General features: G+C 66.3%; 104 protein-coding genes, 1 tRNA gene and 1 pseudogene (1 of these 106 running past the window's edge). 47 read left to right on the top strand and 59 right to left on the bottom strand.

Translation table 11 applies throughout. From position 1 onward, the window contains the following. The 3 genes from ACV22W_RS15045 to ACV22W_RS15035 form a co-directional block, all read right to left on the bottom strand. Window positions 1-392: the start of an ABC transporter substrate-binding protein gene (locus ACV22W_RS15045; protein WP_059814666.1), read on the bottom strand. It extends 397 nt beyond the left edge of the window; the window shows 392 of its 789 coding nt (coding positions 1-392); the start codon lies at window positions 390-392; the stop codon falls past the left edge of the window. A gap of 114 nt (window positions 393-506) precedes the next feature. After that, entirely contained in the window at window positions 507-1,661 is a 1,155-nt protein-coding gene (locus ACV22W_RS15040; RefSeq protein WP_448020160.1) for a methionine aminotransferase, read from the bottom strand. A 274-nt stretch (window positions 1,662-1,935) separates the two neighbouring features. Further along, complete coding sequence (locus ACV22W_RS15035; RefSeq protein WP_448020158.1) at window positions 1,936-2,604, bottom strand: TetR/AcrR family transcriptional regulator; 669 nt, start codon at window positions 2,602-2,604, stop codon at window positions 1,936-1,938. A gap of 73 nt (window positions 2,605-2,677) precedes the next feature. Between ACV22W_RS15035 and ACV22W_RS15030 the strand changes: the two genes are divergently transcribed. Further along, on the top strand, window positions 2,678-4,330 hold the full coding sequence (locus ACV22W_RS15030; protein ID WP_448020156.1) for an acyl-CoA dehydrogenase family protein: 1,653 nt from the start codon (window positions 2,678-2,680) through the stop codon (window positions 4,328-4,330). A gap of 119 nt (window positions 4,331-4,449) precedes the next feature. On the opposite strand, the gene ACV22W_RS15025 is transcribed toward ACV22W_RS15030, so the two are convergent. The 4 genes from ACV22W_RS15025 to hemE form a co-directional block, all read right to left on the bottom strand. Further along, window positions 4,450-5,589: a branched-chain amino acid ABC transporter substrate-binding protein gene (locus ACV22W_RS15025; RefSeq protein WP_059531190.1), complete on the bottom strand. Its 1,140-nt coding sequence runs from the start codon at window positions 5,587-5,589 to the stop codon at window positions 4,450-4,452. Between the two features lie 84 nt (window positions 5,590-5,673). Then, window positions 5,674-9,606: a trifunctional transcriptional regulator/proline dehydrogenase/L-glutamate gamma-semialdehyde dehydrogenase gene (gene putA / locus ACV22W_RS15020; RefSeq protein ID WP_448020154.1), complete on the bottom strand. Its 3,933-nt coding sequence runs from the start codon at window positions 9,604-9,606 to the stop codon at window positions 5,674-5,676. A 406-nt stretch (window positions 9,607-10,012) separates the two neighbouring features. Continuing rightward, entirely contained in the window at window positions 10,013-12,274 is a 2,262-nt protein-coding gene (locus tag ACV22W_RS15015) for a primosomal protein N' (RefSeq protein ID WP_448020152.1), read from the bottom strand. 448 nt (window positions 12,275-12,722) lie between these two features. Continuing rightward, complete coding sequence (gene hemE, locus ACV22W_RS15010; protein ID WP_279610106.1) at window positions 12,723-13,817, bottom strand: uroporphyrinogen decarboxylase; 1,095 nt, start codon at window positions 13,815-13,817, stop codon at window positions 12,723-12,725. Window positions 13,818-13,966: 149 nt separating this feature from the next. Between hemE and ACV22W_RS15005 the strand changes: the two genes are divergently transcribed. Beyond that, the gene (locus tag ACV22W_RS15005) at window positions 13,967-14,776 is read left to right on the top strand and encodes a transporter substrate-binding domain-containing protein (RefSeq protein WP_448020151.1); all 810 of its coding nucleotides are present in this window, start codon (window positions 13,967-13,969) and stop codon (window positions 14,774-14,776) included. A 677-nt stretch (window positions 14,777-15,453) separates the two neighbouring features. On the opposite strand, the gene ACV22W_RS15000 is transcribed toward ACV22W_RS15005, so the two are convergent. The 27 genes from ACV22W_RS15000 to ACV22W_RS14870 all read right to left on the bottom strand — a co-directional run bounded on the left by ACV22W_RS15000 (window position 15,454) and on the right by ACV22W_RS14870 (window position 44,795). Then, window positions 15,454-17,181, bottom strand: coding sequence for an AMP-binding protein (locus ACV22W_RS15000; RefSeq protein ID WP_448020149.1), 1,728 nt, complete (start codon window positions 17,179-17,181; stop codon window positions 15,454-15,456). Between the two features lie 259 nt (window positions 17,182-17,440). Next, window positions 17,441-17,866 carry a F0F1 ATP synthase subunit epsilon gene (locus tag ACV22W_RS14995; protein WP_006477288.1) on the bottom strand — a complete coding sequence of 142 codons (426 nt, stop codon included), beginning with the start codon at window positions 17,864-17,866 and terminating at the stop codon, window positions 17,441-17,443. A 103-nt stretch (window positions 17,867-17,969) separates the two neighbouring features. Next, entirely contained in the window at window positions 17,970-19,364 is a 1,395-nt protein-coding gene (gene atpD / locus ACV22W_RS14990) for a F0F1 ATP synthase subunit beta (protein WP_059531206.1), read from the bottom strand. Between the two features lie 66 nt (window positions 19,365-19,430). Next, on the bottom strand, window positions 19,431-20,306 hold the full coding sequence (atpG, locus tag ACV22W_RS14985; RefSeq protein ID WP_034188170.1) for a F0F1 ATP synthase subunit gamma: 876 nt from the start codon (window positions 20,304-20,306) through the stop codon (window positions 19,431-19,433). A gap of 69 nt (window positions 20,307-20,375) precedes the next feature. After that, window positions 20,376-21,917 (bottom strand): F0F1 ATP synthase subunit alpha, encoded by a 1,542-nt coding sequence (gene atpA / locus ACV22W_RS14980; RefSeq protein WP_014895499.1) that lies wholly within the window; start codon window positions 21,915-21,917, stop codon window positions 20,376-20,378. Between the two features lie 44 nt (window positions 21,918-21,961). Beyond that, window positions 21,962-22,501: a F0F1 ATP synthase subunit delta gene (locus ACV22W_RS14975; protein ID WP_014895498.1), complete on the bottom strand. Its 540-nt coding sequence runs from the start codon at window positions 22,499-22,501 to the stop codon at window positions 21,962-21,964. Window positions 22,502-22,503: 2 nt separating this feature from the next. Beyond that, window positions 22,504-22,974 (bottom strand): F0F1 ATP synthase subunit B, encoded by a 471-nt coding sequence (locus ACV22W_RS14970; protein WP_006477283.1) that lies wholly within the window; start codon window positions 22,972-22,974, stop codon window positions 22,504-22,506. A gap of 129 nt (window positions 22,975-23,103) precedes the next feature. Then, window positions 23,104-23,373 (bottom strand): F0F1 ATP synthase subunit C, encoded by a 270-nt coding sequence (gene atpE / locus ACV22W_RS14965; RefSeq protein WP_006482730.1) that lies wholly within the window; start codon window positions 23,371-23,373, stop codon window positions 23,104-23,106. Between the two features lie 75 nt (window positions 23,374-23,448). Continuing rightward, entirely contained in the window at window positions 23,449-24,300 is an 852-nt protein-coding gene (gene atpB, locus ACV22W_RS14960; protein ID WP_059531209.1) for a F0F1 ATP synthase subunit A, read from the bottom strand. 110 nt (window positions 24,301-24,410) lie between these two features. Further along, window positions 24,411-24,938: an ATP synthase subunit I gene (locus ACV22W_RS14955; RefSeq protein ID WP_448020147.1), complete on the bottom strand. Its 528-nt coding sequence runs from the start codon at window positions 24,936-24,938 to the stop codon at window positions 24,411-24,413. Window positions 24,939-25,003: 65 nt separating this feature from the next. Then, complete coding sequence (locus ACV22W_RS14950; RefSeq protein WP_448020146.1) at window positions 25,004-25,387, bottom strand: hypothetical protein; 384 nt, start codon at window positions 25,385-25,387, stop codon at window positions 25,004-25,006. Window positions 25,388-25,512: 125 nt separating this feature from the next. Beyond that, complete coding sequence (locus ACV22W_RS14945; protein WP_448020144.1) at window positions 25,513-26,643, bottom strand: SLC13 family permease; 1,131 nt, start codon at window positions 26,641-26,643, stop codon at window positions 25,513-25,515. A 13-nt stretch (window positions 26,644-26,656) separates the two neighbouring features. Further along, a complete protein-coding gene (locus ACV22W_RS14940; protein WP_448020143.1) occupies window positions 26,657-27,550 on the bottom strand; it encodes a ParB/RepB/Spo0J family partition protein in 894 nt (297 codons plus the stop codon). A gap of 31 nt (window positions 27,551-27,581) precedes the next feature. After that, a complete protein-coding gene (locus ACV22W_RS14935) occupies window positions 27,582-28,361 on the bottom strand; it encodes a ParA family protein (protein WP_044845234.1) in 780 nt (259 codons plus the stop codon). 51 nt (window positions 28,362-28,412) lie between these two features. Further along, window positions 28,413-29,099, bottom strand: a complete 687-nt coding sequence (rsmG, locus tag ACV22W_RS14930) for a 16S rRNA (guanine(527)-N(7))-methyltransferase RsmG (protein WP_448020141.1) — start codon at window positions 29,097-29,099, stop codon at window positions 28,413-28,415. Further along, window positions 29,096-31,066 (bottom strand): tRNA uridine-5-carboxymethylaminomethyl(34) synthesis enzyme MnmG, encoded by a 1,971-nt coding sequence (gene mnmG, locus ACV22W_RS14925; protein ID WP_175907808.1) that lies wholly within the window; start codon window positions 31,064-31,066, stop codon window positions 29,096-29,098. Before mnmG ends, rsmG begins: the two co-directional genes overlap by 4 nt. Window positions 31,067-31,581: 515 nt before the next feature. Then, entirely contained in the window at window positions 31,582-32,337 is a 756-nt protein-coding gene (locus ACV22W_RS14920; RefSeq protein ID WP_448020139.1) for an ABC transporter ATP-binding protein, read from the bottom strand. Continuing rightward, entirely contained in the window at window positions 32,337-34,121 is a 1,785-nt protein-coding gene (locus ACV22W_RS14915; RefSeq protein WP_448020138.1) for a branched-chain amino acid ABC transporter ATP-binding protein/permease, read from the bottom strand. Before ACV22W_RS14915 ends, ACV22W_RS14920 begins: the two co-directional genes overlap by 1 nt. Window positions 34,122-34,125: 4 nt before the next feature. After that, window positions 34,126-35,181 (bottom strand): branched-chain amino acid ABC transporter permease, encoded by a 1,056-nt coding sequence (locus ACV22W_RS14910; RefSeq protein ID WP_059531226.1) that lies wholly within the window; start codon window positions 35,179-35,181, stop codon window positions 34,126-34,128. A gap of 201 nt (window positions 35,182-35,382) precedes the next feature. Then, complete coding sequence (locus ACV22W_RS14905; RefSeq protein WP_448020136.1) at window positions 35,383-36,540, bottom strand: ABC transporter substrate-binding protein; 1,158 nt, start codon at window positions 36,538-36,540, stop codon at window positions 35,383-35,385. Between the two features lie 1,101 nt (window positions 36,541-37,641). Continuing rightward, window positions 37,642-38,616, bottom strand: a complete 975-nt coding sequence (locus ACV22W_RS14900; RefSeq protein WP_448020134.1) for a branched-chain amino acid ABC transporter permease — start codon at window positions 38,614-38,616, stop codon at window positions 37,642-37,644. Next, window positions 38,616-39,500, bottom strand: coding sequence for a branched-chain amino acid ABC transporter permease (locus tag ACV22W_RS14895; RefSeq protein ID WP_448020132.1), 885 nt, complete (start codon window positions 39,498-39,500; stop codon window positions 38,616-38,618). Before ACV22W_RS14895 ends, ACV22W_RS14900 begins: the two co-directional genes overlap by 1 nt. Before the next feature lie 114 nt (window positions 39,501-39,614). Further along, a complete protein-coding gene (locus ACV22W_RS14890) occupies window positions 39,615-40,814 on the bottom strand; it encodes an ABC transporter substrate-binding protein (RefSeq protein ID WP_448020131.1) in 1,200 nt (399 codons plus the stop codon). Window positions 40,815-40,891: 77 nt separating this feature from the next. After that, on the bottom strand, window positions 40,892-41,647 hold the full coding sequence (locus ACV22W_RS14885; RefSeq protein WP_448020129.1) for an ABC transporter ATP-binding protein: 756 nt from the start codon (window positions 41,645-41,647) through the stop codon (window positions 40,892-40,894). Then, window positions 41,644-42,423 carry an ABC transporter ATP-binding protein gene (locus tag ACV22W_RS14880; RefSeq protein ID WP_040142748.1) on the bottom strand — a complete coding sequence of 260 codons (780 nt, stop codon included), beginning with the start codon at window positions 42,421-42,423 and terminating at the stop codon, window positions 41,644-41,646. The genes ACV22W_RS14885 and ACV22W_RS14880 overlap by 4 nt, the downstream gene beginning before the upstream one ends. A gap of 487 nt (window positions 42,424-42,910) precedes the next feature. Further along, window positions 42,911-44,596 carry a GMC family oxidoreductase gene (locus ACV22W_RS14875; RefSeq protein WP_448020128.1) on the bottom strand — a complete coding sequence of 562 codons (1,686 nt, stop codon included), beginning with the start codon at window positions 44,594-44,596 and terminating at the stop codon, window positions 42,911-42,913. Window positions 44,597-44,648: 52 nt separating this feature from the next. Next, on the bottom strand, window positions 44,649-44,795 hold the full coding sequence (locus tag ACV22W_RS14870; RefSeq protein WP_448020126.1) for a hypothetical protein: 147 nt from the start codon (window positions 44,793-44,795) through the stop codon (window positions 44,649-44,651). A 9-nt stretch (window positions 44,796-44,804) separates the two neighbouring features. Between ACV22W_RS14870 and ACV22W_RS14865 the strand changes: the two genes are divergently transcribed. Both ACV22W_RS14865 and ACV22W_RS14860 read left to right on the top strand, forming a co-directional pair. Beyond that, window positions 44,805-45,704 (top strand): LysR family transcriptional regulator, encoded by a 900-nt coding sequence (locus tag ACV22W_RS14865; protein ID WP_448020125.1) that lies wholly within the window; start codon window positions 44,805-44,807, stop codon window positions 45,702-45,704. 240 nt (window positions 45,705-45,944) lie between these two features. Further along, window positions 45,945-46,478, top strand: a complete 534-nt coding sequence (locus ACV22W_RS14860) for a class IV adenylate cyclase (RefSeq protein WP_448020123.1) — start codon at window positions 45,945-45,947, stop codon at window positions 46,476-46,478. Window positions 46,479-46,525: 47 nt separating this feature from the next. Here ACV22W_RS14860 and ACV22W_RS14855 read toward each other — a convergent pair whose 3' ends face one another. After that, window positions 46,526-47,011, bottom strand: a complete 486-nt coding sequence (locus tag ACV22W_RS14855) for an Lrp/AsnC family transcriptional regulator (RefSeq protein WP_006408082.1) — start codon at window positions 47,009-47,011, stop codon at window positions 46,526-46,528. Between the two features lie 106 nt (window positions 47,012-47,117). On the opposite strand from ACV22W_RS14855, the gene phhA reads away from it, so the two are divergent. After that, window positions 47,118-48,044: a phenylalanine 4-monooxygenase gene (phhA, locus tag ACV22W_RS14850; RefSeq protein WP_448020121.1), complete on the top strand. Its 927-nt coding sequence runs from the start codon at window positions 47,118-47,120 to the stop codon at window positions 48,042-48,044. A gap of 150 nt (window positions 48,045-48,194) precedes the next feature. Then, window positions 48,195-48,503 carry a 4a-hydroxytetrahydrobiopterin dehydratase gene (locus ACV22W_RS14845; protein ID WP_059531247.1) on the top strand — a complete coding sequence of 103 codons (309 nt, stop codon included), beginning with the start codon at window positions 48,195-48,197 and terminating at the stop codon, window positions 48,501-48,503. Window positions 48,504-48,595: 92 nt separating this feature from the next. Here the strand turns inward: ACV22W_RS14845 and ACV22W_RS14840 are convergent, their stop codons facing one another. After that, window positions 48,596-48,826, bottom strand: coding sequence for a DUF3717 domain-containing protein (locus ACV22W_RS14840; protein WP_006756491.1), 231 nt, complete (start codon window positions 48,824-48,826; stop codon window positions 48,596-48,598). A 123-nt stretch (window positions 48,827-48,949) separates the two neighbouring features. Here ACV22W_RS14840 and ACV22W_RS14835 point away from each other — a divergent pair, with 123 nt between their 5' ends. After that, window positions 48,950-49,642 carry a response regulator gene (locus tag ACV22W_RS14835; protein WP_006401494.1) on the top strand — a complete coding sequence of 231 codons (693 nt, stop codon included), beginning with the start codon at window positions 48,950-48,952 and terminating at the stop codon, window positions 49,640-49,642. A 115-nt stretch (window positions 49,643-49,757) separates the two neighbouring features. Then, the gene (locus ACV22W_RS14830) at window positions 49,758-51,242 is read left to right on the top strand and encodes a sensor histidine kinase (RefSeq protein ID WP_448020120.1); all 1,485 of its coding nucleotides are present in this window, start codon (window positions 49,758-49,760) and stop codon (window positions 51,240-51,242) included. Window positions 51,243-51,338: 96 nt separating this feature from the next. Here the strand turns inward: ACV22W_RS14830 and ACV22W_RS14825 are convergent, their stop codons facing one another. The 7 genes from ACV22W_RS14825 to mnmC all read right to left on the bottom strand — a co-directional run bounded on the left by ACV22W_RS14825 (window position 51,339) and on the right by mnmC (window position 60,205). Further along, entirely contained in the window at window positions 51,339-51,860 is a 522-nt protein-coding gene (locus ACV22W_RS14825) for an SET domain-containing protein (protein WP_448020119.1), read from the bottom strand. A 188-nt stretch (window positions 51,861-52,048) separates the two neighbouring features. Next, window positions 52,049-53,161 (bottom strand): NADH:flavin oxidoreductase/NADH oxidase, encoded by a 1,113-nt coding sequence (locus ACV22W_RS14820; RefSeq protein WP_448020118.1) that lies wholly within the window; start codon window positions 53,159-53,161, stop codon window positions 52,049-52,051. Between the two features lie 179 nt (window positions 53,162-53,340). Then, window positions 53,341-54,051: a glutamine amidotransferase gene (locus ACV22W_RS14815; RefSeq protein ID WP_059814675.1), complete on the bottom strand. Its 711-nt coding sequence runs from the start codon at window positions 54,049-54,051 to the stop codon at window positions 53,341-53,343. Window positions 54,052-54,079: 28 nt separating this feature from the next. After that, on the bottom strand, window positions 54,080-54,718 hold the full coding sequence (locus tag ACV22W_RS14810; protein WP_059531266.1) for a MarR family winged helix-turn-helix transcriptional regulator: 639 nt from the start codon (window positions 54,716-54,718) through the stop codon (window positions 54,080-54,082). Between the two features lie 504 nt (window positions 54,719-55,222). Continuing rightward, complete coding sequence (locus ACV22W_RS14805) at window positions 55,223-56,338, bottom strand: YbdK family carboxylate-amine ligase (RefSeq protein WP_174380320.1); 1,116 nt, start codon at window positions 56,336-56,338, stop codon at window positions 55,223-55,225. 15 nt (window positions 56,339-56,353) lie between these two features. Beyond that, on the bottom strand, window positions 56,354-57,568 hold the full coding sequence (locus tag ACV22W_RS14800) for a cation:proton antiporter (protein ID WP_059531269.1): 1,215 nt from the start codon (window positions 57,566-57,568) through the stop codon (window positions 56,354-56,356). A gap of 675 nt (window positions 57,569-58,243) precedes the next feature. After that, window positions 58,244-60,205, bottom strand: a complete 1,962-nt coding sequence (gene mnmC, locus ACV22W_RS14795; RefSeq protein ID WP_448020116.1) for a bifunctional tRNA (5-methylaminomethyl-2-thiouridine)(34)-methyltransferase MnmD/FAD-dependent 5-carboxymethylaminomethyl-2-thiouridine(34) oxidoreductase MnmC — start codon at window positions 60,203-60,205, stop codon at window positions 58,244-58,246. Window positions 60,206-60,594: 389 nt separating this feature from the next. Between mnmC and ACV22W_RS14790 the strand changes: the two genes are divergently transcribed. Further along, window positions 60,595-60,873 carry an HU family DNA-binding protein gene (locus ACV22W_RS14790; RefSeq protein WP_006401505.1) on the top strand — a complete coding sequence of 93 codons (279 nt, stop codon included), beginning with the start codon at window positions 60,595-60,597 and terminating at the stop codon, window positions 60,871-60,873. 143 nt (window positions 60,874-61,016) lie between these two features. On the opposite strand, the gene ACV22W_RS14785 is transcribed toward ACV22W_RS14790, so the two are convergent. Beyond that, on the bottom strand, window positions 61,017-62,330 hold the full coding sequence (locus ACV22W_RS14785) for a GTP-binding protein (RefSeq protein WP_059691489.1): 1,314 nt from the start codon (window positions 62,328-62,330) through the stop codon (window positions 61,017-61,019). 159 nt (window positions 62,331-62,489) lie between these two features. Then, window positions 62,490-62,939 carry a lytic transglycosylase domain-containing protein gene (locus ACV22W_RS14780; RefSeq protein ID WP_448020114.1) on the bottom strand — a complete coding sequence of 150 codons (450 nt, stop codon included), beginning with the start codon at window positions 62,937-62,939 and terminating at the stop codon, window positions 62,490-62,492. 367 nt (window positions 62,940-63,306) lie between these two features. Here ACV22W_RS14780 and gspD point away from each other — a divergent pair, with 367 nt between their 5' ends. The 3 genes from gspD to gspF are packed head-to-tail and all read left to right on the top strand — an operon-like array spanning window position 63,307 to window position 68,328. Beyond that, window positions 63,307-65,610: a type II secretion system secretin GspD gene (gene gspD / locus ACV22W_RS14775; protein WP_448020112.1), complete on the top strand. Its 2,304-nt coding sequence runs from the start codon at window positions 63,307-63,309 to the stop codon at window positions 65,608-65,610. Then, complete coding sequence (gspE, locus tag ACV22W_RS14770; RefSeq protein ID WP_059531283.1) at window positions 65,607-67,106, top strand: type II secretion system ATPase GspE; 1,500 nt, start codon at window positions 65,607-65,609, stop codon at window positions 67,104-67,106. The genes gspD and gspE overlap by 4 nt, the downstream gene beginning before the upstream one ends. A 4-nt stretch (window positions 67,107-67,110) precedes the next feature. After that, on the top strand, window positions 67,111-68,328 hold the full coding sequence (gene gspF, locus ACV22W_RS14765; RefSeq protein ID WP_059531287.1) for a type II secretion system inner membrane protein GspF: 1,218 nt from the start codon (window positions 67,111-67,113) through the stop codon (window positions 68,326-68,328). 30 nt (window positions 68,329-68,358) lie between these two features. On the opposite strand, the gene ACV22W_RS14760 is transcribed toward gspF, so the two are convergent. Then, a complete protein-coding gene (locus tag ACV22W_RS14760) occupies window positions 68,359-68,769 on the bottom strand; it encodes a type II secretion system protein N (protein WP_059448336.1) in 411 nt (136 codons plus the stop codon). A 178-nt stretch (window positions 68,770-68,947) separates the two neighbouring features. Here ACV22W_RS14760 and gspG point away from each other — a divergent pair, with 178 nt between their 5' ends. Genes gspG through ACV22W_RS14720 form a run of 8 tightly spaced genes read left to right on the top strand, consistent with a single transcriptional unit; the run spans window position 68,948 to window position 74,920 of the window. After that, window positions 68,948-69,400, top strand: coding sequence for a type II secretion system major pseudopilin GspG (gene gspG, locus ACV22W_RS14755; protein ID WP_059531290.1), 453 nt, complete (start codon window positions 68,948-68,950; stop codon window positions 69,398-69,400). A gap of 43 nt (window positions 69,401-69,443) precedes the next feature. Next, window positions 69,444-69,986 (top strand): GspH/FimT family pseudopilin, encoded by a 543-nt coding sequence (locus tag ACV22W_RS14750; RefSeq protein WP_448020110.1) that lies wholly within the window; start codon window positions 69,444-69,446, stop codon window positions 69,984-69,986. Beyond that, window positions 69,983-70,387, top strand: coding sequence for a type II secretion system minor pseudopilin GspI (gene gspI / locus ACV22W_RS14745; protein WP_448020108.1), 405 nt, complete (start codon window positions 69,983-69,985; stop codon window positions 70,385-70,387). Before ACV22W_RS14750 ends, gspI begins: the two co-directional genes overlap by 4 nt. Further along, window positions 70,365-71,069, top strand: a complete 705-nt coding sequence (locus ACV22W_RS14740; protein WP_059531300.1) for a PulJ/GspJ family protein — start codon at window positions 70,365-70,367, stop codon at window positions 71,067-71,069. Before gspI ends, ACV22W_RS14740 begins: the two co-directional genes overlap by 23 nt. A gap of 2 nt (window positions 71,070-71,071) precedes the next feature. After that, window positions 71,072-72,199, top strand: a complete 1,128-nt coding sequence (gene gspK, locus ACV22W_RS14735) for a type II secretion system minor pseudopilin GspK (protein ID WP_448020106.1) — start codon at window positions 71,072-71,074, stop codon at window positions 72,197-72,199. A gap of 24 nt (window positions 72,200-72,223) precedes the next feature. Beyond that, a complete protein-coding gene (gspL, locus tag ACV22W_RS14730) occupies window positions 72,224-73,597 on the top strand; it encodes a type II secretion system protein GspL (protein WP_448020104.1) in 1,374 nt (457 codons plus the stop codon). Beyond that, window positions 73,594-74,100: a type II secretion system protein GspM gene (gene gspM / locus ACV22W_RS14725; protein ID WP_448020103.1), complete on the top strand. Its 507-nt coding sequence runs from the start codon at window positions 73,594-73,596 to the stop codon at window positions 74,098-74,100. Before gspL ends, gspM begins: the two co-directional genes overlap by 4 nt. 31 nt (window positions 74,101-74,131) lie before the next feature. Then, window positions 74,132-74,920 (top strand): type II secretion system protein N, encoded by a 789-nt coding sequence (locus ACV22W_RS14720; RefSeq protein WP_448020102.1) that lies wholly within the window; start codon window positions 74,132-74,134, stop codon window positions 74,918-74,920. Between the two features lie 29 nt (window positions 74,921-74,949). Here the strand turns inward: ACV22W_RS14720 and ACV22W_RS14715 are convergent, their stop codons facing one another. Both ACV22W_RS14715 and ACV22W_RS14710 read right to left on the bottom strand, forming a co-directional pair. Then, window positions 74,950-76,488 carry an efflux transporter outer membrane subunit gene (locus ACV22W_RS14715; protein ID WP_448020100.1) on the bottom strand — a complete coding sequence of 513 codons (1,539 nt, stop codon included), beginning with the start codon at window positions 76,486-76,488 and terminating at the stop codon, window positions 74,950-74,952. Between the two features lie 276 nt (window positions 76,489-76,764). Next, window positions 76,765-77,049 carry a multidrug ABC transporter ATPase gene (locus tag ACV22W_RS14710; protein WP_082721891.1) on the bottom strand — a complete coding sequence of 95 codons (285 nt, stop codon included), beginning with the start codon at window positions 77,047-77,049 and terminating at the stop codon, window positions 76,765-76,767. A 176-nt stretch (window positions 77,050-77,225) separates the two neighbouring features. Between ACV22W_RS14710 and ACV22W_RS14705 the strand changes: the two genes are divergently transcribed. Together ACV22W_RS14705 and ACV22W_RS14700 are read left to right on the top strand one after the other, a co-directional pair. Further along, window positions 77,226-77,714: a MarR family winged helix-turn-helix transcriptional regulator gene (locus ACV22W_RS14705; protein WP_059531315.1), complete on the top strand. Its 489-nt coding sequence runs from the start codon at window positions 77,226-77,228 to the stop codon at window positions 77,712-77,714. Window positions 77,715-77,888: 174 nt separating this feature from the next. Continuing rightward, window positions 77,889-79,451 carry a DHA2 family efflux MFS transporter permease subunit gene (locus ACV22W_RS14700; protein WP_059691482.1) on the top strand — a complete coding sequence of 521 codons (1,563 nt, stop codon included), beginning with the start codon at window positions 77,889-77,891 and terminating at the stop codon, window positions 79,449-79,451. A 57-nt stretch (window positions 79,452-79,508) separates the two neighbouring features. Here the strand turns inward: ACV22W_RS14700 and ACV22W_RS14695 are convergent, their stop codons facing one another. Beyond that, window positions 79,509-80,435, bottom strand: coding sequence for a LysR substrate-binding domain-containing protein (locus ACV22W_RS14695; protein ID WP_448020098.1), 927 nt, complete (start codon window positions 80,433-80,435; stop codon window positions 79,509-79,511). A gap of 140 nt (window positions 80,436-80,575) precedes the next feature. Here ACV22W_RS14695 and ACV22W_RS14690 point away from each other — a divergent pair, with 140 nt between their 5' ends. The 10 genes and pseudogenes from ACV22W_RS14690 to ACV22W_RS14645 all read left to right on the top strand — a co-directional run. After that, complete coding sequence (locus tag ACV22W_RS14690) at window positions 80,576-81,052, top strand: CidA/LrgA family protein (RefSeq protein WP_448020096.1); 477 nt, start codon at window positions 80,576-80,578, stop codon at window positions 81,050-81,052. Between the two features lie 13 nt (window positions 81,053-81,065). Then, window positions 81,066-81,788: an LrgB family protein gene (locus ACV22W_RS14685; protein ID WP_448020095.1), complete on the top strand. Its 723-nt coding sequence runs from the start codon at window positions 81,066-81,068 to the stop codon at window positions 81,786-81,788. 178 nt (window positions 81,789-81,966) lie between these two features. After that, window positions 81,967-82,503: a flagellar basal body-associated protein FliL gene (fliL, locus tag ACV22W_RS14680; RefSeq protein ID WP_059531331.1), complete on the top strand. Its 537-nt coding sequence runs from the start codon at window positions 81,967-81,969 to the stop codon at window positions 82,501-82,503. 22 nt (window positions 82,504-82,525) lie between these two features. Then, complete coding sequence (gene fliM / locus ACV22W_RS14675; protein WP_059531334.1) at window positions 82,526-83,524, top strand: flagellar motor switch protein FliM; 999 nt, start codon at window positions 82,526-82,528, stop codon at window positions 83,522-83,524. Beyond that, window positions 83,517-84,008, top strand: a complete 492-nt coding sequence (fliN, locus tag ACV22W_RS14670; protein WP_059531336.1) for a flagellar motor switch protein FliN — start codon at window positions 83,517-83,519, stop codon at window positions 84,006-84,008. Before fliM ends, fliN begins: the two co-directional genes overlap by 8 nt. Beyond that, window positions 84,005-84,574, top strand: coding sequence for a flagellar biosynthetic protein FliO (gene fliO, locus ACV22W_RS14665; RefSeq protein ID WP_448020093.1), 570 nt, complete (start codon window positions 84,005-84,007; stop codon window positions 84,572-84,574). Before fliN ends, fliO begins: the two co-directional genes overlap by 4 nt. A 36-nt stretch (window positions 84,575-84,610) precedes the next feature. Continuing rightward, window positions 84,611-85,372, top strand: a complete 762-nt coding sequence (gene fliP, locus ACV22W_RS14660) for a flagellar type III secretion system pore protein FliP (protein ID WP_059465943.1) — start codon at window positions 84,611-84,613, stop codon at window positions 85,370-85,372. 16 nt (window positions 85,373-85,388) lie between these two features. Next, complete coding sequence (gene fliQ, locus ACV22W_RS14655; RefSeq protein ID WP_006750427.1) at window positions 85,389-85,661, top strand: flagellar biosynthesis protein FliQ; 273 nt, start codon at window positions 85,389-85,391, stop codon at window positions 85,659-85,661. Window positions 85,662-85,689: 28 nt separating this feature from the next. Continuing rightward, complete coding sequence (gene fliR / locus ACV22W_RS14650) at window positions 85,690-86,472, top strand: flagellar biosynthetic protein FliR (RefSeq protein WP_059691479.1); 783 nt, start codon at window positions 85,690-85,692, stop codon at window positions 86,470-86,472. Window positions 86,473-86,673: 201 nt separating this feature from the next. Continuing rightward, window positions 86,674-87,285 (top strand): annotated as a pseudogene (locus ACV22W_RS14645) (ATP-binding cassette domain-containing protein); the annotation flags it as partial. A gap of 396 nt (window positions 87,286-87,681) precedes the next feature. Here ACV22W_RS14645 and ACV22W_RS14640 read toward each other — a convergent pair. Both ACV22W_RS14640 and ACV22W_RS14635 read right to left on the bottom strand, forming a co-directional pair. Beyond that, entirely contained in the window at window positions 87,682-87,972 is a 291-nt protein-coding gene (locus tag ACV22W_RS14640; protein WP_448020092.1) for a hypothetical protein, read from the bottom strand. Window positions 87,973-88,180: 208 nt separating this feature from the next. Further along, complete coding sequence (locus tag ACV22W_RS14635) at window positions 88,181-89,167, bottom strand: response regulator (protein ID WP_448020090.1); 987 nt, start codon at window positions 89,165-89,167, stop codon at window positions 88,181-88,183. Window positions 89,168-89,415: 248 nt separating this feature from the next. Between ACV22W_RS14635 and ACV22W_RS14630 the strand changes: the two genes are divergently transcribed. The 8 genes from ACV22W_RS14630 (at window position 89,416) to ACV22W_RS14595 (ending at window position 101,154) form a co-directional block, all read left to right on the top strand. Beyond that, window positions 89,416-90,420 carry an ABC transporter substrate-binding protein gene (locus tag ACV22W_RS14630; protein ID WP_448020088.1) on the top strand — a complete coding sequence of 335 codons (1,005 nt, stop codon included), beginning with the start codon at window positions 89,416-89,418 and terminating at the stop codon, window positions 90,418-90,420. Window positions 90,421-90,541: 121 nt separating this feature from the next. Further along, the gene (locus ACV22W_RS14625) at window positions 90,542-91,339 is read left to right on the top strand and encodes an ABC transporter ATP-binding protein (RefSeq protein ID WP_027788757.1); all 798 of its coding nucleotides are present in this window, start codon (window positions 90,542-90,544) and stop codon (window positions 91,337-91,339) included. 24 nt (window positions 91,340-91,363) lie between these two features. Continuing rightward, window positions 91,364-92,221, top strand: a complete 858-nt coding sequence (locus ACV22W_RS14620; protein ID WP_107938093.1) for an ABC transporter permease — start codon at window positions 91,364-91,366, stop codon at window positions 92,219-92,221. Between the two features lie 73 nt (window positions 92,222-92,294). After that, window positions 92,295-93,662 carry a sensor histidine kinase gene (locus tag ACV22W_RS14615; protein ID WP_448020086.1) on the top strand — a complete coding sequence of 456 codons (1,368 nt, stop codon included), beginning with the start codon at window positions 92,295-92,297 and terminating at the stop codon, window positions 93,660-93,662. Between the two features lie 12 nt (window positions 93,663-93,674). After that, complete coding sequence (locus tag ACV22W_RS14610) at window positions 93,675-94,352, top strand: response regulator (RefSeq protein ID WP_448020085.1); 678 nt, start codon at window positions 93,675-93,677, stop codon at window positions 94,350-94,352. Between the two features lie 281 nt (window positions 94,353-94,633). Further along, window positions 94,634-95,764, top strand: coding sequence for a porin (locus ACV22W_RS14605; RefSeq protein WP_448020084.1), 1,131 nt, complete (start codon window positions 94,634-94,636; stop codon window positions 95,762-95,764). Window positions 95,765-96,100: 336 nt separating this feature from the next. Beyond that, window positions 96,101-98,119, top strand: coding sequence for a site-specific DNA-methyltransferase (locus ACV22W_RS14600; RefSeq protein WP_448020083.1), 2,019 nt, complete (start codon window positions 96,101-96,103; stop codon window positions 98,117-98,119). Continuing rightward, the gene (locus tag ACV22W_RS14595) at window positions 98,119-101,154 is read left to right on the top strand and encodes a type III restriction-modification system endonuclease (protein WP_448020082.1); all 3,036 of its coding nucleotides are present in this window, start codon (window positions 98,119-98,121) and stop codon (window positions 101,152-101,154) included. Before ACV22W_RS14600 ends, ACV22W_RS14595 begins: the two co-directional genes overlap by 1 nt. 227 nt (window positions 101,155-101,381) lie before the next feature. On the opposite strand, the gene ACV22W_RS14590 is transcribed toward ACV22W_RS14595, so the two are convergent. The 5 genes from ACV22W_RS14590 to egtB form a co-directional block, all read right to left on the bottom strand. After that, window positions 101,382-101,756, bottom strand: coding sequence for a hypothetical protein (locus ACV22W_RS14590; RefSeq protein WP_448020080.1), 375 nt, complete (start codon window positions 101,754-101,756; stop codon window positions 101,382-101,384). Between the two features lie 224 nt (window positions 101,757-101,980). Further along, window positions 101,981-102,235, bottom strand: coding sequence for a hypothetical protein (locus ACV22W_RS14585; RefSeq protein WP_059531365.1), 255 nt, complete (start codon window positions 102,233-102,235; stop codon window positions 101,981-101,983). A 57-nt stretch (window positions 102,236-102,292) separates the two neighbouring features. Then, complete coding sequence (locus ACV22W_RS14580) at window positions 102,293-102,595, bottom strand: hypothetical protein (protein WP_059531368.1); 303 nt, start codon at window positions 102,593-102,595, stop codon at window positions 102,293-102,295. 249 nt (window positions 102,596-102,844) lie between these two features. Next, window positions 102,845-103,858, bottom strand: a complete 1,014-nt coding sequence (gene egtD, locus ACV22W_RS14575) for an L-histidine N(alpha)-methyltransferase (protein WP_448020078.1) — start codon at window positions 103,856-103,858, stop codon at window positions 102,845-102,847. Further along, window positions 103,842-105,071, bottom strand: coding sequence for an ergothioneine biosynthesis protein EgtB (gene egtB / locus ACV22W_RS14570; RefSeq protein ID WP_448020077.1), 1,230 nt, complete (start codon window positions 105,069-105,071; stop codon window positions 103,842-103,844). The genes egtD and egtB overlap by 17 nt, the downstream gene beginning before the upstream one ends. A 583-nt stretch (window positions 105,072-105,654) precedes the next feature. On the opposite strand from egtB, the gene ACV22W_RS14565 reads away from it, so the two are divergent. Together ACV22W_RS14565 and ACV22W_RS14560 are read left to right on the top strand one after the other, a co-directional pair. Then, entirely contained in the window at window positions 105,655-106,131 is a 477-nt protein-coding gene (locus ACV22W_RS14565; RefSeq protein WP_448020075.1) for a carboxymuconolactone decarboxylase family protein, read from the top strand. Further along, window positions 106,131-107,012: a sigma-70 family RNA polymerase sigma factor gene (locus ACV22W_RS14560; protein ID WP_448020073.1), complete on the top strand. Its 882-nt coding sequence runs from the start codon at window positions 106,131-106,133 to the stop codon at window positions 107,010-107,012. Before ACV22W_RS14565 ends, ACV22W_RS14560 begins: the two co-directional genes overlap by 1 nt. A 210-nt stretch (window positions 107,013-107,222) precedes the next feature. Here the strand turns inward: ACV22W_RS14560 and ACV22W_RS14555 are convergent. Next, window positions 107,223-107,299, bottom strand: a tRNA-Val gene (locus tag ACV22W_RS14555). A gap of 697 nt (window positions 107,300-107,996) precedes the next feature. On the opposite strand from ACV22W_RS14555, the gene ACV22W_RS14550 reads away from it, so the two are divergent. From ACV22W_RS14550 to ACV22W_RS14540, 3 genes are all read left to right on the top strand, one after another. Continuing rightward, a complete protein-coding gene (locus tag ACV22W_RS14550; protein ID WP_448020072.1) occupies window positions 107,997-108,908 on the top strand; it encodes an Imm72 family immunity protein in 912 nt (303 codons plus the stop codon). Next, complete coding sequence (locus ACV22W_RS14545) at window positions 108,899-109,252, top strand: hypothetical protein (protein WP_448020071.1); 354 nt, start codon at window positions 108,899-108,901, stop codon at window positions 109,250-109,252. The genes ACV22W_RS14550 and ACV22W_RS14545 overlap by 10 nt, the downstream gene beginning before the upstream one ends. A gap of 135 nt (window positions 109,253-109,387) precedes the next feature. Then, complete coding sequence (locus ACV22W_RS14540; RefSeq protein WP_448020069.1) at window positions 109,388-109,549, top strand: hypothetical protein; 162 nt, start codon at window positions 109,388-109,390, stop codon at window positions 109,547-109,549. Between the two features lie 495 nt (window positions 109,550-110,044). On the opposite strand, the gene ACV22W_RS14535 is transcribed toward ACV22W_RS14540, so the two are convergent. Further along, entirely contained in the window at window positions 110,045-110,806 is a 762-nt protein-coding gene (locus ACV22W_RS14535) for an anti-sigma factor family protein (RefSeq protein ID WP_448020067.1), read from the bottom strand. Further along, window positions 110,803-111,321 (bottom strand): sigma-70 family RNA polymerase sigma factor, encoded by a 519-nt coding sequence (locus tag ACV22W_RS14530; protein ID WP_059814649.1) that lies wholly within the window; start codon window positions 111,319-111,321, stop codon window positions 110,803-110,805. The genes ACV22W_RS14535 and ACV22W_RS14530 overlap by 4 nt, the downstream gene beginning before the upstream one ends. 157 nt (window positions 111,322-111,478) lie before the next feature. Here ACV22W_RS14530 and ACV22W_RS14525 point away from each other — a divergent pair, with 157 nt between their 5' ends. Further along, window positions 111,479-112,567, top strand: coding sequence for a catalase family peroxidase (locus ACV22W_RS14525; protein ID WP_448020064.1), 1,089 nt, complete (start codon window positions 111,479-111,481; stop codon window positions 112,565-112,567). After that, a complete protein-coding gene (locus ACV22W_RS14520) occupies window positions 112,564-113,094 on the top strand; it encodes a cytochrome b (RefSeq protein ID WP_448020062.1) in 531 nt (176 codons plus the stop codon). The genes ACV22W_RS14525 and ACV22W_RS14520 overlap by 4 nt, the downstream gene beginning before the upstream one ends. The last annotated feature ends 317 nt before the right edge of the window (window positions 113,095-113,411 follow it).

Below are 113,411 nucleotides of genomic sequence, written 5' to 3'. Positions count from 1 at the left end.
GATTCCGGCGTCGGCAGCAGGCCGCTGCCGGTGCGCGCGATCAGCTGCGTCGGCACCCGGTAGATGATCGTCGTGAAGTCGATCGCCTGGCGCCGCTGTTCGGTCGCGTTCATCGCCGAGTTGATCGCGTCGAACTTGCGGCCCTTCAACGCGGGAATCAGCCCGTCGAACGACGTCTCGACCCACTTGCACGACAGCTTCGCGGTCTGGCAGACGGCGTTGCCGACGTCGATGTCGAAGCCCTGCAGATCGCCGTTCGGCGCCTTCGACTCGAACGGCGGGTATTGCGCCTCGAGGCCGAAACGCAGCGTCTGCCCGTCGGCGAGCGCCGCGCCGGAACCGAGCGCGCACGCAAGTGCGAACGCGAGCTTGAGGGTGTGTGCATGCTTCATCGTGATCTCCTGGCTTGTCGGCCGGCGCCGTGCGGTCGCACGTGCTCCGGTTCCGGCGGTGACTTTCCGTGCGACGTACACGTCGCCTGCTTGGGGTGCGGGCCGCGCCCGCGATTACAGCGAACGCAACCGCCGCGCGCCTTCGATCAGCGTCGCGTCGTCCTTCGAGAAACTGAGCCGGATCACGCCCGCGTCGGTGCCGTCGGTGTAGAACGCCGACAGCGGGATCGTCGCGACGCGCGCATCGCGGATCAGGCGCAACACGAAGTCGCTGTCGCGTTCGTCCGAGAAGTGCCGGAACCGCGCGAGCATGAAGAACGAGCCTTCGCTCGGCAGCAGCTCGAAACGCGAACCGGCCAGCTCGCGCGCGAGCAGGTCGCGCTTGGCCTGGTAGAAGGCCGACAGGCCGAGATAGCTTTCCGGCCGCGCGAGGATTTCCGCGAACGCGACCTGCATCGGCGTATCGGCCGAGAACACCATGAACTGGTGCACCTTGCGGATCTCGTCCATCAGTTCGGCCGGCGCGACGCAATGGCCGACCCGCCAGCCCGTCACGTGGAACGTCTTGCCGAACGACGACACGATCACGCTGCGCTCGACGAGCTCACGGTGACGCGCGACGCTCTGATGCTGCGCGCCGTCGAACACCACGTGCTCGTAGACCTCGTCCGACAGGACCACGATGTCGGTATTGCGCGTGAGCTGCGCGAGCCGTTCGAGATCGTCGGCGGAGAACACCGTCGCGGTCGGGTTGTGCGGCGTGTTGACGATGATCATTCGCGTGCGCGGCGTGATCGCCGCGGCCACTTCGTCCCAGTTCACGCGGAAATGCTCGGGCGACAGCTTGATCGCAACCGGCGTTGCGCCCTGCAATCGCACGATCGGCGCATAGCTGTCGAACGACGGCTCGAAATAGATCACCTCGTCGCCCGGATGCACGAGCGCGCTGATCGCCGCGTAGAGCCCTTCGCTCGCGCTCGCGATCACCGTGATCTCGGTGCCCGGGTCGTAGCGCGTGCCGTACAGCGCCTCCGTTTTCTCCGCGAGGCGCTCGCGCAGCGACGCGACGCCGGCCATCGGCGCGTACTGGTTGTGGCCGTCGCGCATCGCGCGCGCGACGCCCTCGACGAGCGCCGGATCGGGCGCGAAATTCGGCGCGCCCTGCGATAGGTTCAGCGCATCGTGCTGCGCGGCGAGCTGGCCGATCACCGTGAAGATCGTCGTCCCGACGTCCGGCAGTTTCGAGCGGGGCGTGGTGGCGCTTCGCATGACTCCTCCTTCAGTTGTCCTTCGCGCCGGCCCGCGCGACGCGCGGCCCGGCTCGTGACGCATGATTTAGCCCGAGCCAATAAGGGTGGACAATCGAAAGTTCGTCATGGCGGCCATGCATTTTTCTCATGCCTCGCCATGCGCAAGGCTCAATGCCCAGGCCGTGCGGCCGGCAATGCATGCGCATCTGGCATTTTTCCCCTTGGGCCTGTTCACGCTCGCGACGGGCTTGCGCCGGCCGCTCGGCCGCCCGGACGCGCGGCCACGCCCCGCATCACGCGCCCGCGGCCGCCAGATAGGCGCCCAGCACGGCCTGCAACTCGCCGCGCAACGCGGCGAAGTCGAGCGCCGGCCCGAGCGTGAGCAGCGCCTGCGACACGCCGCCGTAGCAGACGGCATGCGCCATCCGCGCGATCCCGTCGAGCCGCGCGGCCGGCGGTGGATCGCTGCACTGCGCAAGCGCGTCGCGCCACAGCGCGACATACGCGTCGTAATGGCGGCGGTATGCGGCGAGCGGCGACACCTGCCGCTCCAGCGCGAAGAACGCGCTCCACGACGCAGCGTCGGCGGCGATCGCATCGACCTGCAAATCGACGAGCGCGGCGGCGAGCGCGGCGCGCGGCACGCCGCGCAGCCCGTGCGCCGCTTCGCGCAGCCGGTCGGCCAGCGCCAGCACGCGTCGGTGGATGCACAGCGCGGCGAGGCTCTGCTTGTCGCCGAAGTATTCGTAGAAGGTGCCGACGCTCACGCCCGCGACGGCCGCGATTTCGCGGATCGTCGCCTTCGCGTAACCGCGCTCGAGCAAAAGCTGAACGAAGGCCTGCTGGAGCGCGTCGGAGGTGGCCTGCGCGCGCGACTGGCGCGGCCGGCGGCGCAACGCGGGCGCGGGTGGCGCCGCCGGCTGGCCGGGCGGCGCCGGAACCTGAACATGTCGCGGCGGCATATTTGCTACTCTGAAATTCAGCGGAAACGCGTTTGACCGGCAGACCGCGAAGCACGAGACCGGAGACAGCCCTATGACCGAATCGACCCATGCCGTCACGAACCAGTTCGACGAACTGGTCGACTATAACCTCTTCGCCACCGACGTCGCGCTGCGCGAGGCTCTTGCCCGCGCGGGCGCCGGCTGGGCCGTGCCGAGGCTCGACGCGTACGGCGCGCGGCTCGGCAGCGCCGACACCGCGCAGCTCGCCGACGAAGCGAACCGCCACACGCCGGAACTGAACGCATTCGACCGCCGCGGCCGGCGCATCGACCGCGTCGACTTCCATCCCGCGTGGCACACGCTGCTCGGCATGTACCGCAACGAAGGCTTCGTGTCGCTCGCGTTCCGCGATACGCGCCCGGGCCGCTGGGCCGCGACGGCGGCCGGCTTCTACCTGCACGGCCAGATCGAGGCCGGCACGCTGTGCCCGGCGACGATGACGCAGGCCGCGATTCCGGTGCTGCAGAAGGAACCCGCGCTGTGGGATCTGCTGCGCGACAAGCTGTACAGCGACGACTACGATCCGCGCGACGTGCCGCTCGCCGACAAGCGCTCGATCTGGTTCGGCATGGGCATGACCGAGAAACAGGGCGGCTCCGACGTGCGCGCGAACACCACGCTGGCGAGCGCCATCGGCACGGGCGGACGCGGCGGCGAATACCGGCTGCGCGGCCACAAGTGGTTTTTCTCCGCGCCGATGTGCGACGCGCATCTGGTCGTCGCGCGCACCGAAGCGGGCAGCCCGTCGTGCTTCTACGTGCCGCGCTGGCGGCCCGACGGAACGAAGAACGCGGTCGAGATCCAGCGGTTGAAGAACAAGGTCGGCAACCGCAGCAACTCGAGCAGCGAGATCGAGTTGAACGACGCGTGGGGCATCATGCTCGGCGACGAAGGCCGCGGCATTCCGACCATCATCGAGATGGCCACGCACACGCGGCTGAACTGCGTGCTCGGCAGCGCGGCGATGCTGCGCCAGGGCGTCGTGCAGGCGATCGCGTACACGCGCCAGCGCCATGCGTTCGGCCGCGCGCTCGCCGAGCAGCCGCTGATGCGCACCGTGCTCGCCGATCTCGCGCTCGAAAGCGAGGCCGCGCTCGCGCTCGCGATGCGTCTCGCCGACGCATTCGAGCGCGACGACTCGCCGCGCGAACGCGCGTGGAAGCGGATCGTCACGCCCGCCGCGAAATTCTGGGTCTGCAAGCGCGCGGTCGAGCTGACCGGCGAGGTGATGGAAGTGTTCGGCGGCAACGGCTACGTCGACGACGGCCCGATCGCGCGGCTGTTCCGCGAAGCGCCGGTCAACTCGATCTGGGAAGGCTCCGGCAACGTGATGTGCCTGGACGTGCTGCGCGCGGTGTCGCGCGAGCCCGACGCGGCCGCGGCGCTCTTCGCCGAACTGACCGACCTCGGCGCGGGCGAACCGCGCATCCGCGCGGCGCTCGATGCGCTGCGCGCGATGCTCGCGGCACCGGCCGATACGCTCGAGGCATCGGCCCGCGTGTTCGCGCAGCGGCTCGCGCTCGTCGCGCAGGCCTGCCTGCTGCGGCGCGACGCGCCCGCGGCCGTCGCCGACGCGTTCATCGCGACGCGGCTTGCCGCGCCCGACTGGGGCCGCATCGCGGGCGGCTTCGATCCGCACGCGCTCGACGTCGCCGCGCTGCTGCAGCGCGCGTACCCGGCCTGACGGGCGCCGAACCCGCCGCCGACGCCAAAGAAAAAGCCACCGGACCCGACGGCCCGGTGGCTTCTTCACATGATGTCTCGCGCGGCGCCCTTCGATGCCGCCCGCGACTCACGCCATGCTTACTTGCCGCCGATGCTCTTCAGCGGCTTCCACTCGCCCTTCTCGACCTTGTACATCGTGATGCCGCCGTTCTTCAGGTCGCCCTTCGCGTCGTACGCGACGTGCGACGACGTGACGCCGGCCATGTCGGTCTTCGCGAGCACCGGCAGGTACTTCGCCGGATCGGTCGAATCAGCCTTCTTCATCGCGTTGAGCATCGCCATCGCGCCATCGTACGCGTACGGCGAGTACGTCTGCACGTCTTCGCCGAAGCGCTTCTTGTACTTGTCGGCGTAGGTCTTGCCGCCCGGCATTTCCTCGAGCGGCAGGCCTGCCAGCGATGCGATCGTGCCGTCGGCCGCGTTGCCCGCGATCTTCAGGAACGTCGGCGTCTTCACCATTTCGCCGCTCATCAGCGGTGCGGTGATGCCGAGCGTCTTCATCTGCTTGACCATCGGCGCTGCCTGTGAATCCGCGCCGCCGTAGTAGACGAGGTCCGGCTTCGCCGCCTTCAGCTTGGTCAGGATCGCCTTGAAGTCGACGGCCTTGTCGTTCGTGAATTCACGGTCGACGATCGTCGCGCCGCCGGCCTTCGCGGCCTTCTCGAACTGGTCGGCGAGACCCTGGCCGTAGGCCGTGCGGTCGTCGACGATCGCGATCTTCTTCATGCCGAGATCCTTCGCTGCGAAGGTGCCCGCCACCGAGCCCTGCTGCGTGTCGGACGTCATCATGCGGAAGGTCGTCTTGTAACCCTGCTGCGTGTATTCCGGCGCCGTCGCCATTGCGATTTCCGGAATGCCGGCGTTCGCGTAGATGCGCGAGGCCGGAATCGTCGTGCCCGAGTTGAAGTGGCCGAGCATGCCCTTGATGCCGTCGTCGACGAGCTTCTGCGCGACCGTCGTGCCGGTGCGCGGGTCAGCCTGGTCGTCCTGCGTCTCGAGCACGAACTTCACTGCCTTGCCGCCGATCTTCGGGTTCGTCGCGTTGAAATCTTCCAGCGCGAGCGCGATCCCGTTCTGCATATCCTTGCCGTAGTGAGCCTGGGCGCCCGTCATCGGCCCTGCGTAACCGATCTTCACGTCGTCCGCATGGGCCGTCCCCGCAAGCGACATGACGGCGACGAACGTCGCGCCTGCCAGCTTTTTCATCGTGTGTTGCATAGCATCTCCTTGGTACCAGGGTAAATGGAGCGGCTTCGGGATCGCCTTGCCGCTTCCTTTGTTTGATCCGAACGGCAAGGATGATCAGCCGATCGTCATCAAATTCGCATTGCCGCCCGCCGCGGCCGTGTTCACGCTCACCGAACGCTCGGTCAGCAGGCGCTCGAGCGCGTAGTCTTCGGCGTCGCCGTTCTCGAACGCGCCCGCCGACACGCCCTGCACCGACACGATCGGGCCCGGCCGCTGCGCGACGTCCTTCACGAGCGTCTGCAGTTCGTCGCTGTCGCCTTCGAACAGCACCGCGTCGAACGGCGCGTCGGCCTGCTTGCGCACGGCCGCATGCGCCTTCAGCGCAGCCGGCAGCGCGGCGACCAGCGCCTCGCCCGCTGCGCCGGCGAACAGCGCGCGGTTGCCCGTCGCCAGCACCGCCGCGAACTGCGCGCGCGCGCCGCCCGGCGTGGCCGCGACACACAGCACCGTGCCGCGCGGGCCGAGTGTATACGTGTTTCGCTCGCCCGTCGGCCCGGTCAGCACCGCGGTCGCACCGGCCGGCACCTGCGCCAGATAGCCGTCGCAGCGTGCGGCCAGCGCCGGCTCGCGCTGCTCGATCAGCCAGTCGCGCAGCGCGGTGAGCGCCGCCGCCGGGTTGCTGCGCTGTTCGCCGTCAACCGCACCGTCCGCGATCAGCGTCTGCGCGAGCGAACGCGGCAGGCCCGACGGACGCGTCGCGAGCAGGCGCTGCAGGTACAGCGCGCCGCCGGCCTTCGGACCCGTGCCCGACAGCCCTTCGCCGCCGAACGGCTGCACGCCGACCACCGCGCCGATCACGTTGCGGTTCACGTAGATGTTGCCGACGTGCGCGTTCGAGATCACGTGCGCGATGGTCTCGTCGATCCGCGTGTGGATGCCGAGCGTCAGGCCGTAACCCGTCGCGCGGATCTGCTCGAGCAGCTTGTCGAGCTGGCTGCGGCGATAGCGCACGACGTGCAGCACGGGGCCGAACACTTCACGCTTCAACTCGTCGATGCTGCCGATCTCGATCAGCGTCGGCGGCACGAACGTGCCGTGCGCGCAGGCTTCCGGCGACGACAGCTGCGTGACCGCGTGGCCCTTCTCCCTCATCGCCGCGACGTGCGTGTCGATCGTCTGCTTCGCTTCGGCGTCGATCACCGGGCCGACGTCGGTCGACAGCCGGTCCGGGTTGCCGAGCGCCAGCTCGTGCATCGCGCCCTTGAGCATCGTCAACGTGCGGTCCGCGACGTCGTCCTGCAGACACAGAACGCGCAGCGCCGAACACCGTTGACCGGCCGAATCGAACGACGACTGCATCACATCCGCGACGACCTGCTCCGCGAGCGCCGACGAGTCGACGATCATCGCGTTCTGGCCGCCCGTTTCCGCGATCAGCGGAATCGGCTTGCCGTCCGGGTCGAGGCGCGCGGACAGCGTCTTGTTGATCAGGCGCGCGACTTCGGTCGAGCCGGTGAACATCACCGCGCGCGTGCGCGGATCGGCGACCAGCGCCGCGCCGACGGTCTCGCCGGTGCCCGGCAGCAGCTGCACCGCGCCGGCCGGCACGCCGGCCTCGCGCAGCAGGCGCACGGCCTGGGCGGCGATCAGCGGCGTCTGTTCGGCCGGCTTCGCGAGCACCGTGTTGCCGGCCGCGAGGGCGGCCGCCACCTGGCCCATGAAGATCGCCAGCGGGAAGTTCCACGGGCTGATACAGACCACGGGGCCGAGCGGACGGTGCGTGTCGTTCGAGAATTCGTCTCGGATCTGCGCCGCGTAGTAGCGCAGGAAGTCGACGGCTTCGCGGATTTCGGCGATCGCGTTCGGCAGCGACTTGCCGGCTTCGCGCACGATCAGGCCCATCAGCGTGTGCATCTGCGCTTCGAGCAGGTCGGCCGCGCGCACCAGGCAGTCGGCGCGCGCATCGACCGGCGTCGCCTGCCAGATCGGCGCGGCAGCCACGGCATGCGCGAGCGCCGCGCTCACATGTTCGGCCGTCGCTTCGCTGACGGTGCCGACCAGGTCGCGCTGATCGGCCGGGTTGCGCACGTCGCGCGCCGGGGCGTCGACGAGCGCGTCGTCGGCGAGCATCGGCGCCGCGCGCCACGGATGGTGCGCGCTCGCGAGCAGCGCGGACGACAGCGACGCGAGACGATGCTCGTTCGACAGGTCGAGGCCCATCGAGTTGGGACGCTCGTCGCCGTACAGGTTGCGCGGCAGCGGGATCTTCGCGTGCGGCGCGCCGAGCGGCACGACCTTCGACGCCTCGTCGACCGGATCGGCGACCAGTTCCTTCACCGACACGGTCTTGTCCGCGATGCGGTTCACGAACGACGTGTTCGCGCCGTTCTCCAGCAGGCGGCGCACGAGGTACGCGAGCAGCGTTTCATGCGTGCCGACCGGCGCGTACACGCGGCACGGGCGGTTCAGCTTGTCGCGGCCCGTGACTTCCTCGTACAGCGGCTCGCCCATCCCGTGCAGGCACTGGAATTCGTACTGGCCCGGGTAGTAGTTCTGGCCGGCCAGGTGATAGATCGCGGCCAGCGTGTACGCGTTGTGCGTCGCGAACTGCGGATAGACGGCGTCGGGCGCCGCGAGCAGCTTCTTCGCGCACGCGAGATACGACACGTCCGTGTAGATCTTGCGCGTATAGACCGGATAGCCTTCGAGGCCGTCGACTTGCGCACGCTTGATTTCCGTGTCCCAGTACGCGCCCTTCACCAGACGGATCATCAGGCGGTGACGGCTGCGGCGCGCGAGGTCGATCAGGTAGTCGATCACGAACGGGCAGCGCTTCTGGTAGCCCTGCACGACGAAGCCGATGCCGTTCCAGCCCGCGAGTTCCGGGTCGAAGCACAGCGCTTCCAGCAGGTCGAGCGACAGCTCGAGACGGTCCGCTTCTTCCGCGTCGATGTTCAGGCCGATGTCGTAGCGGCGCGCAAGCAGCGCGAGCGCGCGCACGCGCGGCAGCAGCTCGCTCATCGTGCGGTCCTGCTGCGAGCGCGAGTAGCGCGCGTGAAGCGCCGACAGCTTGATCGAGATGCCCGGGCCTTCGTAGATGCCGCGGCCGCCGGCCGCCTTGCCGATCGCGTGAATCGCCTGCTCGTACGACGCGTAGTAGCGCTGCGCGTCCTCTTCGGTCGTCGCCGCTTCGCCGAGCATGTCGTACGAGTAGCGGAAGCCGCGCGCTTCGTACTTGCGGCTGTTCGCGAGCGCTTCGGAAATCGTCTCGCCGGTGACGAACTGCTCGCCCATCAGGCGCATCGCCATGTCGACGCCCTTGCGGATCAGCGGCTCGCCGCCGCGCCCGATCAGGCGCGTGAGCGCCGACGACAGGCCCGCTTCGCTGTTGGTCGTCACGAGCTTGCCGGTGATCATCAGGCCCCAGGTCGCCGCGTTCACGAACAGCGACGGCGCGTGGCCGACGTGCGAGCGCCAGTCGCCCTTGCTGATCTTGTCGCGGATCAGCGCATCGCGGGTCGCACGATCGGGAATGCGCAGCAGCGCTTCGGCCAGACACATCAGCGCGACGCCTTCCTGGCTCGACAGCGAGAACTCGTGGATCAGCCCCTCGACGCCGCCGCCCGAGCTCTTCTCGCGCAGCGCCTCGACGAGCTGCGTCGCGAGCGTCTGCACGTCGGCCTGCAGGTTCGCCGGCAGGCGCGCCTGGCCCAGCAGGAACGGCACGCATTCCGGCTCGGGGCGGCGATACGCGGCCGTGATCGCCGCGCGCAGCACCGATTGCGGCTGCACGTTCTGGGCGAACTCGAGGAACGGATGCGGCGAGTTGTCGTCGTCGCCGTCCGTCGCCTGACCGTCGGCGAGCTCCGTCACGCCGCTGCTGCCCGACAGTTCAGGCGGCAGCTGACCGTGCTCGATCCGCTCGAGATACGCGAAGATCGCCTGCTTGATCAGCCAGTGGGGAGTGCGCTCGAGACGCGCTGCCGCGTCTTTCAGGCGCGAGCGGAGAAGGTCGTCGACTTTGACGCCGAGAGTCGTGCTTGCCATGGTGGGTTCGTGCGCCGGTGCGAGCCCGGCAATGTGGTGTGAGAGGATGCGCGAAATCCTACGGCACGCAATAAAAAGGTGCAACCGAATTGATGGATTGGTTGCACCCTCAAGTTACTCAATATAATCAGCCACTTATAGCGTTGCAACCTAGGGGTTGCCCGTGGTCGGCGGATCGGTGTTTTCCCTGATCGGGGCGAGTTGGCTCACGTGGGCAACCCGCGGCGTGCACCACCAAGGGGAAAAGCGGGTTGCACTGTGCGTGGCGGCGGGTAATGCAGGCGGGTGGGGGACTGGTCAGCAGGAGGATCGCGCAGCTCCGCAAATCGGCGGGTCCGCAGGTCCGCAGGTCGGCGGTTCCGGCCGGCTCCGTATCGGCATGCGGCCCGGCAGCCGCGCGCGCCGCTCAGATATCCAGCGGATCGACCTCGACGCTCCACCGCAGCACGCCCTTCAGCGCGCGCAGTTCCGGCTGCCATGCGCGCAGCGCATGCTGCAGTGCCGCCCGCGATGCACTTTCGAGCAGCAATTGCGCGCGGTGGACGTTCGCGACCTTGACGATCGTCATCGGCACCGCGTCGTAGACGGTCACGCGATCGGCGCCCGGCAGCCCCGGCAACGCGGCCGCGGCCTGCAGCAGGAACGCGAGCGCCGCGTCGAGCGTGCGTCCTTCGGCGCGCAGCAGCGCCTGATAGACGAACGGCGGCAGGTGCGCGTCGCGGCGCTCGCCGAGCGTCGAATTCGCGAAGCCGACGTAATCCTGCCGGCCGAGCGCGTGATACAGCGCGTGACGCGGGTAACGCGTCTGCACGAGCACCTCGCCGGGCAACCCGGCGCGCCCCGCGCGGCCGCTCACCTGCATCAGCTGCGCGAACAGCCGCTCGCTCGCACGGAAGTCGTGCGAGAACAGCGCGGTGTCTGCATTGAGCACGCCGACGAGCGATACGCGCTGGAAGTCATGCCCCTTCGCGATCATCTGCGTGCCGACCAGGATGTCGACTTCACCGGCGTGCACGTCCGAGAACAGCGCCTGCGCGCTGCCCTTGCGGCGTGTGCTGTCCGCGTCGATCCGCAGTATCCGTGCGCCCGGCACGGCCTCGGCGAGCGCCTCCTCGATACGCTGCGTGCCGCGCCCGAGCGGCGCGATATCGACGTTCCCGCATTCCGGGCACGACCGCGGAATGCGCGCTTCCCAGCCGCAGTGATGGCAGCGCAGCGCATGCTCGGGCTTGTGCAGCACGACGTAGGCGCTGCAGCGCGGGCAACCGGCGACCCAGCCGCACGCGTCGCACGCGAGCTGCGGCGCGTAACCGCGCCGGTTCAGGAACACGAGGCTCTGTTCGCCGCGCTCGAGCCGTGCCTTCAACGCCGCGACGAGCGGCCCCGACAGCCCGCCCATCGACGCGCGCCCGCGCCGCCGCTCCTCTTCGAGGTCGATCAGCCGCACGGTCGGCAGCGTCGCGTCGGCCACCGCCCGGCGCGACAGCGTGAGCCGCGTGTAGCGGCCCTGATCGGCCTGCCACCAGCTCTCGAGCGACGGCGTCGCCGAGCCGAGCACGACCGGGATGCCGAGATGCTTCGCGCGCCACACGGCAAGATCGCGTGCCGAATAGCGCAGCCCTTCCTGCTGCTTGTACGCGGGCTCGTGTTCCTCGTCGACGACGATCAGTGCGAGCGTCGGCAGCGAAGCAAGCACCGCGAGCCGCGTGCCGAGCACGATCCGCGCGCGGCCCGTGTGCGCGGCGAGCCAGTTGCGCGCCCGCTCGCCCTCGGCGAGCCCGCTGTGCAGCGTGACGATAGCGTCGTCGGCGAGCGTGCCCGCGAAGCGCGCGCGGAACGCGGCCTCGAATTGCGGCGTCAGGTTGATTTCGGGCACGAGCACAAGCGCCTGCGCGTCGGGCCGCGCATCGAGCAGCGCGGCGAGCGCATGCAGATAAACCTCGGTCTTGCCGCTCCCGGTCACGCCATGCAGCAGGAATGGCGCGAAACCCTGCGCGGCGCGGATCGCGTCGAGCGCCTCCGCCTGCTGGTCGGTGAGCGCCGGCGGCACAGTTCGTCCACTGGATGTCGACAGGTTATCCACAGCTTTGGGCACAGGCGCGTCGGCCCAGCCGATTTCCTCGACGGCGACCCAGCCGCGCGCCGCCCAGTCGTCGAGCGTGGCGGCCGCCTTCGGATGCAACGCACGCGCATCGGGCAACGTCATCGAGTCGGTGTCGGCGAGCGCCTGCGCGAGCCGCCGCAGCGCGGCCCCGCGCGCCGGCAGTGCGTCGGGCAGCGCCGCCCGGCCGGCTTCGGTCAACCGGTGGCGCACCTCGGGTGCCAGCAGCCGGCCCCAGCGCTCCGCATCGCGCAGCGCCTGCGGCAACGCCGGCAGCGCAACTTCACCGCGACCGCGCTGGTAATAGTCGGCCGCGAACGACACCAGCGCGAGCCAGTCCGGCGCGAGCGGCGGCAGTTCGGTACAAATCGCATCGATCGCGCGCAGCCGGGACGGCGGCACGTCGGTGTGAGTCGTCACTTCGCAGACGAGGCCGACCACCTGCCGCTTGCCGAATGGCACCTGCACCAAGGTGCCGGGCTCGGGCGCCGGCCGAACGTCGCAGCGGTAGTCGAACAGGGTAGCGAGCGGATGGTCGAGGGCGACCCTGAGGTAGGTGCCGTCCATCAGCGCGCTCCGGCGACAGCACGAGACGCACCGACGACTTGCACCCAAGTCCGCGCCCCGCTGGCGAACTTAAAGTAAAACTTCAGATTCGGCGCTAAGTTTTGGATTCGCATTAGGAATCGCCGTATACCCTGACCAGCCTGTGGATAACTTTGTTGAGAACTCGCCGTTCAACAGCCGCGAAGCGCGCGGGGCCGCGCTTTGCGCTGTTTTCGGCCACCGTCGGCCGCGCCCCGCGGAGCCTTATTCCATAAGGCTGCTATTCAAATTACGGAACCATAGCGAGACAATTCGACCGATACAGGGCTCTACCGCGCTGCAACGTGGAAAATGTGTATAAGTCAAGTCTTGACAAGCCTTGAATCGGCAACCAGTGCGGGGTTGCGCCCTGTTTAGCGCCGACAGCGAAACGCCGTCACCCCGCAGTGCAGCATGACAGCGCTTGCGCTCAGCCCGCCGCTCCGCTACGGATCTTGCGGCTGTGGGTGTGCACTTCGTCGACGAGTTCGGCGACGTGGTCGGGCGACGTGAACTGCGAAATGCCGTGACCGAGGTTGAATACGTGACCCGGATGATTGCCGTAGCTGTCGAGCACCGCACGCGCCTGCTCGCGCACCACCGCCGGCGGCGCGAACAGGATCGTCGGGTCGAGGTTGCCCTGCAGGGCGACGCGCCCGGCGACGCGTTCGCGCGCGGCGCCGAGATTGACGGTCCAGTCGAGGCCGACCGCGTCGACGCCGGTCGCCGCGATTTCCTCGAGCCACAGCCCGCCGCCCTTCGTGAACGTGATCACCGGCACGCGCTCGCCGTCGTGCTCGCGCTTCAGCTGCGCGACCACGCGACGGATGTAGTCCAGCGAGAAGCGCTGGTATGCGCCGTCCGCCAGCGCGCCGCCCCACGTATCGAAAATCATCACGGCCTGCGCACCGGCTTCGATCTGCGCGTTCAGGTAAGCGGCCACGGCCTGCGCGTTCACGTCGAGGATCCGGTGCATCAGGTCGGGGCGCGAGTACGCCATCGACTTCACGGTGCGGAAATCGTCCGACCCGCCGCCTTCGACCATGTAGCACGCGAGCGTCCACGGGCTGCCCGAAAAGCCGATCAGCGGCACGCGCTGGCGGCCCTGGCCGTCGGTCAGCGCGCGGCGGATCTCGCGCACGGCGCCCGTCACGTAGCCGAGCGTCTCCTCGATGTCCGGCACCGCGAGCTTCGCGACGTCGGCCTCGGTGCGCACCGGATGCGCGAACTTCGGCCCTTCGCCGACCTGGAAGTCGAGGCCGAGCCCCATCGCGTCGGGGATCGTCAGGATGTCCGAGAACAGGATCGCGGCGTCGAGCGGGAAGCGCTCGAGCGGCTGCAGCGTCACTTCGGTCGCGTAGTCGGGATTCTTCGCGAGGCCGAGGAAGCTGCCGGCGCGCGCGCGCGTCGCGTTGTATTCGGGCAGATAGCGGCCGGCCTGACGCATCAGCCAGATCGGCGTGTAGTCGGTCGGCTCGCGCAGAAGCGCACGCAGGAAGGTGTCGTTGAGCAGGGTATGGGCCACGGTAGGAGCGACGATGCGAAGGCAAAGCGGCATTTTACCGGAGCGCGGCCGCACGGCCGCGTATGCCGATGCGATGGCGGCCATATGACGCGCGCGATGGCTCCGTTATGATCGGACGCTGATATCGAACCAAACGAAGGAGGAGACCAATGAAGACGTTCGCCACGCTGGCCGCGCTCACCGCTGCCATGCTTTGCTGCGCCGCCGTGCACGCGCAGGGTACGACCACGACGGCTGCCCCGACCGCCGCAGCCGTCGGCTCGCGGCTCGACGACGTGGTCGCACGCGGCACGCTGCGCGTGTGCACGACAGGCGACTACAAGCCGTATTCGTACCACCGGACGGACGGCCGTTTCGAGGGCATCGACATCGACATGGCCGAGTCGCTCGCGAAATCGCTCGGCGTGAAGGCCGACTTCGTGAAGACGACCTGGTCGAACCTCACCAACGACTTCGTCGCGAAGTGCGATATCGCGGTGGGCGGCGTGTCGACGACACTCGAGCGCCAGAAGCGCGTGTTCTTCACGCAGCCGTACGTGGTCGACGGCAAGACGCCGATCGTGCGCTGCGCGGACGCCGACAAGTACCAGACCGTCGCGCAGATCGACCGGCCCGAGACCCGCGTGATCGTGAACCCGGGCGGCACCAACGAGCGCTTCGCGAAGCAGTTCTTCGCGCATGCGAACCTGAGCGTCTATCCGGACAACGTGACGATCTTCAAGCAGATCCTCGCGGGCAAGGCGGACGTCATGGTGACGGATGCGTCCGAGACGCTGCTGCAGCAAAAGCTGAATCCGGGCCTGTGCTCCGTGCATCCGGACAAGCCGTTCCAGTTCGGCGAAAAGGCTTACATGGTGCCGCGCGGCGACGTCGTGTTCCAGCAGTACGTCGACCAGTGGCTGCACCTGGCGCTGTCGTCCGGCGAATACCAGGCGATCTCCGACAAGTGGCTGAAGTGAGCATGAGCGCTCGCGGAACAAGCGGTCGATAACCGGCAGAGACCCCGTTATTGCCGCCGGCCGGGCGCACCGCCGTTACACATCGGTGTCGTGCCCGGCCAGCGTGAAATCGCGAAAACCGGCCGACTAGCCGACTATCGCGCGCCCCAATCGCGTTTCAAAATCTTTCCGACGAATGATTCGTCATATGCGATATCTTCCGCGCGATGCACATTCCGGCGTGTAAATCGGCAATTCATCGACGCCGAAACGCATGAAAAACGCATTACGCGCACCCGATGAAAACTCTGCGGAAAAGATGAGTAAATATGACCTTTTTCAGGACCCCGAAAACAGCAAAAAATCCCGGAAAGCCTTATCTGGCGGGCGTTACAACCTGAAACACTTTGTTACCGCGAGGGGTCGTTAATTCGCCCACAATGGCCTCAACGGTTTCAACACGGATGCGGTCTCGTGTGCCAAGTGTGAGCGGACGCGAAGCGCTGCGAGCCAGTCGGTCACGTACCGAAGCCCTTCCGAGGGGCATCCCTGTTGGAGTCGTTTCCGGCCCCCGCCGGACTCGGTTTCATCTTTGGTCTCCTCGCGCTAACCCCGTAGCGTGTGGTTTTTAGCGGGCTAATAAGCCCGCTTTTTTTCGTCCATCGAAAACGCAACGGCCCGCAGGCCGCTCTGTCGTTTCAAGCGGTCTTCTGCACGTCGAGCTTCAGTTCGTCGATCATCCGTTCGCGCATCACGAACTTCTGCACCTTGCCCGTCACCGTCATCGGCAGCTCGTCGACGAAGCGAATGTAGCGCGGAATCTTGTAGTGCGCGATCTGGCCGCTGCAGAATGCGCGCACGTCGTCCTCGGTCATCTGCTCGTCCGCGCGCAGCACGATCCACGCGCACAGCTCCTCGCCGTATTTCGCGTCGGGCACGCCGAACACCTGCGCGCTCTGAATCTTCGGATGCCTGAACAGGAATTCCTCGACCTCGCGCGGATACACGTTCTCGCCGCCGCGGATCACCATGTCCTTCAGCCGGCCGACGATGTTGCAGTAGCCGTCGGCGTCGAGCGTCGCGAGGTCGCCCGTATGCATCCAGCCGTCGACCAGCACCTCGCGTGTCTTCGCGTCGTCGTCCCAATAGCCGAGCATCACCGAATAGCCCTTCGTGCACAGCTCGCCGGTCGCGCCGACCGGCACGATCTCGCCGCTCGGGTCGACGATCTTCACCTCCAGGTGCGGCTGGATGCGGCCGACCGTCGTCGTGCGCTTTTCGAGCGGGTCGTCGGTCGAGCTCTGGAACGACACGGGGCTCGTCTCCGTCATCCCGTACGCGATCGTGATCTCGGACAAATGCATCTGCGACACGACGCGCTTCATCGTCTCGATCGGGCACGGCGAGCCGGCCATGATCCCGGTGCGCAACGTCGACAGGTCGAACTTCGCGAAGTCCGGATGATCGAGCTCCGCGATGAACATCGTCGGCACGCCGTGCAGCGCGGTACAGCGCTCGCCGGCGACGGCCGCGAGCGTCGCGACCGGATCGAACGCCTCGCCGGGAAACACCATCGCCGCGCCCTTCGACACGCACGCGAGCACGGCCAGCACCATCCCGAAGCAGTGATACAGCGGCACCGGGATGCAGAGCGAATCCTGCTCGGTGAAGCGCATCGCCATCGCGATCGAGCGCGCGTTGTTGACGACGTTGCGGTGCGTGAGCGTCGCACCCTTCGGGCTGCCGGTCGTGCCGCTCGTGAACTGGATGTTGATCGGATCGGTGGCCGCCAGTGTCGCGCCGATCGCGTCGAGCCGCGCGACATCGAGCGTGTCGCGGCCGCGCGCCATCACGTCCGCGAAGCGGAACATGCCGGCCGGCGCGACCTCGCCCATCGACACGACCGTGCGCAGGCTCGGCACGCGCGCCGCATGCAGGTCGCCCGGCGTCGCGCTCGCGAGTTCCGGCGCGATGGTCTGCAGCATCTCGACGTATGCGGACGTCTTGAAGCGCTCGGCCGCGATCACGGCCTTGCAGCCGACCTTGTTCAGCGCGTATTCGAGTTCCGCGAGCCGGTAGGCCGGGTTGATGTTGACGAGGACCGCGCCGATGCGCGCGGTCGCGAACTGTGTGAGCAGCCATTCGCTGCGGTTCGGCGACCAGATGCCGACGCAATCGCCCTTCACGATCCCGAGCCCGGCGAGGCCCGCCGCGAGCACGTCGATCTCGTGCGCGAACGTGCGCCAGTCCCAGCGAATGCCCTGCTCGCGGAACACGACGGCCGGACGATCGGGAAAGCGGCCCGCCGTGTCGAGCAGGAACCGGCCGATCGTCGCTTCGGATAGCGGCATGTCGGTCGCGCCGCGCACGTACGACAGTCCGTTTTCGGGCGCGATCAGCGCCCCCTTGCCAAGGTCTGCTGCCATCGATGTCTCCGTCCGTTTTTGTCTGATCGGCCCGGCACGCGGCTGACGCGCGCGCCTGCTCCGCCACGATCGCGGCGGACTGCCTCTGCCCGGATGATGCCGCGCTCTGCTGACGACACTCTGACATCAAATCCCGGTGTGCGGATGAAATAGCACGACCGGACGATACGATCCGGCCCGCAAAAAAACAGACGAAAACGACGGACGAAAAAAAAGCAGCCCGAAGGCTGCTTTCTTTCGCGGGATACGCGCGCGCGGCTCAGTGCCGGCTGCGAATCTTCGCCAGACGCTGGATCGCTTCGAGCTGCGCCATTGCGGTCGCGAGCTCGGATTGCGCCTTTGCGAGGTCGAGGTCCGACTTCGCGTTCTGCAGCGTTTCCTCGGCACGCTTGCGTGCTTCCTCGGCTTTCGCCGCGTCGAGGTCCTTGCCGCGGATCGCGGTATCGGCGAGCACCGTCACGGCGCCCGGCTGCACTTCGAGAATGCCGCCTGCGACGAACACGAATTCGTCGTTGCCGCCCTCGACTTCGATGCGCACCGCACCCGGACGAATCCGCGTGATCAGCGGCGTGTGACCCGGCAGAATACCCAGTTCACCCGTTTCGCCCGGCAGCGCGACGAATTTCGCCTCGCCCGAGAAGATCTGCTCTTCCGCGCTGACGACGTCTACTTTGATGGTTGCCATATCGACTCCTGGTTGAGCGTATTACGTGGGCGCCCGTCCGTGAAAGGATGCCATCGAGACATCCTCCACGAACGCACGGCGCCCGCTGCGTTACACCCGACCTTTACTGGATCTTCTTGGCCTTCTCGAAGGCTTCGTCGATCGTGCCGACCATGTAGAACGCCTGTTCCGGCAGGTGGTCGCACTCGCCGTCGACGATCATCTTGAAGCCACGGATCGTTTCCTTCAGCGGCACGTACTTGCCCGGCGAGCCCGTGAACACTTCAGCGACGTGGAACGGCTGCGACAGGAAACGCTGGATCTTACGAGCGCGCGCGACCGACAGCTTGTCTTCCGGCGACAGTTCGTCCATGCCCAGAATCGCGATGATGTCGCGCAGTTCCTTGTAGCGCTGCAGCGTCTGCTGAACGCGACGGGTGATCGAGTAGTGCTCTTCACCGATCACGTTCGGGTCGATCTGGCGCGACGTCGAGTCGAGCGGGTCGACCGCCGGGTAGATACCCAGCGAAGCGATGTCACGCGACAGAACGACGGTTGCGTCCAAGTGGCCGAAGGTGGTTGCCGGCGACGGGTCGGTCAAGTCGTCCGCAGGGACGTACACGGCCTGAACCGACGTAATCGAGCCCTTCTTGGTCGACGTGATGCGTTCCTGCAGCTTGCCCATTTCTTCAGCCAGCGTCGGCTGATAGCCCACTGCCGACGGCATACGGCCGAGCAGTGCCGACACTTCGGTACCGGCCAGCGTGAAACGGTAGATGTTGTCGACGAAGAACAGCACGTCGAGGCCTTCGTCACGGAAGTGCTCGGCCATCGTCAGGCCGGTCAGCGCGACGCGCAGACGGTTGCCCGGCGGCTCGTTCATCTGGCCGTACACCAGCGCGACCTTGTCGAGAACGTTCGAGTCCTTCATTTCGTGGTAGAAGTCGTTCCCTTCACGGGTACGCTCGCCCACACCCGCGAACACGGAGTAACCGCCGTGTTCCTTCGCGATGTTGTTGATGAGCTCCATCATGTTGACGGTCTTGCCCACGCCAGCACCGCCGAACAGGCCAACCTTGCCGCCCTTCGCGAACGGGCAGATCAGGTCGATGACCTTGATACCCGTTTCGAGCAGTTCGGTCGACGGCGACAGTTCGTCGAACGCCGGAGCCTTCTGGTGGATCGAACGCGTGTGTTCGCTTTCGATCGGGCCGGCTTCATCGATCGGACGGCCGAGGACGTCCATGATCCGGCCGAGGGTCGGCTTGCCGACCGGCACCGAAATCGGCTTGCTCGTGTTCTTCACGGTCAGGCCGCGGCGCAGGCCGTCGGATGCACCCAGACAAATGGTACGGACCACGCCGTCGCCCAGCTGCTGCTGGACTTCGAGCGTCAGTTCCGAGCCATCGAGAATGAGCGCGTCGTAGATCTTCGGCATGCTGTCGCGCGGGAATTCCACGTCGATAACGGCGCCGATGCACTGTACGATCTTGCCTTCTACCAAAGCAGCAGTACTCATCGCTTTTCCTTTAAATACCTGATTCTTTACTCGCGCAAAGGCGCAGTTGTCGTCCCGGGCGCGCGCTTAAACAGCGGCTGCGCCGCCGACGATCTCCGACAGTTCTTTCGTAATCGCGGCCTGGCGGCTCTTGTTGTACACGAGCTGCAGTTCGCTGATCACCGTCTTCGCGTTGTCGGACGCGGCCTTCATCGCGACCATCCGCGCCGATTGCTCGGACGCCATGTTCTCCGCGACGGCCTGGTACACCAGCGCCTCGACGTAACGCACGAGCAGTTCGTCGACGACTGCCTGCGCGTCCGGCTCGTAGATGTAGTCCCACGACGTGGCCGGCGTACCGTCATCGGCCTCGAAGTGTTCCGACGACAGCGGCAGCAGCTGCTCGATCACGGCTTCCTGCTTCATCGTGTTGACGAAGCGCGTGTAAGCGATATAAACCGCCGACAGCTTGCCTTCCGAGTACAGATCGAGCTGCGTCTTCACGGCGCCGATCAGCTTGTCCAGATGCGGGGTGTCGCCGAGGTGCACGACCTGCGACATCACCTTCGCGCCGAAGCGGTTCAGGAACCCGAGGCCCTTGCCGCCGATCGCGGTGGCTTCGACCTTCTGGCCCTTCTCTTCCAGCTCCTTGAACTTCTGCACCGTCGCACGCAGCACGTTGGTGTTCAGACCGCCGCAAAGACCCTTGTCCGTCGTGACGAGGATGATGCCGGCCGTCTTCGCGCCGTCGTTTGCCACCATGAACGGGTGGCGGTACTCCGGGTTCGCGCGGCTCATGTGCGCGGCGATGGCACGGACCTTGTCTGCATACGGACGAGCGGCGCGCATGCGTTCCTGCGCGCGACGCATCTTCGATGCGGCCACCATCTCCATCGCCTTCGTGATCTTGCGCGTGTTCTGCACGCTCTTGATCTTGCCGCGAATTTCCTTCATTCCAGCCATAGCTTGCTCCTTGACCGAAGCGGCGCGGGCGCATCAGCACCCGCGCGGCCTCAGTGTGTCACTCGCGGATCAATAGGCACCGGACTTCTTGAAGGATTCGATCGCCGAGCGCAGTGCGCCTTCGTCGTCCTTCGAGAGATCCTTGGTGTCTTCGATGCGCTTGATGAGGTCAGCGTGGCTGGTCTTCAGGTTGTCGCGCAGGCCCTTCTCGAACGACAGCACTTGCTTGACGTCGAGATCGTCGAGGTAGCCGTTGTTCGCGGCGTACAGCGACACGGCCAGTTCCCACACCTGCAGCGGCTGGTACTGCGGCTGCTTCAGCAGTTCCGTCACGCGGCGGCCGCGCTCGAGCTGCTTGCGGGTCGCTTCGTCGAGGTCCGATGCGAACTGCGCGAATGCGGCCAGTTCACGGTACTGCGCGAGGTCGGTACGGATACCGCCCGACAGCTTCTTCACGACCTTCGTCTGAGCGGCGCCACCGACTCGCGACACCGACACGCCGGCGTTGATTGCCGGGCGGATGCCTGCGTTGAACAGGTCGGTTTCCAGGAAGATCTGGCCGTCGGTAATCGAGATCACGTTCGTCGGAACGAACGCGGTCACGTCGCCAGCCTGCGTTTCGATGACCGGCAGTGCCGTCAGCGAGCCGCTCTTGCCCTTCACTTCGCCGTTCGTGAACTTCTCGACGTACTCTTCCGACACGCGAGCAGCACGCTCGAGCAGACGCGAGTGCAGATAGAACACGTCACCCGGATATGCCTCACGGCCCGGCGGGCGGCGCAGCAGCAGCGAGATCTGACGGTATGCCCAGGCTTGCTTGGTCAAGTCGTCATAGATGATCAGCGCGTCCTGGCCGCGGTCGCGGAAGTATTCGCCCATCGTGCAGCCGGCGTACGGTGCGAGGTACTGCATCGCTGCCGAATCCGAAGCCGAAGCGGCGACGACGATCGTGTATTCCATCGCGCCCGTTTCTTCGAGCTTGCGAACCACGTTCATGATCGACGAAGCCTTCTGGCCGATCGCGACGTAGATACAGATCAGGTCCTTGCCCTTCTGGTTGATGATCGCGTCGAGCGCCACCGCGGTCTTGCCGCACTGACGGTCGCCGATGATCAGCTCACGCTGGCCACGGCCGATCGGCACCATCGCGTCGATCGACTTGATGCCCGTCTGCACCGGCTGCGACACCGACTTACGCCAGATCACGCCCGGGGCGATCTTTTCGATCGCGTCGGTCAGCTTCGCGTTGACCGGGCCCTTGCCGTCGATCGGGTTGCCGAGCGCGTCGACCACGCGGCCGACGAGTTCCGGACCGACCGGGACTTCCAGAATGCGGCCCGTCGTCTTGACGATGTCGCCTTCCGAGATGTGTTCGTATTCGCCGAGAATCACCGCGCCGACCGAGTCGCGCTCGAGGTTCAGCGCGAGGCCGAACGTGTTGCCCGGAAACTCGAGCATTTCGCCCTGCATCACGTCCGACAGGCCGTGGATGCGCACGATACCGTCGGTCACGGAGATCACGGTGCCCTGGTTGCGAACGTCTGCGCTCGCTTCAAGGCCCTGGATCCGGCTCTTGATCAGCTCGCTGATCTCAGAGGGATTGAGTTGCATTATTCGCTCCTGATAGTCAATTCTGTTGCGTGCCGGCGTGGCGCTCAGGCGGTCAAGGCAGCCTGCATCGATGCGAGGCGCGCGCGAACCGAGGTGTCGAGCACTTCGTCGCCGACCGTCACGCGCACGCCGCCGATCAGCGACGAATCGACTTCGACCGTCGGCTTCAGCTTGCGCTTGAACTTGCGTTCGAGGCCAGAGACGAGGCTTTCGAGATCCGCGCCGTTCAGCGGGAACGCGCTCACGATTTCGGCGTCGGCTGCACCTTCGCGTTCGTTCTTGAGCGCCTCGAACTGCTCGGCGATTTCCGGCAGCAGCGCGATGCGATGATTGTCGACCAGCATCTGCACGAAGTTCTTCGCTTCGGCGCCAGCCGCGACCGGCGACTTCACCGCAGCAAGCAGCAGCTCGGCCACTTGCGTGCGCGTCACCTTCGGGCTCGACGCGACCGACAGCACTTCCGGCAGACGCGCAACCTGGGCCAGCTCTTGCACGAGCGTGGACCAGGCGGCGATGTCACCTCCCTCGGCCACGCGGAACAGCGCTTCTGCGTAAGGGCGGGCGATGGTTGCAAGTTCGGCCATGATCAGAGCTCGGCTTTCAGTTGATTCAGCAGTTGGGCGTGGGCCGTTTGATCGACTTCGCGCTTCAGGATCTGCTCGGCGCCCTTCACGGCCAGCGCGGCGACTTCGCCACGCAGCGCTTCGCGCGCCTTCACGATTTGCTGTTCTGCTTCCGCTTTCGCCTGGGCGACGATGCGGGCGGCTTCAGCCTGGGCGTTGGCCTTGATTTCCTCGGCGACCGCCTGTGCACGCTTTTCAGCGTCGGCGATGCGCTGCTGGCCGTCGTTGCGGGCCTGCGCGAGTTCCTGGTCCACGCGCTTGTGCGCTGCGTCGAGTTCCGCCTTGCCCTTCTCCGCGGCGGCGAGGCCGTCGGCGATCTTCTTCGAACGTTCGTCGAGGGCGTTGATCAACGGCGGCCACACGAATTTCATCGTGAACCACGCGAGGACCAGGAACACGACCATTTGCGCAAACAGAGTTGCGTTGAGATTCACGGTGTTTCCTTATCTGCTATTCCGGAAAAATGAAACGGTAAGGCGCTCATCGAGTTGCATTCGATCAGCGCCCCAAGTCTCCGTTCCGCCCTGCGCCGGCTTACGCCGGGCGCATATTTCCGAGGAACCTTAGCCTGCGAGCTTCGACAGGAGCGGGTTCGCGAACGCGAACAGCATTGCGACACCAACGCCGATCAGGAATGCAGCGTCGATCAGGCCGGCCAGCAGGAACATCTTCGTTTGCAGCGGGTTGATGAGTTCCGGCTGACGTGCGCAGGCTTCGATGTACTTGCCACCCATCAGCGCGATACCGATACAGGCGCCGATTGCACCCAGGCCGATGATGATGCCGATACCGATGGCGGTCAGACCCTGGATGTTGGCGATGTAAGCTTGCATGATCACTCCTTTGTGAAAAGACTTGGAACTGAGATTTAAAAAACTAAAACGGAAACTCTTTTTTGCACGCCGCGCTTAGTGCTTGTCGTGCGCCTGGCCGAGATACACCAGCGTCAGCATCATGAAAATGAATGCCTGCAACAGAACAATCAGGATGTGGAAGATTGCCCAGACGCTACCCGCGATCACGTGACCAATGAAGCCGAGGAACGTTGCGTCGCCACCGAAGCTCCACATGCTGCCGAGCAGGGCGATCAACAGGAACAACAGCTCACCCGCGTACATGTTGCCGAACAGCCGCATGCCGAGGGAAACGGTCTTTGCGAGATATTCGACGATGTTCAGCGCGAGGTTCGGGATCCACAGCAGCGGGTGGGCGCCGAACGGGGCCGACAGCAGCTCATGCACAAAGCCGCCCGCGCCCTTGATCTTGATGCTGTAGTAGATCATCAGGACGAACACGCCGAGCGCGATGCCGAGCGTGCCGTTCAGGTCGGCCGTCGGGACGATGCGATGGTGGGAAATCACGTCCGACAGACCGAGCAGGCCGATGACGCGGCCCGGCAGGTCGACGGGGAGGAAGTCGAGGGAGTTCATCAGCGCGACCCACACGAACACCGTGAGGGCGAGCGGAGCGATGAAGGTGCGGTTGCCGTGGACGATGGCTTTCGATTGATCCTCGACCATTTCGACGAGCATCTCGATCGCACACTGGAAACGGCCCGGCACGCCCGAGGTCGCCTTGCGGGCGGCCAGACGCAGCAGGACGATCGTCACGATACCGCACACGATCGACCAGAACAGCGTGTCGAGGTTCCAGACGTGGATGTCGAAAATCGACGTCTGATGCGAGGTGGAGAAATTTTGCAAGTGGTGCGCAATGTACTCGGACGGATCCGGACCGCGCGTGCCTTCGCTAGCTGCCATATCGTTAATGCCACCCAAATTGTCGAAAATCGTTTTGCCCCGTTCCGCAATACGCTATTGCGGGAACGGGCCGGTGCGGTTCGTTGTCGAAACCGCACGCTGCTTGTTGCTTACCGCCAGGCCAGCGCGATCCAGTACGTCTTCAGCACGACGAGGTAGGTGACGAGGAGTGCTGGCCAGTGCACGCCGGCATAGCCGTATGCCACTGCGGCGAACATCCCGATCGTCACACCGAGCTTCAGGGCTTCGCCCATCACCCAGCTCATCACGGTGGCCGAACCACCTGCCTTCAGTCGTGCCACGAACAACGCGCTTGGCACCCAGCCGATCGCCCCGCCCAAAAACGCGGATTGCGCAGCGGCGCCCGGCGACTTTGAAAACAGCCACCACGCCAGCGTTGCAACCAGGGACAAGACCACCTGCGCGATCACCACCTTGTAGGGGGTCACGCGCGACGGCTTGCTCACGTTCGGACCGAACAGCTTCTCGGCTTCCGTCCGCGTGAGCGGAACGATGTTGTTATCTTGCAGCTCGGCATCCCAGTCGCCGTCATCGGACTCGCGCCGCTCGCCGGCCGCTGAAGCGGTACGTTGCGCTCGGTGATCATCGTGCCTGTCGTTCGGCGCCTGACCCGCCATCGCAATCTTCCGCAAAATCCTTGAACCCGGCCCCAAGCTTTCCGAAAGCTTTCAGGGGTGCCTAGCTAACAAATCCGGGCGATTGTAAGCGATAGTTGCAGGCGATTCAAGGCTTTAGACGCGACAAAAACCGGCGTAAAACGACGCCTCATCATGTGAAAAACGCGCGCGTCGATGACGTACGATGACAGTTGTAAGGTCGTTTTTTTGCACCGACGTTTCTTGGCCGAAAAATGCGGCCGCAACGAAATGACGTGACGACGACGTGTGATGCGGGCGCCACCGGTGCGACGCGATCGCAGCAGGAATTCTGCCGTGACGCGATCACGGGAAATGATCCGACGCGGCGATCGGCAATAGAGGAAACACCGCGGCCACCACGTCGAGCGCGATGCGCGAAATACGCTCGAGCCGAGCGCGCCGATGCCCGCAATCAGTTGTTGCGCCACCACAGTCGTTCGACTGTGGTGGCGCAACACTTATCAACAGGCCCGGCCTTGCAACGACAAGGAACGCTGTGCCCCCCCTCCCCGCCAGACTTGCGGCACGCGTGCGCCGCACTGATCCGCATCGCTCAGCCGTGAACGAGCAACCACGCACCCAGCGCCGCGCTCAAGAGTGCGAACGGAATCGACACGAGGTGAAACGGCAGCCACATGCGCGGCTCCTTCGCGAGACGCACCGCGATCAGGTTCGCGAGCGAACCGATCGCGAAACCGAAGCCGCCGACCGAAACGCCGAACGCGAGCGCCCGCCAGTCGCGCGTGAATTCCGACAGCAGGATCGCCGCCGGCACGTTGCTGATTCCCTGCGACACCACCGCGCCCGCCGCGAACACACGCAGTGGCGAATCGAGATGGGTTCGCGCGATCGCATCATGGACGACTGGCAGCGCGGCCGCGCTGCGCAGCACGACGAACATCAGCACGAAGATCAGCAGCAGCAGCCAGTCGATTCTCAGGACTGCGTCACGTCTCGCCAACAGCAGCGCGATCACGACGCCTATCAGGCCCGGCACGGGGTTGTGCGCATCGGCGAGCAGCACGAACGCACCGAACAGCACCGCCGCGAGCAACGCGTGCATGCGCTGCACGGGAACGGCCTGGACGTCTCCCGACAGATCGAGCGGCTTCGCGCGAAACGCGCATGCCGTCAGCACGAGCAGCAGCGCCATCAACGCCAGCGCGAGCGGCCCGAGCGTGACGACGAAGCGGCCGAACGACACGCCGCTCAATTGCCACAGGAAAAGGTTCTGGGGATTGCCGAGCGGGGTCGCGACGGACCCCGCGTTGACGGCCAGTGCGACCACGATCACGAGCCGTCGGAACGGAAGCGGTGTCAACGTGCGCAGCGATACCATCAGCGGCACGACGACGAACAGCGCGACGTCGTTGGTGAGCCACATCGCGAGCGCCGCCGCGAACACGACGAGCAGCATCGCAAGCCCGCGCTCGGAATGCACGTGATGCACGATGCGATGCGCGAGCCACATCAGGCACCCGGACAGCTCGAGCGCCTTGGTCAGCATCAGCAGACCCGCGAGCGTCGCGACGGTCTGCCAGTCGACGAGACCGGCCAGCGCGGAAATTGGTTGCGGACGCAACCATTGCAGGACAATCAACGCAAGCGCCAGCACCGTTAGTACGGGTTCCTGCAAAAGCCAGCCAAGCCACCGGCGCGGCGCCGGTGCGCCCGTGTTTTCCATCGATCTTGCCTCGTTATTCTTCGGTCGCGACGTTGCCGCGCAGGCGCGCAAGAATGCCCTCGAGCGCGTCGAGATTGCCGAAATCGATCATCACCTGCCCTCGCCCGCGGCGGCCGAGCTTGATCTTCACCGTCGACGCGAGCAGGTCGGACAACTCCTCCTCGAGACGACGCGTGTCGCGGCCGCCGTCGTCCTTCGCGCGCGCCTTCACCGCCGGCGCTTCCTTCGTCGTATGCGTGACCAGCTTCTCGGTCTCGCGCACCGACATGCGCTTGTTGACGACCTGGTGTGCGAGCGTGATCTGCGTCGCGGCATCGACCGCAAGCAGCGCACGCGCGTGGCCCATGTCGAGGTCGCCGGCCAGCAGCATCGTCTGCACCGGTGCTGCGAGGTTCAGCAGGCGCAACAGGTTCGATACCGCGCTGCGCGAGCGGCCGACCGATTCTGCTGCCTGTTCGTGCGTGAAACCGAACTCATCGAGCAGGCGCTGGATACCGTGCGCCTCTTCCAGCGGATTCAGATCTTCGCGCTGGATGTTCTCGATCAGCGCCATCGCCGCGGCGGCCTGATCGGATACGTCCTTCACGAGCACCGGCACTTCGTCGAGGCCGGCCAGGCGTGCCGCGCGGAAACGCCGCTCGCCCGCGATGATTTCGTATTTGTCAGATGAAATAGGTCGTACCAGGATCGGCTGCATCACGCCTTGCGCGCGAATGCTGGCCGCCAGCTCCTGCAGGCTGCCTTCGTCCATCCGCGTCCGCGGCTGGTACTTGCCGGCCTGCAGCTTGCCGAGCGCGAGCGTGTTCGGCGCACCTTCGATCTTCACCGCTTCGGTGATGTCTGCACTGCCGCCGAGCAGCGCTTCGAGGCCACGTCCCAAGCCCTTCTTTTTTGGTACCGCGTTCATGTCTTTCTTCCTCGCTTCGCTCATGTCCGAATCACGACACCTCGAACGCGCGCACGCGATCGATCATCTCGGCACCGAACTGGAGATACGCCTGCGCACCGCGCGAATTACGGTCGAATACGACGCCCGGCAACCCGTAACTCGGCGCTTCCGCCAAGCGCACGTTGCGCGGAATCACTGCGTCGAACACCTTGTCGCCGAAGTGCGCTTTCAGTTGATCGGAGACTTGCTGTTGAAGCGTGATACGCGGATCGAACATCACGCGCAGCAAGCCGATGATCTTCAGGTCCCGGTTCATGTTCGCGTGAACCTGCTTGATCGTATTGACGAGATCCGACAGCCCCTCCAGCGCGAAGTATTCGCACTGCATCGGGATCACGACGCCATGCGCTGCGCACAGTCCGTTCAGCGTCAGCAGCGACAACGTCGGCGGGCAATCGATCAACACGAAGTCGTAGTCGTCGGCCACGTGTTCGAGCGCGGCCTTCAGCCGTCGCTCGCGGTTATCGATGCTGATCAGCTCGATCTCGGCACCAGACAATTCACGGTTAGCCGGCAGCACGTCGTACGTGACGCCTTCCGGACGCACGCGCGCGTCCGTCACCGATACGCCGTCGACCAGCACTTCGTACACGGTCGACTCGCAGGCGGCCTTGTCGATTCCGCTGCCCATCGTCGCGTTGCCCTGCGGGTCGAGATCGATCAGCAGGACTCGTTGCTCCTGCGCTGCAAGGCTTGCGGCGAGATTGACCGATGTCGTCGTCTTGCCGACGCCCCCCTTCTGGTTCGCAACGCAGAAGATCTTTGCCATCGTTGGTGTGTTCCCTTTACCTTCAAACAAACGGCGCGCTACCGCGCACCTTCAATTCGCCTCGTCGACGGTGACCTCGATCAGATGCCGTTCGGCATCGAGCATTGGCACCGTCAGCCGGATCGTCTGCTTTACTCGGCTGCCTTCCGGCAACCGTGCAATTTCGTCGTCCGGGTGGACACCCTTCATTGCCCAGATCGATCCGCCGGGCGCGACGAGATGTCGAGCAAGTTTAACGAAGTCGGATAGATCCGCGAAAGCGCGGGATACGATCATGTCGAATTTTTCCGGCACTTCGACACCCGGCTGCAGCGATTCGACACGCCCGGTGACGACAGACAGGTTCGCGAGCTTCAGCTCGGCGCGCATCTGCGTCTGGAATGCAGACTTCTTCTGCACGATATCGTTCAGCGTGACCTGCCAGTCCGGCTGGACGATCGCCAGCACGATACCGGGCAATCCACCGCCCGAACCCACGTCGAGCACGCGCGCCGATGCACGGTCGCGCAGATGCGGAACGATGGAGAGCGAATCGAGAATGTGCTGGATCAGCATCTGCTTCGGGTCGCGGATCGCGGTCAGGTTGTAGACCGCGTTCCACTTGCCGAGCAGCGCGACATAGTCGAGCAGCTGGTTGCGTTGTGCATCCGTCAACGTGATGTCGAGCGCGGCCGTGCCGTCGACGAGCATCTGTTCGAGTACGTCCCGATTAACCGCCGGCGCGCGACGCGCCGTCATTGTTGCGTCGGGACGGTGCCATCCCCCTGTTCCGTCACTTCCGCGGCGGCGCCGTTACGACGGCCGAGGCCGCGGCGCTTCAAGTGCACCATCAACAGCGAGATCGCAGCCGGCGTGACGCCCGAGATCCGCGATGCCTGGCCGATCGTTTCCGGGCGGAACTCGTTCAGCTTCTGGCTCACTTCGAACGACAGACCACGCACCTCGCGGTAGTCGATACCGTCCGGCAGGCGTGTGTTCTCATTCGCATCGTTGCGCTCGATCTCGCTGGCCTGCCGCTCGATATAGCCCTGATATTTGATGCCAATCTCGACCTGCTCCTTGATCTGCTCGAGCAGCACAGGATCGTCGGCCAGCGGCTCTGCAGGCGCACATTCACCGCCCTTCAGGCCGCAAACACCGTCGTAGCTGATACCGGGGCGGCGCAGCAGTTCGGCGAGGCTGTACTCGTGATCGATCGCCTTGCCGAGCAACGCAGTCGCCTCTTCCGGCGGCAGCGTCTTCGGCGTAACCCATGTCGACTTCAGTCGTTCGGTTTCACGTGAAACAGCATCGCGCTTCCGGCTGAACGCATCCCAGCGCACGTCGTCGACGAGGCCCAGCTCGCGGCCGATCTCGGTCAGGCGCATGTCCGCGTTGTCTTCACGCAGGCTCAGACGGTACTCGGCACGACTCGTGAACATCCGGTACGGCTCGGCCACGCCCCGCGTGACGAGGTCGTCGACCAGCACGCCAAGATAGGCCTGGTCGCGACGCGGGCACCATGCGTCCTTCTCCTGCACGTAGCGGCCCGCATTCAGGCCGGCCAGCAGCCCTTGTGCGGCTGCTTCTTCGTAGCCGGTCGTGCCGTTGATCTGGCCCGCAAAAAACAGCCCGTTGATCGCCTTCGTCTCGAGCGACGCCTTCAGCGCGCGCGGGTCGAAGTAGTCATATTCGATCGCGTAGCCGGGGCGCAGGATGTGCGCGTTCTCGAGGCCGCGCATCGAGTGCACGAGCTCGAGCTGCACGTCGAACGGCAGGCTCGTCGAAATCCCGTTCGGATAGAACTCGTTGGTCGTCAGCCCTTCCGGCTCAAGGAAGATCTGGTGCGATTCCTTCGATGCGAATCGGTGGATCTTGTCCTCGATCGACGGGCAATAACGCGGGCCGACACCTTCGATCACGCCTGTATACATGGGCGAACGGTCGAGGCCGCCGCGAATGATGTCGTGGGTGCGCTCGTTCGTGTGCGTCACCCAGCACGGCAGCTGCTGCGGATGTTGCTCCGCACGGCCCAGAAACGAGAATACGGGGATCGGATCGAGGTCGCCCGGCTGCTCGTCCAGCTTCGAAAAGTCGATCGAGCGGCCATCGATACGCGGCGGCGTACCGGTCTTCAGGCGGCCCTGCGGCAGCTTCAGCTCCTTCAGGCGAGCCGACAGCGACACGGCCGCCGGATCGCCCGCGCGACCGCCCGTGTAGTTGTTCAGGCCGACGTGAATCTTGCCGTCAAGGAACGTACCGGCCGTCAGCACGACCGCACGTGCGCGGAAGCGGATGCCGATCTGCGTCACGGCGCCGACCACGCGGTCGCCTTCGACCATCAGGTCGTCGACAGCCTGCTGGAACAGCCACAGGTTCGGCTGGTTCTCGAGCCGATGGCGGATTGCAGCCTTGTACAGGATGCGGTCAGCCTGCGCACGCGTCGCGCGCACGGCCGGGCCCTTCGACGAATTGAGGATCCGGAACTGAATACCACTCTCGTCCGTCGCGGCGGCCATCGCGCCGCCGAGCGCATCGACTTCCTTGACCAGATGGCCCTTGCCAATGCCGCCGATCGACGGATTGCAGCTCATCTGGCCGAGCGTCTCGATGTTATGGGTCAGCAGCAGCGTCTTCGCACCCATACGGGCCGATGCCAGCGCGGCTTCCGTGCCGGCGTGCCCGCCGCCGACGACGATGACGTCAAATTCTGTGGGAAAAAGCATGGTGGATTCCGTGCGCAGGACTGCACACGAACCTATCTGAGAAATGTATGGGCCGAATTATAGCGGGTTCGCTTTTCACCCGAAGACCGTCCGAATGGTAGGGCCGGTTCATTTGATCGCTTTTTTCGCCCGATCGGCCGAGCTGTGCCGTGCGGCCCGCGTCGGCGGCGCTGCCGCCGCCTCAGCGCACATCGTCAGGCTGTGCAAAATCGCGCACCCGGCAGTGGTTTTACGAAACCCGCCGTCGCCACGCCATCACAGCATTTCGGATCGACCGTCCTGCACTTATCCCCTGTGCCGCTTGGCTTGCGGAGATAGAACACGGTCGCGCGTACAGCGCTCACTACCCTGTGCAACCCGACGTGTTGAGGCCCCACTCGTCACAGGACTTCCACTTGTTGCTCCGGCACTTATCCCCACGCCCGATTCACCGACGCATCGCCCTCTTCCAGAAAACAAACGCGGCGTGTTTCACGTGAAACACGCCGCCCGTTTCCCGCCGACGACTCCATCCATCAAGCCGTCTTCTTCACCAACCCCAGATATGTTTCGATCACGCGCGGATTTTGCGCCAGCTCGGCCGCCGGCCCTTCCAGCGCAAACTCCCCCGTCTCCAGAACATAGCCGTAGTCCGAGATCTGCAGCGCAGCCCGAGCGTTTTGCTCAATCAGCAGCGTCGCGACGCCAGTGCCGCGCAACGCGCTGATGATATGAAAAATCTCCTTCACGATCAGCGGCGCCAATCCGAGGCTGGGCTCGTCGAGCATCAGCAAGTCGGGCTTGCCCATCAGCGCGCGCCCCACCGCGAGCATCTGCCGCTCACCACCCGACAGCGTGCCGGCTGCCTGCTTGCGCCGCTCCCTGAGCCGCGGAAACAGCGCAAACACATGATCGAGCTGATCGAGGAAGTTCGACTCGCCTGCGAGCTTGCGGCGATACGCGCCCAGCACGAGGTTATCCTCGACCGTCATCGTGCTGAACAGCTCGCGCTTTTCAGGCACGAGGCACATTCCACGCGCGACACGCTGCTCGACCGGCAGTGCGCTCACGTCCTTGCCGCGGTACACAACTGCGCCTGACGCATGCCCAGTCACCGGCAGCGCGCCCATGATTGCGTTCAGTAGTGTCGACTTGCCGGCCCCGTTCGGGCCGATCACGCTGACGATCTGCCCGGCGCCGACCTTGATCGCCGCGCCGTGCAGCGCCTCTACCTTCCCGTAACGCACCGCCACGCCGCGCACGTCGAGAATTGGCATCGTCGTATCCGTCATCACTCCACCCCGCCCAGATATGCTTCGAGCACCGCCGGATCCTGCTGCACGTCCTGCGGCAGTCCTTCCGCGATCCGTGTACCGAATTCCATCACCACCAGCCGGTCGGTGAGGTTCATCACGAAATCCATGTCATGTTCCACGAGCAACACGCTCATCCCTTCCGCCTTCAGGCGCCGCAGCAAGTGGGCGAGCTGCTGCTTCTCCTGGTAGCGCAGCCCGGCGGCCGGCTCGTCGAGGAGCAGCAGCGTCGGATCGCAGCACAGCGCGCGCGCGATTTCGAGAATCCGCTGCTGGCCGAGCGCGAGGCTGCCCGCTTCGTCGTACATGTGCCTCTCCAGCCCGACGCGGCGGATCTGGCGTGCCGCCTCGGCCAGCAGCTGCGCTTCCTCGTGCGCATTGAGCCGCGCGATGCTGCGCCACACGCCCGTATGGCCGCGCAGGTGCGCGCCGATCGCGACGTTCTCGAGCACCGTCATCGTCGGCAGCAGCTTCACGTGCTGGAACGTACGACCGATCCCCCGCCGGACGATCTGGCGCGACGTGAGTCCGTTAATCCGCTCGCCGCGGAACGTGATCGTGCCGCCGGTCGGCTGCAGCACGCCGGTCACGAGGTTGAACGTGGTCGACTTGCCGGCGCCATTCGGGCCGATCAGGCCGATGATCTGCCCCGCTTTCACGTCGAAGCTGACGTCGTTGACGGCCACCAGGCCGCCGAACTGCTTGCGCGCGTTATCGACGACGAGCAGCGGCTCGCCCGCCACCGGCTTCGCGCGCTGCGGCAACGGATCGGCATGGTCGGGCACATGTGCGCGCGGCCCGCGCGGAAACAGCTTCGCGACGAACGGCCACACGCCCTGGCGTGCGTACTGCAGCAGGAGCACCATCAGCACGCCGAACACGATGATCTCGAAGTTGCCCTCCGAGCCGAGCAGCTTCGGCAGCAGCGTCTGCAGATAGTCCTGCAGCACCGTCAGGATCGCCGCACCGAGCACCGCGCCCCACACATGCGACACGCCGCCGACCACGGCCATGAACAGGAATTCGATCCCGTGGTTCAGGCCGAACGGGGTCGGGTTCACCGCGCGCTGCAGGTGCGCGTACAGGAAGCCCGATACCGCCGCGAGCACTGCCGCGTAGACGAAGATCACGACGCGCATCCATGCGGTGTTCACGCCCATCGCCTCGGCCATCACGCCACCCCCGCGCAATGCGCGGATCGCGCGGCCCGGCCGGCTGTTGAGCAGGTTCTGCACCGACACGATCGCGGCCAGCACGACGGCCCAGATCAGGAAGTACAGGCTTCGGCCGCTTCCCAGCTCGATGCCGAACAGGTTCAGTGCCGGAATCCCGTTGATCCCGTCGTACTTGCCGAGCAGTTCGAGGTTGCCGAACAGGTAGAACAGCGCGAGGCCCCACGCGATCGTGCCGAGCGGCAGGAAGTGCCCGGACAGGCGCATCGTGACCGCGCCGAGCACGAGCGCGACGAGCGCCGTCAGCACGACGCCGACGATCAGCGCGAGCCACGGCGACACGCCGTAGCGCGTCGTCAGGAATGCGGTCGCATATGCGCCGATGCCGACGAATGCGGCCTGCCCGAAGCTCGTCATCCCGCCAACGCCCGTCAGCAGCACGAGTCCGATCGCGACGATCGCGTAGAGGCCGATGTAGTTCAGCAGCGTGATCCAGTATTCGGGTACCTGCAGCGCGCCGGGCAGCACCGGCAGCGCGAACAGCGCCACGAGGAACACCCAGAAGGTCTTGTTGCGTACCATCGTCTTCATCGCGTCACTCCTCTTCCTCTTCCGTGTGCGGTGTCGCGAAACTGCGCCACAGCAGCACCGGGATGATCAGCGTGAACACGATCACTTCCTTGTACGCGCTCGCCCAGAACGACGAATACGATTCGAGCACGCCGACCAGCAGCGAGCCGGCGGCCGCGAGCGGGTAGCTGACCAGCCCGCCGATGATCGCGCCGACAAAACCCTTCAGGCCGATCAGGAAGCCGGAGTCGTAATAGATCGTCGTCAGCGGACCGACGAGGATGCCGGACAGCACACCGAGCCCGGCCGCCAGCGTGAACGCGAGCCGCCCGGCTTCGGTCGTGCCGATGCCGACGAGCCGCGCGCCGAGACGGTTCACCGATGTCGCACGCAGCGCCTTGCCGGCGATCGTGCGGCCGAAGTACACGTAGAGCGCACCGATCAGCACCAGCGCGGTCACGACCACGAGGATGCTCTGCACCGACACCGTCATGCTGCCGACTGACAGCGACGCATCCGCGAAGCCGTTGGTGCGCGAGCCTTCCGCCCCGAACATCACGAGCCCGAGGCCGACCATCGCGAAATGGACGGCGACGGACACGATCAGCAGCAGCAGCGTCGTGCCTTCGGCGATCGGCTGATAAACGAGCCGGTAGACGAACGGCCCCATCGGCACGACGATCGCGAGCGTCAGCGCGATTTGCGCAAGCATCGGCATCGGCTGCGCGGCGAAGCTGCGCGTGATCGCGAACACAGCGAGCGGCAGCAGCACGTAACGGCTGCCGAGCGTTGCGAGCGTGCGGCCGAGCTGATGGCGGCGTTCGCGATGGCGGATCAGGCCGCCGACTTCCAGCAGGAAGCACGCGATGCCCATCACGAACAGCAGCCAGCAGGTGGCGGGGAATTTCTGCGCCTGCAACGCTGCAAGCGTGAGCGCACCGTAGGCGACGAATTCGCCCTGGGGAATGAAGATCACCCGCGTGACGGAAAACACCAACACCAGCGCCAGCGACAGCAATGCATAAATGGCGCCGGTCGTGATGCCGTCTTGCGCGAGGATCGCCGCAATCGAGAGATCCATACGTATCGTGTATCGAGAATGCTGCGGAGAAACGAAAGACAGGAATGGCCGCGGCGCACGAACGGCATGATCGACGCGTCGGGCGACACGCGGCGGGCCCCGGCGACTCCATGAGGCGCGGGAGCGGCCCGTCAGGCCCGCTCCGCTGCCGTCGGCGCGCACGGGGCTGTTGGCGCCGTGCACGCCGGTTTCACGTGGTGCTTACTCGGCCTGCAGCTTCCACTTGCCGTCGACGATCTGCACCATCACGCGCGCACGCGTGTCGAAGCCGTTGTGATCGCTCGGTGTCGTGTTGATCACGCCGTGCGACACGGGCAGGTCCTTCACGCTCTCGAGCGACGCGCGCAGCGCCTCGCGGAACGCCTCGGTGCCCGGCTGGCCCTTCTTCAGCGCCTCGGGAATCGCACGCTGCAGCAACAGCCCCGCATCCCATGCATGGCCGCCGAAGGTCGACAGCGAACCTGCGCCGTACGCCTTCTCGTACGCGGCCTTGTAGCCGAGCGCCGGCTTCTTCACCGGGTTCGAATCGGGCAGCTGGTCGGTCACGAGCACCGGGCCGGCCGGCAGGATCTCGCCTTCGCAATCCTTGCCGCATACGCGCAGGAAGTCGTTGTTCGCGACGCCGTGCGTCTGATACACCTTGCCCTTGTAGCCACGCTCCTTCAGCGTCTTGGCGGGCAGCGCGGCCGGCGTGCCGGACCCGGCGATGAGCATCGCGTCGGGATTCGAGCCCATCAGCTTCAGCACCTGCCCCATCACCGACGCGTCGGTGCGGTTGTAGCGCTCGTTCGACACGAGCTTCAGCCCGTTCTTCTCGGCCGCCGCGCTGAACGTCTTGTACCAGCTGTCGCCGTACGCATCGGCGAAGCCGATGAAGCCGACCGTCTTCACGCCGTGCTTCGCCATGTAGCCGGCGATCGCATCGGCCATCAGCTGGTCGTTCTGCGGCACCTTGAACATCCATGCGCGCTTCGCGTCCATCGGCGAGATGATCTGCGCGCTCGCCGCGAGCGAGATCGTCGGCGTCTTGCCCTGCGATATCGGATCGAGCATCGCGAGCGAGTTCGGCGTGACGGACGAACCGATGATCGCGTCGACGTGATCCTCGTCGATCAGCTTGCGCACGTTCTGCACCGCGCGGCTCGTGTCGGACGCATCGTCGAGCACGATGTACTGGACGCTCTTGCCCGCGATTTCCTTCGGCAGCAGCGCGATCGTGTTCTTTTCCGGAATCCCGAGCGATGCGGCCGGCCCGGTGGCCGACAGCGTCACACCGATCTTCACCTGCGCCGACGCCGTGGCGGCCGCGCACACGAGGCCCGCGGCAAGCAGAACCTCCATCCATCGATTCATCTTCATTTACGTTGTCTCCAAACGCAGCTCGAAAAATCCGCGGGTCGCTCGGGCGGCTCCCGGTCCTCAAACAAGTTAATAATTTAACTATCTCGCCGTGCCGCGCCTACGCTCGTTTTCCCGTGAAACGCCGGCATCGCCATCAAGCCCCGGCGATACCACGCGCGCGCCGCGGCGTGTGCCGAAGCGGTCGTGCGACCGCCACGATGCGCGGCAGCAGTGTCGTCAGGATGAACAAAACGGAGAAACGCGACGTTGCGCGAGACGTGATCGATGCGGACGCAACGATCATCGGCCGGGCCGGGTTCGGCTCCACAAGCGGGCGGTGCAGGATCGAAAAATCGGCCGTTCATGCGAACGCGAACGACACGTCGGATGCGAATGCAACGGCCGCAGAGACAGTCGTGCCGGCAAATCGCGCCGGAACGCGCATGCCGGCCGCAGGACGGCTCGTGAACGCCAGGGCATACCCGTGCACTCCCGCCCCTGAACGAGCGGCGCCAGCCGCCCCTCGCACCCCGATCCATCGTCCCGCGCGTCTCATCCAACCGCACTCCCTCTTCTGCATTTTGCTTGTAGGAGAACTGCCGACCGTTTTCCCGACCGCACGGTCGGCGAAAGCTGAGTGTAACGGACGCTTTTTGCGCACGCCAACCGGGTAAGCCCGGACGGCAATGCACGCGGCTGCGCGCCGGCGGCGATCGACCGGCAGAAACGGATGAAAACGGGGAGACGGGATGAGGCGCGAGCGAGGTGGGGCAGAATGCAGCGCCACTCCCCTGCACCAGCAACGGAAATTCGCGCACCAAATGAAAAAGCGCTGTTGGATTCCGTCCAACAGCGCTTTGGGGTCCGGGCACTTTGTGCCTCGATTGTCTCCTCGTTCTCCACCTGCAAATTCGTTTCGCGGTGCATCAGAACTGAAACGAAGATTAAAGGAGCTTTCACCCTGCGACAACTTAGCATTTACCCCTATGGTGCATCGCCGCACGAAAATGGGGCACCAGCCCGACCGCACGGCACCGGCCCGAGGCCGCCAAGACGCCCTTCCCGGCCGCGCCGGATGGTGCTTCGCATCAACGCGCCGCAACGGCCTCGGCGATGCAATCAGGATGGCCTGAGCGTCTTGACCCGCGCGACCATCTCGCCGACGATCCCGCGCCTGAACGCAAGCACGCATGCGATGAAGATCAGCCCCGTGACGATCGTCGCCGATTCGCCAAGCGAGTGGAACCAGGCGATGCCGGTTGCCGATGCTAGCCATTCGCCGATGTCGCCGAGCCGGTCCTCCAGCGCGACGATCAGCGCCGCGCCGAGCAGCGGCCCGAACAGCGTGCCCATCCCGCCGACGAGCGTCATCAGCACGACGAGGCCCGACATCGTCCAGTACGCGTCCGACAGCGTCTCGAAACCGAGCACCAGCACCTTCAGCGAACCGGCCAGCCCCGCGAGCCCGGCCGACAGGATGAACGCGAGCAGCTTGAAGCGGTCGGTGTCGTAGCCGAGCGAGATCGCGCGCGCCTCGTTCTCCTTGATCGCGACGAGCACCTGGCCGAACGGCGAGTGCACGATCCGCACGATGAACGCGCACGCCGCGACGATCACCGCGAGCACGACGTAGTAGAGCGCGACGTCGTTCGACAGGTCGACGAGCCCGAACAGATGCCCGCGCGGCACGCCCTGCAGGCCGTCCTCGCCGTGCGTGAACGGCGCCTGCAGGTAGATGAAGTAGATCATCTGGGCGAACGCGAGCGTGATCATCGCGAAGTAGATGCCCTGCCGGCGGATCGCGAACAGGCCGACCACGAGCCCGAGCAGCGTCGCGGCGAACGTGCCCGCGAGCACGCCGAGCTCCGGCGTGAAGCCGAGCGTCTGGATCGCATAGCCGGTCACATAGCCGGCGGTCGCGAGAAACATCGCGTGGCCGAACGACAGCAGCCCCGTATAGCCGATCAGCAGGTTGAACGCGGCCGCGAACAGCGCAAACGTGAGCACCTTCATCACGAACACCGGATAGGCGCCGATGAACGGCGCGGCGAGCAATGCCGCGAGCAGCACGCCGTAGAGCACTTTTCTCTGCATCATTTTTCCTTGCCGAACAGGCCCGCCGGGCGAATCAGCAGCACGATCGCCATGATCACGAACACGACCGTGGCCGATGCTTCCGGATAGAACACGCGCGTGAAGCCTTCGATCACGCCGAGCAGCAGCCCCGTGATGATGGAGCCGAGGATCGAGCCCATCCCGCCGATCACGACCACCGCGAACACGGTGATGATCATCGGCTGGCCCATCAGCGGCGACACCTGGATCACCGGCGCCGCGAGCACGCCCGCGAACGCCGCGAGCGCCACACCGAAACCGTAGGTCAGCGTGATCATCATCGGCACGTTCACGCCGAACGCCTCGACGAGCTTCGGGTTCTCGGTGCCGGCGCGCAGATAGGCGCCCAGGCGCGTCTTCTCGATCACGAACCAGGTCGCGAGACACACCGCGAGCGACGCGACGACCACCCACGCGCGGTAGTTCGGCAGGAACATGAAGCCGAGATTGGTCGCGCCGGACAGCTGCGACGGCACGTCGTACGGCTGGCCGGACGACCCGTAGATCGAGCGGAACACGCCTTCGACGACGAGCGTGAGGCCGAACGTGAGCAGCAGCCCGTACAGGTGATCGAGCTTGTACAGCCAGCGCAGCATCGAACGCTCGATCAGGATCCCGAACGCACCGACGATCAGCGGCGCGAGCACGAGCATCGCCCAATACGGCAACGCGAAGTACGACAGCCCCATCCACGCGAGCATCGCGCCCAGCATGAACAGCGCGCCGTGCGCGAAGTTGATCACGTTGAGCAGCCCGAAGATCACCGCGAGCCCGAGGCTCAGGATCGCGTAGAACGAGCCGTTGACGAGCCCGAGCAGCAACTGGCTCAGCATCGCCGGCAACGGAATGCCAAAGATTTCCATCGACTTAGCCGTCAGTATGAGTTTCGTTGCGTGCGCAACGTTCAAGCCGCCGCGCGCGCGGGCGGTGCAGCGGGCACATCGCTGCGGCCGCCGCCACGCGGCGCTATGTCGCGCTTACTTCCACAGCGCGCAGCGCGATTCCTGCTTGGTGCCGAATGCCTGGTCGCCCGGAATCGTCGCGAGCACCTTGTAGTAGTCCCACGGCTCCTTCGATTCCGACGGCTTCTTCACTTCCATCAGGTACATGTCGTGAATCATGCTGCCGTCCTGGCGAATGAAGCCCTTCGCGTAGAAGTCGTTGATCTTCATCTTCTTCAGCTCGGCCATCACCTTGTCGGAGTCGGTCGTGCCGGCCGCCTGCACGGCCTTCAGGTAGGTCGTCACCGACGAGTAGTCGGCCGCCTGCAGGCTCGACGGCATCTTCTTCATCTTGCCGAAATAGCGCTGCGCCCACTGGCGCGACGCCGCGTCGCGGTTCCAGTACCAGCTGTCGGTCAGCACGAGGCCCTGCGTCGTCTCGAGGCCGAGGCTGTGCACGTCGTCGATGAACATCAGCAGCGCGGCGATCTTCATCGACTTCGTGATGCCGAATTCCTTCGCGGCCTTGATCGAGTTGATCGTGTCGCCGCCCGCGTTCGCGAGGCCGAGGATCTGCGCCTTCGACGACTGCGCCTGCAGCAGGAACGACGAGAAGTCCGACGCCGACAGCGGATGCCGCACCGCGCCCAGCACCTGGCCGCCGTTCGCCTTCACGACGTCCGACGTATTCTTCTCGAGCGCCTTGCCGAATGCGTAGTCGGCGGTCAGGAAGAACCAGCTCTTGCCGCCCTGCTTCACCACGGCCGACCCGGTGCCCTTCGCGAGCGCCATCGTGTCGTATGCGTAGTGGACCGTGTACGGCGTGCACTGCTCATTGGTCAATGTGTCGGCGCCCGCGCCGATGTTGATGTAGACCTTCTTCTTCTCGGCCGCGACCTGGTTCATCGACAGCGCCGTCGCGGAGTTCGTGCCGCCGACCAGCAGGTCCAGCCCGCCGCGGTCCATCCACTCGCGCGCCTTCGATGCGGCGATGTCCGCCTTGTTCTGGTGGTCGGCATAGACGACCTCGATCGGCTTGCCGAGCACCTTGCCGCCGAAATCGGCGACGGCCATGCGGATCGCCTCGAGGCCGCCCTGCCCGTCGATGTCCGCGTAAAGCCCCGACATGTCGGTGACGAAACCGATCTTCACGCTATCCGCGGCGTGTGCGGCGCCGGCGGTGAACGCTGCGGTCGCGACCGCGAGACACGCGTGTGCGAGGGTCTTCATTTTCATTGACGTCTCCTGTTCTTCTGATGCGTTGTGGTTGTTCGAAGGCCGCCACGGCTAGCGGCAAGGGAAACGGGGCGGCGTCACACCCCGAGCAGGTCGTGAAGGATCGGCATCTTGCCTTCCAGTTCGGATGAGCGGAAATGCTCGACGATGCGGCCATGTTCCATCACGTAGAAGCGGTCGGCGAGCGGCGCGGCGAAGCGGAAATTCTGTTCGACCATCACGACCGTATAGCCGCGCGCCTTCAGCGCGACGATCATTCGCGCCAGCGCCTGCACGATCACCGGCGCGAGGCCTTCGGAAATCTCGTCGAGCAGCAGCAGGTTCGCGCCGGTGCGCAGGATCCGCGCCACCGCGAGCATCTGCTGCTCGCCGCCGGACAGCCGCGTGCCCTGGCTCTGCCGGCGCGACGCGAGGTTCGGGAACATCGCGTAGATCTCGTCGAGCGACATCGCGTGCTCGCGCGCGCCGATCGGCGGCGGCAGCATCAGGTTCTCCTCGCACGACAGGCTCGAGAAGATCCCGCGCTCCTCCGGGCAATAGCCGACGCCGAAATGCGCGATGCGATGCGTCGCGAGGCCGATCGTCTCGTTGCCCGCGACCTTGATCGAGCCGCTGCGCCGGCCGGTGAGGCCCATGATCGCGCGCAGCGTCGTGGTGCGGCCCGCACCGTTGCGGCCGAGCAGCGTGACGACCTCGCCACGATGAACGCTCAGGTCGACACCGTGCAATATGTGGGATTCCCCGTACCAGGCCTCGAGGCCCGTGATCTCCAGCGCGGGCGTGCCGCTTTCGACGCCGCTCAATTCGCGTTCCTCCCGTTCGCTGTGCTTCATGCGTGCGCCCCCGCGAGTGCCGCATCGGCGCTGCCCATGTAGGCCTCGATCACCAGCGGATTCTTCGACACTTCCGCATACGATCCTTCGGCCAGCACCTCGCCGCGCTGCAGGACGGTGATCGTGTCGGAGATGCCCGCGATCACGTTCATGTTGTGCTCGACCATCAGGATCGTGCGGCCGCTCGCGACTTTCTTGATCAGCGCGGTCACGCGGTCGACGTCCTCGTGGCCCATCCCTTGGGTGGGCTCGTCGAGCAGCATCAGCTCGGGTTCCATCGCGAGCGTCGTCGCGATCTCGAGCGCGCGCTTGCGGCCGTACGCGAGCTCGACCGTCGGCACGTGCGCGAAATCGGTGAGGCCGACCTGCGTGAGCAGGTCCATCGCGCGATCGTCGAGGCGCCGCAACGTGCGCTCACTGCGCCAGAAGTGGAATTCGGTGCCGAGCGCGCGCTGCAGGCCGATGCGCACGTTCTGCAATGCGGTCAGGTGCGGGAATACCGCCGAGATCTGGAAGGAACGGATGATGCCGCGACGCGCGACCTGCGCGGGCCGCTCGTCGGTGATGTCGATCCCGTTGAAGACGATCTGGCCGGCCGTCGGTGTCAGGAACTTGGTGAGCAGGTTGAAGCAGGTGGTCTTGCCCGCGCCGTTCGGTCCGATCAACGCATGGATCGCACCGCGGCGCACACGCAGGTTGACGCCGTTCACGGCGGTGAAGCCCCTGAATTCCTTCGTCAGTCCGCGTGTTTCGAGAATCGTGTCGCCGAGAATCATGTTCCCTTCCGTACGAAGTCAGGCGAAGCACCGGGAAGATTCGCGCAAGCGACCGCGAACAGAACCGCGGATCAGCGGGCTGCCCCCGGGGCGCCGTATTACGCCTCGAGGGTGGTCTCCCGCGCCGACGCGTATGCACACTGCGCAACATTGTCGCGCCGTTGGTGCAGTGCAATCATCGGGATTTGCACTTATAGGGCTGGCCGCCATATAGGACGCGGCTGAGCGCGTATTTCGACGCGTTTTTTTTGACACGTGCATCATCGACGGTCGTCCGATCGCACGCCGCGTGCCTGCGAAAACACAGGCACGTTACGCTGCGCGTCATGTCGTCACGCAACAGGAAGATTGCGAGCAATGCGTGGCATGCGGCGCGATCGCCATGCGTGTCGTCGATCCGCTGCGATCCGCATGCACCGGCTTGTTTCGCATAGCGAATCAGCGGGCAGCGGGATGACGGCCCGCTGTCGCGCGTGTCAGCGTGGCGTCATGCAGCCGTCATCACCGCTTCCGTTCGCACCTGTGTCGCGTCATGCGCAGCACGTCGATCGGCGCGGATCATGTCGCTCGCACGCTCGGCGACCATCAGCGTCGGCGAATTCGTGTTGCCCGACGTGATGAACGGCATCACCGATGCATCGACGATCCGCAGCCCCGCGATGCCGCGCACACGCAGCCGGCTGTCGACGACGGCACGCTCGTCGTCTGCACGCCCCATCCGGCACGTCCCCACGGGATGGAAGATCGTCGTGCCGACCGCACCCGCCGCTTCGATCAGTTCCGCTTCGGTCTGGTACCGCGTGCCCGGAAGTATCTCCTCCGGACGGTAGCGCGCAAGCGCCGGCGCGGACGCGATCCGGCGCGTGAGGCGCAACGCATTCGCCGCGACATGACGATCGTGGTCGGTCGACAGATAGTTCGGTGCGATCGACGGCGCCGCGCCCGCATCGGGGCTTGCGATATGCACGCTGCCGCGCGAGCTGGGCCGCAGATGGCAGACGGACGCCGTAAAGGCGTTGAAGCCGTGCAGCGGCTCGCCGAAACGCTCCAGCGACAGCGGTTGCACGTGGTATTCGAGATCGGGGCGCGTGAGCGCGGGATCGTCCGGATCAGACTTCGCGAACGCGCCGAGCTGCGAAGGCGCCATCGACATCGGCCCGCGCTGCAGCAGTGCATATTCGGCGCCGATCATCAGCTTGCCCCACCAGTGCGCGGACAGCGTGTTCAGCGTGCGGACGCCTTCGACGCGAAATGCCATCCGCAACTGCAGGTGATCCTGCAGGTTCTCGCCGACACCCGGCAGATCCTGCACGACGCCGATGCCGAGCGCCTGCAACCGTGTGCCCGCGCCGATGCCCGACAGTTCGAGCAGCTGCGGCGAATTCACCGCACCGGCGGTGAGCAGCACTTCGGCGCGCGCGCGCGCGACGTAGTCGGTGCCGCCGCCGCGATACTCGACACCGACCGCGCGCCGCCCGTCGAAGATCACACGCTGCGCTTGCGCGCCGGTGATCACGGTCAGGTTCGGGCGTGCCATCGCGGGCCGCAGGAACGCCTTCGACGTATTCCAGCGCACGCCGCGCTTCTGGTTCACTTCGAAATAGCCGACCCCGGTGTTGTCGCCGCGGTTGAAATCGTCGGTCGCCGGGATGCCCGTCTGCTGCGCGGCCTGCGCGAACGATTCGAGGATCTCCCAGCGCAGCCGCTGCTTCTCGACGCGCCAGTAGCCGCCCGCGCCGTGCGCATCGCTCGCGCCCGCGTGGTGGTCTTCGCTGCGCTTGAAGATGGGCAGCACGCTGTCCCACGACCAGCCGGCGTCGCCGGTTTCCTGCGCCCAGCTGTCGTAATCCTCACTCTGGCCGCGCATGTAGATCATCCCGTTGATCGACGAGCAGCCGCCAAGCACGCGGCCGCGCGGATACGACAACGCGCGGCCGTTGAGCGCCGCCTCGGGCTGCGTCTTGTACAGCCAGTCGGTGCGCGGATTGCCGATGCAATACAAATAGCCGACCGGGATGTGGATCCAGTGATAGTCGTCCTTGCCGCCGGCTTCGAGCAGCAGCACGCGGATCTCGGGATCCTCGGTCAGGCGGTTGGCAAGCACGCAGCCCGCGGTGCCCGCGCCGACGATCACGTAATCGAATTCGCCCTCGAGCGTGCGTTGAGTACTCACGAGTGTCTCCATGGATTGTTGTGTATCGCGCATGCGATTCCGCGCGTCGTTTTCAGCATAGTGCGTCGCGGGCGATGCGGTCGATGCGGTCGATGCGGTCGATGCGGTCGATGCGGTCGATGCGGTCGATGAAGCGTACTCCGGCCGCCCGCCGCCGATCCAATGAGTTATGCTGAATCGCGTTATAAGCTGCGCTCATATCACGACGATGGATCTCACCCTGCTCCGTGCGTTCGCGACGGTCGCCCGCGAAGGCAACCTGACGCGCGCCGCCGTGCAGTTGCACCTGACGCAGCCGGCCGTCAGCCTGCAGATCAAGCATCTGCAGGAAACGCTCGGCGTCACGCTGTTCACGCGCACGTCGCGCGGGCTGGCGCTGACGCGCGACGGCCAGACGCTGCTGCCGCATGCGGAGCGCGCGCTGGCCGCGGCCGCGGACGTGCAGCGCGCCGCTGCTGCGCTGCGCCACGAAGTGCGCGGCCGGCTGCGGATCGGCACGATCCTCGATCCCGGCTTCCTGCGGCTCGGCGGCTTCCTGCGCGCGCTGGTCGAAACCCATCCGCAGATAGAAACCGCGTTGCGGCACGGGATGTCCGGCTGGGTGCTCGAACAGGTGCGCGCGCAGGCGCTCGACGTCGGCTATTACATCGGCCGGCCCGGCGAGGACGATCCGCGCGACGACGCGCTGTTCCACACGGTCACGCTCACGCGTTTCCAGTACCGCGTGCTCGCGCCGGCCGGCTGGAAGGAGCGCGTGCAGCGCGCGCACGACTGGCGCGCGCTCGCCGCGCTGCCGTGGATCTGGACGCCGCCGGCGTCCGCCCATCACCGGCTGCTGTCACGGCTGTTCGCGGCGGCCGGCGCGCAGCCGGTGAAGGTCGCCGAGGTCGACCAGGAGCAATCGATGCTCGATCTCGTGAAATCGGGGATCGGGTTGACGCTCGCGCGCGACTCGACCGCGCTGGCCGAAGCGCACGTGCATGCGCTGACGATCGTCGAACGCGTGACGGTGCCGACCGAACTGACTTTCGTGACGCTCGCCGAGCGGCGCGCCGAACCGGCGATCGCGGCCGCCCTGCGGCTGATCGAGACCCAATGGGCGATATGAGCGCCGCTGATGCCGGTGCGGCCGATCGCGCACCGGGCACCGGGCGTCGGACTTCGGCGTCCGACGCGCATCAGGTGCCCGATCGGCGCCCGTACATGACGGGCGTTATCGCGAACGGGCGCGAATCGCCGCCCCCGCGACGCGTCGCCGCGTCCCGCCTTCCCGTCACGCCACCATCGCAGGCTTTTTGCTAGATTGTGCCTTCGCACACCGCGAGACCCCTGATTGAAGGAGACCCGCATGGCCCGCAACATCGAGATCAAAGCCCGCGCCCGTGAATTCGACCGGCTGCGCGAACAGGCGGCCAAGCTCGCCGCCGAAGCACCGCTCTTCTACCGCCAGCAGGATTTCTTCTACGACGTGCCGCGCGGCCGGCTGAAGCTGCGCCGCTTCGAGGACGGCACGCCGGCCGAACTGATCTTCTACCAGCGCGACGACCGTGACGGCCCGAAGGCGTCGTACTACACGCGCAGCCCGGTGACGAACCCGGACGCGATGCACTCGCTGCTCGCGACCGCGCTCACCACGCGCGGAATCGTGACGAAGGAACGGCACGTCTACCTCGTCGGCCGCACGCGGATCCACCTCGACCGCGTCGACGGCCTCGGCGACTTCATCGAACTGGAAGTGGTGCTCGGCCCCGACGACGACGAAGCCGGCGGCGAAGCCGAGGCCCATGACGTGTTCGCGAAGCTCGGCGTGGCGCAGGAGGATCTCGTCGCGGTCGCATACGTCGACCTGCTGAACGCCGACGCACGACCCGAAGCGGCCTGATCCGGCCCTGTCCGCGGCGGCGCCTCGCCGCCGGCCCGGCCACCGCGTCAGGCGGCGCCGGGCGCCAGGTGCGCGAGCGGCAGCGCGCCGTTGCGCTTGAAGGTCGTCAGCACGATGTTCGAGCGCACGCTGTCGACGCCCGGCACGCGCATCAGCTTCTTCATCACGAACTGCGACAGCGCATTGAGATCCGGCGCGACGATCCGCAGCAGATAGTCGGCGTCGCCGACCACTGCATGACATTCGAGCACTTCGGGCAGCACGTCGATCTGTTGCTGGAACTGCTCGATGATCGAATCGCCGTGATGCTTGAGCTTCAGGCTCGTGAACGCCGTGACGCCGAGCCCGAGCTTTTCGGGGCGCAGCATCACGCGGTAGCCTTCGATCACGCCGGCCGCCTCCAGCCGCTGCAGCCGCCGGCCGATCTGCGACGGCGACAGCGGCACCTCCTCGCCGAGCTGCTGGTGCGTCGCGCGGCCGAAGCGCTGCAGCACGTCCAGAAGCGCGAGATCGAAGTGATCGAGTTCCAGCATGAGCATTCTCCGCATTGATTCCCATTTTGATGCGCGATTATCGCATCAATAAGCGAATCAGCGCCATCTTTGCGCCCATTCCGCACGTAACCCGCTCTACACTTGCATGGTCCCCAGCCACAGCGTGCAGAGCCTCACCATGTCCACCGTCGTCACCGCGAAACTGCAGGAGCAGTTCGACGCGGGCCTCGAAACCCGCGCCGATTTCACCATCGACCAGCCGCTCGAACGTTATGGCCAGGTCGACCACGCGGTGTGGCAGCAGCTCTATGCACGACAGTCGGCGCTGCTGCGCGGACGCGCGTGCGACGCGTTCGCCGCAGGGCTTGCGAAGATCGACTTGCCGGCCGATCGCGTGCCGTCGTTCGCCGACGTGAATCGCCAGCTGAAACCGGCCACCGGCTGGGAGATCGTCGCCGTGCCGGGCCTCGTGCCCGATCGCGTGTTCTTCGAGCACCTCGCGAACCGGCGGTTTCCGGTCACCTGGTGGATGCGGCGCCCCGATCAACTCGACTACCTGCAGGAACCCGACTGCTTCCACGACCTGTTCGGCCACGTGCCGCTCCTGATCGAGCCGGTGTTCGCCGACTACATGCAGGCATACGGCCGCACCGCGCTCGCGGTCGCGGACGACGAAGCGGCGCTCGCGCGGCTGGCGCGTCTCTACTGGTATACGGTGGAATTCGGGCTGATCCGCGACCCGAACGGCACGAACGGGCTGTCGATTTACGGCGCCGGGATCGTGTCGAGCAAGGGTGAAAGCCTGTACAGCCTCGAAAGCGCGGCGCCGAACCGGCTCGGTTTCGACCTCGAGCGCGTGATGCGCACGCGCTACCGGATCGACACGTTCCAGAAGACCTACTTCGTGATCGACGATTTCGTGCAGTTGTTCGCGCTGGCCGACGTCGACGGCCGTGCGATGGCCGACCGGCTGGCCCCGCTGCCCGAATTCCCGGCCGGCGCCGTGGTCGATCGCGATCTCGTGCTGCATCGCGGCACGGGCGAAGGCTGGCCGGACGACGCTGACGCGTAAGCCCGCGGGCCACGCCGGCGTGGTCCGCGCGCCGGCGCCCCAATGTCCGCCGCCGGATGGCCGTCCCGCAACTATGAAACAATCACCGCTACCGGCTTTGCCGCGTGGCCCTTGCCCGCGTGCGGGCGCCGTTACCGAACGAGGTGCAAGATGATCCACAAGCTCACATCAGAAGAACGCAAGACCCGGCTCGAAGGCCTGCCGCACTGGACGGCCGTGCCGGGCCGCGACGCGATCCAGCGCAGCCTGCGCTTCGCCGATTTCAACGAGGCCTTCGGCTTCATGACGCGTGTCGCGATCAAGGCGCAGGAAATGAACCACCATCCGGAATGGTTCAACGTGTACAACCGCGTCGACGTGACGCTGTCGACCCACGACGCGGACGGCCTGACCGAACGCGACATCGCGCTCGCGACATTCATCGACCAGGTGTGCGCCCACACGGAACCGGCCGCCTGAGACGTTCCTCTACCGCCGCGCGTCTTTCGACGCGCGGCGCGTCAACTTTTCATTTCGATGAACGTTTTCTAGGATGTACTCAGCGAAAGCCTTCAGCTTTCCAAGCCATCCTTAAGGCGCACGTAAGTCTCGTACGCTTTCCGCGCCTTGGGGTCCAAACCTTCCAGTTGCAGCGCGCCTTCGCGCTGTACAATCAGCAGCGCATACGGCTTGGAGAGCGCGCTGGCCTCTTCGCAGAGTTTGAGTTCGTCGCCGCTCGACGGTGAGCGGGCGCGCCAGAAATTGATCGCGGCTTCGAGGTCGTGAATCGAAATATCGGACATGATTGGATTTAATCGTTCGCTGGCCGCCATGCTTGATTGTCAGGCGATGCGGCGCCCCTGTGGAAACGGCGTCGTGCTGTCCGCGTGCCTGAACCGCCAACCCATTGTACTTGAGCGAACTTCATGCGACTCCTTCTGATCGAAGACGACCGCCCCATCGCACGCGGTATCCAGAGCAGCCTCGAACAGGCTGGCTTCACCGTCGACATGGTGCATGACGGCATCTTTGCCGAACAGGCGCTGGCACAAAACCGCCACGAACTCGTGATCCTCGACCTCGGCCTGCCGGGCATCGACGGAATGACGCTGCTCACACGCTTCCGCCAGACCAATCGCCACACGCCGGTCATCGTGCTGACCGCGCGCGACGAACTGAACGACCGGATTCAGGGCCTGAACTCCGGCGCCGACGATTACATGCTCAAGCCGTTCGAGCCGGCCGAGCTCGAAGCGCGCATTCGCGCGGTGATGCGCCGCAGCGGCCCGCACAGCGACATGCCGCGTCCGGAAGTGTCGCTCGGCGGCGTCCGCCTGTCGGGCGTCGATCGCCGGATCTTCAACGACGACAAGCCGCTGGAACTGTCGCCGCGCGAATTCGCGGTGCTCGAAATGCTGCTGCTGCGTCACGGCCGCGTGGTCAGCAAGGCCCAACTGCAGGATCACCTCACGCACTTCGGCGGCGATCTCGGCGACACCGCGATCGAAGTCTACGTGCACCGGGTGCGCAAGAAACTCGAGCAGTGCCGTGTCGAAATCGTCACGGTGCGCGGCTTCGGCTACCTGCTGCAGGAAATCCGCCAGACCGCGAGCGTCTGAGCGGCGCCGCACGCCGGCCGGCCGCGTGCCGCCGGCAAGCCGCCCGCCCGCGTCGCCGTCCGACGCACGTCCGCGCCGCTCCCCGTGAGCGGCGCTTATCCATTTGCCCGTCGAAATGTCTTCTGATCCGGCTGTCACCACCAGCCTGCGCCGCTCGCTGCTTCGCCGCCTCGCCGCGCCGCTGTCGATGCTCGCGCTGATGAGCGGCCTGATTGCCTATTGGCTCGCGTGGCAATACACGCAGCACGTGATCGACCGCTCGCTCGCCGATCTCGCCACCGCCATTTCAAAACAGATCCAGATCGCCGGGCCCGACGCGCCGTTCACGGTGCCGCCGCTCGCGCAGGCGATGTTCTCCGATCCGGCGGAGGCGCTGATCTACCGGATCAGCGACGGCGAACAGGAACTCGCCGGCGACCCGAAGCTGCCGCTGCGCGGCATCAACGTGCGCCGCATGCATCACGCGTACGTATTCGAGGCCGAGTACGACAATCGTGCGGTGCGCGTCGCGCAGGTGCGCGTCGACGATGTCGAGGGCGGCAAGCCGATGGTGGTCGAGGTCGCGCAGCCGGTGCGGCACCGCTACCGGATCGCGGCCGAATTCCTCGTCGCGATCATGATGCCGCTGCTTCTGTTGCTGCTCGCGGGCTGGGGCATCGTGTGGCGGGTCGTGAACCAGCAGCTCGGCCCGCTCACGCATCTCGCCGATTCGCTGAACCGGCAGACCCACACGTCGCTGGAGCCGGTCGACGAGACCGACGTGCCGCTCGAGATCCGGCCGCTGACGAGCGCGATGAACGCGCTGCTCGGCCGCCTGAAGACCGCGCTCGACGCGCAGCGCAAGTTCATCGCGGATGCCGCGCACCAGTTGCGCACGCCGCTCACGGCCGTGAAGCTGCATGCCGAGCAGGCCGCCGTCGCGCGCGACCCGCAGCAGACCTACGCGGCGGTGCGCGAACTGCGCGCGGCCGCTGACCGCGCGGTGCGGCTGTCGAACCAGTTGCTGTCGCTCGCGCGTGCGGAGCCGGGCGAACAGGCCGCGCGTTTCGTCGACGTCGACCTGGCCGCGATGGCGTTCGAGACGGGCGCCGAGTGGGTGCCGCGCGCGCTCGCATCGCATGTCGACCTCGGCTTCCAGCGCAGCGACGATCCCGGCGAAGACGAAACGCTGAACGTGCGCGGCAACCCCGTGCTGCTGCGCGAGGTCATCGCGAACCTGCTCGACAATGCGCTGAAATACGTGCCGCTCGCACGGCCGGCTGGCGCGCGGATCACGGTGAACGTCGCGCGCGGCGCGCTCGAGGACGGCCAGCCGGCCGCCGAGATCGTCGTCGAGGACAACGGCCCCGGCGTGCCGGCGAGCCAGCAGGCCGACCTGTTCAAGCGCTTCTTCCGCGGCGATGCGCAGAGCGGCAACGGCGTCGAGACGGGCGCCGGGCTCGGGCTCGCGATCGTGCACGACATCATCGCGATGCACGGCGGCACGGTATCGTACGAGGATGCAGCGGAAGGCGGTTCGCGTTTCGTGGTGCGGGTGCCGCTCGCCAGGCGCACCGCGAAGCCGGCGAGCGAGACGCCGGCCGCCGCGCCGATGCACTGAAGCGCGCGCGCTGGCCCGTATCGGGCGGGACGGACGGCCGCGCGGCGGCCATCCGGTGAAGGTGAAGCAGCCGCGCACGATGCGCGGCCGCGCCGGTCACTTCTTCTTTTTCTTGTCCTTCGCGCCGGACTCCGAATTCCGGTCCTTCTTCTTTTTCTTCTTGCCGTCGTCGTCCGGCGTGGCGAGCAGTGTGCCGCGACACGCGGCCGCGCCGCAATGGCACGCGTATTCGCGCTTGAGCTTCTTCGTCAGCTTCTCGTCGATCACGAGGCCATAGTCGTAGAACAGTTCTTCTTCCGGCCCGATGTCGCGCAGCGCGTGGATGAACACGCGGCCCTTGATCTCCTCGGCCTCGCAGTTCGGCGCGCACGAATGGTTGATCCAGCGCGCGCTGTTGCCGTCGATCTTGCCGTCGATCACGCCGCCCTCTTCCAGTGCGAAGTAGAACGTATGATTCGGCTCGTTCGGGTCGTGCGGATGGCGGCGCAGCGCTTCCTTCCACGAAATTCGCTCGCCCTTGTATTCCACTACGCGTTCGCCGGCCTTGATCGGCTCCACCGCGAACACGCCCTTGCCGTGTACTCCCGAGCGGCGCACCGCGATCCTGCGTGAACTCATCGAACGAATCCTTTGAAGACGACTTGAATGGAAGACGGCCGCGTTTGCGTCCTGCGCGGCCCTGCGTCGCGCGAAACGAAAACGCGGCACCGGTCGGTGCCGCGTCGGGGCATGCGGCGAATCACCCGCATCCTACACGTTCACGATTGCTTCGTTCAACATCGCGCGCAATATCGCGCGCATGACGCTCAGCGCTGGCCGAATGCGATGTCGCCGAACAACGTCTTGTGCTCGCGCGGCTGCGAACGCCAGTACTGCGGCGGCGCCGAAACCTGCGCGCCGAGCTCGGCGGCCGCATGCCACGGCCAGCGCGGGTCGTACAGCATCGCACGCGCCATCGCGACGAAATCGGCGTCGCCGGACTCGATCAGCCGGTTCGCATGCGCGGGCTCGTTGATGAGGCCGACCGCGATCGTCGGCATCCCGACCGCGCGCTTCACCGCCTGCGCGAACGGCACCTGGTAACCGGGCGACAGCGGAATCTTCTGCAGCGGCGACACGCCGCCGGACGACACGTCGATCCAGTCGCAGCCGCGTTGCTTCAGTTCGTGCGCGAACGCGATCGTATCCTCGAGTTCCCAGCCGCCCTCGACCCAGTCGGTCGCCGACACGCGCACGCCGACTGGCCTGTCATCCGGAAATGCCGCACGCACGATCTCGAAGATCTCGAGCGGAAAGCGCATCCGGTTTTCTCGCGAGCCGCCGTATTCGTCGGTGCGCTGGTTCGAAAGCGGCGACAGGAACTGATGCAGCAGATAGCCGTGCGCCGCGTGCACCTCGATCGCATCGATGCCGAGGCGCGCCGCACGCTTCGCGGCCGCGGCGAACGCTTCGCGGATCCGGTTCAGGCCGGCCGCGTCGAGCGCGAGCGGCGGCGTCTCGCCGTCCTTGTGCGGTAACGCCGACGGCGCATGGGGCAGCCAGCCGCCATCGGCGACGGACACGAGCTGGCCGCCGTTCCACGGCACCTCGCTCGACGCCTTGCGCCCCGCATGCGAAAGCTGCATCGCGACACGGACCGGCGAATGCTTGCGGATCGCCGCCAGCACGGGCTTGAGTGCCGCTTCGGTCACGTCGTCCCACAGGCCGAGGTCGCCGGCCGTGATGCGCCCGTCGGGTTCGACGGCGGTCGCTTCGATGCAGAGCAAGCCCGCACCGGACAGCGCGAGATGGCCGAGGTGAATCATGTGCCAGTCGGTCGCCTCGCCGCGCTCGGCCGAGTACTGGCACATCGGGGAGATCACGATCCGGTTCGGAAGGGTCACGCCGCGCAGCGTGAACGGAGAAAACAGCGCAGTCATGGATACCGCTCGCCAGGAAAGGGGAAGAGCGGACCAGCGTAGCATGCGGGCTCGAAGCCTGCTGGCGGCCGATTCGGCAGTAAGCGGATGGTCAGGCAGGGCCGGCATGCAGCCGGCAGCGAGGCAGCGCGCACGCGGCGTACGGCGGTGCATCGGCCCGCAATGCCGCTCGCCCGGGATCAAAGCCCGACGCTGTCGAGCCACTCGCCGAACATGCGTCGCGCCGCCGTCTCCAGCACGGGACCATGCTGAACGGTGTCGGCGCGCAACTGGCGCGCGTCGATACCGGGCGTCGACGCGATTTCGCCGGCGTTGCCGATCAGCCAGGGTTCGAAGCGGTCGGTGCGGATTTCAGGATGACATTGCAGCGCCAGCACGTGCTGCCCCCACGCAAACGCCTGGTGGCGGCACGCCGGTGTCGATGCGAGATGGATCGCGCCGCCCGGCAGGTCGAACGTATCGCCATGCCAGTGCAGCATCGAGGTCGCCGCGCCGTCGAGGTGGCGCAGCGGTGACGCGCGGCCGGCGTCGGTGAGCGTCAGCGGCGCCCAGCCGAGTTCCTTCTGCGCAGCCGGATAGACGCGCGCACCGAGCGCGCGGGCGATGAACTGCGCGCCGAGGCAGATGCCGAGGATCGGCAGTCCGGCGTCGATGCGCTGGCGCACGAGTGCCGCGAGCGGCGCGATCGACGGATACTGCGCGTCCTCGTACACGCTGAGTGGCCCGCCGAGCATCACGAGCAGCGCCGGCTTGAGCGCATCGAGCGCCTCGACGCGCGACGATCCGACGTCGACGTAGCGCACCCGCCGCCCGCGCTCTCCGAGCACCTGCTCGAAGCTGCCGAGGTCCTCGAAATGCACGTGGCGGATCGCCACCACTTCAGCGTTCATCATCGGCCTCCCGGTCGATCGACGGACGTCAGCCGGCGAATACCTTCCAGGTCTTCTTTTGCGTCGCCGCGTCGGCTTCTTCGTGCACCGAACAGTCGAGACGCAGATCGCTGTCGGCCATCGACAGATCGAGCGCCGCGCAGTGATGCACGGTCTTCTTCGACTGCTTGCCCGGCTGGAAATGCGCGCACGTCAGGCACATGCGCTGCGGCGGCGTCGCACCGGCCACCTGCAATTCGCGCAGCGTCTTCAGCAGCGCGCGGTACAGCGTGCCCTGCTCGTCCGCGCCGAGCTTGCCGACCGCTTTCGTCAGGAATTCAGGCCATTGCAGCGCCTTCTTCGCCGCGGTACGGCCGCGGGCCGACAGGCGCACGGCGAGCGCACGGCCGTCGTCCAGTGCGCGACGCTTCTCGACGAGACCCTTCGTCTCGAGCGTGCTGACCGCATCGCTGGTGGTCGCAGCCGTGAGCTGCGTCTCGCGCGCGATCTCGCCGAGCCGCATCGGGCCCTTGCGTTGCAGCAGCAGCACGAGGATCTCGCCCTGCGTCGGCGTGAGGCCTGCGCCTTCCGCCCAATCCCATGCCTGGCTTCGCATGGCCGTACTCAATCGCAGCAAGCTGTGGGTCACACGTCCCGAAGCCTGATTCCCGTAAACGCCTTCGCTCATAGTCTTTTCGCTTTGCCGCCGCCCGGATCGCCGAGCAGCCGTAGTGTGGAGATCGAATGTCATCTCAAAACAGACGCTCGTTGAGGAGCGTCGACACGGCCGTCGCGAGGCACACGCGGCGGTCGCGTTCGCGGCGACCGGTGAGACACGGGTCGTTCCGGTGTCCGCAAAGCCGACATTCTAAGCGAGAGCGGAAAATCGCACAGCTAAGTTATCCCCTGCATTCTGTGGAAAATCGCTGGATAACCGGATTTTTTCGTTGTGCCGGCAATCTCTGCCGACCCCACAACCGAACGCGCAAACATTTTCCTGTTCGAATCGGCCATCGTGCCGACGGCACCGGCCCACCGGGTTATCCATCCCGCAGAGCGTTGACTTTGAAGCGGAATATCGGGTTATCCACAGATTTTCAGGACGACTGGCGACGCGCTGTGCACGAATCGGCATCGAACGACATTCAGCGAATCGCCGCGCGGTCGAGTCTGTAATCTGCAAAACATTTTTTCATTCGCGCCAGCGCAGGCACTGCTGGCGGACCGTCTCGTTCAGCGATTTTTCCTGTTTGAAAACGGTTCTCAACCACGATGCGTCATTCACGCGCGCCTTCGCGAGCGCGCCGATCTCGTCGAGCGCCGCGCGCGAGCCGAGCGCGGCCGCATGCGGCGCGATCCGGTCGAGCGTGTCGAGGATGTCTTCCGCGATCGTGCGGCGCTCACCTGTCTGAGGATTGACGCAGGTGCCCTCGAGCCCGAAGCGGCACGCTTCGAAACGGTTGAATGTGTAGACGAGATAGTCGTCCTCCGACAGCTTCAGCGGCCGGTCGGTCAACAGGTAGCGCGCGAGCGTCTGGATGTAGCAAGCGATCGCGGCCGCGCGATCGACCGACAGCGGCGTGTCCATCACGCGCACCTCGATCGTCCCGTACCCGGGCTTCGGCCGGATGTCCCAGTAAAAGTCCTTCATCGAGTTGACGACGCCCGTGTTGACCATCTTCATGAAGTACTCCTCGAAGCTGTCCCAGGTCAGCACGAACGGCGCGCGGCCCGACAGCGGGAACGCGAACACCGAATTCAGGCGCGCCGAATGGAAGCCGGTGTCGACGTTCTGCACGAACGGCGACGACGCGGACAGCGCGATGAAGTGCGGAATGAAGCGCGACATCGAGTGCAGCAGGAACAGCGCGCTGTCCGGATCGGGACAGCCGATGTGCACGTGCTGGCCGAACACGGTGAATTGCTTCGCGAGATAGCCGTACAGCTCGGAGATGTACTGGAAGCGCGGCGCGTCATAGATCTGTCGATCGCTCCACTGCTGGAACGCGTGCGTGCCGCCGCCGGCGAGCCCGACGTTGAGCTGGTCGGCCGCCTTCACGAGCACGTCGCGGATCGCGTGCAGTTCGCCGACCGCCTGCTCGTGCGAATGGCAGATGCCGGTCGACAGCTCGATCATGCTCTCGGTGATTTCGGGCGTGATGTTGCCGGGGAAGGTCTCGCCCTGGATCAGGCGCATCAGGTCGGATGCCGCCTTGGTCAGGTCGTAGTTGTGCGTGTTGACGACCTGGATCTCCAGTTCGACGCCGAACGTGAACGGTTCGGAATTGACGAATGTTTCGAGTGCCATGGCAGGTTCCGGAAATCAGTTGCCGTCGCTGCGTTCGCTGACCGCCGACAGGCAGCGGTAGACGACGAACGGGCTGACGAGCTGCAGGATCACGATCGTGCACATCACGATCGCGCGCAGGTGCGGGTCGAAATTCGGATAGAGCTGGTAGGTGTCGTCGACGAGCAGGTACGACAGCGCGGACATCGGCGTGAGCGCGATGCCGAGCGCGATGCCCTGCTTCATCCCGATGCCGCTCGGCTTCGCGAATGCGACGACGCCGGCCAGCTTCGCCACGAGCCGCGTGACGATCAGCGCGATCGCGAGCAGGCCGCCGAGCGCGATGTCGCCCCACGTGAACGACGTGAGCGTCAGCACGAACAGCACCACCGTCAGCAGCCAGCCGGCCGTGCCGAAATGCTCGGGCCACAGCTGCGGCCGCGCTTCGAGGTTCTTCACGATGATGCCGGCGAGCAGCAGCGTGAGCAGCGTCGACAGCTTCAGCGCCTGCGCCACCGCGATCGCAAGCATCACGAGCCCGAACAGCGCGACGAACGAATGCTCGTCACGCATCGTCGAGGTCATGTGGCGGAACAGGTAATTGCACGCGCGCGCGACCAGGTACGCGACGATGAACGAACCGGCGATCAGGTAGACGGGCTGCAGGATCGTCGCGAAAACGTTCCCGTACGCCTCCTGGTGGAGCCAGCTCGTGACGAGCTTGGTCAGCACGATCGCGTACACGCTGTTCAGCGCGGTCAGCGTGATGAGGCGCTGCGACACCTGCCCTTCCGCGCGCAGTTCGGTCTTGAGCTGGATCACCATCGACGGCGACGTCGCGATCGCGATCGCCGACAGCACGAGCGCGACCATGCCCGACACGCCGAGCGCGAGCATCACGAACAGCACGAGCACGAACGTCAGCGTCGCCTCTGCAAGGCTCGACGCAATGAGCCACGGGTTGCGGCGAATCCATTTCAGGTCGAGACGGCTGCCGAGCTCGAACAGCAGCAGGCCGAGCGCGACGTCGATCAGCAGCCGCGAGGTTTCGTCGGTGCTTGCGTCGATCACGCCGAATCCGAACGAACCGGCGACGAGACCGATCACCGCATAGCCGGTGATGCGCGGCAGCCGCCATGCGCGGTAGCACAGCTCGCCGCACAGACCGGCCGCGAACAACGCGAGGCCGGCCCAGAACACGGCATCCGGCGCGAGCGGCCAGTTGGGCAGGAATGAGAACGCCGACTTCATCGTGGTGACTTCTCCTTTGGAAGCAATCGCCAGCGGCGCGGAATCAAGCGTCAGAGATGAGATGCGCGCCGGCTGGGTATCGCCCCGAATGTGATTGTTGTGGTCGACGACGGCTGGACATGGGATCCGCCTTTTTCCGCCGTCCGGCGGAACTGTCGTTCAGGCTGCCGATCTGGATTGTCGGCCTGGTGTGTGAACGGACTGCGCAGTCTCGAAGATTCAGATTCGAAATCGTGCCGACCGTTCCATTGAAGCATGTCCGGCGCCTGGCCGAACGAACGCGAAGGAAACCGATTGTGCCACAGCTTTTTCGCTCCGGAACCGATCGAATCGACTCGCGGCCCTGTGAGGCACCACAGGTCTTTGGTTTCAATGGTTTACTTGTATATATACGTAGTAGAAGTTAACAAGACGCGCACAGTTCTGTGGATAACTTTGGTTTACGCAACAAGATCAAGGTGTTGGCACAGCGATAACCCGTTGCACAGGCTGTTTGCTCACAGCGGTTTGAGTTGAGCAACTTTCGAGCCGTTCGACGACTGTGCCGAGTTGCCCAGTTTACGTCCACTGTGATTGCACACGAACCGCGCGTGGATTCCGCGCGGTTATCCACAGCGTCGAGTGGATAACCTTGCGCGAAAAAATCGAAGTACTGTGAGATTTCGGCTGACGAGATCAGCCGATCTGGCGGCCGCGCAGCGCACGGATCAGGAATCGGGCCGGGTCGACGGCATCGGCGAGTTCGCGCTCGAGCGGCAGCGGCTCGCCTTCGAGTTGCGACGCGATCAGCTCGGCGCCGAGCGCCGCCCACACCAAACCGCGGGAGCCGTAACCGAATGCGCCGTAGAGCCCAGCGGTGCGCGGCAGGTCGCGCGCTTTCGCACCGCTCAGCGCGCGTGCGTTCGCGACGGTCTGCGCTTCGTCGGCAAGCGGGCCGATCACCGGCACGCGGTCGGCGACGACCCAGCGAAACGCGACGCGCCCGCGCAGCGTCCCGACGTCCGGCAGCTCGCCGATCAGGCCGGGCAGCAGATGCCGCACGCGCTCGATATTTTCGATATGTCCGGCGGTGCGCATCGCAGGATCGAGGTCGTCGGGTTCGAACGTTGCACCGATCAGCAGCGTGCCGTCGTCGAGCGGCACCGCATAGCCGTCGCCGATCGCCGGGCACGGCAGCGCCGCCGTGCTGCCGGGCGGCAGCAGCGTCAACTGGCCGCGCACCGGCTGCAGCGCGACATGCCGCAGGCCGGCGAGACGCACGGCATCGCCCGCGTTCGCGAGCACGACGACCGGCGCTTCGGCGAGCGTCGCACCTGCCGCATCGACGGCGCGCCACGTGTCGCCCTCACGCTCGAGTCGAGCGACCTCGGTGCCGGTCAGCAGTTTCACGCGCTCACCGGCCGCCGCGACTTGCGCGCCGCAGAGCGCCGCCGGCCATACGGCGCCGCCGTGTGGAAACAGCAGGCCTCCATGTGCTACGGGCAGGTTCAGATGCGCGCGTGCGGCGTCGGTGTCGAGCAGCGACACGTAGTCGGACGGTGCGCCGAGCGCGTCGAACGCCTCGCGCATCCGCACGAAATCGTCGGCCGATTCCGCGAGATGAATCATTCCGCGCGTGCTGCGAGCCAACGCATGGCCGGCCTGCTCGAGCGCGCGCCAGCGTGCGAGCGCATGCAGGAAACCGCTGCGCGTGAGGCGGCTCGCGACGTTGTCGTCGCGCGTCATCAGTGGATGGAATACACCGGCCGGATTGCCCGATGCATCGCTCGCGATCCGCGCGTGCCGCTCGATCAGCGTGACGTTCCAGCCGCGTGCCGCAAGCCGTTCGACGACCGCGCAGCCGGCCAGGCCCGCGCCGATCACGATCGCATCGCGCGCGGCGACCGGCAATGCGCGCGGCGGTTCGTGCCGGCGCATCCGCCAGCGCGGTGCATATTCGCCCGCGAGCATCGCGAACTTGCCGGCCAACCCCGCGATCTTGCGATACGTGAAACCCGCGTCGAGGAGCGCCTGTTTCACCACGCCCGCGCTCGAATACGTCGCAAAGGTCGCATTGTCGGCGGCGACGCGTGCGAGTGCGCGGAACACATCGGCCGACCAGAGCTCCGGATTTTTCGCGGGCGCGAAGCCGTCCAGATAGAACGCATCGGCGCGCGCGACCAGTTTCGGCAGCATCTCGCGCGCGTCGCCCAGTGCGAGCGTGAGCACGACGCGGCCGCCGTCGAATTCGAGGCGATGAAAACCTGGAACGAGCATCGGCCACGCATCGGCGAGCATCCCCGCTTCTGTCGATATGGTTGTGTTCGCAACTATCTTTGACAGTGCCCTACGCAGATCCTCGCGCGAAAACGGATGTTTCTCGAACGACACGAAATGCAGCCGCTCGCAGCGCGCGGGATCGTCGCGCCAGGCGGCCCAGGTCGCGAGGAAGTTGGCGCCCGCGCCGAACCCCGTCTCGACGATGGTGAACGTGCGGCGGCCTTGCCAGCGCGCGGGCAGCGCGTTGCCCGCGATGAACACGTGGCTCGCCTGCGCGAGCGCACCCGCGACGTTGTGATAGATGTCGTCGTATTCGGGCGAGACGAGGGTGCCGTCGTCGCGAAACGCGAGCGTGGCTGGAACGAGTCGGTCGGGCATGCGAAACAAAAAACGTGGCAGCCAAGCCTGGCAAGGGATTGCGCGGAGGGGTCCGGCGGGCCGTTGGCAAAAACCAACGGCGTTGCGCGACGGTGGACCCGGCTGCGTATCCTGTCCGGTTGGCCCAGGTCAAAAAACGGGCAATCGACGATTCATTCGGCGAAATACCGATGAAAATCTTTGAAACCCTTGTCGTTATTGGGTTTGCGCTGCGCTATCATAGCAACGCCGTACCGCGGGGTGGCCGCCGGCAAGCCGGACGGCACGTCGCGCGGGCCAGGATTCGGCGCTGTGCCGTCGGAGTCTGACTCTCGACGGCACGGTTCGCGCACGTATAATCGGCGCGTTCGCGCTGTTCGTGTCAAACCTAACCTGAAAAAGGAACCTTAATGAACAAACAGGAACTGATCGACGCCGTCGCCGCCCAAACGGGCGCCAGCAAGGCTCAAACCGGCGAAACGCTGGACACGCTGCTCGAAGTCATCAAGAAGGCCGTGTCGAAGGGTGATGCGGTTCAGCTGATCGGCTTCGGCAGCTTCGGTTCGGGCAAGCGCGCAGCACGTACGGGCCGCAACCCGAAGACGGGCGAAACCATCAAGATCCCGGCAGCCAAGACGGTCAAGTTCACGGCTGGCAAGGCGTTCAAGGACGCCGTCAACAAGCGTTAATTCAGCGCCTGTTCCAGGAAAAAAACCCGCCGGAAGGCGGGTTTTTTGTTGGGCACGCGCGGCATTTTCGCCACAGTTCGCGTCACTCTTGCAAGATTTAACGGTTACTTTTCGCGGCCGTTTTTCTCGAGTTTTACCGCGTATTACGCGTGCACGATCTGCGTGTCGCCCGGGTCTTCGTCGTCGTGCGAATCGACATCCCACACCGGAAACGGATCGTCGAACGTGGCCCATTGCGGCGCGCCGAGCGCGAATTCCGCATCGGTGAGCAGGCATGTGTCGAGTTTCGCGCGCCATGCGTCGGCATCGAGCCCGATGCCGATCAGCACGAGTTCCTGACGGCGATCGCCGACCGAGCGGTCGTCGAGGTCGCCCTGCCACTCGGTGCGAATTTCGGCGAGCAACTCGTCGTCGTCCGGCCATTCCGCGCGATCCTGCGCGGCCCACCAGAGACCTGCCGGGCCATGCCGGCACACGCCGCCCGCCTGCGACAGCGAACCCGCGATGTCGTTGCGGGTCGCGAGCCAGAAGAAGCCCTTGCTGCGCAGCACGCCCGGCCACTCCTGATGCAGCAGCGCCCAGAGTCGCGCCGGATGAAACGGCCGGCGCGCGCGGTAAACAAAGTTGCCGATGCCGAATTCGTCGGCTTCGCCATGCACGTGCGCGTGATGCGGATCGTGGCACTCGGGATCGTCGCAATGCGTGTGATCGTGATCGAGCGACGCGAGCCAGCCCGGCGCGTTCGCGGCTTCGTCGAAATCGAAGCGGCCGGTGTTCAGCACTTCGCCGAGCGCCACGTTGCCGAACGTCGACACGACCTGGTGCGCGCGCGGGTTGAGCCGCGCAAGGATGTGCTGCAGGCGCGCGAGTTCGTCCGCGCCAACGAGGTCGGCCTTGTTGATCACCAGCACGTCGCAGAATTCGATCTGCTCGATCAGCAGCTCGACGAGCGTGCGATCGTCTTCGTCCGATGCGGCGATGCCGCGCGTCGCGAGCGCGTCGTCGGAGCCGTAGTCGCGCAGGAAATTGTAGGCGTCGACCACGGTGACGAGCGTATCGAGGCGCGCGACGCTCGACAGCGACGCGCCGTCGTCGTCGACGAACGTGAAGGTTTCGGCGATCGGCATCGGCTCCGCGATGCCGGTCGATTCGATCACGATCGCGTCGAAGCGGCCGTCCGCCGCGAGATTGCGGATCTCGACGAGCAGGTCATCGCGCAGCGTGCAGCAGATGCAGCCGTTCGACATCTCGACGAGGCGTTCCTCGACGTGCGACAGCGCCTGCGCATCGCGCACGAGCGACGCGTCGATGTTGACCGCCGCGAGATCGTTGACGATCACGGCGACTTTCAGGCCCGCGCGGTTCGCGAGGATGTGATTGAGCAGCGTGGTCTTGCCGGCGCCGAGGAAACCGGACAGCACGGTGACGGGCAACGGCTGGTTCATTGCCGGATTCATAACGATTTGCACCAACGGAAAAGAGGGAAAAGCGGCCGCGGCGCCCTGGCGGGGCGCGATCGGCCCGGGGCCGGTCGAAACCGCGACGTGAGATGCGCATTGTGCATCAAACGCGCGCCGGCCGAGCGGCACGGCGTCAGCCGGCGCTGCGGCGTGGCGTCACTGCTCGGGCGGCAGCAGCTTCCACTGCGCCAGGATTCCGGCGATCTGCCGCGCGTACTTGTCGCGCAGCGACGGCGTATCGGAATGATAGGCGCCGACGGCCTGCCATGTGTTGCCGTAGCGATTCATCTTCTGGCGCAAGTGCCACGCGGCGATGTAGACGTTCTTGCACGGCTGCATCAGCGTGTCGCGGCCGATGCCGTAGCGCGACAGCGTCGGCAGGTGGATCGAGTTGATCTGCATCAGGCCGTAATCGACCGAGCCGTTCGTATTCTTGTTCAGCGCGTCGGGCCGGTTGCGCGACTCCTGCCACGCGATGGCGCGCAGGATCAGCGGATTGACTTTCTGGTACCGGGCGGCCTCGTCGAAACAATCCGCGCGAGCGTTTCCGCAGGCGAACCACGCGCCGGCGGCGATCAACGCGATCGAAGCGAACCGTCTGTTCATGTTGCGGAAACGAAATGGAAATGACGCAAGGATCGGGAAAACCCGTGTCTGTTATTCGTACGACTGGAAACGCGCCGCCCGTATCATACAGACAGTCCGTCACGTGGCGACAAGCGAAAGGCGGCAGCCCGTTTATACCGCATTTTCGTGTCGATTCATCGCAAAACGACGGCGATGGCCTGAATGCCGGGGCATTGCCGAAATCTTACATATTGCATACGGTATGCCGAATACATGTCGTATGTGAGACAGTCTTCGGATCAATGTGATATTTCGGACATGAAAAACTGCTAATGTCGCGCCTTTAGGACCTGGATCCCAGCACTACCGCCGGAAGTGGCCTGAGCCGGCATCGACCCAATCATCCATGACAAGAAATCGCTTCGTTATGCGGCGCATCGCCACGACCTTGATGGTCGCCGGCATCATCGTCTCGCAGGCCGCCTACGCTCAGGTCACGCTCAATTTCGTGAATGCGGATATCGACCAGGTCGCCAAGGCGATCGGCGCCGCAACCGGCAAGACCATCATCGTCGACCCCCGCGTGAAGGGGCAGCTCAACCTCGTAGCCGAACGGCCTGTGCCGGAAGACCAGGCGCTGAAGACGCTGCAGTCGGCGCTGCGCATGCAGGGCTTCGCGCTGGTGCAGGATCACGGCGTGCTGAAGGTCGTGCCGGAGGCCGACGCGAAGCTGCAGGGCGTGCCGACCTATGTCGGCAATGCGCCGCAGGCGCGCGGCGACCAGGTCATCACGCAGGTGTTCGAGCTGCGCAACGAATCGGCGAACAACCTGCTGCCGGTGCTGCGGCCGCTGATCTCGCCGAACAACACGGTCACCGCCTACCCCGCGAACAACACGATCGTCGTCACCGACTACGCGGACAATGTACGCCGCATTGCGCAGATCATCTCGGGTGTCGACAGCGCCGCGGGCGCGCAGGTTCAGGTCGTGCCGCTGCGCAACGCGAACGCGATCGACCTGGCCGCGCAGCTGCAGAAGATGCTCGACCCCGGCGCGATCGGCAACAGCGACGCGACGCTGAAGGTGTCGGTCACGGCCGACCCGCGCACCAACTCGCTGATGCTGCGCGCCTCGAGTGCGTCGCGCCTCGCGGCGGCGAAGCGCCTCGTTCAGCAGCTCGATGCGCCGAGCGCGGTGCCCGGCAACATGCACGTCGTGCCGCTGCGCAACGCCGACGCGGTGAAGCTCGCGAAGACGTTGCGCGGGATGCTCGGCAAGGGCGGCAACGAGAGCGGCTCGTCGGCGTCGTCCAACGATGCGAACAGCTTCAACCAGGGCGGCGGCTCGTCGTCGAGCGGCAACTTCTCGACCGGCACGTCGGGCACCCCGCCGCTGCCGTCGGGGGGCCTCGGCGGTACGTCGTCCTCGTCGTACGGCAGCGGCGCGTCGGGCAGCGGCGGCCTCGGTAACGGCGGCCTGCTCGGCGGCGACAAGGACAAGGGCGACGACAACCAGCCGGGCGGGATGATCCAGGCCGACGCGGCCACCAACTCGCTGATCATCACCGCGTCCGATCCGGTCTACCGGAACCTGCGCTCGGTGATCGACCAGCTCGACGCACGGCGCGCGCAGGTCTATATCGAAGCGCTGATCGTCGAGCTGAACTCGAACACGTCCGGCAACCTCGGCATCCAGTGGCAGATCGCCCAGGGCCAGTTTCTCGGCGGCACGAACTTCAGCGCCCCCGGTACGCCCAGCGGCAACATCCTCGGGGTGTCGGGCGCGGTTGCAGCCGGTGGTGCGGCGGGGCTCGGCGCGCTGGGGCAGACGCTCCTGCCGGGCCTGAACGTCGGCTGGCTGCACAACATGTTCGGCGTGCAGGGCCTCGGCGCGCTGCTGAATTATTTCGCGGGCGTGAGCGACGCGAACGTGCTGTCGACGCCGAACCTCATCACGCTCGACAACGAAGAGGCGAAGATCGTCGTCGGCCAGAACGTGCCGATTCCGACGGGGTCGTATTCGAACCTGACGAGCGGCAATACGAACAACGCATTCAATACCTACGATCGCCGCGATGTCGGCCTCACGCTGCACGTGAAGCCGCAGATCACCGACGGCGGCATCCTGAAGCTGCAGCTCTACACCGAGGATTCGGCGGTCGTCACCAGCACGTTGACCGCCACGACCGGGCCGACCTTCACCAAGCGCTCGATCCAGTCGACGATCCTGGCGGACAACGGCGAAATCATCGTGCTCGGCGGCCTGATGCAGGACAACTACAACGTGTCGAACAGCAAGGTGCCGCTGCTGGGCGACATCCCGTGGATCGGCCAGCTGTTCCGCTCGGAATCGAAGAACCGACAGAAGACCAACCTGATGGTGTTCCTGCGCCCGGTGATCATCACCGACCGGCAGACCGCGCAGGCGGTGTCGGCAAACCGCTACGACTATATCCAGGGCGTCACGGGCTCGTATAAGTCTGACAACAACGTCATGCGTGACAAGGACGATCCGACCGTTCCGCCGATGCCGCTCGGCCCGAGCGAAGGCGGCTCGGCACTGAACCTGTTCGACCTGACGAAGATTCGCCGCCAGCAGCAGGGCCCGCAGCCGGCGCAGCAGGCGCAACCGGCCGTCCAGCCGCAAGCCGTGCCGCAGCAGCAGATGCAGCAACAGCCGCTGACGGTGCCGTCGGGAGCCTCGCAGTGACCGACGTGCTCGCGTCCTCCGCCCACGACGGCGCGCCGGGCGAACGGCAGCCGCCGTCGCCGCTCGCCGCGCGCCTGTTGCCGTACGGTTTTGCGAAGAGCGGCCAAGTGCTGATCGCGCACCAGCTCGACGACACGCTCGAGGTGTGGATCAGCGAACGCACGAACGATGCGGCGCTCGCCGAAATCGCGCGCAACTTCGGCTCGATCTCCGTGCATCGCGTGCCGGCCGACGAGCTCGCGCAGGCGATCAACCAGGCCTATGCGCGCCAGGACGGCAGCGCGGCGCAGATCGTCGGCGAGGTCGAAGGCGAAGTCGACCTGTCGCGGCTGATGCAGGACATTCCCGAAGTCGAGGATCTGCTCGAATCGGAAGACGACGCGCCGATCATCCGGATGATCAACGCGCTGCTCACGCAAGCGGCGCGCGAACAGGCCTCGGACATTCACATCGAGCCGTTCGAGAACGCATCGGTCGTGCGGTTTCGCGTCGACGGCACGCTGCGCGACGTCGTGCGCCCGAAGAAGGCGCTGCACGGCGCGCTGATCTCGCGGATCAAGATCATGGCGCAGCTCGACATCGCAGAGAAGCGCCTGCCGCAGGATGGCCGCATCACGCTGCGCGTCGGCGGCCGGCCGGTCGACGTGCGCGTGTCGACGCTGCCGACCGGGCACGGCGAGCGCGCGGTGCTGCGTCTGCTGGAAAAGGATGCGCAGCGCCTGAACCTCGAGGCGCTCGGGATGGGCCGCGACACGCTCGTCCAGTTCGACAAGCTGATCGGCCGCCCGCACGGGATCGTGCTGGTGACGGGCCCGACCGGCTCGGGCAAGACGACGACGCTGTATGCGTCGATGTCGCGGCTCGAAACGGCGACGACCAACATCATGACCGTCGAGGATCCGATCGAATACGACCTGTCCGGCATCGGCCAGACGCAGGTGAACGAGCGGATCGGGATGACCTTCGCCCGCGCGCTGCGCTCGATCCTGCGCCAGGACCCGGACGTGATCATGATCGGCGAAATCCGCGATCTGGAAACCGCGCAGATCGCGGTGCAGGCATCGCTGACGGGCCACCTCGTGCTCGCGACGCTGCATACCAACGACGCGGCATCGGCCGTCACGCGCCTGACCGACATGGGCGTCGAGCCGTACCTGCTCGCGTCGTCGCTGCTCGGCGTGCTCGCGCAGCGCCTGGTGCGCCAGCTCTGCCCGGTCTGCAAGGAAGAGCGGCACGAGGAAGGCCGCACCGTGTGGCATCCGGTCGGCTGCGACAAGTGCGGGCATTCGGGCTACACCGGCCGGCGCGGCGTGTACGAACTGCTGGTGGTCGACGATTCGATCCGCACGCTGATCCATCGCAACGCGGCCGATGCGGAGATTCTCGCCGCGGGCCGCGCGGAAGGGATGCGCACGCTGCGCGACGACGCCGAGCGCTGGCTCGCGGCCGGCGCGACGTCGCTCGAGGAAGTGCTGCGCGTGACGGGAGGCGCATAGCGCGATGCCGGCATTCCGTTTCGAAGCAATCGATTCGGCGGGGCGCGCGCAGAAAGGCGTGATCGACGCCGACAGCGCGCGCGCCGCGCGCGGGCAGCTGCGCACGCAGGGGCTCACGCCGCTCGTCGTCGAGCCGGCCGCCAGCGCGACCCGCGGCGCGCGCTCGCAGCGCCTCGCGTTCGGCCGCAAGCTGTCGCAGCGCGAGCAGGCGATCCTCACGCGCCAGCTCGCGAGCCTGCTGATCGCGGGGCTGCCGCTCGATGAGGCGCTCGGCGTGCTCACCGAGCAGGCCGAGCGCGACTACATCCGCGAACTGATGGCCGCGATCCGCGCGGAAGTGCTCGGCGGCCATTCGCTCGCGAACGCGCTGGGCCAGCATCCGCGCGACTTTCCGGAAATCTACCGCGCGCTCGTCGCGGCGGGCGAGCACACCGGCAAGCTCGGCATCGTGCTGTCGCGCCTCGCCGACTACATCGAACAGAGCAATGCGCTGAAGCAGAAGATCCTGCTGGCGTTCACGTATCCGGGAATCGTCACGCTGATCGCATTCGGCATCGTCACGTTCCTGCTGAGCTATGTCGTGCCGCAGGTCGTCAACGTGTTCGCGAGCACGAAGCAGCAACTGCCGCTGCTGACGATCGTGATGATGGCGCTGTCGGATTTCGTCCGGCACTGGTGGTGGGCGATCCTGATCGCGGTCGCGCTCGTCGTGTGGTTCGTGAAGGCGACGCTGTCGCGCGACGGGCCCAGGCTCGCGTTCGACCGCTGGGTGCTGACGGCGCCGCTCGCGGGCAAGCTCGTGCGCGGCTACAACACGGTGCGCTTCGCGAGCACGCTCGGCATCCTGACCGCGGCCGGCGTGCCGATCCTGCGCGCGTTGCAGGCGGCCGGCGAGACGCTGTCGAACCGCGCGATGCGCGCGAACATCGACGATGCGATCGTGCGCGTGCGCGAAGGCTCCGCGCTGTCGCGCGCGCTGAACAACGTGAAGACGTTTCCGCCGGTGCTGGTGCACCTGATCCGTTCCGGCGAGGCGACGGGCGACGTGACGACGATGCTCGACCGCGCGGCGGAAGGCGAGGCGCGCGAACTCGAGCGGCGCACGATGTTCCTGACGAGCCTGCTCGAGCCGCTCTTGATCCTCGCGATGGGCGGCATCGTGCTCGTGATCGTGCTGGCCGTGATGCTGCCGATCATCGAGCTGAACAACATGGTGCAGTGACGGCCCGGGCGCCGGTCGGGCCGCCGCCGTTCAACGCATGTAGATCGCGGGGGACGGCGTGTTCGCGGGGAGCTGGATTTCGGCGCGGGCGCCGTTGCGGTCGACGATGATCGAGCGGCTGCGGACTTCGGCCAGCTTCGCGCCGGGCGTGACTTCCGCGCCGAGCGACACGGCACGCGGCGGTTCGCCGCCGACGCCGACGATCGCGGCGCCGCCATGATCGAGCGCGAGAATGCCGAACAGGTGGATATCCTGCACGGGATTCTTGTCGAGCTGGCCGCCGAAGAGCGCGGCGGCGTCCTCGGTGCGGATCGGCAACCGCGCGGCGGCGGCGGGCAGCGGCGCTTCGCGGGCCGACAGCGTGACGACCCAGTAGGTGGCCGTCGCGCACAAACCCGCGAAGAGGGCTAGGGAGAGGATCCGGATCGAGAGCGCGTTCATGCGCGCTATTGTACGGATGTATATGAAATTTGCGTTGGGTGAAAGCCCTCGGCAATGCGCGCCTTACAATGCGTGCTCCGCGCCCGGGGAAACGGAAGCCGGCCGTCAGGCAAGCGTCCGGAATACGCCGGGTGCGTCACTCAATCGACGATATTTTTTTGGAAAGAGGTAGTCAGTCATGCAAACGTGGATCACTCGCCGTAATGCGGCCGTGCGCCGTCAGCGCGGTTTCACGCTGATCGAGATCATGGTGGTGGTCGCGATCCTCGGGATCCTGGCGGCACTGATCGTGCCGAAGATCATGAGCCGTCCCGACGAGGCACGCCGTATCGCCGCGAAGCAGGACATCGGCACGATCATGCAGGCGCTCAAGCTGTACCGTCTCGACAACGGCCGCTATCCGACCCAGGAACAGGGCCTGAACGCGCTGACCCAGAAGCCGACCACCGATCCGATCCCGAACAACTGGAAGGACGGCGGCTATCTCGAGCGCCTGCCGAACGATCCGTGGGGCAACGGGTACAAGTACCTGAACCCGGGCGTGCACGGCGAGATCGACGTGTTCAGCTACGGCGCCGACGGCAAGGAAGGCGGCGAGAGCAACGATTCCGACATCGGTTCGTGGCAGTAAGCCCGCGCTGATCGGACCGACGTTCTTCCCGCTTCTTCACTTCATGCCCGCCCTTCGCACGCCCTTGCGCTCCGCTCGCGCTCGCCGCGATGCCCGCGACGGCCACGTGCGTCGCGGCGCGGCCGTGACCGCGGCGCGCGCGCGCGGCTTCACGCTGCTCGAGATGCTGGTCGTGCTCGTGATCGCGGGCCTGCTGGTATCGCTCGCGTCGCTGTCGCTCACGCGCAATCCGCGTACCGACCTGCGCGAGGAGGCGCAGCGCATCGCGCTGCTGTTCGAGACGGCCGGCGACGAAGCGCAGGTGCGCGCGCGCCCGATCGCGTGGCAGCCGACCGCGCACGGTTTCCGTTTCGACGTGAGCTCGCCCGACGGCTGGCGCACGCTGCGCGACGACGTGCTGCGCCCGCGCGACTGGGACGGCGGCGTCACCGGCGCCGACATCGACTATCCCGGATCCGACACGCGTGCGAGCCGCGTCGTGTTCGGCATCGAAAGCGTCGACACACCGGTGCGCGTGACGCTGCACTCGGCGGTCGGCAGCGCGACGATCGTCGGCACCGGCAACGGCCGCTACGAGGTGCAATGACGATGCGTCGTCGCCTGCCCTCCCCGGCTTCCTCCCGCGGCTTCACGATGATCGAGGTGCTGGTCGCGCTCGCGATCATCGCGGTCGCGCTCGCCGCGTCGATCCGCGCGGTCGGCACGATGGCGACCAATGCATCCGATCTCCATCGCCGGCTGCTCGCCGGCTGGAGCGCCGACAACGCGCTCGCGCAACTGCGGCTCACGCACGCGTGGCCGGAAGTCGGCGAGCAGAGTTTCGACTGTTCGCAAGGCAACGTGCAGCTGGTCTGCACGCAGCGCGTGAGCACGACGCCGAACCCGGTGTTCCGGCGCGTGCAGATGTCGGTGAGCATGCCGGGGCACGCCGGCGTGCTCGCGCAAATGGTGACGGTGGTCGCGAATGAAACCAGCCGTCCGCTCTGACGCGCCGATGCGGCGCCGGCCCGTGCGTTCCGTCGGCCCGCGCCGCGTGCGCGGCTTCACGCTGATCGAACTGATGATCGCGATCGCGATCCTCGCGGTGGTCGCGATCCTCTCGTGGCGCGGCCTCGACCAGATCATGCGCGGCCGGGACAAGGTCGCGTCCGCGATGGAGGACGAGCGCATCTTCGCGCAGATGTTCGACCAGATGCGCATCGACGCGCGGCTCGCCGCCACCGACGACGAAGCCGGCCAGCCGGCAATCGGCGTCGCCGGCAACACGCTGCAGATCGTCCGCGAACTCGACGTGCCGGGCGCCGCGCCTCGGTTGCAGGTGGTTCGCTACCGGATCGCCGGCGGGCGCGTCGTGCGCTATGCGTCGCCGCCGCTCGACGACGCGAACCGCCTGCGCGACGTGCTGAAGGACAGCAGCGTCGACGGCTGGAGCTGGGTCGCGCTGATGGGCGGCGTCGGTGCGATCGACGCGAAGCTGTACGTGCCGCGCGTCGGCTGGACCACCAACCTGCAGGCGGCCAGCGACGCGCTGTCGCAGAACAACGATGCGCTGAAGGTGCCGCAGATCGGCAATGCGCCGCCGACGCGCGCGGTGACGGGGCTGCAGGTCAGCATCGGCGCGACGTCGCTGCGCGTGCCCGTCACGCGCATTTTCCTCGTCGGGGAATGACGATGCGCGCGCGCCCTCACCGTTCCCGGTTCGCCGCGCGTGGCGGCGGGTGCGCGCATGCGCGCACCCGCCGCGAGCGCGGTGCGGCGATCATCACCGCGCTGCTCGTCGTCGCGCTGTCGGCGATCCTCGTGTCGGGGATGCTGTGGCGTCAGCAGGTGCAGATTCGCCGCATCGAGAACCAGCGCGTGATCGCGCAGGCGCAGTGGGTCGCGCGCGGCGCGCTCGACTGGACGCGCATGATCCTGCGCTCCGAAGGCGACACGGCGCCCGGCATCACCTATCTCGGCGGGATCTGGGCCGTGCCGATCGCGAAGACCAAGCTGTCCGACTTCCTCGGCCGGATCGGCGCGCCGAACGACAACGGCGGCGAAGACACCTACATCTCCGGATCGATCGAGGACGCGCAGGCGAAGTACAACCTGCGCAACCTCGTGTCGTCGCCGGCGCCCGGCGTGCTGCAGCTCAACGTGATGCAGCTCCAGGCGTTTCAGCGGCTGTTGACGACGCTCGGCTACGACGGCGCGTTCGCGAAGCGGATCGCGCTGCAGATGCGCGCGGGCCTGATGCATTCGGCGACGCGCTTCCAGACGCCGACGCTGCCCGGCGCCGGTACGGCCGCGACCGCGCCGGTGCCCGGCGGCGACATGACCGGCAACATCACCGACGAACCGGGAATGTCCGACGGCGATCGCGGGCCCGCGCCGCTCCAGATGACCGGCGTCGACAGCCTGCTCGACGTCGACGGCGTGACGCCCGAGATGGTCGCGCGGCTGCGCCCGTTCGTCACCGTGCTGCCGACCACCACGCCGGTGAACATGAACACCGCGCCGGCCGAGGTGATCGCGGCGCTGGTGCCGGGGATGAGCGTGTCGTCCGCGCAGGCGCTCGTGGCACGGCGCGAGACCGTGTTTTTCCGCAACGTCGGCGACGTGCAGCTCGCGCTGCGCGGCGCCGGCGCGCCGCCGAACGCGACGATCGACTCGAGCCTCGTCGACGTCAATTCGAACTATTTCATCGTGCATGGCCGGATTCAGCACGATCGCGCGGAGGTCGATCGCACCTCGCTCGTGTATCGTGATTCGACCACGCACTCGACGCGGGTCGTGCGCATCCGCGACCAGCTATAACGACGCCATTCGGGAGAGGAGCTCTTGAGCACGCTGATTGTTTCTTTGCCGCCGCGCGAGCCGGCCGTGCCGCTGCAGGAGTGGCAGTGGCCCGAGCTGCCGTTCACGCTCGTGGACAAGGCCGGCCAGGTGCAGCGCGCGGGCCGCGCCGCGCTCGCGCTGCTGCCGCGCGCGAACGCGACGGTGCTGATCGTCGCCGCGCGCGACGTGCTGCTGCTGGCCGCGACCGTGCCGCCGCTCAAGGGGCCGAAGCTGCGCCAGGCGCTGCCCAACATCGTCGAGGACCAGCTGATCCAGGATCCGCTCGGCTGCCATATCGCGCTCGATCCGGTCGCGCTGCCCGACGGCCGCCGCGTGCTGGCCGTCGTCGATCGCGCGTGGTTCCGCGCGATCTGCGACGCGTTCGCCGCAGCCGGCCACCGGCACCTGAGCGCCGTGCCCGCGACGCGCTGCCTGCCCGCGCCTCGGGCGTCGGCGGCGGACGCTGCGCTCGATGCGCCTGCCGACGGTGAGGCCACGCCGGCCGACTCGATCACGGCGGCGGACGAGCCGCCCCCTCGCCCGACGGCGGTGGCCGCGGTGCTCGGCCTCGCGACGACGGTCGAACCCGTGCTCGTGGAAGCCGGCGCGCAGCCGGCCGCGGCCGGTGCGCCGCGTCTCGAGCTCGCGGTCGCGCGCGGCGCGCTCGGTGAAGGTTTCGCAGCGCCGGCATCCCGCGCGGGCGGCACGCTGGCGGCGCTCGCCGGTGGCGGCGACGTCGAGCTGTACGAACTCGGCGAACCGGGCGCGGAGCCGCGCCTCGCATCGGTCGGGCGTGCCGACGGCCCGCTGCTGCCGGGCGCGCAACCGCTGTCGTTCGACGCATTCGCGCGGCGTGCGCTGACCGAGCGCTTCGATCTGTGCCAGTTCGAATTCGAATCCCAGCCGTGGCGCTTCGACCGCGCGACGGTGAAGCGCCTGCGCGTGCCGATCGCACTCGTCGCGGCCACGCTCGGCGTCGCGGTGATCGGGATGAACCTGCACTGGTGGAAGCTGTCGCGCGAGCGCGACGCGCTGTCCGCGCAGATCACCGAGACGCTGCTGTCGGCCTTCCCGAAGACGACGACGGTGCTCGATCCGCCCGCGCAGATGCAGCGACAGCTCGACCAGCTGCGCCTTGCGGCGGGCGAGCTGTCGCCGAACGATTTCCTCGCGCTGTCGAGCGGGTTGTCGCGTTCGATGGGCGCGCTGCCGCTGAACGGAATCGCGTCGCTCGATTATCACGACCGGCGGCTCGACGTCGGCTTCAAGCCGGAGGTCAAGGTCGACCCCGATTTCCCGCAGCGTCTCGCGCGCAACGGGCTGTCCGGCGAAGTCGACAGCAGCACCGGCAAATGGACGATCCGGAGCCGCTCATGAAGACCGAACAACTGAACCAGACGCTGGCCCAGTTCTGGGGCGAGCGCACGCCGCGCGAGCGCACGCTGCTCGGCTGGGGCGGCGCCGTGCTGGCGGTCGCGATCGCGTATTCGGTGCTGTGGTCGCCCGCGCAGGAAGGCCGCGCGCGGATCCGCCACGAACTGCCGACGATGCGCCGCGAGCTCGCGCAGATGACCGCGCAGGCCACCGAGGCAAAGTCGCTGACGGCCGCCGCGCAAGGCGTCGCGCCGACCGGCCTCGCGCTGAAGGACGCGCTCACCGCGTCGCTGTCCGATCACGGGCTGCAGGGCGCGCAGGTGCAGGTCGTCGGCAACGGCGTGCAGGTCCAGATGAAGAACGTGCCGTTCCCGGTGTGGACGCAGTGGCTCGACGACGCGCGCCGGCAGTTCAAGGTGCAGGTCGGCGAATCGCACGTGACCGCGCTGAAGGAAGACGGCCAGGTCGACCTGACGGCCGTGATGCAACCCTCGACGCAGAAATGACGCAGTGGATGAAACAAGCGACGGTCGGCCGATGAGGCCAGGGATCCGGCGGCTCGTCGCCGCATTGCCGTGGGTGGTGGCGGGCGGGCTCGCGACGGCGCTGACGCTCGTCGCGCTCGCGCCGGCCGCCTGGATCGCCCCGCAGTTCGCGCGCGCGACCGGCGGGCACGTCAATCTCGTCAATCCGGACGGATCGCTGTGGCACGGTTCGGCCACGCTGATGCTCGCGCCGGGCGCGGACCAGAGCGCGGCGACGCTGCTGCCGGGCCGGGTCGAATGGACCACGGGCTTCTGGCCGCTCCTGACCGGGCGCGTGCAGATGCGCATGCGGCAGACCGAGGCGATGCCCGACGCCGTCACGCTCGATGCGACGTGGCGCGGCGCGGTGCTGTCGGCGGGCTCGATGGCCGTGCCCGCGTCGCTGCTCGCCGGGCTCGGCACACCGTTCAACACGCTCGACCTGCAGGGTGACGTGCGGCTCGGCTGGACCGACTGGCGGATGATCGGCAACAACGCGTTCGGCCAGTTGACGGTGACGATCGATTCGATGAGTTCGCGCGTGTCGCGCGTGAAGCCGCTCGGGTCGTACCGGGCGGTGCTGCAGGCGAAGGGGGCGGACGCCGATCTCGACCTGTCGACGACGCAGGGCCCGCTGTTCCTCGACGGGCACGGCAGCTTCGGCCCCGGTCAGGGTTCGTTTCGCGGCACCGCGCACGCGGCGCCCGAGCAGCAGGCGAATCTCGCCGGGCTGCTGAACCTGCTCGGCCATCCGATCGGCAACAACCAGGTGTCGCTGATCTTCGGCGACGCGACGCGCTGACGCGTGCGGCGCGCTCGCCTTTTCCCGTCTTACTTCTGCGCGAGCGGTGCGGCAGCCGACGGTGCGGTCGCACCGGACGTCGGCACCGGCGCCGCCACATCGCCCGTTTCGCGCGCCATGTCCGATGCATCCCAGCCGCCGCCGAGCGCCTTCACGAGCCCGACCGACGACACCATCCGCTGCCCGCCGATCGTCGCGAGCTTCTGCTGCGCGGTGAACGCGGTGGTCTGCGCGGTCAGCACGTTCAGGTAGGCAACCGTGCCGGCCTTGTACTGGTTCGTGACGATCGCGAGCGCGTGCTCGGCACTGTCGACGGCCTGCCGCTGCACGTCGACTTCCTGCGCGAGGATGCGCTGCGACGCGAGGTTGTCCTCGACGTCCTGGAACGCGGTGAGCACCGCGAGGCGGTACGCGGCGACGTCCTGGTCGTAGGTCGCGCGCGCGGCATCTGTCTGCGCGGCGCGCAGGCCGGCATCGAACAACGTCGCCGCGAGCTGCGGGCCGACCGTCCAGAACCGCGCGGGCAGCGTGAACAGCTGCGACCACACCGAGCTCTGGAAACCGCCCGTGGCCGACAGCGTGAGCGTCGGGAAGAACGCGGCAATCGCGACGCCGATCTGCTCGTTCGCGGCCGCCGCGCGGCGCTCGGCCGCCGCGATGTCGGGCCGGCGCTCGAGCAGCGCGGACGGCACGTCGACCGGCGTGATCGGCGGTTCCGCCGCGAGCGGATTCGGCGGCAACGAGAATGTCGAGGCCGGTTCGCCGATCAGCGTCGCGATCGCGTGCTCGTACTGCGCGCGCGCGACGCCGTTGTCGATCGACGCGGCCTGCGCGCTCTGCAGCTGCGTCTGCGCCTGGATCACGTCCGCGCGCGCGGCGACGCCCTGCGCGTACTGGTTCTGCGTGAGCTTCAGCGATTCGCCGTACGACTTCACAGTGTCGTCGAGCAGCTTCTGCAGCGCATCGGACGTGCGCAGCTGGAAGTAGGTCTGCGCGAGCAGCGCCTGCTGCGACAGCCGCGCGTTCGCGAGATCGGCCGCGGCGGCCGCCTCGCCGGCGCGCTGCGCGCTGACGCTGCGGCTCACCTTGCCCCACAGGTCGGGCTCCCAGCTCGCATCGAGACCGACGCTGTAGCTGTTGCCGATCGACGAGCTGCTGCCGAAACCCGACGTGCTCGACGTCGACGCGCGCCCCGTGCGGGAGCGCGAGCCCGACGCGGTCAGCCCGACGGTCGGGAAGTACGCGGCACGCGCTTCGGCGACGAGCGCGCGGGCTTGCCGGTACGCGGCGGCCGATTGCGCGATGGTCTGGTTCGATGCGTTGAGCTTGCCGATCAGCGCGTCGAGCTGCGGATCGTTGTAGACGGTCCACCACGGGCCGCGGTCGGCCCGGTCGGCGGGCTGCGCGACCTTCCAGCCGGCCGGCGCTTCCTTGAAGGCGGCGGGGATCGACGTGTCGGGCCGGTGATAGTCGGGCCCGACGGCGCAGCCGGCGAGCAGCACGGCCGTCGCAACGGCGACGGCGGCGCTCAGCGGGCGAAGGGCGCGCGGGAGGGGGGCGTACGGCATCGTGGTATTCCTGTCTGGGCGCGATGGCCGGCGAGCGGCGTCGCGCGATGCGGTCGTTGTGCCGCTGACGGACAAATGGTAACTGACGGCGGGAAAGCTGCGCAGCCCTAAGGGTACGGTGCGCGGCGGCACGAATGTGTTACCGGCTCGGCCGGCCGGTTTACCGGTCATTACGGATCGCTTGCGCGCGGAGCGGGCAACGAATGCGGCGCGGACGGCGCCGGGCCGCGGGGATGCGGCCGGCGTTCAGTCCGGATGGCGGGGGGGGGGGCGGTGTCAGTGGCAGTGCACGGGCACCGGGACGGGATCGGCGGCGGACCGCCATGTCGACGGCTCCGTTGCCGCCGGCTGGCTCGTGCGGCGGGCGGTGTGCTTCGCGTTGCGCTGCCGGCGATGATCGAACCAAGCGAACCCGAGCGCCGCGAGCGATCCGCCCGGTACCACCAGCATCGTCACGTACAGCGCGATTTTCCAGCCGCGGTGCGGCCCGGAAAACACATGATGAGCGGTATCGGTCAGGTTGCGGCGCAGCGCGCCGGCGGCATTTTTCAGGAACAGCATCGCGAACATCCTCGGGGTGCCCGGCAGCGCGGGCGAAGCGGTCAGAACATCGTCTCCGGCAGTGCAACATGCACGTCGTAACTGGTTGCCTGAAATAATATTGACTAAGCAATTAATTTTCAAGATACTGGGCGCGTTTTGACCTGAAACGCACTATTGCTGCGCGCGCAATTCGCATGAACGGCGGCCTCTACGATCCGGACACCATCGCACTGGAAACGAGCCTCGGTTACTACCTGACCAAGGCCCGGCAGGCGCTCGTCGAGCGAATGGACCGCGCGCTCGAGCCGTACGACCTCACCGCGCAGCAGATCGGCGTGATCCTGCTGTTGTCGCGCGGCTATGCGCGCACGCCGTTCGAGCTGTCGCGCAAGATGTCGTACGACAGCGGCTCGATGACTCGAATGCTCGACCGTCTCGAGCGCAAGGGCCTGATCGCACGCTCGCGCAGCGAACAGGACCGCCGGGTGATCGAGCTGACGCTGACCGAACGCGGCGCCGAAGCAGCCCGCGCGCTGCCGTCGCTGATCGCGACCGCGCTGAACGCGCAGCTCGCCGGCTTCTCGGCCGACGAACTCGCGCTGCTCACCGGCCTGCTGCAGCGGTTCATCGCCAACGGGCCCGGCGACACCGGCTGCCCGAAGCCCGACGAACCGGATTGTTGAGCACGGAGGCCCGATGTCCAAGTTAAGCAGTCGCTTATTTCTCTGTCTGGGCAGAAGATGACAAGGCACGTGCTCCGTCTCTCCCCTCACCCGTTCCAACCAGCCGGGCCGCGCGGTATCGTGCGCCCGTGCGCCGTGCCGGCGCGTCGCGCGCGCCGCGTCTAGGAGATTCCGATGTCCGCCACCACGGCATCCGCCGCGCCCCGTCCCGCCGAACCCGCGCCGCTGACCGGCGGCGCGCTCGCGCTCCTCACCGTCGGGCTCGCGCTCGGCACCTTCATGGAAGTGCTCGACACGTCGATCGCGAACGTCGCGGTGCCGACCATCTCGGGCAGCCTCGGCGTCGCGACGAGCGAAGGCACGTGGGTGATCTCGTCGTATTCGGTCGCGTCCGCGATCGCGGTGCCGCTGACCGGCTGGCTCGCGCGGCGGGTCGGCGAAGTGCGCCTGTTCACGCTGTCGGTGCTCGCGTTCACGATCGCGTCGGCGCTGTGCGGTCTCGCGGAGAACTTCGAGACGCTGATCGCGTTCCGGCTGCTGCAGGGCCTCGTGTCGGGGCCGATGGTGCCGCTGTCGCAGACGATCCTGATGCGCAGCTATCCGCCCGCGAAGCGCGGGCTCGCGCTCGGGCTATGGGCGATGACGGTGATCGTCGCGCCGATCTTCGGCCCGTTGCTGGGCGGCTGGATCAGCGACAACTACACGTGGCCCTGGATCTTCTACATCAACCTGCCGATCGGGATCTTTTCGGCGGCCTGCGCGTACTTCCTGCTGCGCGGCCGCGAGACGAAGACGACCAGGCAGCGGATCGACGCGGTCGGGCTCGCGCTGCTGGTGATCGGCGTGTCGTGCCTGCAGATGATGCTCGACCTCGGCAAGGACCGGGACTGGTTCAACTCGACCTTCATCGTCGCGCTCGCGCTGATCGCGGTCGTGTCGCTGGCGTTCATGCTCGTGTGGGAGGCGACCGAGAAGGAACCGGTGGTCGATCTGTCGCTGTTCAAGGACCGCAACTTCGCGCTCGGCGCGATGATCATCTCGTTCGGCTTCATGGCGTTCTTCGGCTCGGTCGTGATCTTCCCGCTGTGGCTGCAGACGGTGATGGGCTACACGGCCGGCAAGGCCGGCCTCGCGACCGCGCCGGTCGGGCTGCTCGCGCTGGTGCTGTCGCCGCTGATCGGCCGCAACATGCACCGGCTCGACCTGCGGATGGTCGCGAGCTTCGCGTTCATCGTGTTTGCCGGCGTGTCGATCTGGAACTCGACGTTTACGCTCGACGTGCCGTTCAATCACGTGATCCTGCCGCGGCTCGTGCAGGGGATCGGCGTCGCGTGCTTCTTCGTGCCGATGACGACGATCACGCTGTCGAGCATCTCCGACGAGCGGCTCGCGAGCGCGTCGGGGCTGTCGAACTTCCTGCGCACGCTGTCCGGCGCGATCGGCACCGCGGCCAGCTCGACGTTCTGGGAGAACGACGCGATCTACCACCACGCGCGGTTGTCGGAATCGGTGAGCGTCTACGCGCAGAGCACGACCGACTACCAGGGTGCGCTCGCGCAGCTCGGCATCGTCGGGCAGACGGCCAACGCGCAGCTCAACCAGCTCGTCACGCAGCAAGGCTTCATGATGGCGACCAACGACTTCTTCCACCTGTCGGCGGGCGTGTTCATCGCGCTCGCGGCGCTCGTGTGGATCACGAAGCCGAAGAAGGGCGCGGGGCCGGCGATGGGGCACTGAACGCGCGGCGGGCCGCGCCGGCGCCGGCCCGCTCCCCTTTCATCCCCGCGGTGGGTCTTACTCCCGCGCCAGCAATCCGCCGAACGCCAGATCGTCGCCCGACGCGATCGGCAGCGTCGCCCGCGCGACCTCGAGCCACGCACGCGCCGCGTGCGACAGATAACCCTTCTTCAGCCAGCCGAGCGCGATCGCCCACGTGATTTCCGGCTCGACGATCGGCCGGCACGTGAACTGCCGCGCGTCGAGGCGCCGGCAGTACGGCTCCGGCAACAGCGCGATGCCGACGCCCGCGTGCACGAGGGCCGCCATGAAATCCCAGTGTCCGCTGCGGCTCACGATCGACGGCGTGAAGCCGGCCTGCCGGCACGCGTCGAGCACCGCATCGTGCAGCGCGAGGCTCTCCGCGTAGAACACGAACGATTCGCGCGCGAGATCGGCGAGCGGCACGGCCTTGTGGTCCTCCCAGCGCGACTCGCGCGGCGCGACGAGCCACAGCGGCGCGTGCACCATCGGCAACCGCTCGAACGTGGCGGGATCGACCGGCTCCAGCAGCCCGCCGAGCTCGAGCTCGCCCGACATCAGCGCGGCCTCGATCATCCGCGCGCCCTGCTCGAACAGCTTCAGCTCGATGTTCGGATACCGCTGCTTGTACGCGGCGATGATCGGCGTGAACAGCGACCCGCCGAGCGGCGGAATGCCGATCGTCAGCTCGCCGCGCCCGAGCGTGCCGAGATCCTTCAGCTCCGACTGCAGCTGCGCCTGCGCGGCGAGCACGTCCTGGCCGCGCTGGAACACGATCCGCCCCGCGTCGGTCAGCACCATCTGCCGGCCGTCGCGCAGCAGCAGCGGCGAGCCGATCTCGTCCTCGAGCGCCTTCACCATCTTGCTGATGGTCGGCTGCGTGACGAACAGCCGGTCGGCGGCCGCCGTGAAACTCTGCTGACGGACCACCTCGACGAAGTACCGCAGCGCGCGCAATTCCATCGATCACTCCCCAGGTTGGTGCAGCGAACACAAACTGAATTCCGAATTGGAATGACAAGGATAGAGACAAGTCATTTTATTTATGGTTAGGGGAAACCCTATACTCACACCATCGACGAAATATCCGTATGGAGCCCGCCATGACCCAGCCGACCGCCACTGCCGCCGCCCGCCCCGCCGCTTCGGGCAACGTTGCGCGTACAGGCCGGATCGTGCTTCAGGCCGCCGCGCTCGGCGTGCTGTGGATGGCCGTCGACTGGACGGTACGCGCGGTCGGGCTGCCGGTGCCGTCCGGCGTGATCGGCCTCGCGGTGCTGCTCGCGCTGCTGTTTTCAGGCCGCGTCGCGCCCGCGTGGGTCAAGGACGGCGCGAACTGGCTGCTGTCCGACATGCTGCTGTTCTTCGTGCCGGCCGCCGTCGCGGCCGTCCAGTACGGCGGGCTGTTCCGCGAGGACGGCTGGCGCATCGCGCTGGTCATGCTCGCCGGCACCGCCTTCGTAATGGTCGCGGTGGCGGTGGCGGTCGACCTCGCCGCGAAGCTCGAACGCCGGCTTGCCGCGCAGCGCGTGTTCGCCGAGCGCCGCCGCGCGCGCGTCGCCACCGTGTCCGCCCACTGAGTCGGAGCCTGGGATGCCTGCGCTGCTGTCGAACCTGTCCACCGACCAGGTGAATACCGCGATCTCCGTCGGCTGCTTCGTGCTGACGGTCGTCCTGTATTTTGTGTCGAAGCGGCTCTACGCGTACCGGAAGACGCTGCTGTTCTCGCCGCTCGTGTTCGTGCCGGGCGTGCTGGTGCTGCTGGTCCTGCTGACCGGCATCCCGTATTCGGTCTATTTCCGCGACACGCGCTGGCTGATGTGGCTGCTCGGCCCGGCGACGATCGCGTTCGCGGTGCCGATCTACGAGTACCGCGACCTGATCCGCCGCCACTGGCTGTCGCTGTCGGTCGGCGTCGCGGTCGGGATCGGCGCGGGCGTGTGCGGGTCGCTGCTGCTCGCGAAGCTGCTGCACCTGTCGCCCGAGCTGCAGCGCTCGCTGATGACGCGCTCGGTCTCGACCCCGTTCGCGCTGGCCGTATCCGACAAGATCCATGCACCGAAGGACCTCACCGCCCTCTTCGTGATCGCGACCGGCATCTGCGGGATGCTGCTCGGCGAAATCGTGCTGGCGCTGGTGCCGATGCGCACGCGGCTCGCGCGCGGCGCGCTGTTCGGCGCGGCCGCCCACGGCGTGGGCACCGCGAAGGCGCGCGAGATCGGCAGCGAGGAAGGCGTCGTGTCGAGCCTCACGATGATGATCGCGGGTGTCGCGATGGTGCTGATCGCGCCGCTCTTGTCGCTGTTGCCGATCTGACGCTGCGCGGGCGGGCGCCGCCTCCAGCCCGCTCCGCCTTGCTGCCCGGCGCCCGCCGGCCGCGCCTCGCCCCGCCGTTGCCGCCCTGCATCGAGCCGATACCCGCCCGACAATCGGCTGAGATAGCCGCAATTCCCCCCTCTTTTCCGCCCATCGGGCTCGGCCCGGATGCCGAACAATGCATGCTACGAGACATCACGCACGCATTCACATGGCCTCCACGACTGCAAACCCGACCGCCGACAAGCCGGCTTCGTCCGGCAAGTTCAAGCGCATCGCGCTCATCGCCGTCATCGCGCTGGGCGCGGCCGCCGCCGCCGCGGGCGGCATGTACGTGTTCCTGAGCAAGGCAGGCGTCGGCCATGCGAGCGCGCCCGCCGAACCCGCGCCGCTTGCCGCGCCGGTGTTCTTCCCGCTCGACCCGCTGACCGTGAACCTGCAGTCGGACGACGGCGTGCAGCACTACCTGCGCGTCGGCCTGTCGCTGAAGCTCACCGACCCGAAGGCGCAGGAGCAGCTGACCGCGCGCATGCCGGAGATCCGCAGCCGGATCCTGCTCGCGCTGTCGAACAAGCATCCCGAGGATCTCGCGACGCCGGACGGCAAGCGTTCGCTCGCGACGGAACTGCGGGAGCTGATCGAACAGCCGACGCAGCCGGGCAACCAGCGCGCGAAGGTCGACGACGTGCTGTTCACCGAATTCGTCGTCCAATAACGCGGCCGGACAAGGAGCGCGCATGGGCCACCAGGAGTTCATGTCCCAGGAGGAGGTCGACGCCCTCCTCAAGGGCGTCACGGGCGAAACCGATTCGGTCGACGAGCAGCGCGACACGTCGGGCGTCCGCCCCTACAACATCGCGACGCAGGAGCGGATCGTCCGCGGCCGGATGCCCGGCCTCGAGATCATCAACGACCGCTTCGCGCGCCTCTTGCGGATCGGCATCTTCAACTTCATGCGGCGCACGGCGGAAATCTCCGTGAGCCAGGTGAAGGTGCAGAAATACAGCGAGTTCACCCGCAACCTGCCGATCCCGACGAACCTGAACCTGGTGCACGTGAAGCCGCTGCGCGGCACGTCGCTGTTCGTGTTCGACCCGAACCTCGTGTTCTTCGTCGTCGACAACCTGTTCGGCGGCGACGGGCGCTTTCACACGCGCGTCGAGGGCCGCGACTTCACGGCCACCGAGCAGCGGATCATCGGCAAGCTGCTGAACCTGGTGTTCGAGCACTACACGACCGCGTGGAAGAGCGTGCGGCCGCTGCAGTTCGAATTCGTGCGCTCGGAGATGCATACGCAGTTCGCGAACGTCGCGACGCCGAACGAGATCGTGATCGTCACGCAGTTCTCGATCGAGTTCGGGCCGACGGGCGGCACGCTGCACATCTGCATGCCGTACTCGATGGTCGAGCCGATCCGCGACGTGCTCGCGTCGCCGATCCAGGGCGAGGCGCTCGAGGTCGACCGCCGCTGGGTGCGCGTGCTGTCGCAGCAGGTGCAGTCAGCCGAGGTCGAGCTGAGCGCGAATCTCGCCGAGATCCCGTCGACCTTCGAGAAGATCCTGAACCTGCGTGCGGGCGACGTGCTGCCGCTGGAGATCGAGGACACGATCACCGCGAAGGTCGACGGCGTGCCGGTGATGGAATGCGGCTACGGCATTTTCAATGGTCAATATGCGTTGCGCGTGCAGAAGATGATCAGCGCGGGCGACACGATGAAGGAAGGTGGATATGAGTGAGCTGAACCCGACGCCCGAACTCGACCCGCAGGCGCTCGCCGACGCGGCGCTCGCGGAATCGGCCGCGGCCGTGCCGGCGGCACCCGCCGCGGCGGAGGAAGAGTCGAGCCTGGATGACTGGGCCGCCGCGCTTGCCGAGCAGAACCAGCAGCCGGTGCAGGCGGGCGCGACCGGCGCCGGCGTGTTCCAGCCGCTGTCGAAGGCCGCGGCCAGCTCGACGCACAACGACATCGAGATGATTCTCGACATCCCGGTCAAGATGACCGTGGAACTCGGTCGCACGAAGATCGCGATCCGCAACCTGCTGCAGCTCGCGCAGGGTTCGGTCGTCGAACTCGACGGTCTCGCCGGCGAGCCGATGGACGTGCTCGTGAACGGCTGCCTGATCGCGCAGGGCGAGGTCGTGGTCGTCAACGACAAGTTCGGCATCCGGCTGACCGACATCATCACGCCGGCCGAACGCATCCGGAAGCTGAATCGGTGAACGTCGTGAAGTCCGGCCGCGGCGCGTGCCTTTTGCCGAGCGTGGCGACGCTGGCCATCGCCGCGTCGTTCGTCTGCGCGCCGGCCGGCGCCGCCGACATGAACGCGGTGAACAACGCCGGCGCCATCGCGTCGAGCGTGACGGTCGGCTCGGCCGTGCCGTCGCTCGGCGTCGGCGCGGTGCTGCAGACGCTCCTCGGGCTCGCGGTCGTGATCGGCCTCGTGTTCGGCTGCGCGTGGCTCGCGCGCCGCTTCGGGTTCCAGCCCGCGCGGCGCGGCGGCCCGCTGAAGGTCGTGTCGAGCGTCGGGCTCGGCGCGAAGGAAAGCGCGACGATCGTCGAGATCGGCGATACCTGGCTCGTGCTCGGCGTCGCGCCGGGCAACGTGCGGCTGCTGCATACGCTGCCGGCCGGCTCGGCGGCGGTCACGACGGCGCCGGCTTCGGCCGACGCCCCCGCCGGCGTCGCATCGGACGAACGCGGCCAGCCCGGCACGTTCGGCGCGCGGTTTCGCGATGCGCTCGCGGGCGAAGCCGCGAAGCGCTTCGGGCGCGGCAAGGACCGCTGACATGGCGTCGCGCCCTCTCTCCGTATTCGCATCTCGATGAAACACGAATTCCTGCGTCACGCGGCGCGCTTCGCGCCCGTGCTGATCCTCGGCCTCGCCCCCGCGCTCGCATGCGCGCAGGCGGCCGGCCTGCCCGCGTTCAACACGAGCCCGGGCCCGAACGGCGGCACCACCTATTCGCTGAGCGTGCAGACGATGCTGCTGCTCACGATGCTGTCGTTTCTGCCGGCGATGCTGCTGATGATGACGAGCTTCACGCGCATCATCATCGTGCTGTCGCTGCTGCGCCAGGCGCTCGGCACCGCGACGACGCCGCCGAACCAGGTGCTGGTCGGCCTCGCGATGTTCCTCACCTTCTTCGTGATGTCGCCGGTGCTCGACCGCGCGTACGCCGACGGCTACAAGCCGTTCTCCGACGGCGCGATGCCGATGGAGCAGGCCGTGCAGCGCGGCGTCGCGCCGTTCAAGAGCTTCATGCTGAAGCAGACTCGCGAGACCGATCTCGCGCTGTTCGCGAAGATTTCGAAAGCCGCGCCGATGCAGGGCCCGGAAGACGTGCCGCTGTCGCTGCTGGTGCCGGCGTTCGTCACGAGCGAGCTGAAGACCGGTTTTCAGATCGGCTTCACGATCTTCATCCCGTTCCTGATCATCGACATGGTCGTCGCGAGCGTGCTGATGTCGATGGGGATGATGATGGTGTCGCCATCCACCGTGTCGCTGCCGTTCAAGCTGATGCTGTTCGTGCTCGTCGACGGCTGGCAGCTGCTGATCGGCTCGCTCGCGCAGAGCTTCACGTAAGCGGAGGAAGCGCGCGATGACGCCCGAACAAGTGATGACGCTGGCGCACCAGGCGATGATGGTCGGCCTGCTGCTGGCCGCCCCGCTGCTGCTGGTCGCGCTCGCGGTCGGCCTCGTCGTGAGCCTGTTCCAGGCCGCGACGCAGATCAACGAATCGACGCTGTCGTTCATCCCGAAGCTCCTCGCGGTGGCCGCGACGCTCGTGATCGCCGGCCCGTGGATGCTGACGACGATGCTCGACTACCTGCGGCAGACGCTGCTGCACGTCGCGACGCTCGGCGCCGGCTGAGCGGCACGCCAGGCTCCGTACCGCCGCGATGTTCTCGGTCACCTACGCGCAGCTCAACGGCTGGCTGACGGCTTTCCTGTGGCCGTTCGTGCGGATGCTCGCGCTCGTCGCGACGGCGCCCGTGATCGGCCACGCGGCCGTGCCCGTGCGCGTGAAGATCGGCATCGCCGCGTTCATGGCGCTGGTCGTCGCGCCGACGCTCGGCGCGATGCCGGGCGTCACCGTGTTCTCGGCGCAGGGCATCTGGATCGTCGTCACGCAGTTTCTGATCGGCGCGGCGATGGGCTTCACGATGCAGATCGTGTTCGCGGCCGTCGAGGCGGCCGGCGACTTCATCGGCCTGTCGATGGGGCTCGGTTTCGCGACCTTCTTCGACCCGCATTCGAACGGCGCGACGCCGGCGATGGGCCGGTTCCTGAACGCGATCGCGATGCTTGCGTTCCTTGCGGTGGACGGCCACCTGCAGGTATTCGCGGCGCTGGCCGCGTCGTTCCAGTCGCTGCCGGTGTCGGCCGATTTGCTGCACGCGCCCGGCTGGCGCACGCTCGCCGCATTCGGCGCGACCGTGTTCGAGATGGGGCTGCTGCTCGCGCTGCCGGTGGTCGCGGCGCTCCTCATCGCGAACCTCGCGCTCGGGATCCTGAACCGCGCGGCGCCGCAGATCGGCATCTTCCAGATCGGCTTTCCGGTGACGATGCTGGTCGGGCTGTTGCTCGTGCAACTGATGATCCCGAACCTCGTGCCGTTCGTGGCGCACCTGTTCGACATGGGGCTGGATGCGATGGGGCGGGTGCTGGTGGGGTGGCGGTGACAAGTGGGTCGTTCCTCGCGAGCGACAGGCGTCGCTTCGGACAGGTCATCAGAGTTTCGTGAGGATTCAGAGACTTTTCAGCTGGCGCGATTGGCGACGAATTTACTGATTGACTCGGGAATGACGCGTTCGCATTTAACGGGATACTCGCGACCGTGTTGCGGGCGGCATGGGCGGGGCGCCCTCTCGTCGCAACAGACGACGCTTGCGCCCGGCGAGTCGGTTGCGCTCGTCGGTCCGTCGGGCCAGGGCAAGACGACGCTGGTGAAGCTGCTGCTAGGCCTGCTGACGCCCGAACATGGCAGCGTGCACATCGATGGTATCGACATCCGTAAGCTCGGGCTGCATCCATATCGCGACCAAATCGGTTGCGTGATGCAGGACGACGTCCTGTTCGCCGGCTCGATCGCGGACAACATCGGCTTCTTCGATCCACAACCCGACGACGCGCGAATCGAGGAGGCGGCGCGGCACGCGCAGATTCACGATGACATCGTTGCGATGCCGATGGGCTACCGAAGCCTCGTCGGTGACATGGGATCGTCGCTGTCGGGCGGCCAGCGCCAGCGCGTGCTGCTCGCCCGCGCGTTCTACCGCCGGCCCGCGATCCTCGTGCTCGACGAGGCGACGAGTCATCTCGACACCGACCGCGAATCCGTGATCAACGACGCAGTGCGTCGCATGAACATCACGCGCATCATCATCGCGCACCGACCGGAGACGATCCGGAGCGCAGATCGCGTAATCGAAATTGCATACGGCCGCACACTCGAACTGGATATCAATGTCTTGTTCCCGACGCAGTCCGCATAGCATCGCGACACGTCAATTCGCACACCTGCATTTCCCATGAAGTTGCATGTTGCCAATTGCTATGAGCCGGATCGCTGTTGGCCATCCCACTGCGCCATGCGTAGCGAGGCCGATGGAGATCACGGCAGTGCGCAGGGTGCGCGTGCTTGGTGTGGTTCCGATCAGCGGAATGGCTGGGTGGGACGGCGCCGATGGATGACGGGCTGTATCGACTGCATGTCGACGGCTCGCGAGGGGATGTCCGTATCCGCATTCCCGTAGTGTGGTGGCAACGTCGCGGAAAGGAGCGTGCGTCCCCAACCGGCCAGAACCGAATAGACGCGCGGTATCGTATGGCGGCTCCCTGACGCAAGCTATTTCGATGCGTCCGGGAGCCGGTTCTCAGTTAATGCTTTATTAGCGGGGGCTAAACCACCCGGCGAATGCACCTTGGATAGCGCCCGTCGCCATACCCGCGAGGCCGTTTACAGCCCAAGGGACACCGAGCATTGGCTCTGTAATGGCGCCGCCGATCCCGCCGGCTACCGAGCCTTGTAGACCACCAACTACTGCTCCCCAAGGGTTGCCGGCGCCTGCGATCAGCAATCGCTCCTCGTCGGACAGAATGCGAATATTGCCGAAAGTATCGTTGGTATCGAACGCGTCGCAGACAAGCATCATTTCCTTGCTATGGACAGAATATTCCAATCTTGTCATCTCCTTCGGTTAAAGATATAAAAGAACGACTCACTTAATGCGACACCTATCGCTGTGGCCAGTAGCGTAGATGTCGTTCCCGCCGGCAGGAATGTGAACTTCATATTTATAAAATTAATCGCGACAATCGAGAGAATTGCGTTGATTATTCTTGCGACAAAAATCATGACCCACCTCTCGTAATGTTGCCGGAAGTTTATTAAATGGACACACCGGATATGAAGCGTACTCGCTCAATGCAAATTCGGGCATCGCAAAATATCCATTTCTGAAACACTTGATTGTCATCTGGCCGACGGCCAGCAGACACTGTTTGCCACATGAGAGGGTGACTAATCGCCGGCATGAAAGGCACGACGAGTTCCACGGCTACTTGCCGACAGCGCGCGAGTGCACCGCGCCAAATCAACCCGCTTTCGTACGCGTAGCGGATCAGATTGATATTTGTATCGGCTGGCAGCTTTTTCATCGCCGTGTATTTCTGCGTCGAGACGGTGCTGACCGAGCGACCGAGCATCTTCGCAATGCTCGCGAGCGAGTAGCCCAGCGCGAACAGGCGCACGACGTCAAGCTCCTTCTGCGTCAACGTTGGAAGTGCACCGTGGCCGTTCGCGCCTGACTGCCCAACGATCGCGCGAACCGTCGGCGAAAAATACAGCGTTCGACTTGCGCGCACATGCCGGCACGCATGCACGATCTCGTCAATCCCGTCTTCCTTGCTGGCGACGGCTCTCACACCCAGGCGCAGCGCAGCCGCGAAGACGCTCGGATTTTTTTGTGCGGTCAGCATCACGCATTGCGCATTCGGAGCGACGTCGCGCAGTTTGCGCAGCAGCCTCAGACCGTCGATCGATTTCTCGCCGCGATTCATTGAATAGTCGACGACGATGAGATCGACCGGGGAGCGCGTCAATGTATCGATCAATTCCTCCCCGCTATTGCAGCAATGCGAGATGAAGAAATCCGGCTCCCATTGCGGCAGGCGCTTCAACATTTCGATCACCAACGGATGGTCGTCGGCAATGGCGATGGTGGTTGGTCTCATTGGGTCGTCGAAATGAAATATCACGTCAGAAGGCGAGCCGACGACCAGAAATCGCAGTCGGCACTGTGCGTTGCGCGATGCGTCCCGGTCGACCAGCGCCTTTGTCGTGACGCCATGCTGCCGCTGTTGGTCTGGACGCAATGGATGATTCTTTCGTGCTCGCCAAAGCGTAATGCCGAGAAATCAGCATAGATAGGCCGGTTGCCACGCCGACCCGCTGCGCAAACCGCCTTGCGCGGCGCTCTTCGAGCATTCGCGCCGGATTCGTGGAAAACCCCTAACGGAATCGCTGGCCCGCGAAAGGTTGCGGAAGGTTTCGTCTCCCTATACTCGTCAGGACGATGCAGCAAGCATCGCGCCAAACGAATACAACGAAGGAGACGACCCCGATGCGACCCATCCTGCGCACCCTCGCCGTTGCAGCCAGCCTGAGCTGCGCGCTCGCCGCTCACCCCGCCTTCGCCGACGACGGCGGCAAGGTCACGATCATGGTCGGCGGGATCGCCAAGCTGATCTACCTGCCCGCGCGGCTCACGCAGGAGCTCGGCTACTTCAAGGCAGAGGGGCTCGACGTCGAACTGCTGTCGCAGCCGGCCGGCGTCGACGCAGAGAACGAGCTGCTGGCGGGCGCCGTGCAGGGCGTCGTCGGCTTCTACGACCATACGATCGACCTGCAGAGCAAAGGCAAGGAAGTGAAGGCGATCGCCGTGTTCGGCCAGGTGCCGGGCGAGGTCGAGATGGTGTCGACCAAGGCCGCCCCCACCTTCAAGTCGATGGCCGACGCGAAAGGCAAGACGCTCGGCGTGACGGGCCTCGGCTCGTCGACGAGCTTCCTCACGCAATACCTCGCGCTGCAGCACGGCGTGCCCTCGACGCAGTACACGATGCTACCGGTCGGCGCCGACGCGAGCTTCATCGCCGCGATCAAGCAGGGCCGCATCGACGCCGGGATGACGACCGAACCGACGGTGTCCGCGCTCGAGAAGATGGGCGACGCGAAGGTGCTGGTTGACCTGCGCACGCTGGAAGGCACGCGCGCGGCGCTCGGCGGCACCTATCCGGCCGCGAGCCTGTACGTGCAGTCGGCGTGGGCCGATTCGCACAAGGCCGAAGCGACCAAGCTCGCGCACGCGTTCGCGAAGACGATGCAGTTCATCCACACGCACAGCGCGGAGGAAATCGCCGCGAAGATGCCGGCCGACTACCAGAAGGACAAGGCGCTGTACGTGTCCGCGCTGAAGGCGTCGCTGCCGATGTACACGGCCGACGCGAAGATGCCGGCCGACGGCCCGGCGACGGTGCTGAAGGTGCTGTCGGCGTTCAACCCGTCGGTGAAGGGCAAGCACATCGACCTGGCGCGCACCTACACCAACGATTTCGTGAGCGCGAAGTAATCGATAGCGATACAGGCGCCGGCGGCGGCGATCCCGCCGCCGCGCGTTCTCCGTTCCGGCCCGGCTGACCGGCCCGGCGTCGCCACGATGCGGCGTCTTCCTCACCCGCAGGACGAATGCGATGAATCAGGCAGTTTCCCCGAGCACACCGGCGATCGAGTTTCGCAATGTGTCGTGCCGCTTCATTTCGCCGGAAGGCAAGGCCACCGTCGCGCTGCGCGACTTCAGCATGAGCGTCGCACGCGGCGAGTTCATCGCGATCGTCGGGCCGACCGGCTGCGGCAAGTCGACCACGCTGAACCTGATCACCGGCCTGCTCAAGCCGGCGTCGGGCGAGGTGCGCGTGATGGGCCGCCCGGTCGACGGGATCGACCCGCGCATCGGCTTCGTGTTCCAGGCCGACGCGGTATTCCCGTGGCGCAACGTGATCGACAACGTCGCGGCGGGCCCGCTGTTTCGCGGCCGCTCGAAGGACGTCGCGTACGCGCAGGCCGAGGAATGGATCCGCAAGGTCGGCCTCGACAAGTTCACGAAGCACTACCCGCATCAGCTCTCCGGCGGGATGCGCAAGCGCGTCGCGCTCGCGCAGACCTTCATCAACCAGCCGGAAATCCTGCTGATGGACGAGCCGTTCTCGGCGCTCGACATGCAGACGCGCACGCTGATGCAGGACGAGCTGCTGCAGTTGTGGTCCGCGAACAAGGGCTCGGTCGTGTTCGTCACGCACGACCTCGAGGAGGCGATCGCGCTCGCCGACCGCGTGTTCGTGCTGACCGCGCGCCCCGCGACGCTCAAGCGCGTGTACGAGATCGACCTGCCGCGCCCGCGCGTCACGTCCGAGATTCGCTACGACACGCGCTTCATCGAAATTTCCAAGGACATCTGGCACGACCTGCGCGAAGAAGTGCAGATCGGCTGACGGCAGCAAGGACAGGACAGGAGCATGACCGACATGACGCTTCCCCCCACCGCCATTCCGGCAACGTCGCTCGAGGACGAGTCGCGCGCCGCTCAAACCCGGCTGCGCCGCCGCCGGCAACTGATCATCGGCCTGCGGATCGCCGTGCTCGTCGTCGTGCTGGGCGGCTGGGAGCTCGCCGCGCGGCTCAAGTGGATCGATTCGTTCTTCTTCTCGCAGCCGACGCTGATCTTCGCGCAGATCCAGGACTGGTTCGTCAACGGCACGTCGCAGGGGCCGCTGCTCACGCAGGTCTGGGTGACGCTCGAGGAAACCACGATCGGCTTCCTGATCGGCTCGGTCGCCGGCGTGATCTGCGGGATCGTGCTCGGCCGCAACAAGCTGATGGCCGACGTGTTCGGCCTGTACATCCAGATCGCGAACTCGATCCCGCGCGTCGTGCTGGGCTCGGTGTTCGTGATCGCGCTCGGCCTCGGGATGGCATCGAAGATCGCGCTGGCCGTCGTGATGGTGTTCTTCGTCGTGTTCGGCAACGCGTTCCAGGGCGTGCGCGAAGCCGACCGCTACCTGATCGCGAACGCGCAGATCCTCGGCGCGTCGCGCCGGCAGATCACCACGTCGGTCGTGATCCCGTCCGCGCTCTCGTGGATTCTCGCAAGCCTGCACGTGAGCTTCGGCTTCGCGCTGGTCGGTGCGGTCGTCGGCGAATTCCTGGGTTCCAAGCAGGGCATCGGCCTGCTAATCTCCACGGCCCAGGGCGCGTTCAACGCGAGCGGCGTGTTCGCGGCGATGATCGTGCTGGCCGTGGTCGCGCTGGCCGCCGATTACCTGCTGACCTGGCTCGAGAAGCGCCTGCTCAAGTGGCGCCCCGCCGCGTTCTGAGCAGCGCACGCATCGGATCACACGCCCGAACCGCGCCGGTTGCCCCGGCGCGGTTCGGCATTGAGGAGAAGGAATGGCGCACAGCCTGCGCGGGCGGCTCTTGTGGTGGCTGCTGCTGCCGCTCGCGGTGTTCGTGCTGATCGCGGGCGCGATGTCGTACGACACCGCGCGGACCACGGCCGGGCTCGTGCAGGACAGCGCGCTCGTCGCGTCCGCGCGCACGATCGGCGAGGATGTCGAATGGCGCGATGGCTATCTCGCGGCCGACGTGCCGCCCGCCGCGCTGGAGATCTTCGAGTCGCCGTCGGCCGATTCGGTCTACTACAAGGTGATCGACAGCCGCGAGCGGCTGCTCGCCGGCAATCCGGCGCTCGCCCTGCCCGAGCGGCACGGCATCGAGCCGACGCTGTACGACTCGGCGCTCGACGGCGTGCCGCTGCGCGCGGTGGTCTACGACCGCCAGCTGTACAACGAGGGCAAGATCGAGACGGTCACGGTGGTCGTCGCGAAGACGACGCGCTCGCACGATGCGATGGTCGCGACAATCTGGCGGCCGCAGCTCGTGCGCCTGTCGCTGATGCTGGTGCTCGCCGTGGTGCTCGTCTATCTGGGCCTCACGCTTGAGCTGCGCCCGCTGATGAAGCTGAAGGACGACGTCGCCGACCGCGGGCCGATGGAACTGGAGCCGATTCGCCCGGAGCGGCTCCAGCACGAACTGCGGCCGATCGTCGACGCGATCAACCAGTGCATCGCGCGGCTCAATACGCACACGGCCACGCAGCGCCGCTTCATCGCCGACGCCGCGCACCAGTTGCGCACGCCGATCGCCGTGCTCGACACTCAGATCCAGTACGCGAAGCAGCGCGAGCACGATGATGTGGAACTCGCGTCGGTGCTCGACAGCATGCAACGCAGCAGCCGCAAGATGGCCGACGTGACCGACAAGCTGCTGCTGCTCGCGCACGCGGAAGCGACGCCGTCGACGCTGCTCACGCATCGCGTCGATCTCGCCGCGGTCGTATCGAGCGTGCTGGAGGAAACGATCGTGCTCGCGCAGCGGCGCGACATCGACCTCGGCGCGGATCTCGGCGAACGGCTCGACGTCGCGGGCAGCGACAGCCTCCTGACCGCGCTGGTGATGAACCTCGTCGACAACGCGGTGCGCTATACGCAACCGGGCGGTTGCGTGACGGTCGCCGCGCGGCGCGACGGTGACGCCGTCGTGCTCGACGTGGTCGACAACGGCCCGGGCATTCCGGCCGAAGCGCGACCGCACGTGTTCAAGCGGTTCTACCGCGTATCGGCCGACACCGAAGGCTCGGGCCTGGGTCTCGCGATCGTCCGCGAGATCGCGCAGGCGCACGGCGGCAGCGCGTCGCTCGCGCCGGGGCCCGGCAATCGCGGTATCGTCGTGACCGTGCGGCTGCCCGCATACGCCTGAAGAGAAGTCGCCATGAAACTCCTGCTGGTCGAAGACAACGCCGAACTCGCGCACTGGATCGTCAACCTGCTGCGCGGCGAGGATTTCGCGGTCGACTGCGTCGCCGACGGCGAACGCGCGGACACGGTATTGAAAACCGAACGCTACGACGCGGTGCTGCTCGACATGCGGCTGCCCGGCATCAGCGGCAAGGAAGTGCTCGCGCGATTGCGGCGCCGCAACGACAACGTGCCGGTGCTGATGCTGACCGCGCACGGCTCGGTCGACGACAAGGTCGACTGCTTCGGCGCGGGTGCCGACGACTACGTGGTCAAGCCGTTCGAATCGCGCGAACTGGTCGCGCGGATCCGCGCGCTGATCCGCCGGCAGGCCGGTGTGGGCACGACGCAGCTCGTATGCGGCGATCTCGTCTACGCGTTCGGCACACGCGAATTCCGTTGCGGCGACGCGGTGCTCGCGCTGCGTCGCCGCGAGCATGCGATTCTCGAAACGCTGATGCTGCAGCAGAACAAGACGGTGTCGAAGGCGCGACTGATGGACAGCGTGTTCGCCCTCGACGACGAGCCGAGCGCGGATGCGATCGACATCTACATCCACCGGCTGCGCAAGCATCTGGCGGGCAGCACGGCCGAGATCATCACGCTGCGCGGGCTCGGCTACATCCTGCGCGAGAAGAACGCGCAGGACTGACGGCGCCGCCTCCGGCATCGATTCGTAGCACGTAACGTGTCGGCAGCCCGCGGGCTGCCTGTCGGGCTCGCGTGCGCCCACCTGCCGGCCTGCCCTGATTCGCGATTATTGCGCGTTCGGTGTTTTCACCGATCCGATTCTTTCCTCGGGGAAAGCGGCGTGAAGGATTGCACCCTCTACGATGCTACACGTCGGCCGCCTCGCTGTGGCCGGCAACAGCCGGCATACATTACGTACTGCCAACGAACAGATTTCAATGCGGCAGCTCGGAGGAGACGATCTTGAAACGAAAAACCCTTGCCCTTTCCATCGCGGCGGCAGGCCTGTGCGCCGGCACCCAGGCGCACGCGCAGTCGAGCGTGCAGCTCTACGGCCTGATGGACCTGAGCTTTCCGACCTACCGGACCCACGCCGACGCGAACGGCAATCATGTGATCGGCATGGGCAACGAGGGCGAACCGTGGTTCAGCGGCAGCCGCTGGGGTCTGCGAGGCGCCGAGGACATCGGCGGCGGCACGAAGATCATCTTCCGCCTCGAAAGCGAATACGTGGTCGCGAACGGCCAGATGGAAGACGAAGGTCAGATCTTCGACCGCGACGCATGGGTTGGCGTCGAGGACGAGCGCTTCGGCAAGCTGACGGCCGGCTTCCAGAACACGATCGCGCGCGACGCATCGGCGATCTACGGCGACGCGTACGGCTCCGCGAAGCTCACGACCGAGGAAGGCGGCTGGACCAACTCGAACAACTTCAAGCAGATGATCTTCTACGCGGCCGGCCCGACCGGCACGCGCTACAACAACGGCCTCGCGTGGAAGAAGCTGTTCAGCAACGGCATCTTCGCGAGCGCCGGCTACCAGTTCAGCAACTCGACCCAGTTTGCGACCGGCTCCGCGTACCAGGTAGCGCTCGGCTACAACGGTGGGCCGTTCGCCGTGTCGGGCTTCTACAACCACGTGAATCACGGTGGCTTCACGAACCAGACGTTCTCCGTCGGCGGCAACTATGCGTTCAGCATCGTGCGCCTGAATGCCGGCTACTTCCGCTACAACGGCGACCAGGGCTCGCTCGGCCAGCGCCACGACGATTCGTGGACGGTGTCGATGAAGATCGCGCCGAAGGGCGCGCTCGATTACGAGCTCGGCTACCAGCAGATGCGCGTCAAGAACGCCGCGTACAACGCGGACGGCTTCGTGCCGAACGCGAACCTCGGTGCGTTCAGCCTGACGAACGGTGTCGGCAACGGCTTCAAGGAGACGATCTACGGGTCGGTGTTCTATCACCTGAGCAAGCGCACCGAACTGTACCTGGCCGGCGACTACATGAAGCTGCATGGCGGCTACACGGTTTCGTCGACGTTCGGCGCGAAGAACCAGCTCGAACTGACCTCGGGCATCCGCACGCGCTTCTGACCCCGCGGCCGGGGCGCGCCGCGCCCCGCCGTATCGTTCGTTCGGGACTCTCCATGCGGGCACGCCGGCGTTTTGCGCCGACCGTGCCCTTTTTTTCGTCGTTTTCGGCCCGTGCGCGACCCCGCTGACACGGGCATCGGCCGGCGCCGCGACGACTGGCCCGAAGCCGCTCGCGGCCCGTCGGACGGGCGATCGCGGCCGATGCACGCACGATCGCCTCACATCGGTGCTTGACCTGCGCCGACCGACTCGCTAGCGTTTCGGGTTTGCCCGGGTGGCCATTGCCGCCGGTGCCGTGAGTGCGCCCGACGTCCTGGCGCACGCGGCCGGGCTCCGATGGAAAAAACGATGCAGAAACTCGATGCGGCGAGCCCGCAGGCGATGTCGACGGATTTCACCGCCGACAACGTCGCGCGCCTGAAGGCGCTGTTCCCCGAACTCGTGACCGAAGGCCCGGACGGCGCGTCGGTCGACGTCGACGTGCTGAAGGCGCTGGTCGGCGAGCGCACCGTCGGCGACGCCGACGAGCGCTACGGCTTCCACTGGCACGGCAAGCGCAGCGCGCGCCAGGCCGCGCTCACGCCGTCGACGGGCACGCTGCGTCCGTGCCCCGGCGACAGCGTCGCGTGGGACGACACGCGCCATCTCGTGATCGAGGGCGACAACCTCGACGTGATGAAGCTGCTGCACAAGAGCTACGCGGGCAAGGTGAAGCTCGTCTACATCGACCCGCCGTACAACACCGGCAGCGATTTCGTCTATCCGGACGACTTCAGCGACAGCATCCGCCACTACCTGGCGATGACGGGCCAGACCGAAGGCGGCGTGAAGCGCAGCACCAACACCGAGGCGAACGGCCGGTTCCACACCGACTGGCTGAACATGATGTATCCGCGCCTGAAGCTCGCGCACGCGCTGCTGTCCGACGAAGGGCTGATCGCCGTGCACATCGACGAGCATGAAGTGCACGCGCTCGTGCTGATGCTGCGCGAGATCTTCGGCGAGGAGAACGAGCTCGGCGTCGCCGTGTGGGACAAGCGCAACCCGAAAGGCGATGCGCGCGGCGTCGCGTATCAGCACGAATCGCTCGTGCTGTTCGCGCGCAACGCCGAGACGCTGCTCGAGCAGGCGCCGCTGAAGCGCCCGAAGCGCAACGCGCAGCGCATGCTGGATGCCGCGCACGACGCGGTGTACCGCAGCGGCAACGCGAAGGACGCGCAAAAGGCCTACCGCGCATGGATGAAGGCGCAGACCAACCTGTCGGGCGGCGAGGTGATGTACGACCGGCTGTCGGCCGACGGGCGCGTGTACCGCCTCGTGTCGATGGCGTGGCCGAACAAGAAGAAGGCGCCGGAAGAATATTTCACGCCGCTGATCCACCCGGTCACCGGCAAGCCGTGCGCGATGCCGGCGCGCGGCTGGCGCAACCCGCCCGCGACGATGCAGGCGCTGATCGAGCGCGGCCAGATCGAATTCGGCCCGGATGAAACCACGCAGCCGCAGCGGATCTACTACCTCGACGAGAACATGTACGAGAACGTGCCGTCGGTGCTGCCGTTCGCCGGCTCCGACGACGCGCTGCTGAAGACGCTCGGCATCCCGTTCGACCAGCCGAAGCCGGTCGATTTCGCGGCGGCCGTGATCGGCTGGTGCACGCGCGGCGACGACATCGTGCTCGACTGCTTCGCCGGCTCCGGCTCGACCGGCCACGCGGTGATGCAGGTGAACGCGACCGACGGCGGCGCGCGCCGCTACATCCTCGTGCAGCTGCCCGAGGCGCTCGACCGCCGCGACAAGACGCAGCTGGCGGCCGCCGATTTCTGCGCGAAGCTGAAGAAGCCGCTCACGCTCGCGGAAATCACGAAGGAACGCCTGCGCCGCACCGCGCAGCAGGTCGCGCGCGACTATCCGGAAAGCTATGGCGATCTCGGTTTCCGCGTGTACCGGCTCGACACGACCAACGTGATCGAATGGGACCCGCGCCGCGACGATTTCGACCACGCGCTCTTCGCGTCCGTCGAGCACGTGAAGACCGGCCGCAGCGAGGACGACCTGCTCGCCGAACTGACGCTGAAGCTCGGCCTCGACCTGTGCACGCCGGTCGGGCATCACCCGGTCGCGGGCAAGACCGTGCACCTGATCGGCCACTCGATCGTCGCGTGCTTCGATGCGCGCATTTCGCGCGACGACGCGGGCCCGCTCGCCGACGGCATCGTCGAGCTGCTCGACGCGACCGGCGCGACGCGCGACGTCACGTGCCTGTTCCGCGACAGCGGCTTCGTCGACGACGTCGCGAAGCTCAATCTCGCCGCGCTGCTCGAACAGCACGGCGTGAAGCGCGTGCGGAGCCTGTGATGCGGCTGCATTTCGAAGCGGACCTCGACTACCAGCGCGAGGCGATCGACGCCGTCTGCGACCTGTTTCGCGGCCAGGAATCGTATCGCGGCGACTTCAGCGTGCTCGCGAACGCCGCGCCCGGCACGACGGCCGCCGCGCAAGGCTCGCTCGGCTTCGCGGTGTCGGAGCAAGGCGTCGGCAACCGGCTGTCGCTGACCGACGACGCGCTCGCGCGCAATCTCGCCGACGTGCAGTTGCGCGGCGGGCTGCCGCCGTCCGGCTTGCCCGGCTCGCGCGACTTCACCGTCGAGATGGAGACCGGCACCGGCAAGACCTACGTGTACCTGCGCACGATCTTCGAGCTGAACCGCCGCTACGGCTTCACGAAGTTCGTGATCGTCGTGCCGTCGATCGCGATCAAGGAAGGCGTGCACAAGACGCTCTCGATCACCGAGGACCATTTCCGCGCGCTGTACGCGGGCGTGCCGTACGACTACTTCCTGTACGACTCCGCGAAGCTCGGCCAGGTGCGCCACTTCGCGGCGAGCGCGGCGATCCAGATCATGGTGATGACGGTCGCCGCGATCAACAAGAAAGAGATCAACAACCTCTACAAGGACAGCGAGAAGACCGGCGGCGAAAAGCCGATCGACCTGATCCGTGCGACGCGGCCGATCGTGATCGTCGACGAGCCGCAAAGCGTCGACGGCGGGCTCGAGGGGCGCGGGCGCGAAGCGCTCGCCGCGATGGCGCCGCTCTGCACGCTGCGCTATTCGGCGACGCACGTCGACCGCCACCACATGGTGTACCGGCTCGACGCGGTCGACGCGTACGAGCGCAAGCTCGTCAAGCAGATCGAGATCGCGTCGGCGATCGTCGAGGATGCGCACAACAAGCCGTACGTGCGGCTCGTCGGCGTGTCGAACCGGCGTGGCGCGATCAGCGCGCGCATCGAGCTCGACGTCGCGACCGCGGCCGGCGTGAAGCGCCAGATCGTGTCGGCGACCGACGGCGACGACCTCGAACGCCTGACCAGGCGCGCGCTGTACGCGGGGCTGCGAATCGGCGAGGTGCATGCGGTGAAGGGTGCCGAATACGTCGAGCTGCGCCATCCGGAAGGCGAGGCGTTCCTGTCGCTCGGCGAGGCGTTCGGCGACATCGACACGCTCGCCGTTCAGCGCGAGATGATCCGCCGCACGATCCGCGAGCATCTCGACAAGGAGTTGCGTCTGGCCGAGCGCGGCGTGAAGGTGCTGTCGCTGTTCTTCGTCGATTCGGTCGAGCGCTATCGCCGCTACGACGAAAACGGGATGCCCGTGAAGGGCGACTACGCGCTGATCTTCGAAGAGGAATATGCGCGCGCGGCGCGCGTGCCGGCCTACCGTGCGCTGTTCGACGGCGTCGACGTCGCGCTCGAAGTCGAGCGCGCACATAACGGCTACTTCTCGATCGACCGCAAGGGCGGCTGGACCGACACGAGCGAAAGCAGCGCCGCGGCGCGCGAGAACGCGGAGCGCGCGTACGGCCTCATCATGCGCGAGAAGGAAGCGCTGCTGTCGTTCGACACGCCGCTGAAGTTCATCTTCTCGCATTCGGCGCTGAAGGAAGGCTGGGACAACCCGAACGTGTTCCAGATCTGCACGCTGCGCGACATCCAGACAGAACGCGAGCGTCGCCAGACGCTCGGCCGCGGGCTGCGCCTCGCGGTCGACCAGGACGGCGAACGCGTGCGCGACCCGGGCGTGAACACGCTCACCGTGATCGCGACCGAGCGCTACGAGTCGTTCGCGGAGAACCTGCAGAAGGAAATCGAGGCCGATACGGGCATTCGCTTCGGGATCGTCGAGGAACACCAGTTCGCGGCGCTGCCGGTGCAGGAAGGCGACGGGCCCGCGCACGCGCTCGGCATCGAGCTGTCGCGCGTGCTGTGGACGCATCTGCATGAGCAGGGCTACGTCGACGCGCAGGGCAAGGTGCTCGACCGGCTCAAGGATGCGCTGCGCCAGAGCGCGCTCGTGCTGCCCGACGCGTTCGAGACGCTGCGCGCGCCGATCGTCGCGACGCTGCGCAAGCTGTCGGGCCGCTTCGCGGTGCGCAATGCGGACGAGCGTCGCGCGATCGCGTTGCGGCGCGATGCTTCGGGCAAGGCCGTCGTGTTCGGCGACGACTTCCGCGCGTTGTGGGACCGCATCCGCCATCGCACCGTGTACAGCGTCGAGTTCGACAACGCGAAGCTCGTGCGCGATTGCACGGCCGCGCTGCGCGACGCGCCGGACATCGCGCGCGCACGGCTGCAATGGCGCAAGGCCGAGATCGACATCGGCAAGGCCGGCATCGAGGCGATCGAGGTGGCGGGCGCCGGCACGGTGCTGATCGACGAAGGCGAGTTGCCGCTCCCCGACCTGCTCACCGAACTGCAGGACCGCACGCAACTCACGCGCCGCTCGCTCGCGACGATCCTGGCCGACAGCGGCCGGCTCGACGATTTCCGCGTGAATCCGCAGCAGTTCATCGCGCTGGCCGCCGAGGCGATCAACCGCTGCAAGCGGCTCGCGCTGGTTGCGGGCATCGCGTACCGCAAGCTCGGCGAACGCCACGTGCATGCGCTCGAGTCGTTCGAAAACGAGGCGCTGACCGGCTATCTGCGCAATCTGCGGCCCGATGCGCGGAAGTCGATCCACGAGGCTGTCGTGTGCGAGACCGACGCGGAGCGTGCGTTCGCCGATGCGCTCGAAGCGCACGACGGCGTGAAGCTGTACGCGAAGCTGCCCGCGTGGTTCCGCGTGCCGACGCCGCTCGGCAGCTATCACCCGGACTGGGCGGTGCTCGCGGAGCAGGACGGCGGCGAGCGGCTGTATTTCGTCGTCGATACGCCGAATGCCGACGGCGACGTGACGAGCGAGCACGAACGCGCGAAGCTCGCGTGCGGCGAGGCGCATTTCCGTGCGCTGGTGGACGGCGGAGAGGCCGCGCGATTCGTGCGTGTCAGGCAGGCCGATGCGTTGTTCGAGCCTGTTGCAGCCGTCGCTCCGCTGGCGGGCGCGGGACGCTGAAACGAAGGGCGGCGACGAGCCGCCCTTTTTTCATTTCATCGATCCGGCTGCGGTGAATCTACCTGTCATCCGGATGAAAGCGATTCGTATTATCGCGGGTTCGCGTATGTGGTTACGGCTGGTTGCAAATCGGGGTCGATGCGATCGCGGTGCGCAGCCCCTCCGTTTTCTCCCCGCCACGAAAAAGGGCGCCGAGGCGCCCTTTCTCCACATGCGTGCGCCCGCAATTACAGCGTGCGGCCGAATGCGTTGCGATGTGCGTGATGCGTGGACGTCGACGCATGCGCGGTATGGCCGTGCGTATGCGCGTGACCGTGACCCGGCTGCGTGCCCGCACGATCGGCGATCGTGTCGGAGCGGTCGGCTGCGCGCGCGAGGCCCTTGTCGCGGTCGCCCGCGTGCACGCCGTTCGAGTTGCTCAGCGCTTCGCCGCTCATGTGGCCGGCGGACATGCCGCCCGCGTTGCCACCCATGCCGCCAGCGCCATGACCGCCGCCGTTGCCGCCACCACCACCATTGCCGCCGGCTGCCGCATTCGCGGAAACGGCGCCGAGTGCGAGGAGCGCTGCGGCCAGCACGGACAGATATCGTTGCGTTTTCATTGTTTGCTCCCTGGAGCGTGTTCGAATGATTGCATTCTAGGAACACGCGGTTTCCGCGCGACTCGACGTTGTAAATGATCGTAACGGTGCGCGAGATGCGCATTCATCAGATCAATGTGCGACATGCCGGACGCGTGCGCGGACTGCGCGGCCGGCCGTCGTCGGACGAAGGAAGATGAAAGGCGGGAACGGCACCGTCTCGCCGTTTCCGCCGGTGAGCGCGCTTACTGCGCCGGCTGCACGCCCTGCGCGGCGGCCTTGCGCTGCGCCGCCACCTCCTGCTCGTGCTTCTTCGCCATGTGGTGGCCGACGATGCAGCCGCCGACCGCGCCGACCACGGCGTGATGTCCCGCGTAGTGGCCGGCGACGCCGCCCACCACCGCGCCCTTCATGCAGCCCGCCGCGTGCGCGCTGCCGATCGTTGCGAGCGCAACGACGGCGGCGGCCGCACACGACCTGATGTGTCGAATGGGCATCATGCGATCACTCTCCTCTTGTCGTCGTGATCAGTATTCTCGTGAGCCGGTCCGCCCGGTTCAGTTCCAGCGGCCGCGCCAGCCGTCGCCGTCACGCCAGGCGCGCTCGCGCCACTCGTGCTCGCGCCATTCACGGCGACGCCACTCGTGTTCACGCCATTGGCGCGCGCGCCAGTCGTCGTCGCGATAGCCCACCGGCGCGTACATCACCGGCGGAGGCGGCGCCACGTAGACCGGCGCCGGCGCTTCATAAACGCCCGGCACACCGATCCCGACCGACAGGTCGACGTGGGCCGATGCGACACCCGAAGCTGCCAGCGCCGCTACACCGAGAACTGCACCGAGGATAAGTTTCTTGCTCATTTCGCGACTCCCTGCACGTGTCGTGCGTCATGTGACTACGGTTCGGAGTCTAGGCACCGGGGGCCGACACAGGTGAAACCGGTCTGCGAGACCGGTAACGGACGTTTACGGAGAGGCGCAAAGCCTTGCAGGACAGGGATGGCGGACGGTTCGACACACCGTTGCGACGGCGCATCGAATCGGCAAAGGCGGGAATTTTTGCCGAAAAGCGCGCCGGCGACGCACGCCGTGCGCGCCGATCGAACGACGTTACGCGCGGATATCGTCGACGCTGCGCAGCCAGTGCACGCTGAACAGATTGTCCGCGTCGGTCCACACGGTGTCGGGCTCGAAGCCCGCCCGGCGCGCGACCGCATGGAAGCCGTCGATCGTGAACTTGTGCGAGTTCTCCGTGTGGATGTGCTCGCCCGCCTCGAAGCGGAACGCGTGGCCACGCACGTGCACCGCTTGCGCGATATCGCTGACGAGATGCATCTCGATGCGCTGCCGTTCCCGGTCGTAAAACGCGTAATGCGAGAACGCGTCGAGATCGAAGTCCGCGCCCAGTTCCGCGTTCGCACGGGCGAGCAGGTTCAGGTTGAACCGCGCGGTCACGCCCTGCGCGTCGTTGTACGCGCGATGCAGCGTACGCTCGTCCTTCACGAGATCCACGCCGACCAGCAGGCCGCCGCCGCGCAACAGCCGCGCGGCGGCGCGCAGGAACGCATCGGCTTCCTCCGGCGAGAAGTTGCCGATCGTCGAGCCGGGGAAGAAGCCGATGCGCCGCCGCGGCGTCTCCGTCAGTTCGGCCAGTTGCTCGGCCTTCGTGTAGTCGGCCGCGATCGGCGCGACGTCGAGCCACGGATACGCGGCACGCAGCCGGGCGGCGGCGCCGTGCAGGTAGTCGGCCGAGATGTCGATCGGCACGTAGCGCGCCGGCGCGTTCGCGTAGTTGTCCGCACACGCGTCGAGCAGCACGCGGATCTTCTCGAGCGAGCCCGCGCCGAATTCGACGATGTCCGCATGCGGGCCGACGCGCCGCACGATCTCGGCCGCGCGATCGCGCAGGATGCCGAGTTCCGTGCGTGTCGGGTAGTACTCGGGCAACTCGCAGATGCGGTCGAACAACGCCGAGCCGGCCGCATCGTAGAAGTATTTCGGCGAAATGCTGCGCGGCGTGCGCGACAGTCCGTCGATCAGATCGCGCTCGAACGCGCTCGGCCGCGAATCGCGGGCGGGTTGCAGGCCACCGCTCGTGGCCGTCAGATCAGACGTCTCGCGCAAGTCGCACTCCCGTGAATTGCCAGCGCGCGGCCGGCGGAAAGAAATTGCGGTACGTCGGCCGTTCGTGCCCCGGCGGCGTCGCGATGCTGCTGCCGCGCAGGACCTGCTGGCCCACCATGAACTTGCCGTTGTATTCGGCGGCGACTCCCGCGAGCGGCCGAAAGCCCGGATACGGCTCGTAGGACGAACGCGTCCATTGCCACACGTGCCCGAGCATCTGCTGAATACCGTCCGCGCCGAATGCGGCTTCCCATTCGAATTCGGTCGGCAGGCGTGCACCGGCCCACTCCGCATACGCGGCCGCTTCGTAGAAGCTCACGTGACACACGGGCGCATCGGGCGCGAGCGGCTCCACGCCGTGCAGGCCGAACGCGCGCCATGCGTTTACGGTTTCCGGCTCACCGTCGTCGTCGGAAATCCAGTAAGCGGGCCCTCGCCACCCTTCCCGCTGCACCGTCGCCCAGCCGTCCGACAGCCAGTATTCAGGGCGTGCGTAGCCGCCGTCCGCGATGAAGGCCGCGAATTCCGCATTCGTCACGAGACGGTTCGCGATCTCGCTCGGACGCACGAGCGCCGTATGGCGCGGCCGTTCGTTGTCGAACGAGAACGCGTCGCCGTCGTGGCCGATCTCGACGAGGCCGCCCGGCTGATGCAGCCAGCGCAACGGGCCGGCATCGCCTGCGGCCAGGGCCGCATGCCCGTCGGTGCCATCGCGCGGCCGGAACGCCGGCTTCAGCGGGTTGCAGGAGAACGCATGCAGCATGTCCGTGACGATCAGCTCCTGATGCTGCTGTTCGTGATGCAGGCCGAGTTCGATCTCGGGCGCGATCGTGGCGAGCATCGTCGGATCGGCGCCGTCGAGCGCGCGCAGCATTGCGTCGTCGACGTACTGACGGTACGCATGCACCTCGTCGAGCGACGGACGCGTGAGCAGCCCGCGCTGCGGCCGAGGATGGCGCGGGCCGAGCGCTTCGTAATAGGAATTGAAGAGAAACTGGAACGCGTCGTCGAACGGCGCGTAACCGCGCACGCGTCGCATCAGTACGACGGTTTCGAAGAACCAGGTCGTATGCGCGAGATGCCATTTCACCGGACTCGCGTCGGGCATCGACTGCACGGCCTGGTCCTCGGCGGACAGCGTCGCCGTCAACGCGACGCTATGGGCGCGCACGTCCTGATAACGGCGCTGAAGCTGGGATGCAAGGAGGCTCATCGGTTTACCGTCCACGTCGCGATTCGCTGCGTTGCGTTGCCGGAAAAAGGAAAGCCTTGCGCTCGGATGCGCGCGGCTGACGTGCGACCTTCATTGCTGCGTCGTCGGGCAGCCGGCGCGCGCGCCGGGCCGCTGATGCGGCGTCACTTCATCTGCCCGTGCACAACAGTATGGGCCAGAAATGTGACCGTCGCGAATCGGATTTCGGGCGAAACAAATGCGAAAGACAAATGAAAGCATTCGCACTTCGAGCGGCGGCAGCGTGACGAACGATCGAAGCCCGTACTAGCGGGGCTCGGGGGATGGCCGCAATGGGCATGCCTGCGCGTCGGCATTACCGTCACCTCATGACAGCCGCGCGGCACGCATGAAAGGTCGACGACCCGGGTGCGCCGGAGGAACGGCGTCACGCAGTCGATATCGGCCCCGATCCGCAGAGTGGCATCGCGGCCGTCGGTGCGATGTTCGGCTGCCCTGCCCTCCGTGCGCTTCCCGGCTTTTGAAAAATTTTTCGCGTCGATGTCACACGCGCGGGCGTCTCGTTCGTCATATCACCGGAACCAACACGAAAGGAGAAGGAACCATGACTGCGAAACTCAATCCGTTTGCCGCCGCCCCTGCGCTGATGAAGAACTGGATGGCCGTATCGGTCGCCGCTGCCGGAAGCCTCGAGCCGACGCTGATCGAGCTGGTCAAGATCCGCGCGTCGCAGATCAACGCGTGTGCGAACTGCCTTAACATGCACACCGTCGAGGCGCGCGAGCAAGGCGAGACCGAGCAGCGCATCAACCTGCTGGCCGCGTGGCGCGAAGCGCCCTGCTATACCGACCGCGAACGCGCGGCGCTCGGCTGGACCGACGCGCTCACGCGGCTGTCGGAGGGTCATGGCGCGCACGAAGCCGCGTATGCGGCGCTGAACGACCATTTCAGCCAGGAGGAACAGGTGAAACTCTCGGTGATGATCAACGTGATCAACGGCTGGAACCGGCTGGCCGTCGGCTTCGGGCTGTGGATCGATCCGGCTGAAGCGAAAGCCGCTGCCGCGAAAATGGTGGCCTGATGACGGACCTCGATCCGGCCGCGGGCAGCGCCGAAGACCGGGACGACGCTGCGGCGAGCTTCGATCCGCTGCGTCGCACGCTGATCCGCGTCGCGTACCGGATGCTCGGTTCCGTCGCGGACGCCGAGGACATCGTGCAGGAGGCGTTCATCCGCTGGATGGACGTCGATCGCACGGAGGTGCGCGTGCCCGAGGCGTTCCTGCGCCGCATGGTGATGCGCATGTGTCTCGATCAGCTGAAGTCCGCGCGGCATCAGCGCGAGACGTATGTCGGCCCGTGGCTGCCGGAGCCGGTCGTCGAGGAGGACGAACAGGAGGACGTCACGCTGCCGCTGATGCTCGCGCTCGAACGGCTCTCGCCGCTCGAACGCGCGGCGTTTCTTCTGCACGACGTGTTCGGCCTCGAGTTCGACGAGATCGCGACGACGATCCAGCGTGACCCGGCCGCATGCCGGCAGCTTGCGGCGCGGGCGCGCACGCATGTACGCGAGGCGCGGCCGCGGTTTCATGTCGAGAAGCAGCGCGGGATCGAGCTGGCCGAGGCGTTCTTCGCGGCGTCACGCAGCGGCGACATGCGCGCGCTCGGCGCGATGCTCGCCGAGGACGTGAGCCTGCATTCGGACGGCGGCGGCAAGCGCTCGGCCGCGGGCAAGCCGGTGTTCGGCTTCGAGCGTGTGATGAAGGTGCACGAATACCTGGCCGGGCTGTTCGCCACGCATGCGTCGACGCTCGTGCGGGCCGGGTTCGTCAACGGGTTGCCGGGGTTCGTCACGCTGGAGGCCGACGGCGAGCTGCAAACCACGGCGCTCGAGGTCGAAGACGGGAAGATCGTCGCGATCTATGTCGTGCGGAATCCTGACAAGTTGAAGCATCTGCATTGATGCTTGACGAGCGGGGGCTTTGCGCCCTGCCTTGTCGATTGCTGGCCGCCAGTCGCGCATGTATCGCACACGGAGCATCACGCTCGTGCATGCGCTATTTCGGCCGCAAAAAGAAAAACGCCACGCGATGTTGCCGCGTGGCGTTTGTATGTTGGCGAGCCGGATTGCCCGTAGGCAATGCGCACTGCCAGACCCCTTCATTTTGTTCGTTGGTAGGCTCGATTGGATTCGAACCAACGACCCCCACCATGTCAAGGTGGTGCTCTAACCAACTGAGCTACGAGCCTAAGAAGCCGCGAATTATAGAGAGGGTTTTGGTGGTGCGCAAGTCCCTTCGTGAAAATTTTTTGAATCGGGCGTGTGCGGGTGTCGACGATCGATGGCGTCTCGCGATGCCAGGCACGTTGGCTTCACTGCTTCGCATCACAGGGAAACGTGTCGATGCGCTGTGACGTTATCCACATTGCCCTCTGGATAACCGTCCGGCAAGCCTCTGGATTCACAGTGGAACGATTGAGGATATGTCGGCGTGGCTGTGAATCGACGAAAAGTTGTTCTGTGCTGCACAGAGTTTTGCGTGTGTATCGCCGGTGGTTATGCGTTCCGATTCGTCTTGGAAATTCAGAGCGTTACGGAGGTTATCCACTGTGAGGCACCGAGCTTGTTAACTATCACTACGTATGTATACGAACTCTGTTAACACCTTTGGATAAGCACAGTCCGTCGACTGTGATCCGGGCAGGATATGCACTGCGTGCGGTGGATGGATCAAGCGACGTCGAAGCCGGTGACCAGTTCGAACGCTCGCATCTGTAGAATCGCCGGGATTCAGGATCGTTATCGGTTCAAGGGCCGACGATTCAACATGAGGTTCGATTCCGACGATCGATGAAGGCGCCCGTCGACCAGAGCTGGTGACGGATATCGCTGGCCGCGTCACGGGTGCTGATGACCGATGTGGCCGCAGTTGCACGAGGATCCGTTATGACAAACACGCCACAGTCGCACGACATGACGGATGACACGACGCGGCGCCGGATCGTCTGGCTGCTTCAACGCCTGACCAGCTTTTCGCTCTGGAAGCGCAAGCGCGATGCGTTTGCGATCTTCGCGAATGAATATGAGAATGCGGTGAAGAACCAGTCCGCGGATGATCCGGAGCCCATGCCGGCAAATAATCTGCCAATGATCTTCAAGATCCTTGCGGCCTACGATCGAGGGTTGTCCGAGCTGGCCCGAGGGCACCGGTTCGTCTGGCGGCGCGGTGAGCCGCTGCAATATGCGGTTGCTCGGTACAACCATCTGAATGCGTATTTCTTCCCTCATCCGGATTACTGGGATCGGGGTGCGCAGGTTGCCCCGTACCCGCCGAAGGTCGATGCGCTTGTTCGACTGCTGCACGCATCGGAATACCAGATGGAGTATGCGCCGTTCGAGCCGGGATATACCGACCTCGCACAACTGTGCTCGGTTGGGCTGCTGCTTTCACCGCATGCATACGAACACAGCTTCTACACGCTGCCATATCCGGTGTTTCCGGAGGACTTGCAGGAGATTCCGGAACCAGTCGGCGTGATGATCAAGTCCGGCGATAAAGTGCCTTGCGACGGCATCTGGGAACCCGTTACCGTCGAGCGATCGAAGTGGCTTGGCATCGTGCCGGTGGGCGGTTGCCGCGTGTTCCCGAACAGGGGGTGCTTCAACTACCTGGGCAGAGGAACGCGAGCGCCGAAGGTCAGAGATGCAATGGAGCTGGCCGTGCGCACGCGATGGCGCTTGCTGTGGGAAGACAGGCGTTACGTGGATGGCGTCATTCCCGACGAGTCGTCGTATTTTCTCGAGGCAGGCGCGAAGCCACCGGCAGTTTCGGGGAAACAGGTGACGCGATGCCGCTGATGAATTGCCCGTCCCACGGACACGTAGGCGGCGAGCTCGTGACGCGGACCGTATCCAACCTCATCAACGACCGCAGCAACTGGAAGGGCGGCCGTCGGATCGTCCCGCTGCTGCTCGTGCGGCACGAAATCGAGTATCCCGGCTACATGCTGGAATCCGAAGAGGCGAAAGTGCGCGAGCTGGGCGGTACGCATGAAGGAGGGGGTGTCTACCGCTTTAACGACGACGAGTCGATGGAAGCAGCCATCGGACTACTGACGGCAACGTGTGCTGATTGCTTAAGGGACTTGATGGCGGTGCAGAAAGAAGGGGAGGTGAACGGAATGTCTCAGGGGGACGGATAGCCAAGCTGAATTTAGGGACCATCGGCCGATGCTCCGTCGATCTCGATATCGCGGCGCTGCTCGGTCTGAGGGCTGCCTGTGAAGAGTTTGCAAAGACCGGGCAGGATCTGTATCACGGACGAAAGAGCGGCCAGAATGGATCCCGGGCCTGAGGACCACGTAATCAGCGTGACCTTCGTGGCGAAGATGCCTCCCGGCATGCGTGGGCTCGGCAATGCAAGCCCGCTCGGGACGTCGATCAAGTACGTCGTGTCCCCGGAAACCGGCGAGATTCTCGGGGCTTACTCGAGCAAGTGACGTCCGTGCCGCCGTAGCGCCCGATAGTTGGGTGTGGACAACCGAGAAGCAAAACAATCAGAAACGCTGTGCAATCCACCGAACAACATTGATCTGAAGCGCCCGCGAGCATATGAACAACCCGAGAGCAGCCGAATCGAAATCCTGTGTGCCAGCGCGGTGAGGGCGGCGTGGATATCCCGGCCCAAAGGCACTCGAAATGCTGTGTCCCTCAAAGGTGAGGGGTTCGACAAGAGATGGCATGCCAAGCCGTTGCGGCCGATGTGGATATCCCGCGCTGAAACGACGCCAAATCCTGTGACATCGAAAGCGAAGAAGGTGCGTCCATCCGCGATCGCGTCGCGACGATGTTCACGATGTGGATAACCACCGCGAAAGCGAATCCAAACGCTGTGGGCTCGAACGGCGAGCGTGAGCGCCATCAGGCTGATCGAACCACCTCGGCTGAACCACAGGCAGTGCATAACGGCTACGCACGGGGTCGCGCATAACCCCTCAAATCTGCTGATCGAGCGCCTGCACAACGGCCTGTTCCCCGACCTTATCCACCGGCCCGACCACCGCATAATTGAGCCCGTTCACCGACCCATACCGCGCGAGCAACGACCCATCCACACGTTGCCCGGCTGGCAGCAGCCGATGTTTCGATTCCGCCGGTCGGAGATAGAAACTCAGTGTCCGCCCGGCGTCGTCCTCGTAGAGCATCATCGCAGCTGTCGCGCCGCTGTCCGTCGTAAACAACCGCCCGCCAACCGGCCGGAACCCGGCCGCACTCAAATCCGGCAGCCTCGCCGACGCCCCCATGCGCCGGGTGAGCCACGTCTGCAAATCCTTCGCACTCGTCGGCCGAAAGTCCACCTTCGCGGTCTGATCGACCGCCATCATCCGGTAAGCCTCGACCGCATCGCTCATCGGCGCAATCGGAGGCGCCGCGTTCCACCCGCGCGCCTGCCACCCGCCAAATGTCCCGAGCCCGATACAGAACACGAACGAAGCCGCCATCGCGAACCGCACCCGCGAGCGCTCCGCACGCTTCGCACGAAGCGCCGCCGGATCGAGCGCAGGATTTTCGCCAGGCATCCGCACGCTCTCGAGCGCGGCCCGCAACCGCTGCGCATCCATCTGACATTGCTTCACCTGTTCCGCGCTCTCCGGATGCAGCGCGAGATATCGCTCGACCGCGGCGCGCGCATCGTCGTCGAGCTGGCCGTCGACATAGGCCTGGAGATCGTGTTCGTCGGGACGGAGCGTGTTCATTTCATCAAGCGGAGAGAAGGAGCGGGAAGCTCGCCGTCGCTGAGCTGGCGCAGTGCCTGGCGCGCGCGGGAGAGTCGCGACATCACGGTGCCGATCGGCACGTCGAGCAGGTCGGCGACTTCCTGATACGTGAAGCCCTCGACCGCGACGAGCAGCAGCAGGCTGCGCTGCTCGTCGGAGAGCCGGCCGAACGCTTCGAGCGTCGCGCGCGCGGTCGCCTCGCGTTCGGCGGACGGCCAGTGCGCTTCGTCGTCGTCGCGAATGCGGCCGAGCAGCCACGCGTAGCGCTTCGCACTGCGTTTGCCGTCGAGAAACTGCCGGTAAAGGATCGTGAACAGCCAGCTGCGCAGCGACGCGTCGTCGCGGCGGCTCGCCCAGCGCGACAGCGCGCGCTCGAGCGTCGACTGGACGAGATCGTCGGCCGCGTGGACGTCACGCGCCAGCCAGAGCGCGAAGCGTCGCAGCCTGGGGATGAGTTCGCGCAATGCGTCGTCGTCGGGGGCGTTTGAGGGCATGGCCGGGGCGCGAGCCGATAAGCGTGGAGATGCCGAGTAGGACGCCGGTCGGCGCCGCTTATTCCGTCAGCATACGAAAAATTTCTTGATGGAATAAAGCGGCGCGGGGGGCGTCCTACACGCGTTCGACAATGATCTGACGATCGGGAGTGCATCCATGAAGCAATCTTCCTCTTCTTCGCCGCTGCGCGAACCCGGGCGCGGGTGGTGGCGCTGGGCCGTGATCGGCGGCGCGGTGGCTGGCGTGGCCGTGGCCTTCGGGTATGTCGGCGGCTGGCTCGCGCCGACGCGTCTGACCCCGCACCGGCTCGTCGACGCGCTGCAGACGGCCGGCGGCGAGCATCCGGGTTTCCGGCGCAATCACGCGAAGGGCGTGTGCGTGACCGGTTACTTCGAAGGCAACGGCGCCGCGAGCGCGTATTCCGTCGCGCCGTTCTTCAAGGCGGTGCGCACGCCGGTGGTCGGGCGCTTCGCGCTGCCGGGCGGGAATCCGTATGCGCCCGACAGCAGCGTGCCGATCCGCAGCCTCGCGCTGAAGCTCACCGCGCCGGACGGCCAGCAATGGCGGACCGGGATGAACGCGATGCCGGTGTTTCCGGTGGCGACGCCGAAGGCGTTCTACGCGCAGTTGCTGGCGACCCGGCCGGATCCGGCGACGGGCAAGCCCGATCCGGCGAAGGTGAAGGCGTTCTTCGGCGCGCATCCGGAGACGGCCGCATTCCGCGCCTGGGTGAAGGGTGCGAAGCCGAGCGCGAGCTACGTCACCGAAAGCTATTTCGGGCTGAACGCGTTCTACTTCGTCGACGCCGCCGGCAAGCGCCAGGCGGTGAGGTGGCGCGTCGTGCCGGAGCAGACGACGGGCGCCGGCGACGTCGCGACGGCCGCGGATCCGAACGTGCTGCAGCAGGACCTGGCGCGGCGCATCGCGGACGGCGCGCAGAAGTGGAAGCTGCTGGTCACGCTGGCGGAGCCCGGCGACCCGGTGGACGATGCGACGAAGACCTGGCCCGCTCAGCGTACGACGATCGACGCGGGGACGCTCGTGCTCGATCGCGTGGAGGCGCAGGACAGCGGGCCGTGCCGGGACGTGAATTACGACCCGACGGTGTTGCCGCAGGGGATTCAGGTGTCGGGGGATCCGTTGCTGGCGGCGCGGTCCGCGGCGTATGCGGATTCGTATCTGCGCCGGACGAGTGAAGAAGCCGGCGTGGCCGGCGCGGCGCGACTGAGTGCGGAGGGACGATGATGAAGGCGACGACGTTTAGCTTGCCGGCGAGGCTGCTGCATTGGGTGATGGCCGCGATGATCGTCGCGATGCTGTTCATCGGGGTGGGGATGGTGGCGTCGGTTTCCGGGCGGCACGATTTCCTGGTGGCATTGCACAAGCCGCTGGGGATTGCCGTGCTGGTGCTGGTTTGCGTGCGGATCGTGGTGCGGTTCGTGTCGAAGCCGCCCGCATTGCCCGAGGATCTGCCTTGGTGGCAGAAGGTTGCCGCGCATGGGTCGCATCTGGTGCTGTACGCGCTGATGCTCGCGATGCCGCTGATCGGGTGGGCGATGCTGTCGGCAGGCGGGTATCCAGTGACGCTGGGCGGTGGTGTGCAGCTGCCGGCGATTGTGTCGGCTGATCCGATGGCGTTCGCCTGGCTCAGGGTCGCGCATCGCGTGCTGGCGTATTTGTTCTTCTTGACGTTCCTCGCGCACTTTGCGGCGGCGCTGTATCACGGGCTGATTCGGCGGGATGGGGTGGTGAGGGCAATGGTGGGGAAGTGAGCGACGGAAGGTTGCGGCGGAAGCTGTTCACGGGCGACCGAGGCGACTCCTGCCGTGTCGCTTGTATATGGCCGCCAAGGAGGCTCAGCAGCTCCGCGGCACGGCATGCCAAAATATTTTCACAAAAGGGGTTGCGGAGACCGGGGTGGGTGCTTAGAATCACGCCTCTTTCGCGCTAACGGAAACGCAGCGCGGGGGAAGAAGGGAAGCGGTGCTGTTGAAGTTGGTTTTATCGACTCCAGTGCATACGAAATTAAACCGCAGTCGTCGCAACGAAGTAGTTAAAAAAGTTGTTGACGAGTTTTAAAAAACGGTTG

It is taken from the genome of Burkholderia sp. AW49-1, from assembly GCF_053427845.1.
Note: the sequence above shows the minus strand (reverse complement) of the source record. Positions and strands in the feature narration are given on the sequence as shown.

Excerpts from the sequence above, each read along its gene's own strand:
- ACV22W_RS15005 (WP_448020151.1), top strand. The coding sequence starts at position 13,967 with ATGAAGACGTTCGCCACGCTGGCCGCGCTCACCGCTGCCATGCTTTGC.
- ACV22W_RS14825 (WP_448020119.1), bottom strand. The coding sequence starts at position 51,860 with ATGAGTTCACGCAGGATCGCGGTGCGCCGCTCGGGAGTACACGGCAAG.
- ACV22W_RS14695 (WP_448020098.1), bottom strand. The coding sequence starts at position 80,435 with ATGGAATTGCGCGCGCTGCGGTACTTCGTCGAGGTGGTCCGTCAGCAG.
- ACV22W_RS15000 (WP_448020149.1), bottom strand. The coding sequence starts at position 17,181 with ATGGCAGCAGACCTTGGCAAGGGGGCGCTGATCGCGCCCGAAAACGGA.
- ACV22W_RS15035 (WP_448020158.1), bottom strand. The coding sequence starts at position 2,604 with ATGCCGCCGCGACATGTTCAGGTTCCGGCGCCGCCCGGCCAGCCGGCG.
- mnmC (WP_448020116.1), bottom strand. The coding sequence starts at position 60,205 with ATGCCCGACCGACTCGTTCCAGCCACGCTCGCGTTTCGCGACGACGGC.
- gspK (WP_448020106.1), top strand. The coding sequence starts at position 71,072 with ATGCGCGCGCGCCCTCACCGTTCCCGGTTCGCCGCGCGTGGCGGCGGG.
- ACV22W_RS14685 (WP_448020095.1), top strand. The coding sequence starts at position 81,066 with ATGCCTGCGCTGCTGTCGAACCTGTCCACCGACCAGGTGAATACCGCG.
- ACV22W_RS14600 (WP_448020083.1), top strand. The coding sequence starts at position 96,101 with ATGGAAAAAACGATGCAGAAACTCGATGCGGCGAGCCCGCAGGCGATG.
- ACV22W_RS14800 (WP_059531269.1), bottom strand. The coding sequence starts at position 57,568 with ATGAAGTCGGCGTTCTCATTCCTGCCCAACTGGCCGCTCGCGCCGGAT.
- ACV22W_RS14975 (WP_014895498.1), bottom strand. The coding sequence starts at position 22,501 with ATGGCCGAACTTGCAACCATCGCCCGCCCTTACGCAGAAGCGCTGTTC.
- ACV22W_RS14780 (WP_448020114.1), bottom strand. The coding sequence starts at position 62,939 with ATGAACAGACGGTTCGCTTCGATCGCGTTGATCGCCGCCGGCGCGTGG.
- ACV22W_RS14595 (WP_448020082.1), top strand. The coding sequence starts at position 98,119 with ATGCGGCTGCATTTCGAAGCGGACCTCGACTACCAGCGCGAGGCGATC.
- atpB (WP_059531209.1), bottom strand. The coding sequence starts at position 24,300 with ATGGCAGCTAGCGAAGGCACGCGCGGTCCGGATCCGTCCGAGTACATT.
- atpE (WP_006482730.1), bottom strand. The coding sequence starts at position 23,373 with ATGCAAGCTTACATCGCCAACATCCAGGGTCTGACCGCCATCGGTATC.
- fliL (WP_059531331.1), top strand. The coding sequence starts at position 81,967 with ATGCATGCTACGAGACATCACGCACGCATTCACATGGCCTCCACGACT.
- ACV22W_RS14545 (WP_448020071.1), top strand. The coding sequence starts at position 108,899 with ATGCCGCTGATGAATTGCCCGTCCCACGGACACGTAGGCGGCGAGCTC.
- ACV22W_RS14900 (WP_448020134.1), bottom strand. The coding sequence starts at position 38,616 with ATGCAGAGAAAAGTGCTCTACGGCGTGCTGCTCGCGGCATTGCTCGCC.
- ACV22W_RS14790 (WP_006401505.1), top strand. The coding sequence starts at position 60,595 with ATGAACAAACAGGAACTGATCGACGCCGTCGCCGCCCAAACGGGCGCC.
- ACV22W_RS14945 (WP_448020144.1), bottom strand. The coding sequence starts at position 26,643 with ATGGAAAACACGGGCGCACCGGCGCCGCGCCGGTGGCTTGGCTGGCTT.
- ACV22W_RS15040 (WP_448020160.1), bottom strand. The coding sequence starts at position 1,661 with ATGCGAAGCGCCACCACGCCCCGCTCGAAACTGCCGGACGTCGGGACG.
- ACV22W_RS14565 (WP_448020075.1), top strand. The coding sequence starts at position 105,655 with ATGACTGCGAAACTCAATCCGTTTGCCGCCGCCCCTGCGCTGATGAAG.
- ACV22W_RS14880 (WP_040142748.1), bottom strand. The coding sequence starts at position 42,423 with ATGATTCTCGGCGACACGATTCTCGAAACACGCGGACTGACGAAGGAA.
- ACV22W_RS14615 (WP_448020086.1), top strand. The coding sequence starts at position 92,295 with ATGGCGCACAGCCTGCGCGGGCGGCTCTTGTGGTGGCTGCTGCTGCCG.
- ACV22W_RS14895 (WP_448020132.1), bottom strand. The coding sequence starts at position 39,500 with ATGGAAATCTTTGGCATTCCGTTGCCGGCGATGCTGAGCCAGTTGCTG.
- ACV22W_RS14995 (WP_006477288.1), bottom strand. The coding sequence starts at position 17,866 with ATGGCAACCATCAAAGTAGACGTCGTCAGCGCGGAAGAGCAGATCTTC.
- ACV22W_RS14885 (WP_448020129.1), bottom strand. The coding sequence starts at position 41,647 with ATGAAGCACAGCGAACGGGAGGAACGCGAATTGAGCGGCGTCGAAAGC.
- gspG (WP_059531290.1), top strand. The coding sequence starts at position 68,948 with ATGCAAACGTGGATCACTCGCCGTAATGCGGCCGTGCGCCGTCAGCGC.
- fliR (WP_059691479.1), top strand. The coding sequence starts at position 85,690 with ATGTTCTCGGTCACCTACGCGCAGCTCAACGGCTGGCTGACGGCTTTC.
- ACV22W_RS14625 (WP_027788757.1), top strand. The coding sequence starts at position 90,542 with ATGAATCAGGCAGTTTCCCCGAGCACACCGGCGATCGAGTTTCGCAAT.
- fliP (WP_059465943.1), top strand. The coding sequence starts at position 84,611 with ATGAAACACGAATTCCTGCGTCACGCGGCGCGCTTCGCGCCCGTGCTG.
- ACV22W_RS14715 (WP_448020100.1), bottom strand. The coding sequence starts at position 76,488 with ATGCCGTACGCCCCCCTCCCGCGCGCCCTTCGCCCGCTGAGCGCCGCC.
- ACV22W_RS14590 (WP_448020080.1), bottom strand. The coding sequence starts at position 101,756 with ATGAAAACGCAACGATATCTGTCCGTGCTGGCCGCAGCGCTCCTCGCA.
- ACV22W_RS14805 (WP_174380320.1), bottom strand. The coding sequence starts at position 56,338 with ATGGCACTCGAAACATTCGTCAATTCCGAACCGTTCACGTTCGGCGTC.
- ACV22W_RS14910 (WP_059531226.1), bottom strand. The coding sequence starts at position 35,181 with ATGGATCTCTCGATTGCGGCGATCCTCGCGCAAGACGGCATCACGACC.
- ACV22W_RS14535 (WP_448020067.1), bottom strand. The coding sequence starts at position 110,806 with ATGAACACGCTCCGTCCCGACGAACACGATCTCCAGGCCTATGTCGAC.
- ACV22W_RS14525 (WP_448020064.1), top strand. The coding sequence starts at position 111,479 with ATGAAGCAATCTTCCTCTTCTTCGCCGCTGCGCGAACCCGGGCGCGGG.
- ACV22W_RS14835 (WP_006401494.1), top strand. The coding sequence starts at position 48,950 with ATGCGACTCCTTCTGATCGAAGACGACCGCCCCATCGCACGCGGTATC.
- ACV22W_RS14520 (WP_448020062.1), top strand. The coding sequence starts at position 112,564 with ATGATGAAGGCGACGACGTTTAGCTTGCCGGCGAGGCTGCTGCATTGG.
- gspF (WP_059531287.1), top strand. The coding sequence starts at position 67,111 with ATGCCGGCATTCCGTTTCGAAGCAATCGATTCGGCGGGGCGCGCGCAG.
- ACV22W_RS14890 (WP_448020131.1), bottom strand. The coding sequence starts at position 40,814 with ATGAAAATGAAGACCCTCGCACACGCGTGTCTCGCGGTCGCGACCGCA.
- gspI (WP_448020108.1), top strand. The coding sequence starts at position 69,983 with ATGACGATGCGTCGTCGCCTGCCCTCCCCGGCTTCCTCCCGCGGCTTC.
- ACV22W_RS14955 (WP_448020147.1), bottom strand. The coding sequence starts at position 24,938 with ATGGCGGGTCAGGCGCCGAACGACAGGCACGATGATCACCGAGCGCAA.
- ACV22W_RS15015 (WP_448020152.1), bottom strand. The coding sequence starts at position 12,274 with ATGGACGGCACCTACCTCAGGGTCGCCCTCGACCATCCGCTCGCTACC.
- ACV22W_RS15030 (WP_448020156.1), top strand. The coding sequence starts at position 2,678 with ATGACCGAATCGACCCATGCCGTCACGAACCAGTTCGACGAACTGGTC.
- fliQ (WP_006750427.1), top strand. The coding sequence starts at position 85,389 with ATGACGCCCGAACAAGTGATGACGCTGGCGCACCAGGCGATGATGGTC.
- ACV22W_RS14530 (WP_059814649.1), bottom strand. The coding sequence starts at position 111,321 with ATGCCCTCAAACGCCCCCGACGACGACGCATTGCGCGAACTCATCCCC.
- ACV22W_RS14720 (WP_448020102.1), top strand. The coding sequence starts at position 74,132 with ATGAGGCCAGGGATCCGGCGGCTCGTCGCCGCATTGCCGTGGGTGGTG.
- ACV22W_RS14905 (WP_448020136.1), bottom strand. The coding sequence starts at position 36,540 with ATGAAGATGAATCGATGGATGGAGGTTCTGCTTGCCGCGGGCCTCGTG.
- gspD (WP_448020112.1), top strand. The coding sequence starts at position 63,307 with ATGACAAGAAATCGCTTCGTTATGCGGCGCATCGCCACGACCTTGATG.
- ACV22W_RS14710 (WP_082721891.1), bottom strand. The coding sequence starts at position 77,049 with ATGCTGTTCCTGAAAAATGCCGCCGGCGCGCTGCGCCGCAACCTGACC.
- ACV22W_RS14915 (WP_448020138.1), bottom strand. The coding sequence starts at position 34,121 with ATGAAGACGATGGTACGCAACAAGACCTTCTGGGTGTTCCTCGTGGCG.
- ACV22W_RS14760 (WP_059448336.1), bottom strand. The coding sequence starts at position 68,769 with ATGAACGCGCTCTCGATCCGGATCCTCTCCCTAGCCCTCTTCGCGGGT.
- egtB (WP_448020077.1), bottom strand. The coding sequence starts at position 105,071 with ATGAGCCTCCTTGCATCCCAGCTTCAGCGCCGTTATCAGGACGTGCGC.
- ACV22W_RS14550 (WP_448020072.1), top strand. The coding sequence starts at position 107,997 with ATGACAAACACGCCACAGTCGCACGACATGACGGATGACACGACGCGG.
- ACV22W_RS14610 (WP_448020085.1), top strand. The coding sequence starts at position 93,675 with ATGAAACTCCTGCTGGTCGAAGACAACGCCGAACTCGCGCACTGGATC.
- ACV22W_RS14820 (WP_448020118.1), bottom strand. The coding sequence starts at position 53,161 with ATGACTGCGCTGTTTTCTCCGTTCACGCTGCGCGGCGTGACCCTTCCG.
- putA (WP_448020154.1), bottom strand. The coding sequence starts at position 9,606 with ATGGCAAGCACGACTCTCGGCGTCAAAGTCGACGACCTTCTCCGCTCG.
- ACV22W_RS14810 (WP_059531266.1), bottom strand. The coding sequence starts at position 54,718 with ATGAGCGAAGGCGTTTACGGGAATCAGGCTTCGGGACGTGTGACCCAC.
- ACV22W_RS14540 (WP_448020069.1), top strand. The coding sequence starts at position 109,388 with ATGGATCCCGGGCCTGAGGACCACGTAATCAGCGTGACCTTCGTGGCG.
- ACV22W_RS14935 (WP_044845234.1), bottom strand. The coding sequence starts at position 28,361 with ATGGCAAAGATCTTCTGCGTTGCGAACCAGAAGGGGGGCGTCGGCAAG.
- ACV22W_RS14920 (WP_448020139.1), bottom strand. The coding sequence starts at position 32,337 with ATGACGGATACGACGATGCCAATTCTCGACGTGCGCGGCGTGGCGGTG.
- ACV22W_RS14785 (WP_059691489.1), bottom strand. The coding sequence starts at position 62,330 with ATGAATCCGGCAATGAACCAGCCGTTGCCCGTCACCGTGCTGTCCGGT.
- rsmG (WP_448020141.1), bottom strand. The coding sequence starts at position 29,099 with ATGACGGCGCGTCGCGCGCCGGCGGTTAATCGGGACGTACTCGAACAG.
- atpA (WP_014895499.1), bottom strand. The coding sequence starts at position 21,917 with ATGCAACTCAATCCCTCTGAGATCAGCGAGCTGATCAAGAGCCGGATC.
- fliM (WP_059531334.1), top strand. The coding sequence starts at position 82,526 with ATGGGCCACCAGGAGTTCATGTCCCAGGAGGAGGTCGACGCCCTCCTC.
- ACV22W_RS14860 (WP_448020123.1), top strand. The coding sequence starts at position 45,945 with ATGGCCCGCAACATCGAGATCAAAGCCCGCGCCCGTGAATTCGACCGG.
- fliN (WP_059531336.1), top strand. The coding sequence starts at position 83,517 with ATGAGTGAGCTGAACCCGACGCCCGAACTCGACCCGCAGGCGCTCGCC.
- ACV22W_RS14845 (WP_059531247.1), top strand. The coding sequence starts at position 48,195 with ATGATCCACAAGCTCACATCAGAAGAACGCAAGACCCGGCTCGAAGGC.
- ACV22W_RS14750 (WP_448020110.1), top strand. The coding sequence starts at position 69,444 with ATGCCCGCCCTTCGCACGCCCTTGCGCTCCGCTCGCGCTCGCCGCGAT.
- ACV22W_RS14580 (WP_059531368.1), bottom strand. The coding sequence starts at position 102,595 with ATGAGCAAGAAACTTATCCTCGGTGCAGTTCTCGGTGTAGCGGCGCTG.
- ACV22W_RS14630 (WP_448020088.1), top strand. The coding sequence starts at position 89,416 with ATGCGACCCATCCTGCGCACCCTCGCCGTTGCAGCCAGCCTGAGCTGC.
- ACV22W_RS14560 (WP_448020073.1), top strand. The coding sequence starts at position 106,131 with ATGACGGACCTCGATCCGGCCGCGGGCAGCGCCGAAGACCGGGACGAC.
- ACV22W_RS14585 (WP_059531365.1), bottom strand. The coding sequence starts at position 102,235 with ATGATGCCCATTCGACACATCAGGTCGTGTGCGGCCGCCGCCGTCGTT.
- gspM (WP_448020103.1), top strand. The coding sequence starts at position 73,594 with ATGAAGACCGAACAACTGAACCAGACGCTGGCCCAGTTCTGGGGCGAG.
- ACV22W_RS14815 (WP_059814675.1), bottom strand. The coding sequence starts at position 54,051 with ATGAACGCTGAAGTGGTGGCGATCCGCCACGTGCATTTCGAGGACCTC.
- ACV22W_RS14855 (WP_006408082.1), bottom strand. The coding sequence starts at position 47,011 with ATGCTGGAACTCGATCACTTCGATCTCGCGCTTCTGGACGTGCTGCAG.
- ACV22W_RS14840 (WP_006756491.1), bottom strand. The coding sequence starts at position 48,826 with ATGTCCGATATTTCGATTCACGACCTCGAAGCCGCGATCAATTTCTGG.
- ACV22W_RS14830 (WP_448020120.1), top strand. The coding sequence starts at position 49,758 with ATGTCTTCTGATCCGGCTGTCACCACCAGCCTGCGCCGCTCGCTGCTT.
- phhA (WP_448020121.1), top strand. The coding sequence starts at position 47,118 with ATGGTCCCCAGCCACAGCGTGCAGAGCCTCACCATGTCCACCGTCGTC.
- atpD (WP_059531206.1), bottom strand. The coding sequence starts at position 19,364 with ATGAGTACTGCTGCTTTGGTAGAAGGCAAGATCGTACAGTGCATCGGC.
- ACV22W_RS14705 (WP_059531315.1), top strand. The coding sequence starts at position 77,226 with ATGAACGGCGGCCTCTACGATCCGGACACCATCGCACTGGAAACGAGC.
- ACV22W_RS14620 (WP_107938093.1), top strand. The coding sequence starts at position 91,364 with ATGACCGACATGACGCTTCCCCCCACCGCCATTCCGGCAACGTCGCTC.
- ACV22W_RS14870 (WP_448020126.1), bottom strand. The coding sequence starts at position 44,795 with ATGAGCGCAGCTTATAACGCGATTCAGCATAACTCATTGGATCGGCGG.
- ACV22W_RS14865 (WP_448020125.1), top strand. The coding sequence starts at position 44,805 with ATGGATCTCACCCTGCTCCGTGCGTTCGCGACGGTCGCCCGCGAAGGC.
- ACV22W_RS15025 (WP_059531190.1), bottom strand. The coding sequence starts at position 5,589 with ATGCAACACACGATGAAAAAGCTGGCAGGCGCGACGTTCGTCGCCGTC.
- ACV22W_RS14700 (WP_059691482.1), top strand. The coding sequence starts at position 77,889 with ATGTCCGCCACCACGGCATCCGCCGCGCCCCGTCCCGCCGAACCCGCG.
- ACV22W_RS14940 (WP_448020143.1), bottom strand. The coding sequence starts at position 27,550 with ATGAACGCGGTACCAAAAAAGAAGGGCTTGGGACGTGGCCTCGAAGCG.
- ACV22W_RS14690 (WP_448020096.1), top strand. The coding sequence starts at position 80,576 with ATGACCCAGCCGACCGCCACTGCCGCCGCCCGCCCCGCCGCTTCGGGC.
- ACV22W_RS14740 (WP_059531300.1), top strand. The coding sequence starts at position 70,365 with ATGAAACCAGCCGTCCGCTCTGACGCGCCGATGCGGCGCCGGCCCGTG.
- mnmG (WP_175907808.1), bottom strand. The coding sequence starts at position 31,066 with ATGCTTTTTCCCACAGAATTTGACGTCATCGTCGTCGGCGGCGGGCAC.
- atpG (WP_034188170.1), bottom strand. The coding sequence starts at position 20,306 with ATGGCTGGAATGAAGGAAATTCGCGGCAAGATCAAGAGCGTGCAGAAC.